Source organism: Moritella dasanensis ArB 0140, assembly GCF_000276805.1.
GTDB classification, from domain to species: Bacteria; Pseudomonadota; Gammaproteobacteria; order Enterobacterales; family Moritellaceae; genus Moritella; species Moritella dasanensis.
The window spans coordinates 57,672-173,014 of sequence record NZ_AKXQ01000011.1; the positions used below are offsets into that span (position 1 = coordinate 57,672).

The window sequence follows — 115,343 nt, forward strand, 5'->3', positions numbered from 1 at the left end:
CATGTTCTGTCCCCATATCTGCGCAGCGAATATAGCATTAGCAGGGTGAAAATTAGGTTGCTAATTTTAAACCTGTCGTACTATAAAAGAAGGCTTATTATCCCGGAATTGATGTGGATATGATATGTTTTAATTATGTCAGAAGCATTAATACCTAAAGGAAAAGTTTATTTCCTTTAGGTTCTTTGTTATGGGACTTAAATTAATGACGAATTAATTTCTCTTTATGCTTAATGACCTGGCGATCGAGCTTGTCCAGTAAGCCATCAATGGCTGCATACATGTCGTTATGTTCATGTACGGCAAAGATTTCACCCCCGCTTAACTGTATTTTGGCTTCTGCAACTTGAAGTAGTTTCTCTACATTTAAAATCACATGAATATTGTTAATGTGTTCAAAATGTCGTTCTAATTTGGAAAACTTGTTATCAACGTAATCTTTCAGTGAATCTGTAATGTCTACATGTCTACCTGTTAAATTAATTTGCATATACGTCTCCCTTATGAAGGTTAGGTGAGTCCTATAACAGACTCTTGCGCTGATTCGATGGTGGTATACTCAGTGCTTCTCGGTACTTTGCGATAGTACGTCGAGCCACCTTGATACCTTGATCAGCAAGTAAATCAGCAATTTTGCTGTCACTTAATGGTTTACTGACATTTTCTGCCGCAACCAATTTCTTAATGAGCGCCCGGATGGCAGTTGATGAGCATTCGCCACCGGTATCTGTGCTTACATGACTCGAGAAGAAAAACTTCAATTCAAAAATGCCACGTGGCGTGTGCATAAATTTCTGCGTCGTTACCCGTGAAATGGTCGATTCATGCATTTCAACTTCTTCAGCAATATCGTTGAGTACCATTGGCTTCATGGCTTCATCACCATAGTCAAAGAAATCAACTTGACGTTGCACAATACTTTTTGTCACTTTTAGCAAAGTGTCATTACGACTTTCTAAACTTTTAATAAACCACTTGGCTTCTTGCACGTGGGTACGAACAAATTGCCCATCGCTACTGTTGCGGTTACCCGTCGCAAGATTAGAATAATCATTGTTCACTTTTAATCTTGGCACAATGTCAGGATTTAACTCTACTACCCATTGGTTATTTTTTTTCTTTACTAATACATCAGGTATCACATAAAGCCCTTCAGTTTGATCAATGACATTACCTGGTCTTGGTTCTAGGCTTTGAATTAATTGCATGATCTCTTTAAGCTGAGGTTCTTTTAATTTTGTTTTACGGCCTAATTGACGGTAGTCGCGATTACCCAATAAATCCATATGAGCGTGAATTATTTGCTGACATTCCGTTAACCAAGGGGTGTTTTCAGGTAAATGTTGGAGCTGGATCAATAAACATTCTTGCAGTGAGCGTGCAGCTACACCGATGGGGTCAAAGTGTTGAATGCGTTTTAGTACCGCTTCAACTTCATCTAATTCAATCTTGGCGTCGTTGTTGTGATCGACTTCTTGATGATCGATATCAACGCTGTTAAGAATTTCTTCGCAACTTTGGTTAAGGTAACCATGGTCATCAATACCGTCAATAATGGCGATGGCAATCGCGCGGTCGATATCTGAAAAGGGGGTTAATTCCATTTGCCACATCAAGTGCTCGTATAAACCTTCGCTGGTTTCGCCTTGATAGACTTGATCAAGTCCATCAATACCGGCACTGCCACTACTGTGATTTTGAATTTGCGGGGTATAGACATCATCCCAATTACTGTCAGTGGGTAATTCGTCGGGCATTGATTCACTGGCAAGCGCATCGCCAACTTCAATTTGACTACTGTCGGTTGGCGCATCACCGTTATTGCTATCATGACTGCTGGCGTCATGACTATTACCATCATGAGCTGCATTACTCTCGGTATCGTTAGAAAGCGATTCATGGGGGTCTTCTTGCTCTAGAAGTGGATTACTATCTAGTGCTTCTTGAATCTCTTGCTGTAACTCCAAGGTCGATAATTGTAATAACCGGATCGCTTGTTGTAACTGTGGCGTCATTGCCAGAGATTGACTCATACGAAGTTGTAATGATGGCTTCATCTAACGACTACTCTCTCTTCCTTAATGCGGCTATGTATCAATATCAAACTATATTTGGAACTGATATTCGACTATAGTCGGAATTGATCTCCAAGGTATACTTCTTTCACTTTTGCGTTGGATAAAATCTCTTCAGAAGTACCTGATGCGATCAAATGTCCATGACTAACAATATAAGAGTGTTCGCATACATCGAGCGTCTCACGTACGTTATGGTCGGTTATTAATACCCCTAAACCACGGTCACGTAGATGCTGAATTATTTTTTTAATATCACCAACCGAAATTGGATCTACACCGGCAAACGGTTCGTCTAATAAGATAAATTTCGGGTCAGCGGCCAGTGCGCGGGCAATCTCAACGCGGCGACGTTCGCCACCTGATAAACTCATGCCTAAACTATCGCGAATATGGGTAATATGAAATTCTTCTAATAATTCTTCTAATTTTTCTTCGCGTTCAAAACGACTGAGCTCTGGACGTAATTCTAAAATCGCCATGATATTTTTAGTGACCGATAGGCGACGAAAAATGGAGGCTTCTTGCGGTAAATAACCAATACCTTGCTGTGCGCGAATATGCATTGGTTCATGCGTTAATTCTTGATCATCAATGAAGATTTGTCCATGATCTCGTTTAACTAAGCCAACTACCATATAAAAGGTGGTTGTTTTACCTGCGCCATTGGGCCCAAGCAAGCCAACAATTTGGCCTGATTCAACTTCGAGACTCACATCTGAAACAACTTTTCGTTTGTTGTAACTTTTTGCTAAGTGTGATGCTTTTAAACGCGCCATATGAATTACTTACTCTACTTAGTTTTAGTGTCTTCAGGAGTGAAAATTGTGATCACTCGATCTGATTCATTATTACCACTTTCGGCTATCATTTCTTGTTTATCAATTTGGTAAATTATCTTGTTACCTTTGACTTCACTGTCAGCCTGACGTAAACGGGCATTGGTTGTTAACGTTAAACGTTTTTTACCAAGTTCGTAACGGATCTCATTCGATTCAGCGTTGATTTTCTTACCGTCATCAAGTTCTTGATAAAAAGTGGCGACGTTACCTGTGGCAATCATCACTTCAGTGCCTTTACCATTTGAACTTAATACCGTTAGCTTATCAGCATGGATCAATATCGTCCCTTGAGTCACGACAACATTATCATAAAATATGACGCGGTTCTCTTTAATAAACACTTCTTGACGTTTGGCGTTTACGACAACATTTTCTTCAAAGTCAGACTCTAACGCCAGAGCTGAATTGCTCATCAATAACGTTAGCAGGAAAATTTTATATTTTTTCATCATTAGTATATATCGCTTTAACTTGCTTAAGGATAGTCATGTATTCTTGTTTTAAATCACCTTCTAGCCCAATACCTGTTTGATTAAACAAGTCGCCAGTAATGGTAATTAATTGATCGCTACGTACCAGGTTTGTGGCAAGCTCTAATTGTAAATAACTGGTGGTGATGACATCGATATAATCATTTTTAGCCATATTTTTGATGACAACATTATTGCGTAATGTGGCGACATCCTCACTACTGAAGTTACCTTCTTTGGCCTGGATTTTCCACGTTGCTTGTGCATTCTCATCATAAAGGATAATAACGGGGTTAGTAAACATTGTCATGCCTAACTCGCCATAATGCTCCATGCTATCTGCAAAAATGCGACGTATGATTTTGCCTTCAATACTGAATTCGACACTGCGGAGTACTTCTGCGGTGAAATCAGGTTGATATTCTGTTGATGCAGGTGCTGTTATTTGTTCATCAGGCGAAAAAAATCGCCATATACCAAGGGCACACAAAAAGAGGATGACTATCCCTACATTTTGTCGATTCATACCGAGGTGCCTTGTGCTTGGTCTAACATTCCTTTAGCTAATAGGATAAGGTCTGCTAATTCTCTTACTGCGCCAAAACCACCGCGAATGGAGGTGCTAAAGTCCGCGCCTTTTTTGACTAACGGATGCGCATCGGCAACGGCGACACTGAGGCCGCATAAGTTCATTACTGGCAAGTCAATAACATCATCGCCAATGTAACCCACGTGCTCTGGAGATAGGCTTAACTTTTCGAGTAGCATGTTGAACGCGATAACTTTGTTGTCTTGGCCTTGGTAGATATGTTGAACGCCTAAACCTTGCATGCGATTGGCGACAATAGTTGATTGACGTCCAGTGATAACTGCCACTTCAATGCCTGCATTAAGCAGTGATTTAACCCCAAAACCATCGCGGGTATGGAACGCTTTAAGCTCTTCGCCATCGTTGCCCATATACACGCGACCGTCAGAGAACACGCCATCAATATCGCAGATGAGGAGTTTTAAGGTTTTTGCTTTAGTTAAAATTTCTTGTGGGATTGGACCGTATAACGTGTTGATCATTTTATAGTACACCTGCGCGTAGTAAGTCATGCATGTTGAAGGCGCCGACCGGTTCTTGTTGTTCATTAACGACAATTAAACCGTTAACTTTTTTATTTTCCATGACAGCAAGGGCTTCTGCGGCCAAAATATGTTCATTAATAGTAACACATCTTTGGGTCATTACTTCACTGATTGGGGTTTGGTGAATATCTATACGTGCATCAAGAATACGGCGTAAATCACCGTCGGTGAAAATACCAACCAACTTATTGTCGTTCGTTACGGCCGTCATACCTAGCCCTTTTCGAGAGACTTCTAATAAGGCATCAGAGATCGTTTCGCTGTGCAGTACACTCGGCACGCCTTCACCTTTATGCATAATATCGGAGATACGCAGTAATAATTTTCGACCTAAGCTGCCGCCGGGATGCGACAGGGCGAAATCATTTGCCGTAAAGCCTTTTGCTTCAAGTAATGCCACGGCAATCGCATCGCCCATGACTAAGCTTGCAGTGGTGCTTGATGTTGGCGCCAGCCCTAATGGACAGGCTTCTTTATCCACTTTAATACACAAATTAATTTGTGCTTCGCGTCCCATCGTTGAATTAGGGTTACTTGTCATCGAGATAATTGGAATACTCAAACGCTTAAGCACGGGATACAAGGCTAGAATCTCATCTGACTCACCGGAATTTGACAGTGCGATGACTACATCGTCACCGCCAATCATCCCCAAATCACCGTGACTGGCTTCGCCTGGATGCACAAAGAACGCAGGGGTACCCGTGCTGGCGAGTGTCGCGGCAATTTTATTGGCAATATGACCGGATTTACCCATGCCAGTGATAATTACTTTACCTTTACAAGCGATTAATAATTCGCAGGCTGCTGTAAATGTTACATCAATATACTGACTTAATTGAGTGATCGCCGCCGCTTCTGTTTGAATGACATTAAGCGCACTTTGGCAATAATTAAACTGACTAGACATGGTATTCCCTAATAAAAATACGGTTTAATACTTAGATTAAAAATATTAAGTACTGTTAAATGCTGTTAAACACAATAAAGCCAACAAGGAGTAACCCACCTTCAATACGGTTGATACGACCCGGACGGCCTTTAAAACTCATTGCTGTTAATAGCATGATAATCGTAGCACCAAGCATATAGTAGAAGTCGCGCGAGTAATGGTTTTAATCACGCGGTGATGCCTAATACTAAGGTGATGTTGGTTATATTTGAACCAATCGCGTTTCCGATTGCCGTATTGGGTGCACTATTTAGCGATGCCGAGACAGCGACCATCATTTCCGGTGCAGATGACCCCATTGCGACAATAGTCAGGCCAATAATCAGCGGCGAAATACCGAGATTTCTCGCTAATCCGGCGGCCCCGTAGACGAACTTATCGGCACTTATAACCAGAGCAATCAATCCAAGCATTAAAATAATTATATTTGTTGTTAACATCAGCACAGTTGCAGCAGATAAAACAGAACACTATTTTCGGTCTTTTTTCACTGAAAGAAAAGCAAAATAGTTAAATCTTGTCGACTATTGAATGATCGCGGGCTAAAAATCGGTAGTTAGTGCTACTTTTGGATTGTGTATTATAGCGATTGCTTTTAGAATACTGGGCTATTTTAATACTTTAGTTTTAAGCGCGATTCTCTCATTCAGAACGCCATTCACTTAAAACTAAACATGCTGGCACTATTGTTTTAGGTCCATTAGCGACCGCGGCATGTAGAGTTTTAACTTGGCTTAGAATGGCGGCATCATAGGATTTAAGTATTATGGATATTCAAGAATTAAAAACATTGCTGGAAAATGAGTATACGTTCCAGGAACTACACGTGAAAGGTGAAGGCAGCCATTACGACGTTATTGCTGTCGCCGAGATGTTTGTCGGTATGAACCGTGTAAAAAAACAACAAGCTATTTATGCGCCATTAAAAGAACAAATTGCATCAAATAGTATTCATGCGTTAACCATCAAGGCATATACACCTGAAGAATGGGTTCGCGAACGTAAATTTATATTACCTTCTTAGGCTGGATCAGAATGGATAAGTTTTTAATTAAAGGTCCTTGTCAGTTAAATGGCGATGTGACTATTTCGGGTGCTAAGAACGCGGCGCTACCGATTTTATTTGCAACGTTACTAAGTGATGAAACTATCATTCTTAAGAATGTGCCAGAATTAAGAGATATTAAGACCACGTTACAGTTGTTACGTGAACTGGGTGCGCAAGCAGAACGTAATGCAGATGGTGATGTTGTTATCACTGCAGGTACGGTTAACTGCCAGAAAGCCCCTTATGAATTAGTTAAAACCATGCGTGCATCAATTTTAGCACTTGGTCCTTTAACGGCTAAATTCTCAACGGCAGATGTTTCTTTACCGGGTGGTTGCGCGATTGGCGCTCGTCCAGTGAATCTACACATTCACGGTTTAGAAATGATGCAAGCGAACATTAACGTTGAAGAAGGCTATATTAAAGCCCGCGTTGATGGTCGTTTAAAAGGCGCACGTATCTTGATGGATATGGTTAGCGTAACGGGTACTGAAAACCTATTAATGGCCGCGGTACTTGCTGAAGGCGTTACCACGATTGAGAATGCAGCGAGAGAACCAGAGGTAGTTGACTTAGCTAATTTCTTAAATTCGCTTGGTGCTAAAATTAGTGGTATTGGTTCTGACGTCTTAAGCATTGAAGGTGTTGAAGCTCTGCATGGTGGTACTTATACGGTACAACCTGATCGTATCGAAACCGGTACCTTCCTTGTTGCTGCAGCTGTTACTGGTGGCAAGATCACCTGTCATAAAACCGACCCTTCATTACTTGATGCAGTATTGCTTAAGCTTGAAGAAGCGGGCGCGACGATTGAAACGGGTGACGACTGGATCTCACTTGATATGCAAGGTCGTGAATTGAAAGCGGTAAATATCAAAACGGTACCTTACCCAGGTTTCCCTACGGATATGCAAGCGCAGTTCACGGTATTAAATACAGTGGCGAAAGGCACATCAACGATCATTGAAACTATTTTTGAAAACCGTTTCATGCACGTACCTGAATTAGCACGTATGGGCGCTGATATTGAACTGGAAGGTAATACGGCAATCTGTCGTGATACTGACAGTTTGACTGGCGCACAAGTAATGGCAACTGACTTACGCGCATCTGCAAGTCTAGTTATTGCTGGTTTCCTTGCTACAGGCGAAACTACGGTTGAGCGTATTTACCACATCGACCGTGGTTATGAGTTTATTGAAGATAAACTACAAGGCTTAGGCGGCAACATTATTCGTATTGAAGGTTAATACTCGTTGACGCTTTGTCATGGGAATAACCGCGAATAACAGGTAATTGTTTATTATAAATAAAAAAGGCGCATTCAAATGCGCCTTTTTTGTGTCTGAATTTATCTTGTCTTGAATATTATTGAGGTTGTAGTGCTTGCAGTTCACCGAGTGTGACTGAGATGTCGAGTTGTTTACCCTCTCGTATAACCGTTAAATTAATTTTTGAACCTGGACGTTGTTCTGCCACTACATCCATCAACCAAATCACATTATCAATTTCAGTCTCGTTGAACTTGATGACGACATCGCCAGTCACCAAACCGGCTTTTTCGGCGGGAGAATCGGGTGCGGTATTTTGTACCACAATACCTTGATTGGCTTTTAAACCGAGTAACTTTGCCATGACCGTATTAATCGATGTGCCTTCAATACCGAGATAACCACGGATCACCCGACCATTGGCAATTAATGAATTCATTATTTTAACCGCTAGCGGGTAGGGGATCGCAAAGCTGATACCCATCGTTTCAACATTTTCAGAAACCTGAAAAGAAGCGGTATTAATACCGACTAATTCACCGAGACTGTTAACCAGTGCACCACCGGAATTACCTTCATTAATCGCCGCATCGGTTTGCAAAAAGTTCTGATGCCCAGTGGTACTCATACCAATACGACCACGGGCACTGATTATACCCTGAGTGATAGTTTGGCCTAAGTTATACGGGTTACCAATGGCAAGTACGACGTCACCTATGTTGGTTTGTTCATGTTTACTCTGTGGGATACTGGGCAAGTTTTTGGCATCAATACTTAATACAGCAAGGTCGGTATATTGATCAAAACCGATTAATTCTGCAGTAAAGAATCGACCGTCTTGTAGCGCCACGATAATTTGGTCGGCATTGGCGATGACGTGATAGTTTGTCAGTAAATAGCCTTTTTTGTTCATGATCACGCCTGAACCAAGGCTTTGTGGGCGTAATGTCGCTTTACTGTTAATCGTTGATTTTTGATAGGTGCGTGTATAGATATTAACAACAGAAGGCGCTGCACGTTTTACGGCAGCAGCAAAGCTCATTTGCTCACTAAGCCCTAATGAAAAGGGTTGCGTAAGGCCTTGCTTGTTTTGTAATTGTGGTAACGCCAACAGCAGTACTGCAGCGACAGCAATACCGAGGAGGATACTTTTTGAAACATATGACCACAAATTTTTCACTGAAATATCCCTACGTTACGCATCAAAAATAGCAACGTAGAGAATAACACCTCTTCCTCGGATAATGTAAAAAATAACGTGTAAAGTGATGTAATACCTAGCGTAGCCGCTAACGTAATACTCGGAATAAATGTTGTTCGCCACGTTGAATATTAAGCGCCAGAGTGGCATTTTCTTCAGACAGTAACGCCTTTAATTGAGCGAGATTTTTAACCTTATCTTTATTTACCCCAATAATGATATCACCTTGTTTTAATCCAGCGTCTGCGGCCATGGAGCGTGGTTTCACGTCAGAAATCATCACGCCTTGGTCTTTGTCAGTGCTCGCTAATATCGCTCCTTTCAGACTCGGGTGCATGTTACTGGCATCTGCGAGTTGGTTATCTGCGGGTTTGAGTGTTGCGGTGACCGGTATTTCTTTACCGTCTCTAACGATGCCTAAGGTGATTTCTTTATTTGGACCTAAGGTACCAATACGTGCTCTTAGTTCACTGAAGCTACGAATTTTATTATGATTAACACTGACAATAATATCGCCTGCGACTAACCCAGCTTCTTCGGCAGCAGAATTGGGGCTAACTTGGTTAATGAATGCGCCATACTGCACATCGATATCAAATGCTTTGGCCAGATCGGCTGTTAACTCTTGTCCTGCTACACCCAATACGCCACGGCGTACTTCACCGTGTTCAATAATTTGTTGTACTAGATTATTGGCCATATTGGCTGGGATGGCGAAACCAATACCCACATTACCGCCATTAGGGCCTAATATGGCGGTATTAATGCCGATCAACTCACCACGCAGATTAACTAGTGCGCCGCCGGAGTTACCACTATTGATTGCTGCATCGGTTTGAATGAAATTTTCGAGGTTTTCTAATTGTAAGCCGGTTCGCCCTAAGGCACTGACAATACCGGATGTGACGGTTTGACCTAAGCCAAAGGGATTACCAATCGCAATCGTGAAATCACCGACTCGTAACTTATCCGAGTCCGCGAATTTAATTTCGGTTAGGTTTTTTGCTGTAATTTGTAATAAGGCGATATCACTGCTTTTATCTGCACCGATAAGCTTGGCTTCATACTCATGGCCATCCTTGAGCATTACTTGGATCTTGTCTGCATCGGCAATGACATGATTGTTGGTGAGGACATAACCTCTTTTCGCATCAATGATCACGCCAGAACCTAGGCCTTGGAATGGTTGTGCTTGCTGCTTAGAACCTAAGCCATCAGGGCCAAAAAAATAGCGAAATTCTTCAGGGATTTGCTGTTGTGATACTTTAGTACCCGATACGGATATATTGACAACGGCAGGGGTCACTTGCTCAAGTATGGGGGCCAGACTTGGCAGTGGTTGTCCTGCAACAGCGAAAGGAAACGCTGCTGTTGCAGGTAAACTGGTTAACCCCATCGCGGCAGTTAATGCTAACGCGGTGAGTGTTTTGCAGTGTGATCTAACTTTTATAACATGTACTTTCATCACAGTTTAAACCCCTAAAAATTATAAGCATAAATAGTTAGGTGTGGTCAAAAACGAAAAGTTCAAGTTATTTGTTCAATAGTCCTGAACTGGTGCTTGAATAATCTTTTGGCTGACCTTCAAGCGGTTCTGTTGGATCGATTATTTCTTTAGCCTGAAACGGAATATCTTTGACGGCCACATTGTCTAATAAATGCTTGGCGTTATCGGCTAAGTGCTGTTGCATTTCAACATAACTATCAGACAGTTTCATTAATAGCGCTTCAGTACTGTTGAAGTGTTCATTAACATCATGTTTGTATTGTTCAATTTCAGCTTCTTTCGCTAATAATTTACCCTTAAACTTACCTGTTTGATCTTTGGTGTTGGTTACCTTCGCAATCGCAAAACCGATAACAATACCGATAACCAGACTAATTAATATTTCAAAATAGGGCATATACACCTCGTTAAATGGAAATTTGTATTCTACTAAATTAACTTTATGTTACTAAGTCTAAGTATGAAACGCTTATTTCTATACTCTAATATAACTACCTTAGTTTTAAAATAGTGTATTTCAAAAGAATACAACATGGTAGCATTGATTATCATTAATGCGTGTCGGTATATGGCAATAAAAGGCGTTAAAAACAGCAAAGGACTAGCAATTATAATGACTCCGATAGAGAAATATCAGCTTGATTTAAAGCGCCCTGATTTTATGTTTGATGCAGCACAAGAAAATGCCGTAATGGCATTGCAACGGCTGTTTGATGAATTGTTAGCGGTGCCAGCACTACCCGCTAAACGTAGCCTAATGGTTAAATTAAAACAATTCACAACAAAGCCTGCACCGACGCTCATCAATCCAGTGAGAGGCATTTACTTTTGGGGGGGTGTTGGAAGAGGTAAGACCTATTTAGTTGATACTTTCTACGATTGCCTGCCGTTTGAAAATAAAACCCGTATTCACTTTCACCGTTTTATGCATCGGATCCATCAAGAGTTAAAAGGGTTATCGCAACAAAAAGATCCACTGAAAGTCATCGCGAAGAAGTTAGCAGATGAAACGCGCGTTATTTGCTTTGATGAGTTTTTTGTCTCGGATATTACTGATGCGATGATCTTAGGTACCTTGTTTGAGGAGTTATTTTCCCATCAAGTTATTCTCGTCGCGACATCGAATATTATTCCTGATGAGCTTTATCGTAATGGTCTGCAACGCGCTCGTTTTTTACCTGCGATTCATTTGATTAATCAAAACTGTGACATTATTAATGTCGATAGTGGCGTTGATTATCGCTTACGGACCTTAGAACAAGCGGAAATTTACCATTTTCCATTGGACAGTGTCGCGCAGAAAAATCTCGATCAATATTTTCAGCAATTATCTTGTGATCCGCGTAACTACAATCAACCGATAGACATTGAGAATCGCCAAATCCAAACGTTAGCAGAAGCGGATAGCGTGTTGATGATTGATTTTACCGAATTATGTGGAGGTCCACGCAGTCAAGTTGATTATATGGAAATTTCACGTATCTATCACACCGTGTTATTAGCCAACGTAAAACAGATGGGGCCGTTAACGGGTGACGTCGCCCGTCGTTTTATTGCCATGGTCGATGAGTTTTACGAACGTAATGTTACCTTGATCATGTCCGCTGAACTAGAAATGTCGGCGCTCTATAGCTCAGGCTTGTTGGAGTTTGAATTCCGTCGCTGTTTATCGCGTTTGCAAGAGATGCAATCACATGACTATCTCGCGCGTGAGCATTTACCTTAAAGTATAGAACGGCTCAAACACGGCTGATTTAGCACCAAATAGGTAGTTTTTGTGCGCGTTATTAAAATAAATACACTAACTAACACATTTATTTATTGAGTTACGGTAAGTATATAGGCTATTGTTTCGGCGGACATGGACTGACAAAGTGACGTATATAGTGTTATTACGTCATTAAGTCCATTGCAAAGGCTTACTTCTAAATACGCGAAGTAAGTGATTTTTCGGGCGTTAAGTAGGCTTTTAGTTTAATGAATTACTCACCATATCAAGTGTTTGACAGGGAATATTGGGCTGAACTACGCGAGTCAGTACCACTGACCTTATCCGCTCTCGAATTAAAGCAGTTACAAGGGATTAATGAACGCGTTTCTATTGAAGAAGTGTGTGATATTTACCTGCCATTATCGCGATTGCTTAATTTATATGTCACTAATCGTATTCAGCGTCGTGTCGTTCGGGATCAATTCTTGGGTCGTAAAGTGGGCAAGGTACCTTATATTATAAGCCTTGCTGGTAGTGTTGCTGTCGGTAAAAGTACCACTGCAAGGATTTTACAGGCCTTATTACAATGCTGGAGCGAGCACCCAAAGGTGGCGTTGATCACCACCGATGGTTTCTTGTATCCAAATGCATACCTCAAAGAACACGACTTGATGAAGCGTAAAGGCTTTCCTGAAAGTTATGATATAAATTCATTGGTTAAATTTGTTGCCGATATTAAATCGGGTAATGCTCGTGTTACTGCGCCAGTTTATTCTCATTTCTCTTATGATATTGAACCGGACAAGGAAGTCGTTGTTGAGCAACCGGACATCGTTATTCTTGAGGGCTTAAATGTATTGCAATCGGGATTAGAATATCCGAATGACCCGCATCGTGTGTTTGTTTCTGATTTTGTCGATTTCTCTATCTATGTTGATGCCGACACTGAAAACTTGGAAAATTGGTATGTGCAACGTTTCTTGCAATTACGTGAAAGTGCCTTTACCGATTCGAGTTCTTATTTCCATCATTACGCTAAATTGGATGAGGACGAAGCAAAAGGGGTGGCATTGAATATTTGGCGGACAATTAATGGTAAAAACTTAGTAGAAAATATTTTACCAACCCGAGAACGTGCTAACCTTATTCTGACTAAAGACTTAAATCATCAAGTACATCAAGTTAAATTGCGGAAATAGCCTTAATTCCAGTCAATTTTTTGGTACTATATGAATGTTTTTTGAGATTAATCCTATTTTTTTTAAAATATAGGTGAAATTTCGCTCATTTCTCTTTATAATGCGTGCTGCCCACGAACAAGGTGCTGTGGTGGTTCCTTGTCCTAATGACGCCATGTACTTATTCGAAGGGATAAGCAAGGTATATAGTTCATATATAGACAAGTATATATGATAGTTTAAACAAATTTTATTGGGTTTAATATAAATGAAAACTTTTGTTGCTACTCCAAGCACGATCACTCGTGACTGGTACGTTGTTGACGCTGAAGGTAAAACTTTAGGCCGTCTTGCGACTGAAATCGCTTCTCGCTTACGTGGTAAGCATAAGCCTGAGTTCACTCCTCATGCTGATACTGGTGATTACATCATCGTTGTTAACTGTGAAAAAATCACTGTAACTGGTAACAAAGCGAAGGGTAAAATTTACCACTCGCATACAGGTTACATTGGCGGCTTAAAATCAATCAGCTTCGAAAAGCTAATTGATAAAGCTCCAGAGCGCGTTATCGAGTCTGCAGTTAAAGGTATGTTGCCAAAAGGTCCTCTAGGCCGTGCAATGTTCCGTAAGATGAAAGTATACGCAGGTCCTGAGCACAACCATGCTGCTCAACAACCACAAGTTCTAGACATCTAATTTACGGAATTTAAGCAAATGGCAGAAAATCAATACTACGGCACTGGTCGTCGTAAAAGTTCAACAGCTCGTGTATTCATGACAGCTGGTACTGGTCAACTTACTATCAACAAACGTTCTTTAGACGTTTACTTTGGTCGTGAAACGGCTCGTATGGTTGTTCGTCAAGCACTTGACTTAGTTGGTCTACAAGACAAATTCGACCTAAACATCACTGTTTCTGGTGGTGGTACTACTGGTCAAGCTGGCGCAATCCGTCACGGTATCACTCGCGCACTTATGGTTTATGACGAAACTTTACGTCCTAGCCTACGTGCAGCTGGTTTTGTTACTCGTGATGCTCGTCAAGTTGAACGTAAGAAAGTTGGTCTTAGAAAAGCACGTAAACGTCCACAGTTCTCAAAACGTTAATCCGTTTTTTGTGGTTCGCTTTATTGCGACGAAAGCCTGGCATATGCCAGGCTTTTTTTTGTCTTTTTTTTGTCTATTTTTTATCTTTTATTTAATTGATGCGGTTACAGCTTTGTTAAAAGTAATGCTGTTTCTTACTTGTATGACTGTCGTTAACACAGAAACAGAGCGACTTGCTCTATTTACTGGGTCATAAGCGACAGATATTGACTTAATCACTGAAAATCCATGATTAATGTCTCATTGTCCTTGTAAAAATGTAACCAATTAATTAAAATTCAACGGCATTTATGTAACTTTTTTAGCTATTAAAAAGTTATCTTTTTTGAAATGGTATTCACTGCAAGATAATAAAAATAATTTGCGCTGAGTCCGAATGGGAGAATAATTGGATGAGCAATGCGCCTGTTGATTCTGGTCGTCGTCGCTTTTTAACTGCTGCTACATGTGTAGTGGGTGGTGTTGGAGCTGTCGGCGCAGCCGTACCTTTTATCAAATCTTGGAACCCGAGTGCTAAAGCTAAAGCAGCTGGTGCTCCCGTAGAAGTTGATATTAGTAAAATTGAACCTGGTCAGTTAATTCGAGTTGAATGGCGAGGCAAACCTGTATGGATTGTATCGCGTACAGAAAGTGTATTAAATGAACTTGAACAGCATGATGGTTCGTTACGCGATCCGGCATCAGAACAAGAACAACAACCAAGTTACGCACAGAACAAATATCGCTCGATTAAATCAGAGTTATTTGTGGCTGTTGGTATTTGTACTCACTTAGGGTGCTCACCAACTTATCTGCCTGACAGCTTTGGCGAGCAAGTCGAAGGTGTTTCTTCTGGTTTCTTCTGCCCATGTCATGGTTCTAAATTTGATATGGCTGGTCGTGTATTCCAAAGTGTACCTGCACCGTTGAACTTGGTTATACCACCACATTATTATGTGGATAATACAACGATTATAATTGGTGTGGACAAGGGAGCTGCCTAATGTTTGGTAAAGTAGTCAATTGGATCGACGATCGTATCCCAATGACGGATACGTGGAATAAACACGCTGGCCAATATCCAGCACCGAAGAATTTTAACTTCTGGTACTATTTTGGCATTCTAGCAACCATCGTTTTTGTTAACCAAATCCTGACGGGTATCTGGTTAACAATGAACTACAACCCATCGGGTGACGGTGCATTTGCATCAATCGAATACATCATGCGTGATGTTGAATTTGGTTGGTTGCTACGTTATATGCATTCAACCGGTGCGTCTGCATTCTTTGTTGTGGTCTACCTGCACATGTTCCGTGGTCTTATGTATGGTTCATACCAGAAACCACGTGAACTATTGTGGATCTTTGGTTGCTTAATCTTCTTAGCACTGATGGCTGAAGCATTCATGGGTTACTTACTACCATGGGGCCAAATGTCATTCTGGGGTGCACAGGTTATTATCTCTTTATTTGGTGCGATCCCAATTATTGGTGATGACTTAACACTTTGGATCCGTGGTGATTACGTGATCTCTGGTGCGACATTGAACCGTTTCTTTGCGCTGCATGTTATCGCTGTGCCATTGGTACTTGTTGTCCTTGTGTTCTTACACATTGTGGCACTGCATCACGTTGGTTCTAATAACCCAGACGGCATTGAAATTAAAGAAAATAAAGATGAAAATGGTTGGCCAAAAGACGGTATTCCATTCCACCCTTACTACACAGTGCATGATACTGTTGCAGTAGTTGTGATGCTTATCTTATGTAGTATTGTGATCTTCTTTATGCCTGAAGGTGGTGGTTACTTCTTAGAAGCGCCAAACTTCGAAGCGGCTAATCCACTGAAAACACCGGATCATATTGCCCCTGTTTGGTACTTCACCCCGTTTTACGCGATCTTACGTGCGATCCCGGACAAACTTGGTGGTGTGATTATGATGGGCCTCGCGATTGCGATGTTATTCTTAGTGCCTTGGTTAGATCGCGGAAAAGTGAAATCAATCCGTTATCGTAGTGTTTGGCATAAACTTAATCTAACTCAGTTTGTTATTTGTTTCATTATTTTGGGTGTATTAGGCACATTAGCACCAACGCCTGGTCGTACATTATTGTCGCAAATTACCACGTTAGGTTACTTTGGTTACTTCGGTCTACTGTGGTTATACAGTAAGAATGAAACCACTAAACCATTACCAAAAAGGGTGACAATGTAATGAAAAAATTATTTATAGCGTTACTTACCCTATTGCCGATGGCTGCATTTGCAGCTGGTGGTGGTGCTCATTTAGACGAAGCAAACTATGATTTAAGAGATAAAGCATCACTGCAAAACGGTGCTAAAATCTTCATGAATTATTGTTCGACATGTCACTCTACGCAATATCAACGTTATTCACGTGTTGCTGATGATCTGGGTATCGATCGTGATGTAATGTCTGAAAATTTGGTATTTACTGGCGTTAAAGTTGGCTCATTAATGTTAACGGCGATGCCAACTGAAAGTGGTGCAAAATGGTTTGGTGCTCCACCACCTGACCTATCACTCGAAGCGCGTCTTCGTGGTGCAGATTGGGTTTATACTTATCTGCGTTCTTTCTATATTGACGAATCACGCCCATTTGGCGTAAATAATGTGGTATTCCCAAGTGTTGGTATGCCGCATGTACTTGAAGAATTGCAAGGTACAGCACGTCTTTTAGAAATAAAACATAACGAAGAAGAGCTAGATTTACCGGAAGGTGCTAGAATTGTTAAAGAAACCGCAGTTGTTGACGCCAATGGTGTTGCAACAGGTGAAATTCTGACTAGCTACCTAAGCCCCGATGGAAACGGTGAGTTATCAGCAGAAGAGTTTGATGAAGCTATGTTAGACTTGGTGAACTTCTTAGTTTACTCAGCAGAGCCGAATCAACTTGAACGTCAAGAAATGGGCTTCTGGGTTATTGGGTTCCTACTTATCTTACTTGTATTTTGTTGGTTCTTGAACCGCGAATACTGGCGTGATATCCACTAATCGCTGAGATGTTGCCGCGTTACTTGTAAAAGTTGCTGGTAAAAGAATTACGTACCGCCAATGCTAGTTTAGGCTATCATTGGCGTTTGTGTTTACAATTTATTGGAGGTGGCATGGCTTTAGCTGCTAATAAACGTTCAGTTATGGTGTTATATTCGGAACCGACTGATCTGTATAGTCATCAAGTCCGAATCGTCTTAGCTGAAAAAGGCGTAAGTGTTGATATTCATCAGGTTGACCGTAATAATCTACCTGAAGATTTAATTGATTTAAATCCTTACCAAACAGTACCGACATTAATCGACCGTGAATTAACGTTATATAACTCACGTATCATCATGGAATATCTGGATGAGCGTTTCCCGCATCCACCTTTGATGCCGGTTTACCCTGTTTCTCGTGGTAGTAGCCGTCTAATGATGCACCGTATCGAAAACGATTGGTATTCATTAGTGACTAAGATAATGAAAGGCTCTGTTGAAGAAGCTGCTGTAGCGCGTAAGCAACTACAAGAAGCATTAATGAGTATCAGCCCGATTTTTGCTGAATACCCATACTTCATGAGTGAAGAATTCAGCTTAGTCGATTGCTACATGGCGCCGCTATTATGGCGTTTGCCTGAACTAGGTATTGATCTACCTGGTCAAGCTGCAGGTGAGTTAAAGAACTATATGCTACGAGTATTCGATCGTGAATCATTCCAAGCATCTTTAACTGAACAAGAACGCGAAATGAGAATGTTAATGTAATTTATGGATAAAATGACCCCAATTCGTCCCTATTTATTACGTAGTCACTATGAGTGGTTACTTGATAATGACTTAACACCGCATATTGTGGTTGATGCGCATATTGCTGGTGTTTACGTGCCACAACAGTTTGTTCAAGACGGCCAGATCGTATTGAACATTGCACCGAGTGCTGTGGTTGCTTTTGAGTTAAACAATACTGCATTGAGCTTTAACGCTCGCTTCGGTGGCGTAGCGTTTGATGTTTATGTGCCAATTGCCGCGATTACAGCTATTTATGCACGTGAGAACGGCGCTGGTAGCATGTTTGAACCTGAACAAGCATATATAGATCAAGCTGAGCAAGAGAGCGCTGAAGCGGCTGTTGAGCCTAGTGAAGAGAAAAGCACACCTGCGTTGGTTAGTGCGCCTGCTGCGAGCCCTGAAAGTAAGAGTGAAGCGACAGAGCGTCCAAAACCTGCAAAAGGTAAACCCGCTTTACGGGTCATTAAGTAACATAATACTTAATTAACGACTATGTGCAGTACTTGAATGTGTCGACGGGCATAATTCAGTACTGCATTTTTTTACTTTTTATTTTGTACTTCTTACTATTTATCGATATACGCATTAATTAGCGATACTCGAATACCTTAATCACTTTATCGACACCAACCACATAACGTGCGGCTTCAGCAAGTTGGTCACCTTGGGCTTTTGTTACTCGGCCAATCAAAAATACTTCCGCATTTTCGGTTATGACTTTGACTTTTAGTGGTTCAATATCTTTCAGGTTTAGAATACTGGTTTTTACTTTGGTGGTTAACCAAGAATCTTTACTGGCACGTTCAAATGAGATCGGTGGCCCTAAACGGATCTGGTTATAGACCTGCTGCACCGATGCGGTTTCAGCGGCAATAGCGACGATCTTGTTACGCTCAACGTCAGTTCTGACCTGACCTGATAATAACACCTTGCTGTTGTTGGTTAAAATATGCAGGTTATTGTTGAGCAACAATTGCTTATTATTGTCATTAAGTCCTGCTGTGATGTCGAGGGTAATCGTTTCATCATCAATTAACTGACTAAAACTACCGCTACTACTGCAGCCTTGTAGTGCCGTCAGGCTAGAGAGCGTGACGCCGATCGCCAACCATGATTTAAACTTATTGGTTAATCGCATACTTAGTCTTCGTACCCTTGTTGCGGGAATAAAGTCTGATCGATAATGTCACACAGACAATTAATGATCAGTGCATGTACTTCTTGTATTCTTGCTTCTCGGCGTGAAGGGACACGTATCTCGGCATCGTGTGGGCCTAATAACCCAGAAATTTCACCCCCATCTTTACCGGTTAACGCCACGATTGTCATGTTACGTGTGAGTGCTGCTTCAATCGCTTTAATGACATTACGGCTATGACCACCTGCTGAGATAACCACTAAGATGTCGCCATCATTACCCAGCGCACGCACTTGCTTTGAGTAAACCATATCAAAACTAGTATCAGTACCAATGGCTGTCATTAAGGTGCAGTCTGGGGTTAATGCCAGCGCCGGTAAACTTGGGCGTTCCGTTTCGTAACGGTTTAATAATGATGCCGAAAAATTTTGTGACAAACTCGCTGATGCGCCATTACCACAAATTAAGATCTTGTTACCGTTTAATAAGCATTGGGCCATCATCATGGCTGAGTTTTGAATGTACTCGGGTAACGCCTCTGCTGCGGCAATCTTGGTTTGAATACTTTCAGTAAAATTTTCTTTAATTAGCTCTAACATAGGTATCTACTCTAAAAAGCATTGGTTATCCATTGAATATTATCACTGGTACCTTCAATGGCGATCACATCGAAACGGCAAGGGGTATAGTTTTCATTTATTCCGTGGCGCACCATATAATATTGCGCTGTATAACGCAATTTTCGTTGTTTCGCGATCGGGATTGCTGAAATGGCACCACCGTAATGGGTATATTGGCGATATTTTACCTCGACAAATACCAAGGTGGGTAGTGCTGTTGACGATTTAATATCAGTGCTAGCACCGTGTTGGCAAATGAGATCTATTTCACCTTGCCGACAAGCAAAATTTCGCGCCAGGATGATTAATCCTTGGCGCTGTAAGAAATCGGCCGCTATGCCTTCAAAAAACTCTCCGCGTTGACGCGGTTGCTTTTTATTCAGGGTTCGTTTCCTCAAGTTTTATTTTGCCTGAGCGGTACTTTGCCCAGCTAAACTCGCGTTCAATAATGCCATTATCATTGATATAGAGAATGCCAGTCTGGCCAGCTAAGCGTAAATTAGGGAAGTTACGTAGCTGTAGCAAATTCGGAATTAATGTAAACGCATCGTAGCCCATCGCAAATAGATTTTGCTGAATTTTCGACATATTTGGCCACAGTGCCAAAGTTTGTTGTTTTAGTTCGCGATCTGGGTTCAACAACCAAGGCATATCACTGAAGATTAAACCATTAAGGTCACGGCTTTGGCTCTTGGATAAATTATTACCATGAGTACGTGAACTCGCATAGATGGCAACTTGCGGCGCATACGGGTTCTGTGTGGTGCTAATGTAAGGGATTGCTAACATCGCTTCAGAAGGCGTCGCAATAATATACACGGCATCAATGTCGCGGCGGCTACGGGTTTTGGTTTTCACATCTGCGCCAACTAGATTTTGCATTAAGCGAATACGCTGGTTACTTGAGGTAACAGAAAATAGCGAGGTCACGGTATTTTGCATATCGCTACGACTTTTATACTTATAGGTTTCGCTGGTGCCCTTGGTTAATAAGTGCCATTGCTGGTTGAATTCTTCAGATAAACGGTTACCAGTACGGTTATTTGGCGCCAAGACTAAAGGTTGTTTGATGCCATCTTTGTACATTTTTTTCGCGGCTGCAATGGCTTCGTCATTCGAACTCAATGAGAAGTAATAAATATTCTCTGCTGCTAACGTTTCAGCTTCGGTCAGTTTATTTAACGAAATTAATGGCACGTCTTTTACGAGTGGTAATACTTTCGCTAGATTTGATTTTAATAACGGCCCAACCACAAAGTCTGCACCATCATCAATGGCTTGAAAATACAGTTCGTCGGCACTGGTGGTAGCAGTATCATAGAAACGTAAATCGATACGATTATGGTCACTGTTAGCTGTACTATTAGCAGTACTATTGATGGTGGTATCAATAGCGCTGTCAACCGTACTATCAGTCGCACTATCTTGATAGTAAGCACTTAGCATACCATCTCGTATCGCTTTACCTGCGACCGCACTTTTACCTGTTAATGGTACTAGTACGGCTATTTGACTTGGTGCGTACGGGCTTGTTGCCATCGCTTTAACAAGTTCAATCGGAAATCCACTCAATGCTGGATGTTGAGAGTAAGTCGTTTTCCATGCCTGCAAATGTTTGATCAATGATTGCGGTTCAGTGCGATATTGTTGTGCGATCGCAGCTAAGTGATACCAGCCTGATAAAGTCGGATTCTCAGTCTTAAAACGCAGGATTAATTGTTGTAATTCTTCGAGCGGTATAACCGATGCTAATGCCCATAAGCGGGTATTGTTGGTGCTGTGCAGTTCAGCATCAAGATAATCGTTTAGCGCAACACGAAATTCAACCGCTTTGGCGTTATTGTTTAATAGTTCGGCCAGTGTCGCATTTAATAAATAGAAGCGTTGCCAATGGATTTGTTCCGCGGTATCTAGCGTGGAACTAAAATTCAGTACTGTGACAGCATCTTGATAGCGTTTTTCTAATAAGTAGGCTTCTGATTTGATCAGAGCGACTTCAAATAACTGCTGCGTAGATAATGGGTTACGCTCTACAGAAAGTAACATATCCAATGCCGGCTGCGGATGGCCTTCGGCAATTAAAGCGCGTGCTGATAATAACTGCCATGAGATAGATTGTGGTTTATTCGCTAATGCAATCTTATCAATGTAGAATTGTGCTGGCTGATCAATTCGTGTCAGTACGTCCGGTGCAACGATTGGTTGTGGTTTTGATGTTGCTTTTTCAGATGTCGTGATACTTGAACACGCGCTGAGTAGTACACTCAAGCTAAAAAACATAATCAAGCGGGAATAGCTGTGCTTAAATTCCATTGGTGTATTATCCTGCAAAAGAGATTTATAATACCCCTATACTAAAGCATCATCGCTTAACAAAAAACTACCCATGAGAATGAAATGTCTGAACAAGCAACTTTATTTATCGTTCCAACCCCGATTGGCAACCTTTCTGATATAACAGAACGTGCTTTAGAGGTACTCAGAAGTGTTGATTTGATTGCTGCAGAGGATACCCGTCACACCGGTAAACTGTTAAGCCATTATCAAATCAAGACTAAATCATTCGCTTTGCATGATCATAATGAACAGCAAAAAGCAGAATATTTAGTATCAAAATTAAAATCAGGCATCAGCATCGCGCTGGTTTCAGATGCTGGTACCCCCCTGATCAGTGATCCTGGTTACCACTTGGTCAATACCTGTCGTGCACATGGTGTTAAAGTTGTGCCACTACCAGGTCCTTGCGCTGCGGTAACCGCGATGAGTGGTTCTGGTTTACCGTCTGACCGTTTCTCGTTTGAAGGTTTTTTACCATCAAAAGAAAAAGCCCGTAATGACAAAATTACGGAATTGAAAGAAGAAACCCGCACGATGATTTTTTATGAATCACCGCGTCGTTTACAATATACCCTCGATGCTTTAACTGCGATCATGGGGCCGGAACGTGAAGTATGTGTTGCGCGCGAAATAACCAAAGCGTTTGAAAGTATTACCACTATGCCTGTCGGCGAATTAGCCACATGGGTTGCCGAAGACAGTAACCGTAGTCGCGGTGAAATTGTATTGCTGGTTGCAGGTTTCAAACCAACCGGCCTTGAAATTCCAGCTAAAGTGCTGAATACATTGAAATTATTAAACGAAGAATTACCATTGAAAAAAGCCGCGGCATTGACAGCTGAAATTCACGGCGGAAAAAAGAACGCTTTGTATAAATGGGGCTTAGAAAACTTCAAATAATCACTGGATTTTATGTCCTAGATTATGTACTATCCTCCGCCTTGGAGTTGGTCAGACAATCGCTGCTTTATGACTCGGTATTTATATCGAGGTTATAGAGGGGAGGAAAGTCCGGGCTCCACAGGGCAGGGTGCCAGGTAACGCCTGGGAGGCGCAAGCCTACGACAAGTGCAGCAGAGAGAAGACCGCCGATGGCTTCTTCGGAAGCACAGGTAAGGCTGAAAGGGTGCGGTAAGAGCGCACCGTGCGGCTAGTAATAGTTCGTAGCAGGGTAAACTCCACCCGGAGCAAGACCAAATAGGCTTTCTACAGGCGTGGCCCACGCTGAAAGCGGGTAGGTTGCTTGAGTCTGTGAGCGATTGCAGACCTAGAGGAATGATTGTCCACGACAAAACCCGGCTTATCGACCAACTCCAAGAACCTTTCTACTCACTATAGTGTAGCGAGGTTCTTGTTTTTCTTTCTTCGTATTACCTTCATTATATTTACACTCCCAAAACTAGACCATTTACGCTACAATACCCTTTTTAGCACCTGCTATTATTTAAAGTATTTTTAAGAGCTTTCATCGCCATGACACAAGAATTTGCACACGTATCCGTTTTACTTAACGAAACAGTAGCTGGACTCAATTTAAAACCCGATGGTATTTATATTGACGGTACTTTTGGTCGCGGTGGTCACTCTCGCTTTATTTTATCGCAACTTGGTGAAAATGGTCGCTTGATCGCAATCGATCGTGACCCTGAAGCAATTGCTGTAGGTGAAGCGTTAAAACTAGAAGACCCGCGTTTTGACATTGTTCACGGCCCTTTTTCTGGTATCGCTGAATACATGGAAACTAAAAATTTAACTGAACAAGTTGATGGCGTACTACTGGATCTAGGTGTTTCGTCACCGCAGTTAGACGACGCATCACGTGGTTTTAGTTTCTTACGTGATGGTCCGTTAGACATGCGTATGGACCCGACATCAGGTATCAGCGCTGCAAAATGGATTGCAACAGCAGATTACGACGATATCGTTTGGGTATTAAAAGTGTTTGGTGAAGAAAAATTTGCCCGTAAAATTGCTCGTGCAGTCGTATTTGACCGTGACGGTACGCCTTTTGAAACAACATCACAGTTAGCAAGTTTAATCTGCCGTGTTGTGCCGAAATCAAAAAAAGAAACCAAACACCCTGCGACGCGTTCATTCCAAGCGATCCGTATTTATATTAACAGTGAACTTGAAGAGATCGAACGTGCATTAGCAGGCGCATTAAAATGTCTCAAACCGGGTAGTGGCCGTTTATCGGTGATCAGCTTCCACTCATTAGAAGATCGCATCGTTAAGCAGTTTATTCGTAAACAAGCACGTGGTAAAGAAGTGCCATATGGCCTGCCTATCATGCAAGAAGAGATTGATAAAACCCGTACCATGAAAGCCGTGGGAAAAATGCTAAAACCTTCGGAAGCTGAGTTAGAGATAAATCCTCGTGCACGTAGTTCAGTATTACGCGTGGCGGAGAAGTTGTAATATGCTAGGCATTAAGTGGGATTTAGGTAAAGTCATCATGGCTGACATCGGCGAGCATAAGCGCGTCGTTTGTCTATTGGTTGCTATCTTAATTTCCGCTTTTGCCGTTATCATGTTAACCCACGAAACTCGTTTGCTGACCAATAACAAAGAGCAATTACTGACTCAACGAGATTTTGCGGATATTGAATGGCGTAATCTCTTGTTAGAACAGAGTACGCTAGAAGAACACAGTAAAATTGAATACACCGCTAAACATAAACTCGGCATGTATCGACCAAGTACCGCAGAAGAGCAATTGGTGACACAGCAGTGACAAATCGTAAAAATACCCCCAATGAAGAACAACCTAATTTTATTCTATGGCGCTATCGCTTAGTCGTTGCGACCGTCGTGATTATTTTTTTATGCCTGCTTGCACGTACCGCTTATATCCAAATTATTAATCCTGAACATTTGCGTAAACAAGCGGATATGCGTTCATTACGGGTGGCATCACAACAAGTGCAACGCGGTATTATTACCGATCGCAACGGGGTTGAATTAGCCGTGAGTGTTCCGGTAATGGCTATCCATGTCGATCCGCGCACCATTAAAAATAAAAACAGCTTTGATAAAAAACGTGCATGGCAAGCGTTTGCTGAAATTCTCGATCTTAACCTTGTCGATCTACAAGCAAAAATTACGGCCTCCAATGGTCGTTTCATGTATATCAAACGCCAAATAAGCCCTGCCGTTGCCAAGTATGTGGATGAGTTAAAGCTAGTCGGTGTCAGTTTAGCGCCCGAATCTCGTCGCTTTTATCCAACCGGTGAAGTGAGTGCTCAGTTAGTTGGCATGACTAATATCGATGACAAAGGGATTGAGGGTGTTGAAAGAGCTTATGATGATTTTCTGACAGGCACACCGGGTAAACGTATTGTCCGTAAAGATCGCCTCGGTAATGTTATTGAAGATATTTCAGTACTGCAGCAAAGTGAACAAGCGAATAATATCCAGTTAAGTATTGATCAGCGTATCCAGTCATTGGCCTACCAGCGTTTGAAAAAAGCGGTGAAATATAACGGCGCAATATCGGGTTCGTTAGTGATGATTGATGTGAAAACTGGGGAAATATTAGCGATGGTAAATAGCCCATCCTTTAACCCCAATAATCGCAGTAAGTACGACAGTTATAAATTAAAGAACCGTGCGATCACTGATAGTTATGAACCGGGTTCGACGATTAAACCGTTAGTTATTGCGAGTGGTTTAGATAACGGTGTTATTGATGCGGATTCGATAATTGATACGAATCCAGGACGCATGCGTTTAGGTGGTCGTTTAGTGCAAGATACGCGTAACCGTGGAGACATTACGCTAAGCGATATCTTACGTTATTCATCGAATATGGGGGTGAGTAAAATCGCCTTAAAACTCGGTCACCAGCGTTTACTCGATACCTATTATCAGTTTGGCTTTGGTAATGTCAGTAGCTTGATCTTAAACGGTGAAAGTCGTGGTTACATGCCTCGCCGTACGCGTTGGTCTGAATTTGAAAATGCGACGTTATCATTTGGTTATGGTATGCAATCAACTACATTACAGCTGGCTCATGCGTATGCGACGATTGGGTCGGGTGGTTTATACCGTCCGCTAACGATTAGAAAATTAGATACCACGCCATTATCAGAGCGGGTATTATCTAAAGACCACGCGCAAGCGCTATTAAGCATGATGGAAACCGTGGTGACCAAAGGCGGTACGGGTGATAAAGCCCGTATTGATGGCTACCGTGTTGCGGGTAAAACTGGTACCTCACGTAAAGCGATAGCCGGTGGTTATGGTGATGATTATGTTGCCTTATTTGCGGGTGTCGCGCCTGTGTCTAATCCTCGTTTCGCATTAGTTGTGGTGATTGATTCACCCAGCGGTGATCGTTATTACGGTGGTGTGATTGCAGCGCCAGTATTTGCTGAAGTGATGGAAAGAACACTGCAAATGTTAAATGTAACTCCAGATGAAAAACAATCATTAACGATAACAGCAAAAGACTCTTAAAAATTACAGGGCGCTGAGGCGTTAAAGGTTATTTTCCGCAAAGGATCATTTGGTGCAAAGGATTGTAAAATGCCAAGGGTTTTAAATACTAAGGGTTTTGAAATGAATTCATCATGTCGAGTATTATCTCTACACGCGTGGAATATCGATGTTGAATTAGCGGTTAACGCTTTAGTCATTGATAGTCGAAAAGTGCAAGCCGGAGACTGTTTTGTCGCGGTCAACGGGCATGCACTTGATGGTCGTCGCTTTATCAGTAAGGCATTAACAAGCGGCGCAACGGCGGTGCTTAAAGATGCCGATAGTCAGGCTGAACATGGTCATATCGATTATATCGACCAGATCCCTGTTATCTCTTTTTTTGGTCTTAATCAGGCTTTGTCGGCTCTTGCCGATAATTTTTATCAATCGCCTTCACAGCAATTACAGCTAATCGGTGTTACTGGCACTAATGGTAAAAGTACCATTACCCAGATTATTGCTAATTGGGTCACCTTATTAGCCGGTAAAGCCGGAGTAATGGGTACCATCGGCAATGGTTTATTTGCACAGTTAACCCAAGCTGAAAATACCACGGGTAGTGGTCTAGATGTGCAAGCTGAAATCGCTAATCAATTACACCAAGGTGCAGAATTATGCGCAATGGAAGTCTCTTCACATGGTTTGATCCAAGGTCGCGTTAATGCATTGGATTTTGATGTCGCATTATTTACCAACCTAACGCGTGATCACCTTGACTACCATGGTGATATGGATACTTACGCAGACGCCAAAAAGATCTTATTTCAAGGTGCAGTAAAACATAAGATCCTCAATGTTGATGATGCTTACGGTAAAGCGTGGGCACAACAGTGGCCTGATGCGATCCAATTTTCGGTCAAGCAAGATTTATCCGCCCATCAAGGTACTTTTCTTTATTGCCAGAATTTGAGTTTTGATACCCGCGGCTTTAGCTGTGAGTTGAACACCAGTTGGGGCAAAGGCAAACTGCAATGTGGTTTAATTGGTGATTTTAACGCCTCTAATGTGGTCGCCGCTTGCGCGAGTTTATTAGCACTGGGTTATGACTTTGATGCATTATTACGCGTAGCACCAAAATTAACCGCGGTTTGTGGCCGTATGGAATTATTTAAGCAAGTAGGTCAAGCTGCTTGCGTGGTCGATTATGCGCATACGCCTGACGCATTGGAAAAAGCCCTGCAAGCATTGCGGGTACATTGTGAAGGTAAATTGTGGTGCATTTATGGCTGTGGTGGTGACCGAGATACTGGTAAACGCCCATTAATGGCAAAAGTGGCTGAACAATTTTCAGATTTTGCTGTCATTACTGATGATAATCCTCGCACTGAGTCTGCCTCTACGATCGTAACAGATATGCTTGCTGGACTTGCTAAGCCTGATGCTGTGCAAGTTATTCATGATCGTCGTGAAGCGATTCATTGGACGATGAGCCAAAGCAAACCTAACGACATCATCTTAGTGGCTGGTAAAGGCCATGAAGATTATCAGATTATCGGTGTGCAAAAACACCATTATAGTGATCGTGAAACGATCACAGATATGCTGGATAACCAACAATGATTAATTTAGCTTTAAGTGCTATTGCTGCACAGCTTAATAGTAAATTACACGGTGATGACATGATCATCACCGATGTATCAACGGATACTCGTACGATCAAAAGCGGTGATTTATTTGTTGCTTTAAGTGGTGATAATTTCGATGCCAATCGTTTTGTTGCCAAAGCAGCAGAGCAAGGTGCGATTGCTGCGATTGTAACGAAAAAACAAGCGGTTGATATACCGCAAATTATTGTAAAAGACAGCCGTGTTGCTCTCGGACTATTAGGTAAAATGGTCCGTGAGCAAGTTAACCCTCAGGTTGCTGCGTTAACCGGCAGTAATGGTAAAACCACAACCAAGGAAATGTTAGCGGCGATTTTAAAGTTGGTGGCGCCAACATTGGCGACAGCAGGTAACTTTAATAACGATGTTGGCGTGCCATTGACGTTATTGCGTTTACAGCAGCAACACCAATTTGCAGTGATGGAGCTTGGTGCTAATCACAAAAAAGAAATCGGTTATACTACTGGATTGGTATTGCCAGATGTGGTGTTAATTAATAATGTTGATGCAGCACATCTAGAAGGTTTTGGTGATTTACAAGGCGTTGCGTCTGCAAAAGGTGAAATCTTAGCGGGTGTGAAACACAGTGGGTTGGCAGTATTGAATCGTGATGATAAATTTTATCAATACTGGTTACGTAAAGTCGATGCGCAGCGCCACGTTAGCTTTTCAGTCGTTGACGACAGTGCTGATTATTTTGCGGCAGACATTAAATTTGATGATGTCGGTAATCCCACATTTAAACTATGCACGCCAAATGGTGCATGTACGATCAACTTGGCTGTTGCAGGGCGTCATAATGTTGCTAATGCATTGGCTGCTGCGGCAATGGCCAGTTGTTTCGGTATCGATCTTGATACTATCAAGCTCGGTCTTGGCACGATGGAAAATGTGCAGGGTCGATTGAAAATATCCTCACTAACGCCACGTGTTCGTATAATTGATGATACTTACAACGCTAATATCGCCTCGGTTAAAGCCGCTGTTGATGTATTAATTCACTTCTCTTCGACCAATGTATTGGTGATGGGGGATATGGGTGAGCTCGGTTCAAGTACCGCGGATATGCATCAGCAAGTGGGTCATTATGCTCAGCAGCAACAAGTTGATCATGTCTATACTTGCGGCGCACTTAGCCGTGAAGCCGCGTTGACAGCAGGTGATAGCGGACGTGCCTTTTTGGCGCAACCAGCATTGGTTGATGCCTTAATTGAATTGATTACCACTGCACCGAAAACGCAGCTGTTTACCTTATTATTCAAAGGTTCTCGCAGTGCTAAAATGGAGCAAGCCATTAGCTTGTTAACCACTAAGCTCGCAGAGACTCCTGCTATGTTAACCGAAAATACAGTGTTAACGGAAAATACCATGTTAGTTGAAAATACAATAAAGGAAAGAAAATGTTAGTTTGGTTGTTCGAATCTTTAAGTGAGCATTTCTCGCTATTCAGAGTTTTTTCGTATCTCACATTTCGTGCAATTATCACGATAATTACCTCGTTATTACTGACATTATGGATGGGTCCTAAACTTATTCGTTATTTGCAAGATATGCAGATTGGTCAAATCGTGCGTGATGATGGCCCTGAATCGCATTTTAGTAAACGTGGCACCCCAACGATGGGCGGTGTGATGATCTTGATTGCCATTTTAGTCTCGACGTTATTATGGGCAAGATTAGATAATGGCTATGTCTGGGTGATGATGTTCGTATTTGTTGCTTTTGGTGCTATTGGTTTTGTCGATGATTATCGTAAAGTGATCCGTAAAGATACCGATGGTTTGATTGCCCGTTGGAAATATTTCTGGCAGTCCGCGGTTGCTATCGCCATTGCGATTTACCTTTATGCGACAGCTGGCTCTGCAGCGGAAACAACCTTAGTGGTACCTTTCTTTAAAGAATACATGCCAGAGCTTGGTCTGTTATTCATTGTATTAACGTACTTTGTTATCGTTGGCAGCAGTAATGCGGTTAACTTAACCGATGGTTTAGATGGTCTGGCTATTCTACCAACGGTATTAGTTGCTGGTGCGTTCATGTTAGTGGCTTACTTAACCAGTAATGTTCAATTTTCTGGGTACCTGTTTATCCCTTACATCCCTCAAGCGAGTGAATTAGTCATTGTTTGTGCGGCGATGGTGGGTGCTGGACTGGGTTTCTTATGGTTCAACACTTATCCTGCTCAGGTATTTATGGGCGATGTTGGTTCATTAGCCTTAGGCGCTGGTTTAGGGACTATGGCGGTATTGGTTCGCCAAGAATTCATGTTAGTTATCATGGGTGGTGTGTTCGTAATGGAAACGGTATCGGTTATTTTACAAGTCGGTTCATATAAGTTACGTGGTCAACGTATCTTTAGAATGGCGCCAATTCATCACCATTATGAATTAAAGGGCTGGCCTGAACCACGCGTTATTGTGCGTTTTTGGATCATCACTATTATATTAGTACTCATTGGTTTAGCTACGTTGAAGGTGCGCTAATGACACATTTACCTGAGCAAAATATGGCATCTACTATCGTTATTGTTGGTTTAGGCCAAACCGGTCTGTCTTGTGTACGCTATTTTCTCAAGCAAGGTATTGTGCCTGTTGTGGTTGATAGTCGCGATGTACCGCCGGGACAAGATGAACTGCCAGCTCAGGTAACGTTGTACAAAGGTGGTCTACACCCCGAGATCTTGTTGCAAGCTAAACAATTAATTGTTAGCCCTGGTATTGCGATTGCGACGCCAGAGATTACCGCAGCACAGCAAAGTGGTGTCGAAGTGATTGGTGATATTGAGCTGTTTGTGAGAGCGGCAAAAGCACCCATTATTGCGATCACTGGATCAAACGGTAAATCAACAGTGACCACATTGGTTGGTGAAATGGCCAATGCTGCTGGCGTGAGAACCGCTATCGGTGGCAATATCGGTATTCCGGCATTAGACCTATTGGATGTAGCCGAACCTTATCAGCTCTATGTATTAGAACTGTCTAGTTTTCAATTAGAAACCACACATAGCTTGCAGGCTGTTGCGGCAACGGTACTTAATGTCAGTGACGACCATCTCGACCGTTACCCTGATTTTGAGGCTTATCGTCAGGCTAAACTATCTATTTACCAACATGCGCAAACCATCGTGACCAATCGTGATGATGCATTAACGGTTGGTGCTGAACAAGACCATGATGGCGATACGATAAAACAAAGCTTTGGTGTTGATGATGCAGGTTATGGCTTGATCCAACAGCAAGGGTCAACTTGGCTCGCTTATCAAGGTAAAGGCATTATCAGCGCTGATGATCTGCAGATCACTGGGTTACATAACTTGATGAATGCTTTGTCTGCGATAGCGCTACTTGATGCGGCGGGTGTGGATAGAATTAAAACTTTACCGGGTTTAACGCAGTTTACTGGCCTAGCTCATCGCTGTGAATTTATCCGTAAATTGCATGACGTCATGTGGATCAATGATACCAAAGCAACTAATGTCGGTGCGACACTCGCTGCACTCGATGGCTTGAAAAGCAGTGTCAAAGGGCGTTTATATCTGATTGCCGGTGGAGATGGTAAAGGCGCTGACTTTAGTCCTTTGGTGCCTGCATTACGTGATGATATAGCGCTAACTTATTGCTTTGGTAAAGATGGCGAGCGTTTTGCCGCGTTAGCCGATAATACCAAGTTGGTTGGCGATTTAGATACTGCGATTGCAGAAATTAGTCAGTTAGTGCAACCGGGTGATTGGGTATTGTTGTCACCGGCTTGCGCCAGTATTGATATGTACGTGAATTTTATGGCGCGAGGCGATCATTTTAGAGCGCTAGTTAAGGCATTGTAATGGAATTTTTAACACGGACGAAAGACTATTTACTCGGTGCTGAAGCACAGCGAGGCGCGGTCTATGATCGACAATTACTGTTACTGGCCATTGTATTAATGATGGTGGGTTTAGTGATGGTGGCATCAGCTTCGTTGCCAGAAGGTATCGCCTTAGGCAACGATCCGTTTATGTTTGTGAAAAAGCATGTGATCTTTTTAATTGTGTCGCTGTGCGCAGCAACCTGTGTATTGAATGTGCCTATTGCTTTTTTTGAGCGTAATAGTGTGCGTTTTTTATTCGTTGCTATCGCCTTATTGGTATTGGTATTAGTCATTGGCCGTACGGTGAATGGCAGTACCCGTTGGTTGTCGTTTGGCCCATTGAATATGCAACCCGCGGAATTTGCTAAATTTGCCTTATTTACGTATTTCTCTGGTTATTTAGTGCGTCAGAAAAGCTTATTACAAGAGAGTTATAAAGGTTTCGTCAATGGCTTATTAGTGATCCTCGCTATTTCTGCTTTGCTGCTTTTTCAACCCGATTTTGGTTCTGTTATGGTTATTTTAACCACCAGTGTAGCGCTGTTATTTATCGGTGGTGCAAAGTTAGTCCACTTCATGGCATTATGTGTTGTGGCTATTTTACTGGGTGTCTTAGCAGTGATATTATCGCCGTATCGAATGCGTCGGATCACGTCTTTCCTCGACCCTTGGGATGATCCATTTGGGAGTGGTTATCAGCTAACACAGTCGTTAATGGCATTTGGTCGTGGTAGCTTTAGCGGCGAAGGCTTGGGTAATTCTATCCAGAAATTAGAATATTTACCTGAAGCACATACTGACTTTGTATTTGCGATCCTCGCCGAAGAACTCGGTTTTTTAGGGGTGTTTATCGTATTGATGCTGCAAATGCTACTGGTCTTTAAAGCATTGCAGATTGGTCGTCGTAGTTTAGAAATGGACCAGTCTTTTGCGGGTTTCTTGGCGATCAGTATTGGTGTTTGGTTTTGTTTTCAAACCTTAGTCAATGTCGGTGCGGCATCGGGGCTACTGCCAACCAAAGGTCTCACCTTACCGTTGGTGAGTTATGGTGGTTCTAGCTTATTAGTCATGAGTTGTGCGGTGGCGGTATTATTGCGGATTGATTATGAATATCGCGCACAAAAAGTGTCGATATCAACCAACCCCATGAGCCAAACACCAGCACATGAATGACAACCGTAATTGTAATAACGAATTAAATTTCATAACAACTTAAAGAAAAATATGATGAAAAAACGTTTATTAGTGATGGCTGGTGGTACTGGCGGTCACGTTTTCCCTGGTATTGCGGTAGCAAAAAAATTACAACAGCAAGGCTGGGCTATTCATTGGATCGGTACTGCTGATCGTATGGAAGCTGATTTAGTGCCACTGCATGGTTTTGATATTTCGTTTATTGATATTTCAGGTGTCCGTGGTAATGGTATCAAGCGTTTATGCGCAGCGCCGTTTCGCATTTTAAAGTCAGTACTGCAGGCGCGTAAAGTGCTGCAAGACTTTAAACCTGATGTGGTATTGGGCATGGGCGGTTTTGCCAGTGGACCGGGTGGCGTTGCTGCTTGGCTACAAGGTATTCCCGTGGTGTTACATGAACAGAATGCCGCTGCGGGTTTAACCAACCGGTTATTAGCTAAAATAGCTAAACGGGTATTAATGGCATTTCCTGGGGCGTTTGCCCATGGGCAGCTAGTTGGTAATCCAGTGCGAGAAGATGTCTTAGCCTTACATGAACAAGTGCGAGCGAAGCAAGATAAACTGGCAGTATTAGTGGTTGGTGGTAGCTTAGGCGCGAAAGTATTAAATGATACTTTACCTGCTGCGCTGGCATTATTACCGCAAGATAAGATCTGTGTACGCCATCAGGTCGGTAAAAATAATGCCGCCAAGGTAACTAGCGCTTATCAAACTGCAGGCGTGACAGCTGAAATATTAGTGACTGATTTTATTGATGATATGGCGCAAGCTTATGCGCAAGCTGATGTGGTAGTCTGCCGCGCTGGCGCGTTAACGGTTTCTGAGGTTGCTGTTGCCGGACTGCCAGCTATTTTCATTCCATTACCGCATGCGGTTGATGATCACCAGACTAAAAATGCCCAATCATTAGTGCAAGCGGGTGGTGCGGTATTAATACCACAAGCGCAATTTAATGCAGACGATTTGGCTCAATTATTACAGCAATGGATTGATGATGAAGCACACCTTGTGACGATGTCAGAGGCGGCAAAAACTGCCGCGATCCTAGATGCTACTGAACAGGTCGCAATTGCCTGTTCAGCGTTAAGTGAAGAGAGATAAATAATGCCAGAACAAAAGATCGCACAACTTAGAACTATGGTGCCAGAGATGCGCCGTGTGAAAATAATTCATTTTGTCGGTATCGGCGGCGCTGGTATGGGCGGAATTGCCGAAGTATTAGCCAATGAAGGTTACCAGATTACCGGTTCTGATTTAGCGCCGAATCCAGTGACTGAACGTCTGGTTAAATTAGGTGCTAAGATCAACTTCGAACATACTGCTGAAAATGTATTGAACGCCAGTGTAGTGGTGGTCTCTACCGCTATCGATTTAAGTAATCCAGAAATCATTGCGGCGCACGAAAACCGTATTCCAGTGATTAAACGTGCGGAAATGCTCGCCGAATTAATGCGTTTCCGTCATGGTATTGCTATTTCAGGCACACACGGTAAAACATCGACGACGGCGTTGGTAACTGGTATTTATCATGAAGCAGGTTTAGATCCGACTTACGTTAATGGTGGCTTAGTCAAAAGCACGGGCACCAATGCGGGTTTAGGAACGAGCAGATATTTGATTGCCGAAGCGGACGAAAGTGATGCGTCTTTTTTATTGTTACAGCCGATGGTTGCGGTGGTCACTAATATTGAAGCTGATCATATGGATACGTATGGCGGCGATTTTGCAAAATTAGAAAAAACTTTTATTGATTTTCTACATAATTTACCGTTTTACGGCCTCGCTGTCATGTGCGCCGATGATGCGGTTATTCAAAAATTGATCCCAGATGTTGGTCGTCAGGTTGTCACTTACGGTTTTTCTGAGCATGCAGACGTACGTATTGTTGATTATGTGCAACAAGGTCATCAAAGTCACTTTACTATTTGCCGTAAAGATCGTGATGATTTGCGTGTGAGTTTAAACTCGCCCGGTCAACATAATGCCTTAAATGCAGCAGCAGCGGTTGCGGTTGCGACTGAAGATGGCATTGCTGATAGCGCGATTGTGACGGCATTAGCTAATTTTGCTGGCACCGGTCGCCGTTTCGATCACTTGGGGGAATTTGATTCAGGTGCAGGTAATGTGATGTTGGTAGACGATTATGGTCATCACCCAACCGAGGTTGATGTTACTATTACCGCTGCACGTGCGGGCTGGCCCGAAAAACGCTTAGTATCGGTATTCCAACCACACCGTTATACGCGTACACGTGACTTGTATGAAGATTTTGCTAACGTCTTATCAAAAGTTGATTTGTTGTTATTATTAGAAGTGTACCCAGCAGGCGAAGAGCCAATACCAGGGGCCGATAGCCGCTCATTATGTCGCAGTATTCGACAACGCGGCAATATTGAACCGATTTTTGTAGCAAGCCCTGATGAATTACCAGCGATTCTTGCTGAGCATTTACAAGACGGTGATTTAGTATTGACTCAAGGTGCTGGTAATGTCGGAACACTGGCTAAAGATCTTGCTGCGATGGCAATGGATGTGGATACGATGAAACAATGGAAGAAGTAATCATGAGCGCAACAAACACGAAAAAAGTAGCAGTATTATTTGGCGGTAATTCTGCCGAACGTGAAGTGTCACTCAAATCAGGTGCGGCTGTGACTGCCGGTTTACAACGTGCAGGTGTTGATGCGCATGCATTAGATACAGCAGAGTACGATGTGTACCAGCTTGGTCGTGATGGCTTTACCCATGCGTTTATTGCCTTACATGGTCGCGGTGGCGAAGATGGTGTTATGCAAGGTGCGTTAGAGTTACTTGCTATTCCGTATACCGGTAGCCGTGTATTAGGCGCTGCGTTAGCGATGGATAAGATCCGCACTAAACAAATTTGGCAATCGCAAGGGCTACCAACAGCACTTTATCGTATTGTCACACCGACTGATTTTAATACTGACATCGCCAGCGATATAATTGCTGAACTTGGCTCTCCGGTGATCATTAAACCGGCGAAAGAAGGTTCAAGCATCGGTATGGCGAAAGTGCATAACGTGGCGGAATTAGAAATTGCGGTAACGGCAGCGTTTGCATATGATAATGAAATTCTAATTGAGCAATGGATTGAAGGCCCTGAGTTTACTGTGGCGATTCTGGGTGATGAAGTATTACCGGTTATTCAACTTAAAACGCCAAACACGTTTTATGATTACCAAGCGAAGTATCAATCTAATACCACAGAATATTTGTGTCCGGCACCGATTACGGATGCACAGCGTCAGCAATTACAAGCGTATGCATTAAAAGCGTTTCATGCGGTCGCTGCTGAAGGCTGGGGTCGTGTTGATGCGATGCTTGATGCACAAGGCCAGTTTCAATTATTGGAAGTGAATACGGTACCGGGTATGACTGAAAAAAGTTTAGTGCCAATGGCGGCGAAAGCAGCAGGTTATGACTTTGAAAGCTTAGTATCGAAGGTATTAGCACTTGCGCATTGATCGACGTATTAAGCGACGTATTTAAATATGACTACTGCTACTATAACGCCGGGAACAGCAGTGCAAGATGATAATATCTATGCGCTGACCGAACTTGAAATTCAAGCGGATGAGTCCTGCGTTGAAGAATTAGGTCGATCACGTTTACAGCGTGGTTTAGGTCTATTTTTCTTCTTTATGGTGATAGTCTTTTTTAGCTGGATGTTCAGCAGTATGGAAGCATATTTGACTGATGCCAGTAAAATTCCAATGTCAGCGTTGATTATCCAAGGTGAGCGTCACTATGTTAGCGATGATGATATTCGTACGGTATTATTGCAAAAACCGGCGATAGAAAATTATTTTTCAGTCAATGTCGATGATATTCAAAATAAAATAGAATCGCTGCCTTGGGTTTACCATGCATCGGTACGTAAAAGCTGGCCAGATTTATTGCGCGTTTATATTCAAGAGCAACCCGTTGTTGCGGTATGGAATGATACTCAGCTGCTTAATGAAGATGGCATTGTGTTTGATGCGGACATTAACAGTGCGCCTAAATCATTGGTGAAGCTTTATAGTCCCAATGATAGAATTGTACCTGCACTGTCTAAATATAATGAATTCAACGGATTACTTCAGATTAACAATTATGAAATCGTTAAAATGACAGTTAATTTGCGGAATGCAATAACGGTTGTATTAAGTAATGGTATTATGTTGCGCTTAGGGCGAGAAGATGCGATCACACGGATCCAACGCTATATCGATTATGTCGCAGTATTAGACAAAGATAAAATAGCCTATATAGATTTACGTTACGATACAGGTTTCTCAGTTGGCTGGAAAAATGACAATAAAGAGTAGTGATAATGACTAAGTCGATGGAACGAAAATTAATTGTAGGTTTGGATATCGGCACATCAAAAATTGCCGTTGTCGTTGGTGAGTTATTACCTGACGGCGAGCTGAACATCATCGGTTTAGGTGAAAGCGCGTCGAGAGGCATGGATAAAGGTGGTGTTAACGATCTTGAATCTGTGGTCAAAGCCGTGCAACGTGCATTACAAGAAGCTGAAATGATGGCTGATATGAAAATATCGTCAGTCTATTTGAGTATTTCTGGTAAACATATTAGCAGCCAAGATGAAATTGGTATGGTGGCGATTTCTGAAGATGAAGTCACACAAGATGATGTCGATAACGTGATCTATACTGCAAGGTCGGTGCGAATTCGTGACGAACATCGAATTTTACATGTGATACCACAGGAATATGCTATTGATTATCAAGAGCGCATTAAAAATCCTGTTGGTTTATCAGGCGTTCGTATGAAAGCCAAGGTACATTTGATCACCTGTCACAATGACATGGCAAAAAACATTGTAAAATGTGCTGAACGTTGTGAATTACATGTCGATAAATTAATTTTTTCTGCGCTGGCATCAAGTTATGCTGTGGTCACTGATGATGAGAAAGAACTCGGTGTTTGTGTCGTGGATATCGGCGGTGGCACGATTGATATCGCCGTATTTTATGATGGTTCGTTACGTCATACATCGGTGTTTTCTTATGCGGGAAATGCAGTTACTAGTGATATTGCTTATGCATTTGGTACCCCGCCAGCAGATGCTGAAGATATTAAAGTTAACTTTGGTTGTGCACACGCTAATTTATTACAACGTGATGATACTATCGAAGTGGCGAGTGTCGGCGGTCGACCATCGCGCACTTTACAGCGACAAACACTTGCAGAAGTGATAGAACCTCGATATTCTGAGCTATTCGGAATGGTTGAAGATGAATTAAAAACTGTTTTGGCCTCATTAAAACTGGAAAAATTAGCAGCGGGTATTGTCCTCACTGGCGGCGCTGCACAAATTGAAGGTTTGGTTGAATGTGCAGAAGGCGTATTTAACTCACAAGTTAGAATTGGTATACCCTTAAATATCAAGGGATTAACTGAATATGTAAATACCCCAGTTTATTCAACAGCGGTTGGTTTACTTCTGTTTGGTAAAGAACATCAGTTCGAACCTACAACAGAAGTAGTCGTAGAAAAAAATAATTGTAATCAGCTATTAAAAAAAATAATGAGCTGGTTCAAAGGCGGGTTTTAAAACCCCAATAAGATTTTTGGAGAAAGTACCATGTTTGAACTACTCGATGATAGTCACGATGAAGCTGTCATTAAAGTTATTGGTGTTGGTGGCGGCGGCGGTAATGCTGTTGATCACATGGTAAGTGAGACAATTGAAGGTGTTGAATTTATTGTAATTAATACGGATGCACAAGCATTGCGTAATTCAGCAGCTGGCACTGTTATTCAAATCGGTAACACAATCACGAAAGGCTTAGGTGCGGGTGCAAATCCAGCGGTAGGCCGTGAAGCAGCATCAGAAGATCGCGATACTATCCGTGAGCATCTACAAGGCTCTGATATGATCTTTATCGCAGCTGGTATGGGCGGTGGTACGGGTACTGGCGCTGCACCAGTTGTTGCTGAAATTGCAAAAGAACTGGGTATCTTGACTGTAGCCGTAGTAACGAAACCTTTCTCTTTTGAAGGTAAACGTCGTCTGAGTTACGCGCAAGCCGGTATTGATGCATTAAGTGAACAAGTTGATTCTTTGATCACAATCCCGAACGACAAACTACTGAAAGTATTGGGTCGCGGTGTGAGCTTATTAGATGCCTTCAAAGCAGCAAATAATGTATTGCTTGGTGCTGTGCAAGGTATTGCAGAATTAATTACTCGTCCTGGTCTTATCAACGTGGATTTCGCCGATGTTCGCACAGTCATGAGCGAAATGGGTACTGCAATGATGGGTACGGGCGTTGCATCTGGTGAAGATCGTGCTGAAGAAGCCGCTGAAGCTGCTATCTCTAGCCCATTACTTGATGATGTCGATCTAGCGGGCGCACGTGGTATTCTGGTGAATATTACTGCCGGCTTAGACATCAACATCGAAGAATTTGAAACGGTTGGTAATTCAATTAAAGCGTTTGCATCTGATAATGCAACGGTTGTTGTGGGTGCGGTAATCGACCCTGAAATGACAGATGAACTTCGTGTAACGGTTGTTGTTACGGGTATCGGTGCTGAAAATAAACCTGATATGACCTTAGTACCGACACCAGTGAAGAAAATCGAAGAAGCTAAAGTTGAACCAGCTAAAATTGAAGAAACAGCTAAAGCGACAGTGGTAGCAGCCGATAACCAAGTTGACGTGCAAAATGTTGCACAGCAAGTTGCTGTTGGTGAAAGTCATACTACTAAGGCAACGAAAAGTGAACCGGACTATCTCGATATTCCAGCGTTCTTACGTCGCCAAGCAGACTAATACTTTATTGTATTGTCGCTAGAATATGATTCAGTCTTACGCACTGTTTTTAGCCTAAAGACTGAATTATATAAGCTGTGTTTGGATTGGTGATTTTGCATTTCCAGTAGGGCTGTGGTAAATTGCTCGGCCTCGCGCTGGAGTGTGGGATTTAAATAGGGTGACACTAATGATTAAACAAAGAACATTAAAACAAGCTGTACGTGGTACCGGCATCGGTCTGCATTCTGGCAACAAGGTTACCCTAAATCTTCGTCCAGCAGCAGCGAATACCGGTATTATCTATCGTCGTATCGATCTTGACCCTATCGTTGATTTCAAAGCATCGGCTGACATGGTTAAAGATACGATGTTGTGTACTTGTCTTGTTAGTGAAGACGGTCACCGTATTTCGACTGTCGAACATATTAATGCGGCATTAGCAGGCCTTGGCATCGATAATATTATTATTGAAGTTGATGCAGCTGAAATTCCAATCATGGATGGCAGCGCTAGTCCTTTTATTTTCTTGCTGCAAAGTGCGGGAATTGAAGAGCTAAATTGTGCCAAGAAATTTATTAAAATCAAACAACCAATTCGTGTTGAAGATGGCGATAAGTGGGCTGAATTCTTACCGTCGAACCATGGGTTTATCATGGATTTACGTATTGAATTTGATCATCCGGTATTTGAAGGTCAAAACCAGCATATTCGTGCAGATTTTTCTGGCGATTGGTTCCATCAAGAAATCAGTCGTGCACGTACTTTTGGTTTTATGAAAGATATTGAATATTTACAGTCACAAAACCTCGCACTGGGCGGTAGTCTAGACAATGCGATTGTGGTTGATGAGTTCCGTATTCTAAATGATGACGGTTTACGTTATGAAGATGAATTCGTTAAACATAAAGTACTTGATGCTGTTGGTGATCTGTATTTATCAGGCCATTCAATCTTGGGTGAGTTTAGAGCATTCAAAACTGGCCACGGCATGAATAACTTATTATTAAGAGCATTACTTGCTAATCAAGAAGCGTGGGAATTTACCACCATTGATGAAACGCAAGATGCGCCTATTCGTTGGTTAGAAGCCAATCTAGAACTGGCGTTATAATCTAACCAAATCAGTTTATTATCTCGGTTCTGACGCTGTTACTGCGCGCTGAGATAAATACAGATAGAATTGTGGCACCAAATTGTTTATATTTAGTGTCACATATTCATCAGTTAAAAAAAGATTATGAGCGTTACAATTACTTACTCGAATAGTAAACATAACTATTCTAAATTATTTAATCTCTATTTCTTCATATTTGCATTAATTGCTGTTATTGCAGCATCGATAGCGTCTTCTTGGTTTCTCTATTCAAACTACTCTTCTCAAGCCATTCAGCTTAAGATTGCAAAAACTCAGCAAAAATATCAACAACAAGCCGATCAAGTCCTTGCGCTACGTCAAGAAACAGATTTGAAAATCGCGGTATTTGCGAGTAAAGTTGGCATGATGCAAGCGGAAGTTAACCGTTTGAGTTTATTGGGTGATGAATTGGCTAAAGATGCCAGTTTGACGCGTGGTGAATTTGATTTTATGCTAAAGCCTGCCATTGGTGGTCCTATGGATACCGATTCAAGTTATGCTGTTGATTTACAAACCTTGCTTGAAGAGATGGATTTACTGTCATTAGAAGTAAATAATCGCTCGCAACAGCTCACACTACTTGAAACTATGCTATTGAATCACAATATAACAGATGAGGCTGTGTTATCTGGTCGACCTGTTATTCAGCGTGGTTCTTGGTTATCATCTCCTTATGGCGTGCGTAAAGACCCTTTTACAGGGCGAGCTACTATGCATAAGGGTGTTGATTTTGCAGGTGATAATGGTATGAACATTATTGCCACAGGCGCTGGTGTTGTTACTTGGTCTGGAAGACGTTCAGGTTATGGCTTATTAGTCGAAATTAATCATGGTAATGGTCTGTCGTCACGTTATGCCCATTCCAAAGAGTTGATCGCAAAAGAAGGCGATGTGGTTGGTAAAGGGCAAACTATTGCTATTATGGGAAGTTCGGGACGCTCTACTGGACCCCATGTGCACTACGAAGTGCTAAAATCGGGACGACAAGTCGATCCTAAACGCTATGTTTATCGCTAAAATGCTTTAAATTTCAAATAGATTCACAATAACTTTTGGTCATAAAATGTTAACTAATATAATTACAAAAATAGTCGGTAGCCGCAATGACCGCATTTTAAAAAAATTGCACAAAGTTGTAAAACAAGTTAATCAATTAGAAGCAGATTTTGAAGTATTATCAGATGATGAACTAAAAGCAAAAACAGTTGATTTCCAACAACGTTTTGCTGCTGGTGAATCACTTGATAGTCTTTTAGCGGAAGCATTTGCGGTAGTACGCGAAGGCTCTAAACGTGTGTTTGGTATGCGTCACTTCGATGTCCAACTATTGGGTGGTATGGTATTAAACAATAACCAAATCGCCGAAATGCGTACAGGTGAAGGTAAAACCCTAACCGCAACGCTACCTGCATATTTAAATGCCTTAACAGGTAAAGGCGTCCATATTATTACGGTGAATGATTATCTTGCTGCACGTGATGCGGAATGGAATCGTGAACTATTTGAATTCTTAGGGTTAACCGTTGGCTTGAACGTGTCTGGCATGGACAACATGGCCAAACGTGACGCTTATGCTGCGGATGTTACCTACGGCACCAATAATGAATTTGGTTTTGATTACCTGCGTGACAACATGGCGTTCGAACCGCAACAGCGTGTAATGCGCCCGTTATACTACGCGGTAATCGATGAAGTCGATTCAATCTTAATTGATGAAGCGCGTACACCACTGATTATCTCAGGTCCTGCGGATAACAGCTCAGAATTATATACTAAGATTAACACCATCATTCCATTGCTAGAACAGCAAGAGCAAGAAGATACTGAAGAATATACGGGTGTTGGTCACTACACGGTTGATGAAAAGAACAAGCAGGTATTACTGACTGAGAACGGTCAAATTAAAGTAGAAGAAATGTTGAAAGAGCGTGGCTTATTAAGCGCTGATGATTCTTTATTCTCTGCTGCTAACATCTCATTACTGCATCACATTAATGCGGCATTACGTGCGCATACGTTATTTGAAAAAGACGTTGATTATATCGTTAGTGATGAAGGCGAAATTGTTATTGTTGACGAACATACGGGCCGTACTATGCCGGGTCGTCGTTGGTCTGAAGGTCTACATCAAGCGGTAGAAGCCCGTGAAGGTGTGAAGATCCAAAATGAAAACCAAACGTTAGCATCGATTACTTTCCAGAATTACTTCCGTATGTACGAAAAACTGTCGGGTATGACGGGTACGGCTGATACTGAAGCTTTCGAATTCCAATCTATTTATAGCTTGGAAACAGTGGTACTACCGACCAACAAACCAATGACGCGTAAAGACTTCGGCGATCTGGTTTACCTGACTGCTGATGAAAAGCATGTCGCGATCATTGAAGATATTAAAGATTGTGTCGCTAGAAAACAGCCTGTATTAGTGGGTACGGTATCCATTGAGAGTTCTGAATTACTTTCTAATTTATTGAAGAAAGACAAGATCAAGCATAACGTATTGAACGCTAAGTTCCATGAACGTGAAGCTGAGATCGTTTCTGATGCTGGTAGTATCGGCGCGGTAACAATTGCAACCAATATGGCCGGTCGTGGTACCGATATTGTGTTGGGTGGTAACTGGCAGACTGATGTTGATAAGCTGAAGAATCCGACTGAAGCGCAAATTGCCCATATTAAAGCGGAATGGCAAGTACGTCACGAAGCTGTGCTTGCTGCTGGTGGTTTACATATCATTGGTACTGAGCGTCACGAGTCTCGTCGTATTGATAATCAATTACGTGGTCGTTCTGGTCGTCAGGGTGATGCAGGTTCAACACGTTTCTATCTTTCTATGGCCGATCCGCTTATGCGTATTTTCACATCAGACCGTATTACCGGCATGATGAAGAAATTGGGTATGGAAGAAGGCGAAGCGATTGAGCATAAATGGGTAACACGCGCGATCGAAAATGCCCAACGTAAAGTTGAAGGCCGTAACTTTGATATTCGTAAATCGTTACTTGAATTCGATGATGTTGCCAATGATCAACGTAAAGTGGTTTATGAGCAACGTAACGAGTTAATGGAAGCGGAAGACATCCGTGACACTATGGTTGCGATCCGTGAAGACGTGATCAATGCGGTTATGGATGCTTACATCCCACCACAATCATTACATGAAATGTGGGACATCTCAGGTCTAGAACAGCGTTTACGTGCTGATTTCATGCTGGAATTACCTATTCAGCAATGGATTGATGATGACAGTAAGTTATACGAAGAGAAGATCCGTGAACGTATCATGACAGCGGCGAATGAAACTTACGTCGCAAAAGAAGATGCTGTGGGTGCCCAAGTGATCCGTCAGTTCGAAAAAGCAGTCATGCTACAAACACTTGATGGTTTATGGAAAGAGCATTTAGCGGCAATGGACCATTTACGTCAAGGTATTCATTTACGTGGTTATGCCCAGAAAAACCCGAAACAAGAATACAAGCGTGAGTCGTTTGAACTGTTTACTGAAATGTTAGAAAATTTGAAGACTGATGTCGTTGGCGTGGTTTGTAAAGTTCAGGTGCAAGCACCGGAAGATGTCGAAGCGGTAGAAGCACAGCATCGTCGTAGTGAATCATTACCACAAAACATGAGTCACGCAGCGGCTGAAAACCAACTTGCTGATGAATCAACGGCGACTGAAGCTGAAACATTTGTGCGTCAAGGTCAGAAAGTAGGTCGTAATGATCCTTGTCCTTGCGGTTCAGGTGCTAAATTTAAACAGTGCCATGGTAAATTAAGCTAATAACGGTAGTTAACACCCGTTATTAATGAAAATTAAAAGCGCTAAAACAGCAATGTTTTAGCGCTTTTTGTTAACTGTCATTTAATCCTATAATTTAATAAGAGAATTCAGCATGAAAGTCGTCCATGTCGCTGCCGGTATTATTGTTCGTGATCAGCAAGTATTTATCAGTAAACGTAGCTCAGAGCAGCACCAAGGTGACAAGTGGGAGTTTCCTGGTGGTAAGGTGGAATCTGGCGAATCTGTGCTTGAAGCGTTAACTAGAGAGCTTAAAGAGGAAGTTAATCTTGATGTTATTAATGCGCAGGCATTTCACCAGTTAGAATTCGATTATGGCGACAAGATCGTGCAATTGGATTTTTATCTTGTTGATAAATTTGACGGTGTAGGTAAGGGTCTTGAAGGGCAGCAAACTGCATGGGTTAATATTAATGCATTAGCGGATTATAAATTCCCAGCGGCGAATCAAGTGATCGTCGAGATGTTAATGACTCAGTTTGCCTGAGCCATTGATCAGCATAAATTCAGTTAGCCGAATTAATTGAACTAGTCGAACTCGTAACCCTTAGGCTGAAGTTCTTGTGGTGAAACTTCTTCACCCGGGATCGCACGCTCTTCACTTGCCCATTCGCCAAGGTCTATTAGCTTGCAACGGTCGCTGCAAAACGGGCGAAATTCACTAGTGGTAACCCATTCAACGGATTTTTGACAGGTTGGGCAATTTACTTGCATGGTAACTTCCTAAATAAACAGTGCTTGAAAGATGCTAGTCTGCCATGGCTACTGCCGCTAATTCAAGAAATTTTTGATGTAAAACGGCTGTATCGGTGATGACTTGTTGACGATCATTATTCACTATCACTGAGTCAGCTGCTGCAAGGCGTTGTTCACGCGTTGCTTGTGATTGTAATATAGCCTTGGCTTGCTGTTCAGAGACGTTATCCCGCGCAATTGTTCGCTGTATTTGTACTTGCTCTTCGACATCAACAACCAGTACATGATCACACAAGGCGGTGAGCTTATTCTCAACTAACAGTGGCACCACCAACACAGTATAAGGCGAGTCGCTCGCCGCTAATTGTGCTAATAACTCCGCGCGGATCATCGGATGCAGTAAATTATTTAACCATTGCTTGTTGGCATTGTCAGAGAATATTTTTTCACGTAATAATACCCTATTTAAACTACCATCATCACGTAATATCAGCTCACCAAAATGCGCGCTAATTTGTTTTAATCCTTCACTGCCTATTGCGACAACTTCTCTGGCGACAATATCAGCATCGACTAAATTAATACCCTCGTTAGCGATAAGATCGGCAACGGTGGTTTTTCCTGATGCGATCCCACCGGTTAATCCAACAACATACATATCGACTGACCTTGATAAATAATGCGAATAAATAGAGTTAATAAATAAAATTAACTAAATAGAAATTAACGAGTTGGTCGCCCCAAATAAGGTATAACCAACCGGCAATGGCCAAGTAAGGACCAAACGGGATCGGATTGCCTCGGGCATGTTTTTTTAATGCTATCTGGGTAATACCAATAATGGCCCCAGCAAAAGAAGATAACAGAACAATGGCTAAAATTGATTGCCAACCAAACCAAGCACCAAACGCGGCTAATAGTTTAAAATCACCATAACCCATGCCTTCCTTGCCGGTTAATAACTTAAAGCCCCAATAAACAGACCATAATGAGAAGTAACCTACGATAGCACCGATAATGGCATCGGATGGTGTTACCCAAGCGTAATTAACGTTAAGAAATAGTCCTAACCATAATAACGGGAGTGTTATCTGATCGGGTAATAACATCTTATCAATGTCGATAAAAGTCAGTGCAACTAAGGTCCACGTTAAGATCAATGCGCCAGCTAATTGAATGCCGTAAGGAATGTACAAGGCAACCACGAGCGATAACAAACCCGTTAACAGTTCAATACTCGGGTAGCGAGCTGAAATAGGATTGGCACAACTGCTGCATTTACCGCTTAATACCAACCAGCTAATCACCGGAATATTTTCCAATGCACTAATTTGATGGTTACACTTAGGGCAAGCAGATCGGGGTAACAATAAATTAAATTTAGTCGGTTCGATCTTAGTTTCTGCAGTTTTACATTCATCGCTGAAATATACCGTGCACTCTTGCTGCCATTCACGTTCCATCATGATTGGTAAACGGTAAATGACGACATTTAAGAAACTACCGACTAGCAGGCCAAGAAGGGCAACGGATAACCATAATAGCCAAGGAGAGAGTTGAAAAAGAAGCGCTAAGTCTTGCATGTGGATTACCTGTGCCGGAGTTAATTGATAGATAAATGTTAAGTGAAATAAGATGATAGCAAACCCACTACAGAAAAGCTGTTAAAGCTTACTTAATGGCATTCAAATTACATCTAGCACCTTAATTACATTACCTCTTCATTACATGATGCTACCCATTTTAAAGATAGGTAAATACATCGCAATCACCAGACCACCAATCACCACACCCAGTACGACCATGATCATAGGCTCAATCAAACTGGTTAAGCCATCAACCGCATCATCAACTTGCTGTTCATAAATGTGTGCGACTTTGGCTAACATATCATCGAGTGAACCAGACTCTTCACCTATCATCACCATTTGTGTGACCATATCAGGGAATAAATTAGTTGAGCGCATAGCAATGTGCATTTGTAATCCGGCGATCACTTCATTACGCATTTCCATTACCGCATTTTTGTAGACAATATTGCCCGATGCGCCTGCCGCAGAGGTTAGCGAATCTACCAGCGGAATACCGGCGGCGAATGTGGTCGATAGGGTTCTGGCGAAACGTGCTAATGCGCCTTTATGCATAATAGGCCCAATGGCAGGGATCTTGAGGATAGCTCGTTCGGTGGTATGTCTGACTTTTATTGAACGTTTATTGGCTCTAAGATAGAGAATTGGTATGCCAAACAATACCCCTATCACCAAGTACCAAAATTGACTGACGAAATCAGAAATCGACAGCACAAACAAGGTGAAAGGCGGCAGTTCTGCGCCAAATCCAGCGAAGATGTCTTTGAATTGAGGTATCACATAAAGTAATAAAATAAGCGTCACGACAATCGCGACCGCGACCACCATCGCCGGGTATAACATGGCTTTCTTAATCTTAGATTTGAGTGCTTCGGCTTTTTCTTTATAGGTGGCGATACGATCATAAATAGTGTCCAATGAACCCGATTGTTCACCTGCACTGATCAAATCACAATATAAATCATCAAAATAAAACGGATGTTTGCGCAAGGTATCAGAAAGCGAAGTACCAGTAGAGACTTCGGCTGCAATCTCACCGATTAACGAACGCATGGTCGGATTATCATTACTACGGGCAATAATTTCTAAACTTTGTACTAACGGCACGCCAGCATTAAGCATGGTGGAAATTTGTCGTGAAATGAGGGCAATGTCCATCGGTTTAATTTTTTTGCTGCCGACAGAGAACAAGCCTGTTGATTTACGCTTGGCTTTTAAAACATTGATGCCCTGACGGCGAAGTTCAACCTTCAGGTTGCTGATGCTTTCTGCTTGCAGTTCACCACTGACTTTTTTACCTTTGCGGTTAACGCCTTGCCAGTTATACGGATAGCGTTTTTTTACTGCTGATGCGGTGCGGCTATTGGTTTTTTTGGTGACTGCGACCATGATGCTATCCTTAGCGAATGGTGGACGTTGAAATCCTTGTTAAAAAACGAGTTGCTTCGTTATTATTGTGTCTTAATGACTGGTGATACGTTCAACTTCAATTAAACTCGTGACCCCGTCGATCACTTTTTGTAATGCTGATTGGCGTAAGGTATCCATGCCTTCCTGCTGGGCTTGATCGTTGAGCTCCATAGAGTTGCTGCCAGTTAAGATCATTCGGGCGATCATATCTGACATTGGCATGACTTCGTAGATCCCCACACGACCTTTATAACCTTTGGTGCATTGCTTACAGCCAACTGCTTTAAACGGGGTGATGCAGAGATCAATTTGCTGCTGGCTAAAGCCAAGCTTAGCTAATTCAATGGCCGGAATATCTTCCGGTTGTTTACATTCACTGCAAAGCCGACGACCAAGACGCTGGGCGATGATCAAACTGACTGATGAACCAATATTATAAGCAGGTACGCCCATGTTAGATAAGCGAGTCAGGGTTTCTGCTGCGGAGTTGGTATGCAATGTCGATAAGACTAAGTGACCGGTTTGTGCTGCTTTTATCGCGATCTCAGCTGTTTCTATATCTCGGATCTCACCGACCATCACCACATCAGGATCTTGACGTAAAAATGATCGTAATGCCATTGGGAAAGTTAATCCCGCTTTTAAATTGATCTGTACTTGATTGATGCCCGAAAGGTTAATCTCAATAGGATCCTCGGCGGTGGATATGTTGCGTTCGACGGTATTGAGGATATTAAGGCCACTGTACAGCGAAACGGTTTTACCACTACCGGTAGGCCCAGTAACCAAGATCATACCTTGCGGCTTTTGTAACGCTGTTAGGTATAGTGCTTTTTGTTTTTCGTCATAACCAAGAATGTCGATATTAAGGCTGGCTTGGTTAGAATCTAAGATCCGCATGACGACTTTTTCACCCCACATGGTAGGCAGGGTACTAACACGCAGATCGACGGATTTGTTTTTCGATAATTTTAATTTGATGCGGCCATCTTGTGGCACTCTGCGCTCGGCAATATCCAGTTTCGCCATGACCTTTAAACGGGCAGAAAAACGCATCGCTAAGTTCACTGGTGGTGATACCATTTCGTGTAAGATACCGTCGATACGAAAGCGGACGCGGTATTTAAATTCATAGGGTTCAAAGTGAATATCAGATGCACCTTTTTTAATCGCATCCAGTAGAATCTTATTTACAAATTTAACGATTGGCGCATCATCGGTGCTATCTTTATTTTCTTGCTCTAAACGTGAGTCGCTATTATCAACTTCCAAGTCACCGATATCGGCATCGTTAAGATCGCCAAGGGCATCAATGTCATTTTCTAATACTGTTTCTAAGGCTTTTTGTAATTGCAGTTCATCAACCAATAATACTTCGGTATGTAAACGAAAGCTGAAGGAGAATTCTTCTAATGCGGTGACATTGGTCGGATCGGACATTGCTAAGTATAGGGTTTGTCCCTGCACGTAAATAGGCAGTGTATGATGTTTTTCGATGAGCTTTTTATTGAGCAGGTTATCGGGGATCTCTTCCAGTTTAAAGGTATCTAAATCGAGCAGTGGTACGCCGTATTCACGCTCTAATAATTTAGCCAGCTCTTGACTATCGATGATGTTACTGTCGACGAGCAGGGTCGTGAAGGCTTTACCTTCCAGTTTAGCGCTTTGCAGAAGTGAGGGTATCTCTTCTACCGCGAGGTATGAATGTGCGACCAGGCTGTGAGCCAGGCCGCTCGCGTTATGCTTGTGTTGCATTAGGGCTTAGCAGAAGCCTTTTGCACTACAAGAGCCACCTTGTACCCAGCCAACGCGACCACTAGAATCCATTTTAGCTGTCAAAGTATAATCTACGGAATCATCGCCTGTCGCTGTAGCTGTAATTGTAGCGCCACTTGCTGTGACTGCATATGCCGTACTATCCACTTTTCCATAACCCGTGCCGTCGTCAGCTGGAATGCCTTTTTCACCAGCTTTACCACACTTACTAGCGTCATTAGCTTTAAATGTATTTGAAGCATCATCTGTCAATCCCTGCATTTGAGCACACAGTTCTACAGCTGTTTTGATTGGTCCGGTTGCAGCTATAACTTCTGCAAATTCTGCTCGTTTACTATAGTTTTGATAAGCAGGCATGCCTACACCCGCTAAAATTGCCACAATCGCGACGACGATCATCAATTCAATTAACGTAAAACCTTGTTGCAGTGCTTTCTGTTGTACTCTCATCTTTTATATCCTTATAAAAATTACCAAATAGTCCTTACTCATCACAAGGTATCAAATGGTATGAGACATCTGATGAGTTGGATTTATTTAAACGTTTATTTAACATTTTGTATACATAACTTTAACGATCCAGATCAAGTTATAGAATAAAATGTAAGAATAACTTATTGATTTATTGATATATAATCATATTTAACTAGGGGGGTCATAGGTTAAGTGAGGTGATTAGAAGGTTATTTCTAGATGAATAACTACAATGTGGGGGCTTATATAGTCGTTCATTGTATTTTTGCAGACTGATTTAGAGTATAAAAAAAGCACTACTCCTTACGGGGCAATGCTTGTGATTTTATTACTACTTTAGAATTGGTTTAAAGCTAGCTTACCTAATGAATAAGCTTATTTAATAAAGCGCATCGACAGATCGGTCGCTTGCACATGTTTAGTTAGCGCACCTACCGAGATAAAATCAACACCGGTAGCAGCAAAACTGGCTAGTGTCTCAATTGTAACATTACCTGATACTTCTAATTTTGCTTTACCTTGGTTTAATTCAACCGCGGCACGCATCATCGGAATATCAAAGTTATCTAACATCACGATATCTGCACCGGCATCTAATGCTTGTTTTAATTCTGCTAGGCTTTCAGTTTCTACTTCAACAGGTTTGCCTGGTTGTAACTCTTTTGCTTTAGATATGGCGTTTTCAATGCCACCACAGGCCATGATGTGGTTTTCTTTAATCAGGTAAGCATCGAACAAGCCAATACGGTGGTTTTTACCGCCGCCACAAGTCACTGCGTATTTCTGGGCAAAGCGTAAGCCAGGAATGGTTTTACGGGTATCAAGTAACTGACATTTGGTGCCCGCTAATTGATCGACATATTCTTTCGTTAATGTCGACACGCCAGATAATGTTTGCACAAAGTTTAATGCATTACGTTCGCCGGTTAATAACGTGCGTGCAGGCCCTTCTAAGGTGAATAGCGTTTGATCTGGGGCAACTAAATCACCGTCAGTCACAAACCATGTCACAGTCACTGTGTCACCAAGCTGGTGGAATACTTCATCAACCCAGGCTTTACCACAAAATACTGCTTGGTCACGGCTGATCACTTTAGCTTTTGCTTGTGTTTCTGCTGCGATTAAGTTTGCCGTGATATCACCTTCTGCCACACTTTGACCACCAAGGTCTTCTGCTAATGCAGTGCTTACTGCGCGGCGTATTTCTTGTTGTAACATAATAATTCCTAGGTCGATTAAAAACTAATATTCACTTAACGTGAGGGTTTTGCCTTGCTGGACTAATTTAACTTGTTTCAATGCATTCATACCCAGCAGAATTGTATCACCATCCATATAAGGATTGATATTCGCACTGAGGTCGTAAAGCGTTAATTTACCAACCGATAAGCTGTCTAAACGTGTTGAAAATACTTCAATCACACCATTGGCGGTATTCACTGATTGACTATAACCAGCGGTTAAGCCGATCTGTTCGGCGACGCTTGCCGGTATTGATACCTGCGTGGCGCCAGTGTCGAGTAAAAATTTTACCTGATAACCATTTATATAACCATTAGTAACATAGTGTCCGGCGCTATTTTGTTGCAGCACAACGACTGCATTGCCATTTTGTTGGTAACTTTCTGGTCGGCTATTGGGGTTTTGTTGTTGCGATAAAAAACTATTGAAGAATAAGGTCATCACAATCAACCCACTTATCCAGGCGATATAGGTCATGGCTTTGGCGATTTTTTTATTTCCATCCATTGTCTTTCTCCATTTTCTTTTTCCAGTATAAACAAGTTAATTTATTGGCTTCGCACTTTGCTGGCTCAGGGCTGTATTTGACTGACTTAGGGCTATATTTTACTGGTTCAGGGCTGTATTTTACGGACGTAACTATTTTATTGCTAACGATATCATTGTAAAGTGAAGCTATTGTAGCTAGTAGTTATCGTAATTAGTAGCTATCGTAATTAGTAGTTATCGTAACTAGTCGTCTGAATAGCATTTAACTCGATTATAGTCAGAAGGTATGAATACAGTGGCAAATAGACAACCCGACTCAGGCTTATTAGCAAGCGCAGATTTTTTATCATCGCCACATTTTGATGATCGCCCAACCGACGTTGATATCGATTTGCTGGTGATCCATTGTATTAGCTTACCGCCTGAGCAATATGGTACTGACTATGTCGAAGACTTTTTTCTTGGTAACCTCGATTGTAGCCTACACCCTTATTTTAAAAAGTTAATAGCAGTCAGAGTGTCTGCGCATTTATACATTAAACGCGATGGCCGCGTGATCCAATTTGTGCCGTTAGCTAAACGCGCTTGGCATGCTGGACTTTCGGAATTTGCAGGGCAATCGCGTTGTAATGATTTCTCGATTGGTATTGAGCTTGAAGGGGATGTTAACCACCCTTATACTGCAGCCCAGTATCAATGTTTGACGACGGTGACGCGAGAAATACAAACCCGCTATCCATTAATCACCCAAGCGCGTATTACCGGCCACAGTGATATCGCCCCCGTACGCAAAGATGATCCCGGCCCCTATTTTGATTGGCAGCATTATTTTGCCTGTTTAAATTCGAAGGCCGATCAATAAGGCTGATCAATAAGGCTGATCAATAAGGACAATAAATATGGCATTAATATCTCTGCTGCTGGCATTACTGATTGAGCGAGTGGTGCATTTGAGCGCTAAACTACAGCTCGATAATGTCTTACAACGTTATCTGTTCCCGTTATTACCCTCATTTATTAATGGTGGCCTATTTAGCACGTTGGTGATTATCGCGTTACCAGCAATCTTGATGTACAGCTTACTGGATGTATTAGCAGGGCTGTATTATGGCATTTTTACGGTTATCGTTTGGTTGCTGTTATTGCTGGTGAGCTTTGGTGGCAGTGACTATCGTCGTGATTATCGTCAATACCTCAAAGCATTAAGTCGTAATGATTTAGAAGCCAAAGGCATGTATGCAGAGTGTTTGGATGTAAACAGTGAACGTTTTTGCGCGACGTTACTGACTCAAGCTGTTGCTCAGCAGTTAGTTTGGCTTAACTACCGTTTTTATTTTGCAGTTATTTTTTATTTTGTAGTTGCTGGGCCTATTGGTTTAACCCTGTATGTGGTGGCGCGTAGTTACCATAAATATGTTGTTCAACATCATAGCAAGCGCTTAAAGCGTACTGGTATTCATCGGGTTATGCGCATTGTTGATTGGTTACCGGCACGCTTAACCATGTTTGGTTTTGCGCTGGTGGCTGAAGAGCAGGCGGCATTACCACAGAGCCTACGTAGTTGGCGTGACCTATCAACGCCTGAGTTTGATTTATTAGGCAAGGTGGTATATCTCGCCAGCAAAGCCAACGTGAAAACGGATAAATGTTATGACTACACCTGTTATTTAGTGCAACTTGCCAAACGTAATATCATCTTCTTTGTGACTGTTATCTCCCTCCTTACCATTAACGGTACTATTGTTTAATTATTCTCTATCTATTCTATAATTATTCCTTAGCGATGATTTAGTTATTACTGAACCATCGCTAAGGATGATTAAATTTCTGATTTTCGATAAAGCATAGGGCGTAATGTCTTATGCTTTGTGGTGCTTAAATCGTGGATTAAGTGGTAAGACCAATATGACCAAGTTATTACTTTGGGGGTAGTTTGTTGCACGTTTATTCTTAGGTGTTAGTCATTTAAACTGGGTATTGTAGTTATAACACTATGTATATGCTTGGTTTATGCCTTTATTTAGGCTTATTAATACTGGCTATTTTGATTTAAACACTATAAATACGAACAAAAATGTCTATTTTTAATGACAATTGAACGTGGTTTTGGTAAATTGTCATGACTTAATATTAAATTGGTCTTACCAATTTACCACTGGTCATTTTGAGGTTCACATGGTCTATCGAAAAATTCAGCCGCCGAAGTTGTCCGATGCGATTGCAGAGCAACTAGAGCAAATGATTTTGGAAGGTAGTTTAGAATCCGGCCAGCGCTTATCTTCAGAGCGTGATTTAGCCCTGCAGCTTGAGGTGTCTCGCCCCACTGTACGCGATGCAATTTTACGTTTGGAAAGCAAGGGTTTAGTGGAACGACGTCAAGGACGTGGTACATGGGTGAAGAAGGTCATGGACCAAACACTGATGGACCCACTGTTCCAATTATTGACGACACACCCAGAAGCACAATTAGATTTGTTGGAATTTCGTCATGCATTGGAAGGCATTTCAGCTTATTACGCCGCGTTGCGTGGTACTGAAACTGACTTTCAGCAATTACGTGTTGCGCTCGATGCTGTCACAGCATCGGAATTAGCACAAGATCCAACGAAACAAGCAAAAGCAGTCAGTGCGTTTAATATCGCGGTTACTGCAGCATCACATAATATTGTGTTGTTACATCTTTTGCGTGGTTTAAACCCATTGCTAGAAGATAATATTTGCCAAAATTTTAGGTTGTTGGAAAAGCGTCAAGGTGTGGTTGAACAAATTAGCCAACACCGTGGGGATATGCTTAACGCAATTCTTAACCGACAACCAGAAACAGCCAGAGAAGCATGTCATGCCCATCTGGCTTATATCGAGCAAGCATTGCTCGATATTGGGCGTGAAGATAGCCGCATAAATCGTGCGTCACGCCGTATAAAACAAGCTAAATAGTGTTACTAATGAATATTCTTAAACATGAAGATGCTTAAGAATATTTCTTTAACGTTGTAGAGATCTAATCAGTAAGGAATCTCATATGTCCGACATCTTAAAGCATGATGTAGACCCAATCGAAACTACCGAATGGCTAGAATCAATCGAATCAGTAATTCGTGAAGAAGGTCTTGAACGTGCGCAGTATTTATTAGAAAAAGTAATTGCCAAAGCACATCAAGACGGCGTTGCCCTAGGTAAAGGCGGCATCACTACGGATTATATCAATACTATCCGTACTGAAGACGAACCTGCATACCCAGGTGACGAGAAACTAGAACGTCGTATTCGTTCGATTATCCGCTGGAATGCTTTAATGATCGTACTACGTGCATCTAAGAAAGACTTAGAGTTAGGTGGCCACATGGCATCTTTCCAGTCTTCTGCTGCACTTTACGATGTATGTTTCAACCACTTCTTCCGTGCTCCTACGGAAAAAGACGGTGGCGATTTAGTTTATTACCAAGGTCATATTTCTCCTGGTATTTACGCTCGTTCATTTGTTGAAGGTCGTTTAACTGAAGATCAACTAAACAACTTCCGTCAAGAAGTTGATGGTAAAGGTATCCCGTCATACCCACATCCTAAGTTGATGCCTGAATACTGGCAGTTCCCTACAGTATCTATGGGTCTTGGTCCATTCTCAGCTATCTATCAAGCACGTTTCTTGAAATACCTAGATGGCCGTGGTCTTAAGCAAACTGAAGATCAAACTGTATACGCTTTCCTAGGTGATGGCGAGATGGATGAGCCTGAATCACGTGGCGCATTATCATTTGCTGCTCGTGAAGGTTTAGACAACTTAGTATTTGTTGTTAACTGTAACTTACAACGTCTTGACGGTCCTGTAATGGGTAACGGCAAGATCATTCAAGAACTAGAAAGCTTATTTAAAGGCGCTGGTTGGAATGTGATTAAAGTTGTATGGGGCGAAGAGTGGGATGAGCTATTAGCTAAAGACACTTCTGGTCGTTTACTACAGTTAATGAATGAAACTGTTGATGGTGATTACCAAACGCTGAAGGCTAAAGGCGGCGCTTACGTACGCGAGCACTTCTTTAACCGTTACCCAGAAACTGCTGAATTAGTTAAAGATATGACTGATGATCAAATCTGGGCACTAAAACGTGGTGGTCATTCTACCAGTAAATTATACGCTGCTTATGCAAAAGCAAAAGCAACTGTAGGTTTACCAACTGTGATCCTAGCTAAAACCATTAAAGGTTATGGCATGGGTGAAGCAGCTGAAGGTAAAAATATCGCGCATGGCGTGAAAAAAATGAAATCGGATACGCTTATGCAGTTCCGTGATCGTTTCGATATCCCTGTATCTGATGATCAATTATTAGAATTACCGTATGTAACACTTGAAGAAGGTTCGCCTGAACACGAGTACATGCATGCACGTCGTAAAGAATTAAACGGCTACTTACCACAGCGTAAAACTGAATTCTCTGGCAAATTGGATATTCCAACTGTTGAAGATTTTGGCGTGCTACTTGGTGAGCAAAAACGTGAAATCTCTACAACGATGGCTTATGTTCGTGCCCTCAATGTGTTGCTTAAGCACAAAGGCATTGGCAAAAACATCGTACCAATTATCGCCGATGAAGCGCGTACATTTGGTATGGAAGGTTTATTCCGTCAAGTTGGTATTTATAACCCTAAAGGCCAAACATACACACCTCAAGATCGCGAAATCGTTTCTTACTACAAAGAAGAAACTAGCGGCCAAGTACTTCAAGAAGGTATTAACGAGTTAGGTGCTATGTCTTCATGGGTTGCAGCGGCAACATCATACAGTACGAATGACGTACCTATGATCCCACTGTATATCTACTATTCAATGTTTGGTTTCCAACGTATTGGTGACTCTGCATGGATGGCTGGCGATCAAATGGCGCGTGGTTTCCTATTAGGTGCTACAGCTGGTCGTACAACACTAAACGGTGAAGGTCTTCAACATGAAGATGGTCACAGCTTAGTACAAGCAGGCCTTATCCCGAACTGTGTGTCTTATGACCCAACATTCGCGTATGAAGTTGCTGTTGTATTACAAGATGGTTTACGTCGTATGTACGGCGAGCAAGAAAATGTTTTCTACTACATCACATTGATGAACGAAAACTATGCTCACCATGCAATGCCAGAAGGCGTTGAAGCTGGTATCCGTAAGGGTATGTATAAGTTAGAAACTTATACTGGCGAAACAGCTAAAGTTCAATTACTAAGTTCAGGTACTATCATGATGCAAGTGCGCGAAGCGGCTCGTATCTTAAGTGAAGACTATGGTATTGGTTCTGACGTATTCTCGGTAACTTCATTCAATGAAATTGCACGTGATGGTCAAGACGTTGAACGTTACAACATGTTACACCCTGAAGCAGAGCAAAAAGTACCGTACATCACTACACTAATGAGTGATGCACCTGCGATTGCCGCGACAGATTATATCAAAAACTATGCTGAACAAGCGCGTGCATACGTGCCGACTTCATACAAAGTTCTTGGTACTGACGGTTTTGGTCGTTCAGACAGCCGTGCAAACTTACGTCGTCATTTCGAAGTTAACGCGCAATACGTAGTTGTTGCTGCATTATCTGAATTAGTTAAGAAAGGCGAGATTGATAATAAAGTTGTTGTTGATGCAATTGCAAAATTCGATATCGACGCTGACAAAATAAACCCTCTATACGCATAAGGTATAAAAAATGAGTATTGAAATTTTCGTTCCAGACATTGGTGATGATGAAGTAGAAGTAACTGAGATTTCCGTTCAAATCGGCGATACAGTTGCAGAAGAAGATACTTTGCTTGCTGTTGAGGGTGACAAAGCGTCTATGGAAGTTCCTGCACCACAAGCTGGTGTAGTACAAGAAATCCGTGTAAATGTTGGCGACACAGTGAAAACTGGTTCATTAGTATTTATCTTTGCTGATGCAGCAAGCGCAGCGGCTCCGGTAGCTGAAGTTGCTGTTGCTCCTGTAGCTGAAGCGGCTCCTGTTGCAGCTGCTGCGGTACAAGTATTAGAAGTTAACATTCCTGACATCGGCGACGATGAAGTGGAAGTAACTGAGATTTCAGTTAAAGTTGGCGATACTGTTGCTGAAGAAGACACGTTAATGGCTGTTGAAGGCGATAAAGCTTCAATGGAAGTTCCTGCACCATTCGCTGGTGTTGTGAAAGAAATTAAAGCAGCTGTTGGCGATAAAGTAACAACTGGTTCTTTCATCATGACGTTTGAAGTTGCTGGCGCTGCACCTGTTGCTGCTCCTGTAGCACAAGCTGCCGCTGCTGCACCTGCTGCAAAAGTTGAAGCTCCGAAAGCTGCTCCTGCTGCAAAAGCACCAGAAGTAACTGGTTTCGTTGAAAACGACGCTTACCACCATGCATCACCAGTAGTTCGTCGTCTAGCACGCGAATTCGGTGTTAACTTAGATAAAGTTGGCGCAACTGGTCGTAAAGGTCGCATCGCGAAAGAAGACGTACAAACTTACGTTAAAAACGCAGTTAAACGTTTAGAATCTGGCGCTACTGGCGGCAACGGTTCTGGTATGGACGTACTAGCATGGCCAAAAGTTGATTTCGCTAAATTTGGTGAAATCGAAGTAGTTAAGATGACTCGCATCCAGAAAATTTCTGGTCCGAACCTGCACCGTAACTGGGTTAAAATCCCACACGTTACACAGTTCGACGAAGCAGACATCACTGAACTAGAAGCGTTCCGTAAAGTAGAGAACAACAAACTTGTTAAGCAAGATAAAGGCTTCAAGATTTCTCCACTTATCTTCATCGTTAAAGCAGTAGCTAAAGCGTTAGCTGATTATCCGAAGTTCAATACTTCAATCGGCGAAGATGGCGAAACTATCATTCAGAAGAAATACATCAACGTTGGTGTTGCTGTTGATACACCAAACGGTCTAGTTGTTCCGGTTATCCGTAACGTTGACCAGAAAGGTATTTACGAGCTTTGCCAAGATCTTGCTGTTATCTCTAAGAAAGCACGTTCTGGTAAACTGACTTCTTCTGACATGCAAGGCGGTTGTTTCACAATCTCTAGCCTTGGCGGTATCGGTGGTACTCAATTTACACCTATCGTTAATGCTCCTGAAGTTGCAATTTTAGGCGTATCACGTTCTGAAATTAAACCTAAGTGGGATGGCAAAGACTTTGCTCCTCGTCTTATGTTACCAATGGCTCTTTCATATGATCACCGTGTGATCGATGGTGCTGATGGTGCTCGTTTTGTTACAGCATTAAACGGATATCTTTCAGATCTTCGTCAACTAGTACTTTAATTTTAGTTAAGCAAACGCTTAATTTTAATCGGGTAATAGTTTTAGTATTTAATTAAAGAGAAGTTTTGGTATTTAATCAGAAGAGTTATCGCATTTTTGCAATGTTTTAACTCTTTTTACTTCTCATTTATTTAACATATATGTAAAATTGTCTGGATTCGAACATCATTACTCAGAAGCTTTAAATTGTGCCTCTGAGTGAGGTTACCGCCATTCCAGATAATTAAATGACAACGAGGTCATAATGAGTAATGAAGTTAAAGCACAAGTAGTAGTACTTGGCGCTGGTCCTGCGGGCTACTCTGCTGCATTCCGTGCTGCAGATTTAGGTTTAGAAACTGTAATCATCGAACGTTACAACACCCTAGGTGGTGTTTGTCTTAACGTTGGTTGCATCCCTTCAAAAGCTTTACTACACGTAGCTAAAGTTATCGAAGAAGCAAAATCATTATCTGAACACGGTATTGTATTCGGCGCACCACAAACGGACATCACTAAAGTTCGTTCATGGAAAGAAAAAGTTGTTAATCAATTAACTGGTGGTCTTAGCGGAATGGCTAAGATGCGTAAAGTTAAAGTGGTTGAAGGTTTAGCTCAGTTTACTGGCGCTAACACAATCGAAGCAACAGACCGTGACGGTAACGTTACAACTGTTACATTCGATAACGCAATCATTGCTGCGGGTTCACGCCCAGTTAAACTACCGTTCATTCCGCATGAAGATCCACGTGTTTGGGATTCAACGGATGCACTAGCACTTAAAGAAGTTCCAGGTAAATTACTGGTTCTAGGTGGTGGTATTATCGGTCTAGAAATGGGTACAGTTTACGCATCTCTTGGTTCTGATATTGACGTTGTTGAGTTTGCAGATCAATTAGTACCTGCAGCGGATAAAGACATCGTTAAAATTTATGCTAAAGCAGTTAAAAACAAATTTAACGTAATGCTAAGCACGAAAGTAACAGCGGTTGAAGCAAAAGAAGACGGTTTATACGTTACTTTTGAAGGCAAAAAAGCGCCAACTGAAGCAGTTCGTTACGACGCAGTACTTGTTGCTGTTGGTCGTGTACCAAACGGTCTTGGCTTAAATGCTGAGAAAGCAGGTATTAATGTAACTGAACGTGGCTTTATCGAAACAGATAAAACCATGAGCACGAACGTTCCACACATCTATGCTATCGGCGATATCGTTGGTCAACCTATGTTGGCGCATAAAGGTGTGCATGAAGGTCACGTTGCTGCAGAAAACATTGCTGGCAAGAAACACTTCTTCGATCCTAAAGTTATTCCATCAATTGCTTACACTGAGCCAGAAATGGCGTGGGCAGGTCTAACTGAGAAAGAAGCGAAAGAGCAAGGCGTAAACTACGAAGCTGCTGTATTCCCTTGGGCTGCATCAGGTCGTGCGATCGCTTCTGACGCATCTAACGGTATGACTAAGTTATTATTCAACAAAGACACTAACCGTATTATCGGTGGTGCTATGGTTGGTACTAACGCTGGTGAATTACTAGGTGAAGTTTGTCTAGCAATTGAAATGGGTTGTGATGCAGAAGATATCGCATTAACAATTCATGCTCACCCAACGTTACACGAATCAGTTGGTATGGCTGCAGAAATTTATGAAGGTTCTATTACAGATCTTCCTAATGCAAAAGCTGTAAAAAGAAAATAATTTAGCGATTAATCGTTAATGTAGAAAGCGACCTTAGGGTCGCTTTTTTTATGCCTGTTATTCCTATCCTTGCCAACAAAATGCGTGTTCGGTTATTTTATGTAATTGGTATTAGGCATTTTAAAACAGAAGTTGCTAGTATAGTTAGGTATAGATATACATTTTATTGAATATAACATGTTGTTCCCAGTGGATGGGATGGATTAATTTTTAGGATCGTCATTAAACTATGTCTCAGATTAAACGGATTTTTGGTTCTTCATTTACAATGATGAACGGGTTACTTCTCGCTTTTATTAGCCTTAATATAAGCACTGCGACAGCCGCAGATGGTATTTCGACTCCAACTCCTATTAGTGAAAAAACACGTCCAAAAATTGGCCTGGCCTTAAGTGGCGGTGGTGCCAAAGGTGCTGCGCATTTAGGGGTGATTAAGTATTTAGAAAAACACAATATTCCGGTCGATTATGTCTCCGGTACCAGCATGGGTTCATTTATCGGTGGTATGTATGCCATGGGACGATCAACGGCAGAAATAGAGCTGATATTAGCGGAGTACGATTGGAGCCAAGGTTATAACGATGACGTGCCACGCGATAAGCTGTCGATACGTGAAAAGCAGCGTCAGGATTTATTTCAAATTCAAACCGACATCGGTTTCGATGGCAGCAGTATTGAATTCCCGTCTGGTTTTGTCCAAGGCCAAGGCATGGCGAAATTATTACGATTATCTACCAACAGCTTACCCTATGTAAGTCATTTCGATTTACTGCCAATTCCTTATCGTGCCATTGCTACCAATGTTGAAACCATGCGCGAAGTGGTATTAGAGCGTGGCGATTTATCGAAAGTCATGCAGGCGAGTATGTCTATCCCAGGTGCGTTGACGCCAGTATTAATTGATGGCCAGCATCTTGTTGACGGTGGCATGGTGAATAATTTACCGATTGGTGTCTTGCAAGAGATGGGCGCGGATATCATTATCGCGGTTGATATTGGCTCACAACTTTATAGCCAAGAAGAGATCACCAGTGCTTTCCTTATTTTTGATCAACTGTCGAGCTCAATGACGCGTACCAGTGCCAACGAGCAGATCTTAAAGTTAAGCGAACGCGACATTTTACTGAGTCCTGAAATCGATGGTATTGGCACTGCAGATTTTGATTTGATGCCAGATGCTGTGGTAAGGGGCGAGAAAGCGGCAAGTTATGCCAGTGCTAAATTAACCGCATTATCACTATCAGATGCAGACTATGCTGTATACCAACAGCAAAAAGCAGTTAAAAAACAGCAAATGGCACAAATAGACGTCATTGATATCAACAGTATTAATATTAATACCGACACCCGTTTAAGCCCAAGAGTGATCGAAAATAAATTAAATATAACAAATGGCGATAAGATCTCGGTGGCAGAATTAGAGCAGAAAATTGATGCACTTTATGCATTAAACCTGTTTCAAAAAATAGACTACAGTATTACAGAAAAAAATGGTGAGCATGACTTACAGGTTAATGTGGTAGAGAAAAGCTGGGGGCCGGGTTATGTGGATTTTAAATTCAACATTCAACAATCAACCACCAGTGATGATAGTCAACAAATCGGTTTGCAATATATCTTGAGTGATTTGAATCGACTGGGTGGGGAATGGCGCACTGAGTTAGTGTATGGATCGGATTCCAACATCAGTACTGAATTTTATTCGCCAATTGATTATAATCAGTACTTTTTCTTTAAAACCGGTGTGCGTTTAGAAAACTATGAAAGTAAGCTCTATTTAGGCTCGTTTAATGATCCCGGAGTGGCGCCAATTACTTCTACTTTTGAATACTTTCCAGTTAAAACCGATCAAATAGGTGTTTATGCTGAGTTAGGTGTTATCCCGTTTGAGTGGATACAGATTGCGGTAGGTAGCTATTATCAGTCCGGTACAGCGGAAATTATTGGCACTACTATCGATAGCGATTTTGATAGCCAAGGCTGGTATGTAAAAACCCGTTTAGATTCGTTTGATAATATTTCCTTCCCAACCAAAGGTTTCAAATTAGATGCCGATGTTTACATTGATACTGGTGATTATTTAAATAGTAACGAAAATAATATCTTCTTCAGCTTAGACTGGCGTAATGCGGTGTCATTAGATCGGTCTACGTTGGAGTTTAAGGCATCGGTGGCCAGTTATGATGGACCGCCTATTTCACCGACGTTCGAAGTCGGTATTGGTGGTTTTCAGAATTTGTCGGGTTATGGTATTAACGAACTCACCGGTAATCATAAAGGACTGGTGGCATTAATCTATCGTCATCGTTTATTGGATAACAATTTTGGCGCATTCTCATTACCACTTTATCTGGGGGCTTCAATCGAACAAGGTAATGTCTGGAACGAGACCGATGACATCAGTTTTGATTCAACTATTACAGCGGGTAGTGTATTTGTCGCGCTAGATACCGGTATTGGTCCGGTGATGTTGTCTTACGGTTATGCTGAAGGTGGCCATGCTTCTGGTTATCTCTTTATTGGTAATAATTTCTAGATATAGCGTGATAAACATTCACGTAAATTAGTTATGATTTTTCTATCATAAGTTTGATGAATGTTGAGTATTTATGTAAAAGTCCTGATGCACATGCTGCTTTAATTTTAATTTTAAGTTAAAAATGTTATATTTGTGAACACTCTGCAAGAGGTCCTAACGTTATTATTGCTGAGTTCACATAAATAACCGTTGAATTCACATAAGAAATTAATAAGTTAGGGTTACATATAACAAGGATGTCCACCATGAGTGGCATAAACTAAGAGGAATGAGTCGTGTTAGAAGCTTATCGTAAACATGTCGAAGAACGTGCCGCTGATGGGGTTGTACCTAAACCTCTTGATGCTGAACAAGTTGCTGGTCTAGTTGAATTGGTTAAAGCACCAATCGCTGGCGAAGAAGAATTTATTTTAGATCTTTTAACGAATCGTGTGCCACCAGGTGTGGATGAAGCTGCTTATGTAAAAGCTGGCTTTTTAACGGCGATTGTTAAAGGCGATGCGACATCACCGATCTTATCTGCAGAACGTGCGACTGAACTACTTGGCACAATGCAAGGTGGTTACAACATCGAAACACTGGTTGAATTACTGGATGTTGATGCGCTTGCCCCTATCGCTGCTAAAGGCTTATCACATACATTATTAATGTTTGATGCTTTTTATACTGTTGAAGAAAAAGCCAAAGCAGGTAATAAATTTGCACAACAAGTTATGCAATCTTGGGCTGATGCTGAATGGTTCTTAACGAAACCTGAAGTTGCTGAAAAAATTACAGTAACAGTATTTAAAGTACCTGGCGAAACGAATACCGATGATTTATCACCGGCACCAGATGCATGGTCTCGTCCTGATATTCCATTACATGCACTTGCAATGCTTAAAAATGAGCGTGAAGGTGTTTCTGCTACGCCACTACAAGCGATTGAAGATCTAAAATCAAAAGGTCATCAAGTTGCTTACGTTGGTGATGTTGTTGGTACGGGTTCTTCACGTAAATCAGCAACTAACTCTGTGTTATGGTGCATGGGTGATGATATCCCGTTTGTACCTAACAAACGTGGTGGTGGTATTTGTATCGGTTCTAAAATCGCGCCAATCTTCTTCAATACAATGGAAGATTCAGGTGCACTACCATTAGAATTTGATGTAACGAGCATAAACACGGGTGACGTTATTGATATCTTCCCATATGCGGGTGTGGTTAAAAATAACGAAACTAATGCAACAATCACTGAATTTAAAATTAAAACTGAAGTACTGCTTGATGAAGTACGTGCTGGTGGTCGTATTCCACTGATTATCGGTCGTGGTTTAACGACGCGTGCTCGTGCTGCGCTAGGTCTTGCAGATTCGACGGTATTCCGTCTACCTCAAGATGTTGCAGCATCAACTAAAGGTTATTCTTTAGCACAGAAAATGGTTGGTAAAGCATGTGGTGTAACGGGCGTTCGTCCTAACCAATATTGCGAACCTAAAATGACAACGGTTGGCTCTCAAGATACGACGGGTCCAATGACGCGTGATGAACTTAAAGATCTAGCTTGTCTTGGTTTCTCTGCAGATTTAGTAATGCAGTCTTTCTGTCATACAGCTGCATATCCAAAACCAATTGATGTGCAAACACACCATACATTGCCTGATTTTATCCGTAACCGTGCGGGTGTTTCATTACGTCCAGGTGATGGTGTAATTCACTCATGGTTAAACCGTATGTTATTACCAGATACTGTCGGTACTGGTGGTGATTCACATACACGTTTCCCATTAGGTATTTCTTTCCCTGCGGGTTCTGGTCTGGTTGCGTTTGCAGCTGCTACAGGTGTTATGCCACTTGATATGCCTGAATCTATTTTGGTACGTTTTAAAGGTGAACTACAACCAGGTATCACACTACGTGACCTTGTTAATGCAATCCCTTACTACGCTATCCAGAAAGGTCTACTGACTGTTGAGAAAGCAGGTAAAATCAATGCATTCTCTGGTCGTGTACTGGAAATCGAAGGTCTACCTGAATTGAAAGTTGAGCAAGCATTTGAATTATCAGATGCATCTGCTGAACGTTCTGCTGCAGGTTGTTCAATCAAACTTAGCGAAGCACCAATCATTGAATATCTAGAGTCTAACATTGTGATGTTAAACTGGATGATTGCTGAAGGTTATGGCGATCCGAAAACGATTGCACGCCGTGTTGCTGAAATGAAAGCTTGGATTGCTGATCCACAATTGCTTGAAGCCGATGCTGATGCTGAATACGCTGAAATCATCGAGATCGATCTTGCTGATGTGAAAGAACCTATCCTTGCATGTCCAAATGACCCAGATGATGTGAAATTATTGTCTGATGTTGCTGGTGTTAAAATTGACGAAGTATTCGTTGGTTCATGTATGACTAACATCGGTCACTTCCGTGCTGCAGGTAAACTGCTTGAGAAATTCAACGGTACGCTACCAACACGTATGTGGGTTACACCACCGACGCGTATGGATGCCGCACAATTAAGTGATGAAGGTTATTATTCTATCTTCGGTAAAGCGGGCGCTCGTACAGAAATGCCTGGTTGTTCACTGTGTATGGGTAACCAAGCACGTGTAGGTGATAATACGACGGTTGTTTCTACTTCAACACGTAACTTCCCGAACCGTCTAGGTACTGGTGCTAATGTTTACTTGAGTTCTGCTGAAGTTGCTGCTGTCGCAGCGATTAAAGGTAAGATCCCAACGGTAGCAGAGTACATGGAACTGGCATCTGAACTTGATGCAACGGCAGCGGATACATACCGCTACCTAAACTTCGATCAAATCGCTTCTTATATCGAGAAAGCGAACGAAGTGATTGTTCAAGAAGCGGTTTAATTAATCGATGATGCAGTGACGACTGTATCGTTAATTAGCTAACTCGAATAGAACAAAATAAGTGTATGAAACGGCTCCCTCGATAGGGAGCCGTTTTTGTTTCCGCTATTTTTTGCTACAATCCCTTCCCTTGAAAACCGATCAAGCTATTACCCTATTAATAAGCGATTTATAAGCTATTAATAAACGACGACCCCTTAACTAATAAGTAGGCATAACCGTGGATTTTGAATTTCGTAAAGATACCCTAACAGATACTTACCGCGTCATAATATCAATGGAACAGACGGCACTGGGGAGTTGGATCCAAGGCACTTTAGGCACGGATAAAGCCACTATTGCGTTGATTCAAGCTGAAATTGATTTATTAAAAGCCCGTAAAAAACAAGAATATCGTTTAATTGGTGATGAAATGACATTAACGCTGACGCAAGAAGATGTTTGTGCGTGTATGAATTCGGAATTAATTGATTCAGGTGAAGAGTTGGACGATGACATGAATTTTTATGATGCAGAAACGGTTGCAGTATGCGGCTTGGAGGATTTTGAAATCATACTCCAAGCCTGGTTACACTTTATTAGTCAGCGCTAGTGCTATTTAGTCCCATTCTTCCGAAGTGTAGCTAAAGGTTGGTAATGACCATTTCCAATAAATAGCACATAGACGCAGGGTTACACCGACACTGAAGGCCACGATAAGGGTGATATTGTGGTTAACACCAAAGTGCTCTAAGCTCAAATAAAGCACGGCAACCAATAACGAGATCCCCGCATATATTTCTTTGCTGAATACCACAGGTGTTCGGTTACAGAGTAAGTCACGCAATACCCCGCCACAAATACCCGTAATCATACCCGCCATAATTATCACTGTTGGGTGGTAGCCGAGTTTCATCGCCACATTACAACCAATAATGGTAAATGCAATTAGACCAAGCGCATCAAGCACCAAGAATAAACGGCGTAAATGATTCATGTGTTTAGCAATTAGGATGGTAAACAAACCTGCACATATGGTGATATAAACATAGTGAGGATGTTGAGTCCAAGAGATAGGGAAATTCCCCAGCAATAGGTCGCGCACTGTACCGCCACCAAGCGCGGTAACAAAGGCGATAACGACCACGCCGAAGACATCCATATTACGACGACCCGCCATTAACGCACCCGACATAGCTTCGGCGGTGATGGCAATTAAATAGATATAAGTGAGCATTTTTGCAAACCTTTAGATTAGAATAAATAAGTGTTCAATCCATTAACAATAGGTCGCGCTCCTTGCAAGTTGGCGATCCTATATATAAACATCATTATGGTCAACCGAATAACAAGCGATTGGCAGTAGAAACTGAATCAGCGGTCAGCATTTTGTTGGTTTCAATGTGTAAAGCAAGGTAATGGACTATTTTAATCAGCGACAAGACTTACAAAGGTGATGTAAATAGGGTAGACTTCTGGATGGCTAATGTATTACTTAAGGATGGGAATAATGCCAATTAGAATTAAAGACGGGCTACCGGCTGCTGAAATATTAGGTAATGAAAATATTTTTGTGATGCTAGAGTCTCGTGCAACCAAGCAAGAAATTAGACCGCTGCAGGTTGTTGTTCTTAACCTTATGCCGAAAAAAATTGAGACTGAAAACCAAATTTTACGATTATTATCGAATACGCCACTGCAAGTAAATGTAGAGCTATTACGTATTGATTATCGAGCCTCTAAAAATACCCCACAAGAACACATTGATGAGTTTTATCACGACTTCGAACGTATACGTCATAACAATTACGATGGTTTGATTATTACCGGTGCACCGTTAGGGCTCGTCGGCCATGAAGATGTAGCGTATTGGCCACAAATCGAAGAGATTATTCACTGGTCTAAAACCCATGTGGTTTCAACGCTATTCCTTTGCTGGGCAGCGCAAGCGGCATTAAAAGTCTTGCATGGCGTGGATAAAAAAGTCCACGAGACTAAATTTTCCGGGGTATACCCGCAGCAAACATTTCACCGCCATAATCCGTTAGTACGTGGTTTTGATGATGAATTCTCAGTGCCGATGTCGCGCTATGCGAATTTCTCTGTAGAGATGTTTGCCGATACTGACATCAATGTCTTAGCCGCGAATGATGAAACTGGGGTGTATTTAGCCGCCTCAAAAGACTGTCGTCAGGTGTTTGTCACCGGTCATCCGGAATACAGTGCTGACACGCTACATCAAGAATATATGCGTGATATTGCCGATGGCGTCGAGGCCGAAGTACCGGCTAATTATTATAAAGGTGATGATGCTGAAAATGCCCCTCGTGTTACTTGGCGTAGTCATGGTAATCTGCTCTATAGCAACTGGTTAAACTATTATGTTTATCAACAAACGCCATACGACTTAAACGATCTATAAACTAATGCTTTATAAAGACAAGGGTCTATAAACGCCTTTAGTTGGTAGATATGAGTACGTAGAGATTAGTATCAAATAATAAGACTCAGGATTGGGTCTGTAGTAAATTAAACGAGGGATCTTGTGGCCACTATAAAAAATAAACAGCAACTGGAACAGCAATTAAAAAAACGTATCATGCTTATCGATGGCGGCATGGGAACGATGATCCAGGATTATAAATTAGAAGAAGCTGATTACCGTGGTGAACGCTTTGCTAACTGGCATAGTGACGTCAAAGGTAACAATGACTTACTGGTATTAAGTAAGCCGCAGTTGATTGCTGATATTCATAAAGAATACCTCGACGCCGGCGCTGATATTCTGGAAACGAATACTTTCAATGCGACGACGATCGCGATGGCTGATTATGATATGGAATCATTATCGGCAGAGATCAACCGCGAAGCTGCGCGTATTGCCCGCCAAGCCGCAGATGCAAAAACCGCTGAAAATCCAGACCGTCCACGCTTTGTTGCCGGGGTACTTGGACCAACAAACCGTACTTGCTCTATTTCTCCAGATGTAAACGATCCCGCTTTCCGTAATACTTCATTTGATCTGATGGTTGAAGCTTATATCGAATCAACCAAAGCCTTAATCGAAGGCGGCTCAGATTTTATTCTGATCGAAACGATCTTCGATACGCTGAATGCTAAAGCCGCGGTATTTGCGGTTAAGACGGTATACGAAGAACTTGGTTACGAATTACCTATCATGATCTCAGGTACGATCACCGATGCATCGGGACGTACACTAACGGGTCAAACGACAGAAGCATTCTACAATTCATTACGCCATGCAGAACCGATCACCTTTGGTCTTAACTGTGCATTAGGACCTGATGAATTACGCCAATATGTCGGCGAGCTATCACGCATTTCTGAAAGCTATGTGACAGCGCATCCCAATGCCGGTTTACCAAATGCGTTTGGCGAGTATGATCTTAGCCCTGAAGACATGGCTGAGCATATTAAGGAATGGGCTGAAGCTGGTTTCTTAAATATGGTGGGTGGTTGTTGTGGTACGACGCCAGAACACATCAAAGCCATGGCCGATGCCGTTGAAGGTATTGCACCACGTCAATTACCTGAAATCGAAATTGCGTGTCGTTTAAGTGGTTTAGAGCCATTAACGATTTCTAAAGAAAGTCTGTTTGTTAACGTCGGTGAACGTACTAACGTTACTGGTTCGGCACGTTTTAAACGTCTTATCAAAGAAGAAAATTACGATGAGGCACTGCATGTTGCGCAGCAGCAAGTAGAGTCAGGCGCACAAATCATCGATATCAACATGGATGAAGGCATGTTGGATTCGTTGCATTGTATGCAGCGTTTCTTAAACCTGGTTGCCTCTGAACCGGAAATTTCGAAAGTGCCGATCATGATCGACTCCTCGAAATGGGAGATCCTTGAAGCGGGTCTGAAATGCGTCCAAGGTAAAGCGATCGTTAACTCTATTTCGTTGAAAGAGGGTGAAGAAAACTTCCGTCGCCAAGCGACATTGATTCGTCGTTACGGCGCTGCCATGATCGTCATGGCCTTTGATGAAAAAGGTCAGGCGGATACCCAGGAACGTAAATTCCAAATTTGTAAGCGTTCTTACGATATCTTGGTACACGAATTAAATTATCCGCCAGAAGACATTATCTTCGATCCAAATATCTTTGCTGTCGCAACCGGTATCGACGAACATAACAATTATGCTGTTGATTTCATTGAAGCAGTGAAAGACATTAAGCGTGAGTTACCGCATGCGATGATCTCGGGTGGTGTTTCTAACGTCTCTTTCTCGTTCCGTGGTAATAATCCGTTACGTGAAGCTATTCATGCCGTGTTCTTGTACTACTGTATCCGTGAAGGTATGGATATGGGTATTGTGAATGCAGGGCAGTTAGCCATTTATGATGATCTGCCGAAAGAACTGCTGGATGCCGTTGAAGATGTGGTCCTTAATCGGACACCTGAAGGTACGGAAGCCTTATTAGCGCTGGCGGAAAAATACCGCGATTCTGGTGTTGAAGTGGAAGCTGAAACACAAGAGTGGCGCAGTTTTGATGTCAATAAGCGTTTAGAGCATGCATTGATTAAAGGTATTACCGAGTTTATTGAAGAAGATACTGAAGAAGCGCGTCAACAAGCAACACTGCCATTAGAAGTGATTGAAGGTCCGTTAATGGACGGCATGAACACCGTGGGTGATTTGTTTGGTGCGGGTAAAATGTTTTTACCCCAGGTGGTTAAATCTGCCCGCGTAATGAAACGAGCGGTATCTTATTTAAACCCCTATATTGAAGCGTCAAAACAAAAAGGGTCGACTAACGGAAGAGTATTATTAGCCACCGTAAAAGGCGATGTGCACGATATTGGTAAAAATATCGTTGGTGTGGTTTTACAGTGTAATAACTACGAAATCGTTGATATGGGCGTGATGGTATCTTGCGATGATATTCTCAAAACAGCGGTTGCAGAAAACTGCGACATTATTGGTTTATCCGGACTGATCACGCCATCGTTAGATGAAATGGTCCATGTTGCGAAAGAATGTAAACGTAAAGGTTTAAAACTGCCGATTCTGATTGGTGGTGCGACAACATCGAAAGCGCATACGGCGGTTAAGATTGAGCAAAATTATGACGAACCCGTTATTTATGTTGCGAATGCATCACGTGCGGTAGGTGTGGTCGCGGCATTATTGTCAGAAACTAAAAAGCCTGAATTGGTTGCGCGTATGGCCAAAGAATACGACACGGCCCGTGAGCAGCATGCTCGTAAGCGTCCGCGTAGTGCGCCGGTTACGTTAGAAAAAGCGCGTGCCAACAAAGCGCCGATTGATTGGGTTAACTACACACCGCCAGTACCGAAAACACTGGGTGTGCAAAAATACATTAATTACTCAATTGCAGAACTACGAAAATATATCGATTGGACACCATTCTTCATGACATGGACGCTGGCGGGTAAATACCCTCGTATCCTTACCGATGAAGTCGTGGGTGAGCAAGCACAGAGTTTGTTCAATGATGCCAACGAGATGCTTGACCGTTTACAAGAGTCGAATGAAGTGGGTGTTAATGGTGTGATTGGTTTATTCCCTGCGAATACAGTGAATAGCGATACTATTGAAGTTTATACTGATGAAACCCGTACTCAGGTATTCAAGCGTCTTGAACATTTACGTCAGCAAACTAAGAAGAAACCTGGGCAGTATAATAATTGCTTAGCGGACTTCGTGGCGCCGAAAGAGTCGGGTAAATTTGACTATGTTGGTGCATTTGCGGTAACTGGTGGCATCGGTGAAGACGACATGGCGAATTACTTCAAAGGTATTGAAGATGATTACAACGCTATCTTGGTGCAATCTGTATGTGACCGTTTAGCGGAAGCAATGGCTGAACGTCTGCATGAATTAGTGCGTAAAGAAGAGTGGGGTTTCACGCCGACCGAAGATTGGAGTAACGACGATCTGGTCCGCGAAAAATACCAAGGTATTCGTCCGGCGCCGGGTTATGCCGCCTGTCCGGAACATACCGAGAAAGGTACGATTTGGGAATTGCTTGATCCTGACAGTATTGGTATGAAGTTAACGTCTTCTTATGCGATGTGGCCAGGTGCCGCAGTATCAGGTTGGATATTCTCGCATCCAGAATCACGTTACTTTGCAGTTGCATCGATCCAAGAAGACCAAGTGCAAGACTATGCTGAACGTAAAAATATGACGCTTGAAGAAACCGAACGTTGGTTAGGGCCTAACTTAGGTTATGCACCTGATTAATATTTTCTAACTCCGTATTTATTAAAGACGCTCTGCTCGCCGTGAACCCATCCATGGGGGCTTGGGGCTAGCATCCCTGCTAGCAACAGCAGGCTTACTTTAATGAATACTCGGTCATATGTGGTGTGACTGAAAAATAAAAAATGCCCGTGTAGCAAATTGTTACACGGGCATTTTTATATCTGGGATGTCAGCAGAGAAGTCTGCAAATCAATCTGATTAACTGGTTGGTAATAACTGTTTTTTAGTACGGGTAAATAATGCTTTTTTACGCTGAGTTAGTACATTACCGAGTATCACTAATACCAATCCAAGTGTTGAATAGATCGTCCAATGATAATCCTCAAATACTGCAGAGACACTCAAGGCGACAATCGGGGTGATCACTAAAATGTAGGCTGCATTACTGGCGCCAAGTCGATCAACTAAAATTAAATAACAGGTAAAACCAAGTACCGACGCTGGAATAGCCAGATACAACAAGCTACCGATGTATTGCGTCGTTAGCGTGAACTCAAACGAAATGCCACGTACTAGAATAATAACTAACAGCGCCACACAACCATATACCATGGCATAGCTGGTGGCAGTAAAGGGCTGCACATTATTTTTAGTATTACGTATGCTGAGCATATTACCTATCGAGAAACACCAAGTGCCCATTAGCGCGAACATCAAACCGTACAACGTATCTTGCGACCAATTTGTTTGTAATAAATCTCCAGCAAACAACAAGCTAATGCCAGCAAGCCCTAGCATAGCGCCTAACCAAAAGTTGGCGTTGGTTTCGGTCTGGTAAAATAGCTTGCTGTGAAAGGCATTAAATACCGGTGCCGTGGCCATGAATACCGCCACTAAACCGCTGGGGATATACAAAGTCGCGCTGTAAAAGGCGAGGAAATTACAACAGAATAAACACACACCTTGCAGTGCTAAGAAAGCATGGTCTCGGCGTTTTACCGTTTGTAGTTTACCCCACAGTTTACCGACAATAAACATGACCATGGCAGCAATGGCAAAGCGGTAAAAGATCGATACTTCCATGGGTACATCACCGTGTTGCCACTTGATTGATATCCACGAAAAACCCCAAATAAATATCATTGAAACGTAGAGTATTGCTGACATAGCGGATCCTAAATAAAGACAGTAATCAATTAAGCTACATTATGGGGTAGTTGTGAGATTGGAGATATCACGATGTCGGTAAAACTAACACAATATTGCGCTTTAATGATTAGCCTGATCACGGTATCAGTTGAGCAATCTGCCATTAATGGTAGTATTTTGTTATGCCATTAATAAAACCACTCATGGATATCGGGCTCGATATAACTTCGTCTTTAATAGAACCGAGTGAAATCAGCTTTGAACAATCAACCAGTAAGATCTGTTTACGACAAGCGTCATTAACGGATTCGTTGTCGTGGGCGCATTATCAGAATGAACATGACCGTTTATTTTATGTGAATGACAAACAGCATACCTTGAGTTTATATATGTCCGGTGGTTATGAAACTCACCGCACAGACGTCAACTCGGGATTTGGCGCGCCAGGTAAATTTTGTTTAATGCCAAAAGGTTCTGAGAGTCATTGGCAACTTGGGCAAACACAACAATTCATGCATTTATATTTTAACGATGATTATCTTAAACAGTTAGCGTTGAAGGTATTTGATATAGACCCGCGCATGTTACAACTGCCGGAACTGACCTTCACCAACGATGCTGCCACTGAAGCGTTATTTCGACATTGTATGGCAACCAGCGATTGGCACAGTGGTCATGAGCATCTAGCTATGGAACAAGTAACCAATACCATCTTAGTCTCTATGCTGCAGAATATGGGCATCACTAAACTGATGTCCCCAGTTAAAGGTGGCTTAGCACCCAAGATCGCTGCGTTGGTATGTGATTACATGCAGGCTAATTTCCATCGTCAGGTTTACCTTGTTGAATTAGCTGAACTAGCTCAATTGAGTGAGTATCATTTTTGTCGGATGTTCAAACAGAGCATGGCGCAAACACCGCAAGCGTATTTATTGGCGATTAGAATTGAGCAGGTTAAATTACGAGTCAGTAAAGGGCAAGCGAGTATGGCGGAAATTGCATTAGAATGTGGCTTTGCTAATCAAAGCCACATGGGACGTTATTTTAAAAAGCTGGTGGGTATTTCCCCACGCCAATATCGCTACTTAAGCGCTAGTTAGGCGCTAGTTAGGCGATAGTTAGACAAAATAGTTAAGCGCGAGTTGATATTTCCTCACACGAGTTAATGCTATTTGATTAATGCGGCCGATGCGCCTGCTGCGACAAATATCCCACCAACTGTTTTATCAAAACGGATCTTGTTACGGGCACTGGTTAATACTGGTTTTATCGCATGCGAAGTGCTGCCGTAAAGTAACTTACAAATCAAATCGACCACGATCCAAGTACTCACTATGACCACTAATTGCTGGAATAAATCTGCTTGTGGATTCAAAAATTGTGGCAAAAACGCGATGAAAAACAAAATGTCTTTTGGATTCGATGCACCTAATAAAAATGCTTTGCTAAACATGGCTTTGCTATTTGGCTTTTGCGCTTCTTCGGTGATGGTAATGCTACCGCCACGACTGGCATTACGCCATGTGCTGATCCCTAAATACACCAGGTAAAGTGCGCCGAGGGTTTTGATCACCGAAAATAAACTTTCTGATGCGATAATCAGTGCGCCTAATCCAGTTGCAGAGGCAATTAAATATAATGATGACGCTAAGACACCACCGGCAAAAGCGGGGGCTGTTTGTTTGATACCATAAGAGATCGAGTTCGTTATCATGTAGATTGATAATGGACCGGGAATTAAAATTACCACAAAAATAGTCGAAACAAAAAGTAACCAAGTATCTAACGTCATTGTTATTATTCTCCAAAGTAGGGTTACAGCCGCACTCATTATAGGCTAAACACTAACACCATAGATGTTTGAAATTGTTTGGTATTAAATTGCGAGCTGAGGAAGGTATTCGAGGTGTTATTCGCTATAAAGTATACAGCTAACAAGGTTTATCATATAGGCATAATAACGAATGCTCAACTGATTTAAGCATTCGTTTAGTTTAGGCGTGAGTTTTTAATTTACGCGTGATCTTTTCGTTTAGGCATATGCGTTCACGCATAAAGTAGGCAGAGCTTATTCAGCCGTCGTGTCTGTAGTAGCTTGGCGTTGGTACAACTCAAAACAAACTTGTCCGGCTTGTTTGTCTTTTAAAATACGCCAATTAGCGGGTAACTTAACTTGATTAAGTTCTTTTTCACGTTCGATATAAATTACCGCATCAGCACTTAACCAGTTGTATTGTTCCAGCTTGGCACAGCAATCTTCCAGTAAATCTTGACGGAAAGGAGGATCGATAAAGACCATATCATAAGTTTGTGCTGGCACTTTGGTTAATAGTTGTAGGGTATCACCGCGTACTAACTGGGCATTATCGGCTTTTAACAACTCAATGTTTTGTTGTAATTGTGCTGCTGCGCCGGCGTCTTTTTCAAACAATAGGCCAGAGTCTGCATAGCGTGATAATGCTTCAAAGATTAAGCCGCCACTACCAGCAAATAGATCCAAGCAATGACTGCCATGTACGTAAGGCGATAACCAATTGAAAACGGTTTCTTTTATTCGATCTGTTGTCGGGCGTAGACCAATCACATCCTTAACTGGGAGCTTTCGACCGCGCCATTGACCACTGATGATCCGAATATGTCCAGAAGGACGTTGATTTTGTTGTTTTGTGCTAGATTTTGCCATAGTAATTCTTTGTCTGGACAGAAAGATGATAATATAATCACCATATTGATATTGGGTCATTGTAGCAGTTCAAGACTGGCGAAAGTAAGGTTTTCTAAAAATGGCAAAAAAAAGCATGAAGAATTGGTTTGGTTTAGGTAAAAAAGACGCGATCAGCACGGATGAAGATAAAGTTAATCCGGAATTACTCGTATCGAGTGATGATGAAACGGCGGAAGAAAAAGCCATTCGTCGCGCTGCAGATTTACGACTTTTCACTGATTTCGAAAATAATAATACGGCAAGCGAAGTCGGTAATGTTGTTGCGGAACCAGAGGTTATTACAGCTGAGCCGACAACATTAGACGCTGTTACTGACGTTGTGGAAGAAGACGTGACGACAAAAAGTGTGAATCAAGAATCGGTATCGACAGCGATTGTTGACGCTATTAGCGACGAGCCTGTTGCAGATGAACCGGTTAACAAAGATAAATTCTTAACCCGTTTGAAACGTGGTTTATCACGTACCAAGGGTAATATTGGTAGTGGTTTCAAAAACTTTTTCCGTGGCAAGCATATCGATGACGAGCTATTTGAGGAACTTGAAGAGCAGTTATTAATTGCCGATCTGGGCGTTGCGACGACGACCCGTATTATTGATAATTTAACGCAACAAGCATCACGTAAAGACTTAAAAGATGCTGAAGCGCTTTACGACATCTTGAAAAAAGACATGGCGGAGCTACTGCATAAGGTAGACCAGCCATTAGTGATTGATAGTAACAACAAACCCCACGTGATCTTAATGGTTGGCGTGAACGGTGTGGGTAAAACCACGACTATCGGTAAGATGGCGAAGAAATTCCAAGGTGAAGGCAAATCAGTGATGCTCGCGGCGGGTGATACATTCCGTGCCGCAGCGGTTGAGCAATTACAAGTATGGGGCGATCGTAACGGTATCCCTGTGGTTGCACAGCACACTGGTGCGGACAGTGCATCGGTACTGTTTGATGCCATGCAGTCGGCTACCGCAAAAGATGTTGACGTGCTTATTGCTGATACCGCCGGTCGCTTACAAAATAAAGCGCACCTGATGGAAGAGTTGAAAAAAGTGGTTCGAGTCATGCGTAAACATGATGCAACTGCGCCGCACGAGATCATGTTAACGATTGATGCCGGTACCGGTCAAAATGCCTTAAGCCAAGCGGAACTATTTAAAGAAGCGGTAGGTCTGACTGGCATTACTATTACTAAATTAGATGGTACTGCTAAAGGTGGTGTTATCTTTGCTGTGGCAGATAAATTTGAGATCCCAATCCGCTTTATCGGTATTGGTGAAGGTATTGATGATTTACGTACTTTTAATTCAGAAGAGTTTATTGAAGCCTTGTTTAGTAACGACGAACAAAAATAACAGCAGCAGCAGCAGTAGTATATTTCACTAAATACTCATCGTTAATACGGTGAGTATTTATTTTCACTGAACTCGATTTTTATACCAGCACACAGCAAGGACGCGATCATCATGATTCGGTTTGATAATGTATCTAAAATTTACCCAGGCAGTCTTACTGCGCTACAAAAAGTTAACTTTCATCTTGAAAAAGGTGAGATGGCTTTTTTAACGGGCCCCTCTGGCGCCGGTAAAAGTACCTTATTAAAACTAATCAGTATGTTAGAAAGACCAAGCGCAGGCGATGTTTTTTTTAATGGTCAAAATGTCAGTAAAATCAGTAAAACTGAGATTCCTTTTCTACGCCGTGATATTGGTATTATTTTTCAAGACCATCGCTTGTTAGTCGAACGTACTATTTTTGATAATGTCGCGTTGCCGTTGATTATAAAAGGTTATACCGCGAAACAAGTTAAAAACAGGGTGTTAGCGGCATTAGATAAAGTGGGTTTATATAATAAAGCCAAGTGTTATCCACCAATGCTTTCTGGTGGTGAACAACAACGTGTGGGCATTGCTCGCGCGATTATTTCCCGCCCTAAATTATTACTGGCGGATGAACCTACGGGTAACTTAGACCCGCAGTTATCGATGGAAATCATCAAATTGTTTGAAGAGTTTAATCGCGCTGGTACCTCGGTATTGATTGCCACTCATGATTTGGGCTTGATTGCTAAAATGCGCTATCGCACGTTGCGTATTAAGCAAGGCGAGATGTGCAACGACGAGTTACAAGGGATTTAACATGAACAAGCAAAGCAAGCGTGCTGACGCATCCATTATCAAACGTATTCAAATACGCGGCCAACAACATATTCATCAAGCCATATCGAGCTTAACCGATGTATGGCGCACGCCGATTGCATCATTGATGACAATGCTGGTACTAGGTGTGAGCTTGGCCTTGCCGAGCACCTTGTATGTGGTATTGAAAAATAGCCAGACAGTAAGCCAAGAATGGACCAGTCCGACCGACATTAATTTATTCTTAAAGAAAGATTTACCGGAATCGCGTTATAAAAACTTATTGCAACGCTTAAAAACCTACAAAGAAGTTGATAGTTTTGAGTACATTTCTAAAGAACAGGGCATGGCTGAATTTAAGCGTTCTTCTGGATTAGTGTCGGCGTTAACGTTACTCGATCATAACCCATTACCTGCCGTTGTTGTGGTTACGCCTAAACCTTATTACCGTAGCTCGATTGCCGCGCAAGAGCTGTTAGCCAAGTTAGAACGCGAACCTGAAGTCCAACAAGGTAAGCTAGATATCATGTGGTTAGAGCGTCTTGAAGGTATTATTTCTATTTTTAGTGATGCCGTATTAGTTGTCTCTGTTCTATTATTAAGTTCGGTATTATTAATTACCGGTAATACCATTCGCTTAAATATTTTATCTAACCGTGCTGAAATTGAAGTATTAAAATTAGTGGGTGCGACTAATTCATTTGTCCAACGACCCTTTTTATATACTGGATTTTGGTATGGTGCTATTGGTGGGATTTTAGCTTGGTTAGTGACTGTATTTATGGTGTATTGGATGGAAGATACCGTGGTCAACCTGGCTCAGTTATATAATACTGAGTTTGATATAGAGGGATTAGTATTCAGCGAGATCATGCTGTTGTTTATCACCGCTATTGGTATGGGATTAAGCTCAGCCGCTATTTCGGTTAATTACTATATTGCCAAAATAGAACCGAGTTAGTACGACTTTGAACGAGTGAATACAAGGTTGAACTGGATTAAGAAACATTGGTACTGGTTTCATCGATAAGTGGATCTGGTTAATATAAATTGCAGCGCTGATATGGCGCTACTGCGCTAAGTGAAGTTAATGTATTTTAGGTTATTACTTACATTTGTAATTATGTTGGCTGGGCTATTGCTTCCGGGGCTTTTTGCTGTGCTTTCAACAGCGCAGCAGGGCATGTTAGTTGAATTACCGACTATTCTTTTTTTGCTGGTTATCATCCTCAGTCATTTCTTCAAACAAGGCCGTAGTGGTTTTGCGGCATTGTTGATGCTGGTGGCTTATAATGTTATTCAACAGCGCTTACAAACCCCGCTGGCGATTGGCAGCACCTTGTTTGAATACTATTTTTTGGTATTGTTATTACCAGCCAATTTAGTGTTATTCATGTTTTTACCCGAACGTTCACTGTTTTCCTTTAAAGCACTTTCCTATCACGTTATTTTCATCTGCCAAGCGGTTGCGTTTTATTGGTTTATTCAGCCCGAACAATTACCTTTGGTTAGTAATTTGTTGACTGCGCTGGAACCTTGGATCTTGGTATTTGGTGATGTATCGGTTTTACCCAGCATATTATTTGCGTTGTTAATCTGTGCAGTGCTGACGGCAGCGACACTCATCCTGTTTAGGAATGTCGCGTCCGATCAAGCATTTCTCAGTGCGTTGTTGGCGTGCACACTAACCGTGGTTGAGTTTGAGCAACAATGGATATCGGTAAGCATGTTCATGATGAGTGCGGTTGTGCTGCTACTGAGCATATTGAAACGAAGTCACGAACAAGCCTTTATTGATGAACTTACCGGTATTCCAGGGCGTCGGGCGTTAAATATCGACTTGACGCAGTTAAGTGGTAAGTACAGTATTGCCATGTTGGATATCGATCGTTTTAAAAAATTCAATGATACTTATGGTCATGATATTGGCGATACGGTATTGAAAATGGTGGCTTCGCAGTTAAACGCGGTAAAGGGCAGGGGTAAAGTGTACCGCTATGGTGGTGAAGAGTTCATCATCTTATTTAAAGGGAAGTCTACACCAGATTGTGTTGGTTATTTAGAGGATATACGACTACAAATTGCGGGTTATCCTTTTCAAATTCGTCAGCCTATAGAACGACGAGACCTGCAAGCGGATAATCTTGATGCGGAGAGTAATATCATCGAAGAGATTGAAAAAACCGTACAGGTTACAATCAGTATTGGTGTCGCAGAAGGGCGCAGTTCAATGACCAGCCCTGAAGAGGTGATTAAAGCAGCAGACCAATTATTGTATAAAGCCAAAGAAGCCGGACGAAATCAAGTGTGTGCTTGAACTCGTTAACGTCCCCCTTGGCTTAATCGTATTGCTAATGATAGATATAACTGCCATCTTCACGTAAAGAAAATAGCACGGGTGCGCTATTCGTATCTGTAATTCTCAGTTCTATTAATTTACCTACCGTCGAGATATAAAATGACATCACTTGCCCCGGTTGCACTTGAGTTATGTATCGCTGTGGGGTGGGTACTGCGATCAAAGCATGTAGTACTGCCGAGGGAATATCATACTGGCGGAAAATACGGTAAACAGAGTCACCTTTGCGGATAACATGCGCACGCCATTCGCCATCAATATTTTCTGGATCGAGTACTTTAATTTGTACTGGCGGTGGTGTATTGCTTGCTTCGCCACGTTCTTGACCGGCTTTATTTGCTACATTATGAGTGGGTGCGATAGTCAGAGCGATTGATTTACGTTCACTGCTAACATCCTTGTCCACGCTGTTGTCATCAGTGGTTGGTATAATTAGTAGCACCATCACAATCAATGATAATATCGGTACTAATGTACGGTGCAGGCGCGGCAGAGATTTAAATGTATTACGCAACACATTGACGCGTTTTGTTAATGACGGAAATAACAATTTAATTTTTTCGATAAGAGAATATAATGCGTTGCTCTCCATGATTAATTTCCTGTGATTTTGTTTTTAATCGGGTCGTGAGCTAATTAAAGTCGTTTTAGATAATGACAATAGTGGCGGGTTATAGTTGAAATAACTATCTATAACAGCGCTGAATCATACTAATTGTTATTATCTAAGCTAATTTTATTGCGCGTTTCATCATAGTATAAATGCTAAAAAATAGCATATTTTGTTTCGCCTTTGATTGTTAAATTTTTATTTTAATCTAAATAACAGGACTTTTGATGACTGACGTTATTGATATGAGCTTAGAGGGTGTTGAAGAACAACCGCTAAGGGAATTTACCGAGCAAGCATATTTGAATTATTCCATGTATGTGATCATGGATCGTGCCTTGCCTCATATTGGTGATGGGTTAAAACCAGTGCAACGCCGTATTACTTATGCGATGTCTGAGCTTGGTTTGCATGCGGGTGCAAAATATAAGAAGTCAGCGCGTACGGTTGGTGATGTATTAGGTAAGTATCATCCCCATGGTGATAGTGCGTGTTATGAAGCCATGGTATTAATGGCACAACCGTTTTCATATCGCTATCCGCTTGTTGATGGTCAGGGTAACTGGGGTGCGCCGGATGATCCGAAATCATTTGCCGCGATGCGTTATACCGAAGCTAAATTATCAAAATTCGCGGAAGTATTATTAAGTGAAGTGGGATTAGGCACTGTTGACTGGTCGCCTAATTTTGACGGCACCATGAAAGAACCACAGTTATTACCGGCACGTTTACCACATATTTTATTAAATGGTGTGACGGGGATTGCGGTCGGTATGGCGACGGATATTCCGCCGCATAACGTACGTGAAATTACCAACGCTTGTTTGCATTTAATTGATAAGCCAAACGCTGAGTTGTCAGAGTTAATGGAACATGTGAAAGGTCCCGATTATCCGACCGAAGCAGAAATCATCACCCCTAAAAAAGATATTGCACAGATCTACGAGACCGGTAAAGGCAGTATTAAAATGCGTGCGGTATACACCCTAGAAAGTGGTGATATTGTTATTAGTGCGCTGCCACATCAAGTTTCGGGTGGTAAAATTTTAGAACAAATCGCGGCACAAATGCAGGCGAAGAAATTACCGATGGTTGCCGATTTACGTGATGAATCAGATCATGAAAATCCAACCCGCTTGGTGATTATTCCCCGTTCTAATCGCATCGATATCGAACAGTTAATGGCGCATTTATTTGCCAGTACTGATCTTGAAAAAAATTACCGCGTTAACTTGAACATGATCGGTTTGAATGAGAAACCGCAAGTTAAAGGTTTGAAGAAAATTTTAGTTGAATGGCTAGAGTTTCGCCGCACCACGGTACGCCGTCGTCTGCAGTTCCGCTTAGATAAAGTGTTAGCACGTTTACATACCCTTGATGGTTTATTGATCGCGTTTTTAAATATTGATGAAGTGATCGAAATTATTCGTCAGTACGATGATCCAAAAGCAGAGTTAATTCGTCGTTTTGATTTATCGGTAAAACAAGCGGAAGCGGTATTAGAACTGAAGTTACGCCATTTAGCGAAACTAGAAGAAATGCGTATTCGTGGTGAACAAGGTGAATTAAATACCGAACGCCACAAGCTGGAACAACTACTGGGTTCTGATCGCCGCTTAGCCACGCTGGTGAAAAAAGAACTAATCGCCGACGCTGAGACATTTGGTGATGACCGTCGTTCACCTATCGTCGAGCGTAAAGAAGCAAAAGCGTTAACAGAAAAAGAATTGATGCCTAATGAAGCGGTGACCGTAGTGTTATCACAACAAGGCTGGGCACGTTGTGCCAAGGGCCATGATGTGGATGCTAACGGACTCAGTTATAAAGCCAGTGATGGTTATAAAGATGCTGCTGAAGGACGCAGTAATTGTCCTGCGGTATTCATTGATACCAGTGGTCGCTCATTTGCACTTGATGCCCATACTTTACCTTCAGCGCGTAGTCAGGGTGAACCATTAACGACTCGATTTACACTTGCGCCCGGACAAACCTTTGCGCATGCACTGATGGCAGATGATAGCCAGCAATTCTTACTCAGTTCTGATGCCGGTTATGGTTTCATTGGCAAGTTCAGTGACATGGTCAGCCGTAATAAAAACGGTAAAGCATTATTAACCTTACCCGTGGGTGGTTTAGTGATTGAACCGCAAGCGGTGACGGATATAACCACAGATCATTGCTTAATTATTTCTAACGAAGGTCGGATGCTCATTTTCCCACTATCGTCATTGCCTTTATTGTCTAAAGGTAAAGGTAATAAATTAATGAACATCCCATCAGCACGAGTTAAAAGCCGTGAAGAGTATGTGCAAATGCTGAAAATTGTGCCTGAGGGACAATCGGTAACGCTTTATGCTGGTAAGCGTAAATTGACATTAAAACCTGCCGATTTAGAACATTATAAGGGTGAACGTGGTCGTCGTGGCTTCAAGTTACCACGCGGGTTACAGCGTGTTGATAGCTTAGATGTAGCACAAGAATAATTCAGCTAACGCTTGTACACCGAGTTGTGGCTCGGTATACTGCGGTGATGTTAAAAGAGGGTTATAGATGTTATTAATTATTCGTTTTATTTTAGTCATGCTCTTCATGGTCTACTTGCTGATCATGAGTATATTACGCTTTAGTTTAAAGCCACGTGATCCAAAACACGTCGCATGTGTAGCGAGAAACTTTGCTCGTTTGGCACGTATTTTTGGGATTAAGTTAATCGTGCGAAAACCAGTAGGCTTGAATGATGCGGGTCCGTATGTATTTGTTGGCAATCATCAAAATAACTTTGATTTAATTACGGTGACGGCAGCTGTCCAACCAGGCACTGTGTCAGTGGGTAAGAAAAGTTTAATTTGGGTGCCTATTTTTGGTTTTGTTTATTGGCTATCAGGTAATATCTTGATTGATCGTAAAAACAAAAGTAAAGCGGTTGGTACGATTGCGACTGTCGCGGAGCGTATTCGTAAAGGCCATTTAAGTATATGGATGTTTGCCGAAGGCACACGTAGCCGTGGCCGTGGTTTATTACCGTTTAAGACAGGGGCATTCCATACTGCCATTCAAGCAGAAGTGCCGATTGTACCGGTATGTTGTTCAAACACACATAACAAAATAAAGTTAAACCGTTGGGATAATGGCGAAGTGATTATTGAAATCATGGATCCAATTGCCACGAAGGGACTAGAACGTAATGCGGTACGTAAATTATCAGCAGACGTACATGCCATCATGAAAAAGCGTATTGATGAGTTGTCTATCGAAGCGAGAGATGCTTAATTAAATGCGAATATTAACCTGAATTATACGATACTGGAATTTAGATAAATAAAAATTCAAGGTCGATAATTAATTCAGGCAGATAATAAAAATGCCCATAACAAGCGATTGTTATGGGCATTTTTTATTCGTGGTATTTAGTTACGCAACTCTTTATTGTGATGAGAGTTTATTAGCGTAACTATTTATTCACGTAACTATTTATTAGCGCATCTATTTGTTAGCGTAATAAACCGCGAACTTAGATGATTTAATTTGTAATAAGCAATGACCGAAAGATGCTTCAATAATCTCAGGGTATTTCAAGAAGCTATTTGCAACTAAGACTAAATGACCACGTGGGTTAATGTAATCATTTGCTTCTTTTAAGAATGTCTCAGTACTTGCATAATGCGTTTTCAAGCCTGCGTGGAACGGTGGGTTTGAAATAATATAATCAAACTTATCGTTCACATCAGAAAATACATCAGAAAGGTAAGCTTGACCGGCTAATTCATTCGCCGCTAACGTTAGTTGACTAGACTTAACCGCAAGCGCGCTCACATCTGTCATTTCAACTTTGCTTGTCGGGAAACGTTTAGCGATATAACTACCGATAATACCAGCACCACAACCCAGATCAAGCACACGACCCGATGGTTTTTTATGTAGATTATTAAGCAGAATGTTACTACCAGTATCAAGTTTACCGTGGCTAAATACGCCTGGTAATGTACATACTGTTAGCTCAATCCCTTTCACCGAAACTGGGAATGTTGTGATCCAATCATCTTGAACAAATTTAGCAACCGGTTTATTTAGTTCAGTCACAAACAATGAACTGCGACGTGCAGCATCTAGTTTGTTACAGATATCGCCATACGGGGCAAAGAATTTATTGGCACTGCGAATACCAGCGTTGTTTTCACCAACCATGAAGATCATTGCGCCATCTTCTAGGTGTTCGGTGATGTTAGCTAATAGGTATTCTACTTCTGCTTTTGATTTTGACATATAAATCAATGCAACTTGGTGTTTCTTCGCTGCTTGATATTCTGTAGAGCAATGGTTATCAATATTGCTCACATCATCATAATGTAGTTTAGCTGAATAATCGTAGCTGAATAAGGTTACTTTTTTCGCTATCTTCGCTAATTCAGTCGGGTAGGTATCTTCGATGTAACCCGCAATCAACAGGTCTTTGTCTTCAAAATGTGCAGTATTACGTTCTAGTAATTGACTTGCTGGGGTATAGCTAGTGCTGATCATGGGTCTGGACTCTTTACTTAATGTGCTCGAAGATTTGGTCGGAGAGTATATACCCAAACTACTTCAATATCTTCCCCTTTCGGTTCACGGAGTACATATGCCGACATCGCTTGGGTATAGATTATCCTGTGGATTGTCTGGTTTGATTTTGTTGATAGATTATCTTGCTTGACATTTTGCGGTGAATAACGAATTATTAAACCATAAATAATAAACGCCTAAATGTTTTTTCATCAAAATGAGAACGTCACATGCTTAATTTAAAACGAAAACAATACAAACAAGGCCAATTAAAGCCAACCTAGCATGTGAGTCGAGAACATATAAATCCCTATAGGAACCTCGAGCGCAATTTATGTAATCGAGGTTTTTTTATAACCGAAATGGAGCTTCTATGAGTGTTAACTCAACGGTCACCGATAAATCAGCAATGAAAGCATTACTTAAAGGCTCAATTGTTGCGTTGGTTACCCCGTTTAAAAATAATGAAATTGATGAACCGGCATTACGTAATCTCGTTGACTGGCATGTCGCACAGGGTACGCACGGTATTGTTGCTGTAGGCACGACTGGCGAGTGTCCAACCTTGTCATTAGAAGAACATTGTCAGATCCTTGATATCGTTGTGAGCCAAGCAGCAGGGCGTTTACCGGTTATCGCTGGTGCAGGTTCAAACAACCCGACTGACGCGATTATGTTATCTAACCATGCACAAGCAGCAGGCGCTATCGCGACGCTACATGTGGCGGGTTATTATAACCGTCCTTGTCAGGAAGGTTTATTCCAGCATTTTAAAGCGATTAACGATAATAATGATTTACCTATTATTGTTTACAATATTCCAGGTCGTGCGATTGTCGATATTCAACCTGAAACGTTAGCGCGTATGGCTGAGTTGAAAAATGTGGTCGGTATTAAAGATGCGACTGGCGATTTGTCGCGTCCTTGGTTAGAGCGTCAATTGATTAAAGGTGATTTCTCTTTCCTTTCTGGCGATGACTGCACCACGGTTGCTTACAATGTGTCTGGTGGTAATGGCTTGATCTCTGTGTCTGCTAATGTAGCGCCAAAGCTGTATGCAGAAGTGCAGGAATTAACGTTCGCGGGTAAATATGTTGAAGCGAGAGAATTACAAGATCGTTTGATCACGCTGCATAACTTAATGTTTAAAGAAACAAGTCCGGCAGGTGTGAAGTACGCAGTGTCGTTGTTAGGCTTGTGTGAACCTGAGTGCCGTTTACCTGTGATTGAATTGACCCAAGGTACGAAAGATGAAATTCGCGCTGCTATGGTTGAACTAGAGTTAATGTAAGTTTGGTCATGTAAGGGTTTTATAAAAATGAAAACGGCGAGCTTAGCTCGCCGTTTTTGATCTTGAGTTAATAACGATTTAGTTATAACCACCTTTTACAGCGCGTATTACGTAGCTGGTATTCGAACTTTCTGGTGTTGTTAGTGGCATTTCAGTACCGTCAGAAAAATCGATCACACGTAATACTAGGTGGTCATAGTTTGCATCAATACTACTGCCTTTGAATGGCGTGCTAGAGTAATAAATACTTGATAGCGTATTCGGGAACAGCGTTAAGTTAATTGTTGGAGCTGAGCAACTGCGATCCACTAAGGAACCTAATTCTTTAATATTGGGTAGTCGCCAACCTGAAATATTATTTACTTCATAAGCTGCAGCCGCGGATAGAGCATCTCCCCAGTCGATATAATTTTCAGCACCAGAGCTTGAGCAAGAGTTTGTCCCTGAAACATAAGTTTGGCCTAGGGTACATTTAGCCCAAATTAGGCTCGTACGTAAGTCGGTTACTGTGCCATTGTGATTATCAATAAATTCGAAGGTTGAATATTCTTGATCTAATAGAGCGTCACAGTTTAAGTTAACGGGATCAGATGCTGCAAAAGTAAAAGTACTTGCAGCAAATAAAGTACTACTAATAAATAACGATTTTGAATTTTTCATCTTATTTGCTCCTATTCTGCTGAATCATCTGACGTAGTCACAGGGGTAAAGAACTCTATTGGTACATTGCTGCTGACGACTAATACTCGGTGGTATTCTCGTTTATGGCAGGTATTCACGTTACCTGTTTGTAAGTTTACGCACCATGCTAACTGTTCTGAGCCTTTCACCTGATTTGATGTCCAATAAACAGGATCTGGATCCGTAGTATTAAGTGATGTACAAATAGATGTTTCATTACCACCATTATCTGTTTCAAAAGCACATTCCATACTATAGTTGTTTTCGACAATGCAATTTTTGCTGCTGCCTTTACAATCAAAGAAGTCATTATCAAGGGCATGCTCCCTTGTACCTGTAACAGCAGAGTAATCAACCACATTATTATAATCTAGAATACTTCGTAATTGCTCAACGCTAGGTACAACCCAATTTGTTTTACCACAAGCGCCAAGTCGATTCACTTCATCTGTGTAGCTGCCGGTTGAGCAATACAGGGGTAACCCCTCGTTACGGCCTTCGCTAGGATAACCGCAAGCTTGGTTTGCATAATGTTTTCCTGGTTCGGCGCCTTCATCTAATGTTGCGTCATTTAGACTTGAATACCACCCTGGACCTGTCGTACCCAATGCTGATGGTTGCCAAGGATATTGAAAGTTGGATGCTTTATAATTTTTTTCGTCACCCATTCTATAAACATCTGGATCACTAGGCGCTGCTTTAGCTTCATGAATGATTATATTTCGCGGACCTTTTACTTGCCAAGTTAACCCTGTAACTTCATCTCGAACACACTCATAATTGTTACTATCTTGAACAAAAGGAGTATCGTAATTTGTAGTGTCTGCTACAACTGGTATGCCATTATTCGCTATTTTGACGAAGCGGAACCCTGCTTTGCCTTTATATTCTGAGTCATTTTCGTTCACATCAAATGCGTTTTTATAAAGTTGTTTACTATCATCTTTACTATCGCCGGTATCGGGCTCTGTTGCTGCGGAGTTGATGATGATATCAAGACCATAAGCTGCATCTTGTTGCTTATATTTATCATTAACTTGGTTTGGTATATCGAAAGAACTACCGTCAGAGTAATTTGTAATGCCAGTGTCATTAAGATAGACATTGCCTGAGATGAGCAGGTTAAGTGTAGCTGGTTCACCAGTATTACCGGTAAATGTTAAGGACAGTGTTCGAGCGTCATATACATCATTTTTTTGGTAGGTGGTGATAGTAAGGCTTGTTGTGGTTGAGCCAACTGGAAATGTTAGAGGTGATGCATTGTTTATCGTGTAGTCTTCGCTGCTACCTTGTACGGCGGTTCCTGACATCGTGATCGTATAATCGACCGCAACATCCGGTACTTGGTCTAAAGTATATGTGAAGGTAAAAGCTTGACCACGTTGAATTATTTTTGGTGAAAAATCACCTGTCGCAGTGTAAGTTGAATCACCAGTATCACCGCCGGAACTATCATCTGAGTCATCGGCAGTATCACTACCAGAGCTATCTCCTGAATCATCACCTGTGCTATCGCTACTATTCTTACCGTTAGAAGCGTCTAAATTGTCACTGCCACAGCCTGTTAGGCCAAGAGACAGCAGAAACACAGCTAAGAAACTTAACTTTTTTAAGTGCATATAAAATCCTTGTTATTGCTACAACAGTAATCCGTTACTGAATAATTGTGCTTTATTGTTGTATAAAAAATACATTGATGAATATTGTTATCAATATGTTAATTTAAAACAATGCCACGATAGTACCTAGAATTTAAACGGCTGAGAAGTACAAATTGTCATAAATGATTATAATTATTATCTTTATGCGTAATTAATGGCGATTTTCATTATTAATAGTGTGGTTAACGTGATTTCATTGATAGTATATATAAATCAGTAATTGGTATTTAATTGTTTTTACCGTTTGAGTTGGGTTGATATGAATTTAAGAGATTTAGAATATTTAGTTGCGTTGCAAGAATTGAAGCATTTTAGGAAAGCAGCTGAAAAGTGTTTTGTTAGTCAGCCAACGCTGAGTGGACAGATCCGTAAACTAGAAGATGAACTGGATGTCATTTTAATCGAACGCACTTCAAGAAAGGTATTGTTTACCCCAGCTGGAGATCAAATCGCAGATCAAGCACGTCGGGTATTATTAGAATCGAAAGCGATTAAAGAAATTGCCAAGAGTTATGCCAGCCCGACCGCTGGGGCAATACACATTGGTTTGATCCCAACTGTTGCTCCCTATTTGCTGCCACTCATCGTGCCATCGATGAAAAATCAGTTTCCTGACTTAGATATGTTTTTACATGAAAACCAAACCCATGAGTTATTAAAGCAATTGGATGAAGGTGAGCTGGATTGCCTGCTATTAGCCTACTTACCAGGTATGGAAAAATACGGTCATATTGAATTATACAAAGAGCCATTAGAACTGATTATTCCGAGTTCACATCGCTTTAAAGGTCGTGAGCGTGTTGATTTGTCTGAGTTGCGCGGCGAGCATGTGCTGATGTTGGAAGATGGTCATTGCCTACGTGATCAAGCGATGGATTATTGCTTTACCGCGGGCGCTGAAGAAGATCAGAGTTTTAAAGCCACGAGCTTAGAAACCCTACGTCATATGATTGCCGCTGAAGCGGGGGTGACATTATTACCGCATCTGGCTATTCCACGTACTCGATTTACCGAAGGTGTAGAGTACATTAAATTTGTCGAACCTGAGCCAACGCGAAAAATTGTCTTACTGTATCGTAAAGGCTCTGTAAGACGTCCTTGTTTTAATGACATAGCCCAACTGATTAATAAGAAAGTAACAGCAACGATCGTTTAGCTGCTCTGATACACAAAGTCGATATATGAAAATGGCGCTACTTTTAAAAAAGTAGCGCCATTTTTTTACCAACTAATCTTAACGATAAAGATTAAAACAAGTCATCGAGTGACTCTTCAGCTTCTTCACTGTGTTCATCTATTTGATCGAATGACGAGTCAGAATCTTGATTATTCACATACTCCGTTGGTTCGGTACCTTGAATAAAGTACTCAAAACGTGAAGTATAATCTGATTTACGAGTGAGTAAGCCTGATTCACGATCGATACGCACTTGGACAATATCTTTCGGCATTATATTCGGGCGCTCTGGTACCCCTTTAAGCGCTACTTTCATGAATTCAATCCAAGCCGGTTGTGCTGTTTTAGCGCCTGCTTCACCACCATTAATCTGGTGTTTATCCAGATTGATATTGCGGCTAACACGGCCTAATTCACGGCTATGGTTATCAAATCCAATCCAGCTGGTGGCAGATAAGTCGGGATTGAAACCCGAGAACCAAGCATCTTTTGCTTCGTTTGTCGTCCCGGTTTTACCACCAATGTCGTGGCGTTTTAGTCCTGCCGCTGCACGCCAGCCTGTACCGTTCCAACCGGTTTTGTGACGCCAGCTACCACCACCCCAAATCACACTCGCCATTACTTCACGCATTAAGAACGCATTTTGTTCAGTGATAATACGCGGTGCTAATTGTTGCGAACCATAAGGTGCAATATCACATTTTGCTAGCGTATCACCTTCGATTGCTAACCAATGTTCAGGGTTATCTGTGCCCAATGCGATTTGTTTTTCACATTCTAAACAAGCTTGTTTTGGTGTTGCTTGATACAGTAATTCACCGTTAGCGTCTTCAATGCGATCGATAAAGTAAGGGTCAACTTTAAAACCACCATTGGCAAAAGTTGCAAATGCAACCGCAACTTCTAAAGGTGTCAACGATGCTGAGCCCAGTGATAATGATTCATCACGGGGTAACTTGGCTTTATCAAAACCAAAACGTGACATGTAATTAATGGCGTTGTTTAAACCGACTTGACGGAATACACGCACTGACATGACATTTTTTGACTGCGCTAAGCCTAAACGGAAGCGGGTTGGACCATTGTACGTTGGCGGTGAATTTTTTGGTCTCCACGCGGTACCCGCACGCTTATCGCGTTGGTTTATCGGCGCATCATTGATGAGTGTCGCAAGTGTTGCGCCTTGTGCTAAACCAGCAGAGTAGACAAACGGTTTGATGTTTGAACCAATTTGACGTTCGGCTTGAGTAACACGGTTAAATTTACTTTGCTGGTAATTAAACCCACCGACTAAGGCTTCAACAGCACCGTCATTATTATCAATGGCGATGAAAGCAGAGCTGACGTCAGGGATCTGGCCTAACATCCATTGTGCAGCTTGTTCAGCTGGCTGCGTTGTTACTGGCATCGGACGTAATAATACGATATCACCAGCACTGACAATTTCAGCCGCTGTTTGTGGCGCTGGACCTTGTTTCTTATCGGAAATAAATGGACGTGCCCATTTCAATCCATCCCAACTAACCGTCACTTGCTCGCCATTCGCCAATAATGCTTCGACGGTTTGGTCTTTTACTGCCGTAATAACGGCTGGCTGTAGCGGTTTATAACTCGGTTTATCTTTTAATAATAATAACAGCTCTTCGGTACTCACTACTGCATCATTGGTCCAGGCTTGGCCCAGTGGACCACGATAGCCATGACGTAAATCATAATTAAGTACGTTGTTAATGAGTGCGTTTGTTGCTGCCGTTTGGCGACCGCTATGTACTGTGGTGTAGACGTTTAAACCTTGAGAATAAGCTTTGTCTTCACCGTAGCGTGCGATCATTTCACTGCGGACCATTTCAGCTAAATAAGGCGCTGATAACTCAATTTCTGCACCGTGATATTTCGCAGTAATCGGCGCGTTCGTCGCTTCGTCAAATTGTGCACGGGTGATATATTGTTCGTCAAGCATACGCAGTAATACGACATGACGACGGGCTTTAGCACGCTTTGGTGAGCGAATCGGATTTAATGCCGAGGGTGCTTTTGGTAAACCGGCAATGATGGCCATTTGCGCTAAAGTTAATTCGTCGAGTGTTTTACCGTAATAAACTTGTGCTGCCGCGCCGATACCAAACGAGCGATAACCCAATGGGATCTTATTCAGGTATAAAGTTAATATCTCATCTTTGGACAGGTTTTGTTCAATATGCCAGGCTAAAAATATTTCTTTAATCTTACGAATAAAGGTCTTTTCGCGTGTTAAAAAGAAGTTTCGTGCAACCTGCTGGGTAATGGTACTCGCGCCTTGCTTACGTTCACCCGTCATGATCATGACTGTGGCTGCACGCACAATGCCGATTGGATCGATGCCCGGATGGCTATAAAAACGATTATCTTCAGTAGCCAAAAAAGCCTTGATCATCAAGGGTGGGACATCATCAATCTCGATAGGGATACGACGTTTTTCACCAAATTGAGAGATCAGTTTACCATCTTGGCTAAAGACCTTCATTGGGGTTTGTAATTGGATTGTTCTTAATGTGGTGACATCAGGCAGCTCTGGCTTAATATAGAAATATAGTGCAATGATGCTTCCTACACCGAGCAGTCCGCTAACTAATAAAAATACGGATAATCGTTTAATCCATTTCACAATAATGCTCACTATAATTTCTTAATAATCGATCATTATATCTCTGTTTTGTGAATTAGTACGAGTTCTTTATGATGGACCTCAGAGATTTAAGTCTGTATGCTTTCTTTTGCAACAATTAATTAACAAGTAGTTAACAATTCAAAGCCATTACATAGAGTTGAAGATCATTATGCTAAAGCTGTTTAAAAGGAATCAGACAGTGGCAATGATCGGAGTTGATTTTGGATCATCTTCCGTAAAAGCCCTCGCGCTGTCTAAGCGATCAGAGCATTATGTGATAGATATGGTATCAGAGGTAGCAACGCCAAAAGGATGTGTCGTTGATCACCAATTGCAAGATATAGAAGCATTAACCAATGTATTGCAACAGGTGCGTCAAGATTTCCCTTTACGTTATAAACAAGCTGCTACTGCCGTATCTGGCACAAATGTTATTACGAAAATTATATATGTTGATACTGACCTTTCTGGCCCAGAGCTGGAAATGCACATTGAATTGGAAGCGGAAAGTTTAATTCCTTTCCCGCTCGATGAGATTAGTCTCGATTTTGAAATATTAGGTATCAACGACAATAATCCTAGCAAGCACAATGTGCTATTGAGCGCGACTCGCACGGAAAGCGTCACCTCATTAGCTGGTTGCTTGGAAGAAAATGATTTTATCCCGAAAATTGTCGATGTGGCTGCACATGCATTAGCGCGATCTCACGATTTGTATTTACGCTTGGTTGATCTACAAGATGATAGCAAAGTGGTGGCTGCGATTGATATTGGCACCAACATGACCATTTTTTCAATGCTGCATCAGGGCGAGTCTATTTATTCTCGGGTACAAAATTTTGGTGGCGAGAACTACACGCGCACCATTAGCGATCATTACTCGTTGAAACGTGACGAAGCTGAAAAAATGAAGCTCGCGCAACAATTACCACTGGATTACGATATTGATGTATTAGCGCCTTATATTACGGCCTGCATACAGCAGATTCGTCGTAATGTGCAGTTGTTCACTAACTCAGGTACTTTGCAGAAGATAGATATGATCACCCTGAGTGGTGGTTCTGCATTAATCATGGAGTTGGCTCAGCAAGTGGAAAACGAGCTAGGCATCACCACGCGAGTGGCGAATCCTTTTGCCCAGTTTAACTATGCTGAAGATGTCGAAGATAAAGAACGTTTAATCGCCAACGGACCCCGTTACATGGTCGCTCTTGGTTTAGCGATGAGGGCGTTATAATGTCAAATATTAATTTATTACCCTGGCGAGAAGCCGACAAAAATCTTCGAAAGCAACGCTTTTTCACTTTAAGTGGCATGAGTCTTGGCGCGACGTTATTCGTCATGATCATGCTGGATATGGTGATTGGCGGATTTGTCGACAACCAAAAACAGCGCAATGCCTTGTTGATGCAAGAGATGCAGGTCATCGATGTCAAGTTGGGTAAAATTAAAGAGTTACGTGGACGTAAAGATAAACTCCAAGAACGTATTGATTTAATTCAAAGCTTACAGCGCAGCCGTAATACGCCTACCCACTTAATGAATACCTTACCTCAATTGGTACCTGCAGGTGTAAACCTAGGCAAGTTAACCTTCAAAAATGACATTATTAAGATTAATGGCACCAGTGATTCTAATACGCGTCTGGCGGTATTACTGCGTAATATTGAAGAATCAATCTGGCTGAGTGAGGGGGAACTCGATTCTATTGTAGCCCTGCCTGGAGAAGAAGGTAATCGTTTCGAAATGCGCTTTTCGGTAACGCCGATGAAGACAGAAGGGGGCAGCTAAGATGAATTTACAAGAACTTAATGAACTTGATCTTGAAGATTTAGGCAATTGGCCTAAACCAGCAAAAATAGCCGTTAATATTATTTTTGTAGTGTTAATTGCGGGGTTATTCTATTGGATGGTTATCGCGTCGTCGTTACAAACGCTGGAAAATATTGAAAAGAAAGAAGCCAGTTTAAAATTACAGTTTGAAGCTAAAGCCAGACTTGCTGGCAATTTAAGTTTATATACTGACCAAATGTCGGAGATGGAAAATTTATTTAATCACATGCTTAGGCAGTTGCCATCGAAAAGTGAGACTGCAGGATTGCTCGATGATTTGAGTTATATTGGTCAGCATAACGGTTTGCAACTGCGCAAATTTAAATGGTTACAAGAAGTAAAACGAGATTTCTCTTATGAAGTACCTGTGAGTCTTGAGGTGATTGGTACTTTTCATCAACTTGGTCAGTTTACCAGTGACATCGCCGCATTACCGCGGATTGTAACACTCGAAGATTTTACGATTACTAAACTGCAAGGGGAATTGCTGAAAGTAAATATGATTGCCCGTACCTATCGTTATAAGGGGGATAAATGAAGCGTATTAGTAGCTTAATCTTTCTCGCATTAACGGTTACCGGGTGTACTGGGGATAATCAGGACCTTGTTGATTACATTAACGATGTAAAAGCGCGTAAAAGTAATTTAATTGAAAGTGTACCGGATATGGAAAGCTTTTTAGCGTTGAATTATTCGGAAACAGGGGCACGTAATCCGTTCTCTAATCCGCGTCCCGAGTCGGTGAAAGCAGAAACTCCGTTTCCACAAAATTGTCCGCAGCCTAATTTTGCTCGGATTAAAGGACCGCTAGAAACCTACTCGTTAGATAATTTAAATATGCATGGCACCCTTGGCAGTGATAAGCACCTTTGGGGGTTGATAAAAGCAAGTTCGGGAGAGATATTCCGGGTTTCACCAGGTGATTATATTGGACTTAATCACGGTGAGATACTCGACATAACTAAGGACTATATAGAATTGTCTGAGTTGATATTAACGGGTAAAGGGTGCTGGCAAGTTCGCACAACTCAAATACCACTTAGTAGCCAAGGTAATAGTTAATAGTAGCCAAAGCAATAGTTAATAGTAACCAAGATAACCGTTAAGCCATTTTCAGGGATGATGAAATGACTAAATTATATGTAAGATGTACCAATATCGTGAAGCTATTGGTTTTATGTACCACACTTTTATACTCTGCTTTCAGTTTTGCGGAACCACAATTAAAACAAATTCATTTAAACTCGTTAGCCGAAGGGCAGGTAGAGCTTGAGTTTGAATTTAATGAAAATGTTGTTGAATATGCCGATAAACTACACTATTCGCCGCACCAATTGGTTATCTTAGTACCCGATGCGAGTTCTACTTTGTTGCTTAACCCTGTGGTTATCGAAGAAGGTAATGTGTTAAATGTAGCGGCAGAACGTGTCGATTTAGGCCTCAAAATCACCATCGCTTTAGATGAACTGGTGCCGTATCAAATTATCCAAGGTGACAATAGTTTAATCGCTACTTTTGGGTTGTTAAGTACTGATGTTATTGTGCCTGAAGTCGCGGACTCTAACACGGGAAGTGATACATTAGTGCTTGCCGTGGAACCTACAGTGGCAACGGCAGGGAATAGTTCGGTATTACCGGCCGCATCTGTGCTCGAGAGTAATATTGATAACCTCGGCGTACCTGCTGCCACTGTCAGCACATCATTGCTGGCAACAAAAGATGGTCGCCAAGTGACGGTGCAGTCACCTAAAATTGAAGATATCGTGCCAATTGAGGGCGATGAGGAAGAAGATTTTAGTGGTTTTGTAAACCAAGTACGTGGGATTGATTTTCGTACCGGTAATGATGGCAGTGGTAAATTAATTTTAACCATGAAAAACAGCTCGATGGCTGTTGATATTAAGCGTAAAGGCAATAAATTAGTGGCTGAGTTTCATAGCACCGCCATTTTGAAAAAATTGCTCTATATTTTAGATGTAGCCGATTTTGGTACGCCGGTCACCGCCATTGAAACCTTCCATGATGAAGGCGTAACGTCTTTTGAATTAGAGATTAGTGATGATTTTAATTACCGCTATGATCAAGCTGATAATATCTTTGTTATTGAAATTACCAAGAAAGACCCAGATGAAAAAGGCAGTAAATATCAAGGACAGGCTATTTCACTTAACTTCCAAGATATTCCAGTGCGTACTGTACTACAGTTAATTGCCGATTTTAATGAGTTTAACTTAGTTACTACCGATTCCGTGAATGGTAATATCACCCTGCGTTTAGATAGTGTACCATGGGAGCAAGCACTTGATATCGTAATGAAAGTTAAAGGCTTAAGTAAGCAGCTCGACGGTAATGTGTTGATGGTTGCGCCTGCTGATGAATTAGCGGCATTAGAGCGTCGTGACCTTGTCAGTAAAAAAGAAGTCGAAGATTTAGCTGAATTACAGTCGGAATTTATACAGATTAGTTTTGCTAAAGCTGCTGACATTACAAAGCTTTTGTCACAAAAAGATTCTAGTCTGTTATCATCACGCGGTACGGTTAGTTTTGATGGGCGTACTAACACTGTATTGATTAAAGATACGGCGACCGTCATTGCTAATGTAAAACGTATTATTGCTGTCCTTGATGTACCTGTACGTCAGGTGATTATTGAAGCTAGAATGGTTTCTGTGGTTGATAATTTGGATGATGAACTCGGCATACGTTGGGGTATAAGCGGCAGTACCGATATTGGTAGCGGCTTTGGTTCAACATCGGGTTCTGTTGAGGGTAATGATTCTTTGGCTGGGGGAACTGTCCCATCTATTGGTGACCGTCTCAATGTGAATCTACCTGTTGCATCACCAGCGGGTTCTATTGCGTTTCAGATCGCAGAGTTAGCCAGTGGTCAAATACTTGATTTGGAACTCTCTGCGTTAGAAGCAGAACAAAAAGCAGAAGTGATCGCAAGCCCAAGAATTACCACTACCGACCAAAAGTCTGCGTATATTGAGCAAGGTACGGAAATCCCGTATGTTGAATCAAGTTCGAGTGGTGCTACCTCTATTGCCTTTAAAAAAGCGGTATTGGGTTTACAAGTGACACCACATATTACCCCGGATAATAAAATCATCTTAGATTTGAAAATAAATCAAGATACCCGTGGTGAGGATGTTAAGACCGTGGGTGGCGAAGCTGTATCGATTGATACCCAAGTTATTAGCACCCAAGTTTTGGTTGAAAATGGCGAAACTGTGGTGTTAGGTGGTATATTTAAGCATGAAATTAAAAAGATTGTAACGAAAGTTCCGGTTCTCGGTGATATCCCTTGGTTAGGCGTATTGTTCCGTAGTACGAAGAATATTAATCAAAAACGAGAGCTGTTAATCTTCGTTACACCAAAAGTGGTAGTGGATACGTTGTAACCTACCTTTGACAAAAGGCCGCAAAAACTATATAAATAGCGGTCTTTTTCTGCCTGAAATGTCATCACCTGGTTTTTTACCGGGTGTTGCTGATTTTGGCTATTGCCAAAATGTCTCATCATTGATTACTATAATCAAGAGGATATTTTATAGGTAGGTCTGGTGCCCCCTAAGAAAAAGGGTGTTATTACTTTAGATTTATTGAAGAGTTAAAATGGCTGAAAAACGTAATATATTCCTAATAGGCCCAATGGGCGCAGGTAAAAGTACAATTGGTCGTCAACTAGCTAGCCAGTTGCATTTAGACTTTATCGATTCGGACCATGAGATTGAACGTCGTACTGGCGCAGACATTTCTTGGGTATTCGATGTTGAAGGTGAAGCTGGTTTTAGAGTTCGTGAGGCGGAAGTTATTGACGATCTAACACAAGAGCAAGGTATTGTGTTAGCAACGGGCGGTGGCTCAATTTTAAGTAAAGAAAGTCGTAATTACCTTTCTGCTCGTGGCGTAGTTGTTTATTTAGAAACAACTATTGATAAGCAGTTGGTCAGAACGTCACGCGATAAGCGTCGTCCTTTACTACAAACTGAAGAACCACGTGATGTTCTGGAAACATTAGCTGATGATCGTAATCCTTTGTATGAAGAGATTGCTGATTTTACAGTTAAAACAGATGAGCAAAGCGCTAAAATTGTTGCGAATCAGATCATAAAGTTATTGGATTTTTAATTGAGGTCACATGGAAAGGTTAACTGTTGAACTGGGTGAGCGGAGCTACCCTATTTATATTGGTGAAGGCGTATTAACGCAAGCAGAGCAATTTAAGTCTGCAATAACAACCAATAAAGTCGTCGTGATATCAAACGATACGGTTGCACCGTTGTATTTACAACGCGTACAAGCATTGTTACATGACTATGAATTTGACAGTATTATTCTTTCTGATGGTGAGCAATTTAAAACCTTAGATACTTTAAATGAAATATTTACCGCGCTACTGCGTGAGAATTGTGGACGTGATACCACGTTGATTGCTCTCGGTGGTGGTGTTATTGGTGACATGGTTGGCTTCGCGGCCGCCTGTTACCAACGCGGTATCCCCTTTATCCAAATCCCGACGACTGTGTTGAGTCAAGTTGATTCCTCGGTTGGCGGTAAAACGGCAGTTAACCATCCATTAGGTAAGAATATGATTGGCGCTTTTTATCAGCCCAATGCAGTTTTTATTGATACGGCTTGTTTAACTACCTTACCTCGACGCGAACTGGCGGCTGGTATGGCTGAAGTGATTAAGTACGGTATTATTTATGATGCAGACTTCTTTGCTTGGCTAGAAGACAACATGACAGCGCTGATGGCGCTTGATATCCCGGCATTAGAGTATGCAATTTATCGTTGTTGTGAAATTAAAGCTGAAATTGTTGCTATCGATGAAAAAGAGCAAGGCTTACGCGCATTGCTGAATCTTGGTCACACCTATGGTCATGCGATTGAAGCTGAAATGGGTTATGGCGTTTGGTTACACGGTGAAGCGGTCGCTGCTGGTATGATTATGGCAGCACAGACATCGGCAGCAATGGGTTTATTGACTGCTGCGCAAGTAACCCGTATTGCGGCGCTCATTACAGCGGCGGAATTACCGTTACTGGCGCCAGCAGAAATGGATTTTGATGCATTTATGCAGCACATGAAGCGTGATAAAAAAGTACTTAATGGTCAACTGCGTTTCATTCTACCAACCTCAATTGGTAGTGCTGAAGTGTTGTCGACAGTAACTGAAAACACATTACGTGATGTGGTGAACTTCCATAATCAGGCGGACTCTAGTGCACTATTCAGTTCAAACTGAAATATATTCTCAAACGCAGCTGTGTGAACGGCTGCGTCATCTCACACAATTCTCTTCACATTTATTACTCGTAAGCGGTGAGTCAGGTTCAGGTAAATCAACTGTATTACGGTATTATGTAGAATCAGATTTTAATCAGAAAACAATAACTATTGATGCACAGCAGTGTCATGATGATGCAGCGTTGCGAACGTTATTATTACAACAGATTAGTTATGATGGTCGTTTTAATGCCCACATCCCACTGTTCGATAGCTTACCGCTGCTTTCTAAGCAGCTCGAATATGAGCTGACGGTCTGTATTGATAATGCGATGGCATTGTCGGCTGCCAGCATTGCGGAATTTGCGCAATTAGTTGAACTAGGCCTTAATAATAGAATTAGTATTAAAGTAAATTTCATTTTATTTGCAGAAAGTAAGTGGGTTGATATAACCATGTCGCAGTTTGCAAAATCAGCAACCAATGTATTGGAGTTGGAAATGACCGAACTCGATCCACAAGCCGCTATAAAATTTGTACAGCAACAGTTTAATAATGCCGGTTATAAGCCTACATTCGTCAATCAGGATGCGATTAATCGTCAAATTGAAGCCTGCCAGGGTAATCCAGGCAAGTTAGAACAATGTGCGCAAGCGATTATGCAAGGTCAGGTATATAACCCTGAATCAGCAGTACAAGATACGGCACCTCAACCAGCTAAGAAGGTAAATAAGTCATTCTACTTGGCGGGTATGATTGCTGGGGTATTATTACTTGGTAGTGCCGGTTCATTTTTGTATGACGCGTATCAAGCAGAGCAACAGCAAGGCGCTGATAGCGTGATGGACGAGTCGTTGCAACATGATTCGTTAACGATGCAAGACGACACTGTGACGACGGCTACTGGCGATGCTGATGCAACGACTGCGATAGATGTCAGCACGCCGCAAATGTTTGCCAGCGATTGGGATGAGGAATTACCCACTGAAGTAGGTGAAACGATTACCCTCACAGATCCACCCGTGATTGAATCGAGTTTATCTACGCAGAAACAGCGTGTGGTGATTGATGATGCCGCGGTGAATAAGATGCTGGCTAAGCAACAAGCCGCGAGTGATGTGGTTGATAGTAAAGCTGTCGTAGACGATGTTGATAAAATTGTCATTAACTCCGTTTCAAGTGTGCCTAAAACAGTCGCTGGTAAAGCGTGGGTGATGGCGCAATCGGCGAAAAATTATACGTTTCAGATTGCTGGTTTAAGCCGTGAAACACAGCTAAAACAGTATCTAAGCGAGCATGAATTACCTGAAAATGTCTGGACGTATGAAACCGTGCGTAACAACAAACCTTGGTATGTCGTTCTTTATGGTAGTTTTAGCAGTGTTGAACAAGCAAACGTAGCAAAACTAAAATTACCAGCAGCGGTACAAAAAGATAAACCTTGGTTAAAACGATTCGCTCAGATACAAAGCAATTTATAAAAAAACAGCGCAATCTAGGTGTAATCCATGTACAATCGGCCCCCTTTTATTTAGCGGTATAAGTCACAAATGCAGAAAACGCGAGCCTTCTTAAAGTGGGCCGGAGGTAAGTATTCTCTGGTTGATCATCTACGTGAAAAATTACCGGCTGGTAAGCGTTTAGTTGAACCGTTTGTTGGTGCTGGATCGGTGTTTTTAAATACCGATTATGACGAATACCTGTTAAATGATATTAATCCTGATTTGATTAATATGTACAAGATCCTGCAGACCAAGCCGGAACAGTTTATTGCCGATGCGCAGCGTTTCTTTACGCCTGAATTTAATGATAAAGAACGTTATTATAAAATTCGTGAAAAATTTAACAAGACGACTAACCCTTATCAACGTTCGTTGATGTTCTTGTATATGAATCGTCATGGTTTTAATGGTTTATGCCGTTATAATAAATCCGGTGGCTTTAATGTGCCTTTTGGTTCTTACAAAAAACCATATTTCCCATTGAAAGAATTACGTTTTTTTGCTGAGAAATCTAAAAAAGCCACGTTCATTTGTGAATCGTATTCAGACGTTTATAAGCGTTTAGGCAGTGATGATGTGGTTTATTGTGATCCGCCGTATGCACCGTTAAGTACGACAGCGAGTTTTACCTCGTATGCAGCGAACGGCTTTAGTCTTGATGATCAGGCCCTGCTTGCCAAAGTGTGTCGTGAAACGTCAGAACAGCGCCAAATTCCGATATTAATATCGAATCATGATATTCCGTTAACCCGTGAACTTTACCATGGCTCTACATTTGAAGTGGTACAGGTTAAACGTACGATTAGCCGTAATGCGGGTAAACGTAACAAAGTTGACGAGTTGCTCGCGCTATACAGTTAAATTACGCTATGTAGCTAAACTCGCGCTTATTGACGTTAAATAGTCTTATATTCCTCGGTCAATCCTCCGTTGTCAGTGTTATTCTGGTTTTATTATTTTACCCTAGGGGCTAACTTAGGGTAAGATTTGCTACAGAGTAATGGAATAACAACAACTGAGAGCATGCCTAATGAAAAACTTTCTGATTGCCCCTTCAATTCTATCGGCCAACTTTGCTAGCTTAGGCCAAGAAGTCGATGCTGTACTAGCCGCTGGTGCGGATGTCATTCATTTTGACGTGATGGATAACCATTATGTGCCGAACTTAACGATTGGGCCAATGATCTGTAAAGCGTTACGTGATCATGGTGTAACGGCCCCGATTGATGTGCATTTAATGGTGCGACCTGTTGATCATATGATTAATGAGTTTGCCAAAGCCGGTGCAACGATGATTACCTTTCATGCAGAAGCATCTGATCATGTTGACCGTTCTCTGCAACTTATCAAAGAACACGGTTTAAAAGCAGGCCTGGTATTCAACCCTGCAACACCGCTACATCATTTAGATTATGTGATGGATAAGTTAGATATGATCCTACTAATGTCAGTTAACCCTGGTTTTGGTGGTCAAAGTTTTATTCCTTCAACATTACAAAAATTACGCGATGTGCGTAAATTAATTGACGCCAGCGGTCGTGATATTATTCTCGAAATTGATGGTGGCGTTAAAGTAGATAACATTCGTGAAATTGCAGAAGCGGGCGCAGATATGTTTGTTGCGGGCTCTGCGATTTACGGCCAAGCAGACTATAAAAAAGTCATTGATGAAATGCGTTCGGAGTTAGAAAAAGCCAATGTTTAAGCTTATTTGTTTTGATTTAGACGGTACCCTTGTTGATAGCGTACCTGATTTAGCCGCAGCAGTTAATTGCATGCTGAGTGATTTTGACCGTGCTCATTTTTCTGAAGATGAAGTACGTGGTTGGGTTGGCAATGGCGCACAAGTATTAGTACAACGTGCATTATCTGGCAGTGTCAATATTGCCGATGATATTGACCCTGCATTATTTAATGATGCACTAGCTTCATTCTTAAAGCACTATTCTGCAAATGTTTACACACACAGCGTGTTGTACCCAAATGTGAAAGAAACTTTAACAGCATTACGCGATGCTGGTTTCAAACTAGCAATCGTTACCAACAAACCTATGATTCAGACTACACCAGTACTTGAATTATCGGGTATTAGTGAGTTCTTTGAAGTGGTATTGGGTGGCGATTCTCTGGCTGAGAAAAAACCTAATCCATTACCGTTATTACATTGTTTAGCACATTATAAATTAACGCCAGCAGATGCGTTGATGGTTGGTGATTCTAAAAATGATATTATTGCAGCACAAGCGGCGAACTTTACTAGCTTTGGTTTAACTTATGGTTACAACTACGGTATTCCAATTAGCGACAGTAATCCTGATTTTGTTGCCGATGATATCAGTGAATTACTATCTGCAGTTAAACTGAAATAACCGTAAGTAGAAGTAATCGATTTACCTTGCGTAATGACATAAAACGTAACGAAATAAACAAAATTGGGTAAGCTGATACGCTTGCCCACAATTGAAAAATTAAGAGATTGGGAAATATATTTATGACAAAACCTGTGGTATTAAGTGGTATTCAGCCTTCTGGTAGTATGACGATTGGTAACTATATTGGTGCAATCAACCAATGGCTGGACATGCAGGAACACAGCGACTGTCATTTCATGCTTGCGGACTTACATACCATCACGGTACGTCAAGACCCGAAAGAGTTCAAATCACAAGTGCTTGAAGGCCTAGCAATGTATGTTGCGTGTGGTTTAAACCCTGAAAAGTCGACTATCTTTTTACAATCTCAAGTGCCAGAACATGCCCAATTGAGTTGGTTACTTAACTGTTATACGCAGATGGGTGAATTGAACCGCATGACGCAGTTTAAAGATAAATCGAATAACTCAAGCAGCAGTAATTCAGGTTTATATACTTACCCTGTATTGATGGCAGCAGACATTTTACTTTATCAAGCCGATGCTGTGCCGGTAGGCGATGATCAAAAGCAGCATTTAGAATTAGCACGTACTATCGCGACGCGTTTTAATAATATCTACGGTGACGTCTTTAAAGTACCAGAACCGATGATCCCAACATTGGGCGCGCGTATTATGAGCTTGCAAGATCCGCTGAAGAAAATGTCTAAGTCAGACGACAATCCAAAAGCGTTCATCAAATTATTAGATCCGCCAAAGCAGATTGCTAAGAAACTGAAAAGTGCAGTAACAGACAGTGATGAAAAAGCACGTATTTACTTTGATAACAAAGAAAAGCCGGGTGTATCTAACTTACTGACATTACTTTCTGTTGCGACTAAACGTCCAGTTGCTGATCTTGTGCCTGAATACGAAGATAAAATGTATGGCCACCTGAAAGGTGATACAGCAGACGCAGTAGTAGCGATGATTGAGCCTATTCAAGCACGTTACCACGAGTTACGTGCAGATGAGTCAGAACTGAACCGCATTATGCGTATCGGTGCTGAGAAAGCTTCTGAGCGCGCCGCACCGACATTAGCGAAAGCCTATGAAGCGGTTGGTTTTATCTCAAATAAATAGTTTATTACTGCAGTAATTGACGAATAATTGCATAGTAAGAGCCCTATATCTAACGGTATAGGGCTTTTTTGTGCCAGAATTAAAGTAAGAAATACACCTTAATACCTGACAATACGCTGTTTGTTGCCACGCTCGCTAAGATCATCCCCATTACTTTACTGATAATACTCGCGCCGCTGTTGCCGATGAAACGATGGATCCAGCTCGCTGCTAACATCAAGATAAACGCGATAAATAACACCGACAGCATTACGCCTGCGGTTTGCACTTGTTGGAATAGACTGAAACTCGAATTTTCCGTCAGTAGCACTGCTGCTAGCATTGCCCCTGGGCTAGCAAGAGAGGGCACTGCTAATGGAAAAATAGCCGTTTCGGTACTGTCTTTTACCATCTGCATTTCGGTATCGGGTTTGCTATCGCCAAATATCATACTCAAGGCAAACAAAAACAATATAATGCCGCCCGCAATTTCAAATGCTGGTAGCGGTATATCTATCGCCGTTAAAATTAATTCGCCTGCAACAATAAAAAATAGCAAGATAAGCGCTGCTGCACAGGCGGCCTGTAACGCTATTTTACGTTTTGCTTTTTCATCAAATTGACTGGTTGCGGCAATAAAGACAGGCACGGTGCCCACAGGATCAATCACAGCAAAGAAAAATATAAATACCGATATATAATCAATCATCGTCGTTTCCTATTATTATAATGTGGGCTATTCGCGGTGACGTATTGTGGTAACGAGTTGTGGCGGTAGATAAGAGTATGGCGTAATGCGGGCGTGGTGATTGTTATAATGAGTGCTAACACATCATTCATCGGTAATGGGCTCCTGTCATGCGTTGGGTTTAATTATACGGTAACCTCTATAACCTATGTAGATATAAAGTATATTAAAGAACTGTACTATACCTTGTATATGTTACGTATTTATTTAATACCCAGTGATATACCGGTGTTTTACGTATATTTACATACCAGCTTAGCTTTCAGCCTCAATCGCTTAACTGAATAACGAAATGCACAGTGCAAACAGCAGTAATAACGAGATAACTTGCCAAAAGCGTTCCGGATTCTTTTCAATTAAGGTTTGTTTACGATTGTTCTTATATTTAGGATTGGGGTGTTGTAACTCATATAACAGCTCTGATACATCGGCATGCCGTTTGTTAGGATCGAAGCGCAGGCCTTTTTTAATCGCGCCGTCTAACCAAAATGGTACTAACGGGTTGTACTCATAGGCGGCTATATATTTGGTACTCAGATAGGCTTTTTGGGAACGGCAGGTTTCGAGTTTACCGTTGAAAGGTTGTTTGCCGGTTAACATTTCAAAAATAATCACCGAAATAGCAAAGATATCTGATTGTGCTGTGCTGTCACCGTTAAGAACAGTCTCTGGGGCTGAGTAGGAGGCTGTGCCAAGGATCTTATCGCGTTGTAGTGGTGTGGCTATTTCCGCTATGCCTTTGACGAAACAAGAACCAAAATCGATGATCTTAACTTGGCCGTTATTATCGATCATAATATTGCCGGGCTTTAAGTCTTGATGCAGGGTTTCTTTACGGTGAAAAGCGCGTAAGCCTTTAATTACTTGCTCAACAATATTCAGTACTTCTTGGATCGGTGGATTTGGGTGTTGGTTTATCCATTGTTCTAACGTGATACCTTCAATGACTTCCATTAAATAATAGAGGTGACTTTTCTGCCGATTCGTTTCAACTATTTTTAAAATATGTGGATTATTTAAGCGTGAGCCTATCCAAGTCTCCATGGTAAAACGTTCGATATAGGCATGATCATCAATATAATTAACCGACGGCGCTTTCATGCAGTATTGCTGTTTAGTTTCCTTATCTTCGACTAAATACAAATGACTGCTGCTACTGGCGTGCAACGCTTTAATCACTTTCAGTCCATCAATCGATAAGCCTTTGCGTAATGCGGGAGGGAAGGGCATGGAAGCGAGGTGGACATGGACATCTTCAGCACTTAACTTAGGTAAGCTGTCGATACGTAACAATTGGCAGCTGATATTATCGTTACTGTTATTGGTCAGCGCCTGTTCAATGAGTTGTTCGCAGCAAGCTTCAAAGTCGCTCTCTGCCGATGTGTGGGTCTGTTGTACTATTTCGCGTAACTGTTTATCGCTAATAAAGTCATGTAAGCCATCTGTGGATAATAAAAACACATCACCGACTTGTAATTCCACCTCTTTATAATCGACATCGAGAGTGACATCGAGCCCCATCGCGCGGGCAAGGTAAGATTGTTTACTATTCACTACCGTGGTGTGGTCTCGGGTTAACTGCTCAAGACTATTGTTGCGTAAACGATAGATGCGTGAATCACCGACGTGAAGTAAATGTGCGGCGTGGGATTTAAATACAATCGCGCTTAAGGTCGTAAGATAACCTTTTTGTGCATCTGTAAATTGTCGACCCTGGCTGTATAACCAACGGTTTAATGCGGTAAGTACCTGACCAGTTGATTTACCAACTGACCAGGTTTCAGGCGTAGAGTAATAATCAGATAAGAAATTATGCACGCAGGTTTCACTGGCTTCTTTACCCGCTTCCGACGCGCTGACCCCATCGGCGATAATCGCGACCGCGCCCTTGGTGGTGAGCAGCAAATCATCAGGGATACGGATACCAATAGTATCTTCATTTTCAGCTTTAATGCCTGCCACTGAGCGCTGCCCTATGGTAAAGGTCGCGCCGCCTTGTAAGTGCCACTGTGACATAATGCTTCCTGTAAATGACTGCCTGTAAATAACATCGGATACAACACGTTATTACGCTGTAACTTCTACCATACCATCAGTAATACGCACCGCATATACAGGCACAGATAAAGCTTCATCTTCGAGACATTCACCTGTGGTTAGGCTGAAATGTTCTTTATACAGTGGTGATGAAACCGTTAATACATCTTTCACCGAGGTGATTAAGCCACGCGATAACACATTGGCTTTACTTGCCGGGCAGTAGTTATCAATCGCAAATAATTTATCGGTTTTACGGTCAAAGAAAATAGCAACTTGCTTACCGTTCACTAATGCACACACACCGGCATCTGGGGTAAGTTTTTCTTTTTCAATAATTGGAGTCCAAGTAATCATAATAAATCCTTAAATCTGGTGTTAGCAGGTGCGAGCACCTGCTACTGGTTGTTATGGTCGATGTCGTGATATTTATAATTGTCGTTAGCTAATCATTAGCTCACTTCAAGAACGGCAATTTGACCTGCTCGCTCTGCGGGTGTGGCAGGGCGGATTTGATCACGCACTTCAACAAACTGCACGGCGGTATCGCTTTCTTCAGAGTTAATGAAGTGCTTAAAGCGCAGTAGTTTTTCAGGACTTTCAATCGTGGTTTTCCACTCACATTGGTAGTTAGCAATGTTTTCGGCCATTGCCGATTCAAGCTCTGCGTTAAGATCCAGTTTGTCATTAATCACCACGTCTTTAAGGTAATCTAAACCACCATCAAGATTTTCTAACCAAACCGATGTACGTTGTAGACGGTCTGCAGTGCGGATATAGAACATCAATACACGATCAATATATTTGTACAAAGTGTCAGTATCTAGGTCGGTTGCGAATAAATCGGCATGACGGGGGCGCATACCACCGTTACCACAAACATAAAGACCCCAGCCACCTTCGGTAGCAATAATACCGATGTCTTTACCTTGGGCTTCAGCACATTCTCGTGTGCAACCAGAAACGCCGAACTTAATTTTATGTGGCGAGCGTAAGCCTTTGTAGCGGTTCTCTAGATCAATCGCCAGAGACATGCTGTCTTGCACACCATAACGACACCAAGTACTACCCACACACGATTTTACGGTACGCAGTGATTTACCGTAAGCATGGCCTGTTTCGAAGCCTTCGCGGATCAACCATGCCCATATTTCTGGTAATTCATGTAGTTGCGCACCAAATAAATCGATACGTAGTCCACCTGTTATCTTGGTATATAAGCCGTATTTTTTAGCTACTTCACCGAGTACGATTAATTTGTCTGGGGTGATCTCACCTGCTGGGATACGTGGTACAACAGAATACGTACCATCTTTTTGCATATTACCCAGGTAAACGTCATTCACGTCTTGCAGACCAAGATGATCGTCTTCGAGGATGTAGTCATTCCAGAATGACGCCAGAATATTAGCCACTGTCGGACGACAAACTTCACAACCATGGCCAGCGCCAAATTCAGTGATGAGTGCCTCGAAGGTTTTAATCCGTTTAACACGTATTATGTCTGCCAATTCGGCACGTGAGTAAGCAAAATGCTCACACAGGTCGGTATTCACTGCAACACCCATGCTTGCAAGTTCTGCATTCAGTACTTGCGTCACGAGTGCGCTACAACCACCACAACCGGTACCGGCTTTAGTGATGGTTTTAATATCACCGATGCTGGTTGCACCATCTTGTACTGCGGCACAAATTTGGCCTTTGGTTACATCAAGGCATGAACAAATAACCGCTGAATCAGGCAGGGCGTCAACACCCATGGTTACCGCGCCACCTTCTGCTGGTGGTACCAACATATTCTCGGGTGCACCAGGAATGTCCATGTCGTTTAAGTAAATTTGTAACCAAGTACCGTAATCTTCTGCTTCACCTACCATGACGGCGCCAAGTAGCTTTTTGCCACACTCACTAATCACTAGTTTTTTGTAAACTTGGTCAGCTTCGTTAGTGAATACATAGTTTTGTGCACCATCGGCATTACCGTGGGCATCACCGATACTGGCGACGTCAACACCGAGTAACTTCAGTTTGGTACTCATGTCTGCGCCAGTGAAGGCTAAGTCACCGCTACCAACGATTTGATCAACGGCCACTTTTGCCATTTGATAACCGGGAGCTACAAGACCGAAGATACGGCCTTGCCATAAGGCACATTCACCAATAGCGTAAATATTTTCATCAGAGGTTAAACACTGATCATTAATTTGAATACCACCACGTTCGCCGAGTGTTAGGTCGAAAGAGCGGGCTAGTTCGTCTTGTGGGCGAATACCGGCAGAGAAGATGATCATGTCTGTTTCAACGTGAGAGCCGTCAGCAAAGTTCATGCGGTAACGGCAGGTTTCACCTTTGACAATTTCTTTGGTATTTTTTTCGGTGTGAATATTTACGCCTAGCGCTGCAATTTTGTCGCGTAGGATTTTACCACCGCCGTCATCAACTTGCACTGCCATCAGGCGAGGGGCAAATTCAACCACGTGGGTTTCTAGACCTAACTGTTTAATTGCATTCGCGGCTTCAAGACCCAGCAGACCACCACCGACGACCACACCGACTTTACTTTCTTTTGCTGATGCGGTGATGTCTTCTAAATCTTCAATGGTACGGTAAACCAGACAATGGTCTTGGTCTTTACCTGGGATCGGCGGTACGAATGGATATGAACCGGTCGCCAGTACGAGTTTGTCGTAACTTTCAATACGGCCCTGCGCTGTGGTGACTGTTTTCGCGGCCTTATCAATACTCACTACTTTATCGTTAACAAAGTATTGCACGCCATTATCGTCATAATATTCTGGCGATGTCATCATTAAGTCATCAGCTGTTTTACCACTGAAATAAGCACTTAACTGCACACGATCATAAGCGAGGCGTGATTCTTCACTGAATGTGGTGATTTGTACTTCAGCCATTTTGTCTTGCTGAATAAATTGGTCAATGAAATGGTGACCTACCATGCCGTTACCGACAACTATAATTCTTTTCATGACATGCTCCGTTATGCGCTTAATTCTTGATTTTTTGCCGATTGCTCTAGATCTCGCCAGCTAAGTTGGTCTGCAAGAGAGACCACCTTACCAATGACTATCAGGCTAGGGCTTTGTAATTGATGTTCAATAGCGAGTGTTGGTAAAGTCGCGACTGTGCCAACGAATTCTCTTTGCTGTGGTGTCGAGCCGTTTTCTATCAACGCTGCAGGTGTATCACTGGCTAAACCGTGACTGATAAGTTGCGCTGAAATTTCCGCTAATTTACCCAGTCCCATATAGAACACTAAGGTGTGTTCAAGATGCGCAAGCTGCGACCAATTTAGATCTAACTGACCATCTTTTAGGTGTCCCGTAATAAAGGTACAGCCCGTTGATAGCCCTCTGTGGGTTAATGGGATACCGGCATAGGCAGTACAGCCTGATGCGGCGGTGACCCCCGGAACGACGCTGGTTTTTATACCGTGGGCATGGAGCACCAGTTGTTCTTCACTACCGCGGCCAAATACAAAGGGGTCGCCGCCTTTTAGACGACAAATATTCACACCTTGCTTCGCTTTATCGACCATGAATAAATTCAATTGGTCTTGTGGAATACAATGGTCGGCTTTTTTCTTACCCACATAGATAGCTTTGGTATGGGCTGGGAATAACGCTCTAATGTCGTGGCTAACCAAATTATCAAACAAGATAAGGTCGGCATTTTCAATCGCTTTCAATGCTTTTAGTGTGAGCAATTCTGGATCCCCCGGACCTGCTCCTACTAATGCAACGTGACCTAGCGTGCTGTTATTTTTTGATTGTGCTTTGGTAATTAATTCAACTGTCATGACTCACATCCCTGTAGTACTGCTCTGTTCTTTAATTACTGACAGATTCACTAATCTTACTAACGCAAAGACAATGCCAACTCTGTGATTAAAAGTTTAACCTTTGATATTAAAGGCTTTATTGTTAAAGCTTATTTTATATAAGGTTTTTTAGATGATTAAGCACTGTGATGTTGCACCAGTTTTTCCTTTATCGCACAGCCATGGTGCAGCTTAGAATGGGTGGGTGGTCATCTATGCGGTTAAAATGCATGAACGTGTGGATAAATAGCAGGAAGATGTCTGTGTTTATCAAGTTAAAGAAGCACATCGTCCTTTTTGTGGGGGGTTAAAGTAAGCTGGCTTGGTTATTGCTCTTCTGTGTTTATAACATGCAGAGTAATTCAATGGAGACGTCTTATGATTTTCGGACGCAAGGATCAAAAACCTATTCGCATTGCGGATAAACAGGTTAAAGAATGGAAATACACAACGTGTGGATATTGTTCTACAGGTTGTTCTATCGAAATAGGTATGAATGAGCAAGGGAAGGCTGTTGCGAGTAGAGGCGTAGCTGACGCGGATGTAAATCGAGGTAAATTGTGTATTAAAGGTATCTTTGAACATGAATTATTTGACGCGGCAGGGCGCGGTAATCATCCGCTGGTACGCGATCAAATTCATGACCAATATAAAGAAACCAATTGGGACAGTGCGCTCGATACCATGGGCGACAAAATTAAAGCCATTCAAGATCAATACGGTAAAGATGCATTTGCTATCGTTTCTACGGGTCAGTTATTAACGGAAGAGTTTTATACCTTAGGTAAATTAGCCCGTGGCTGTATTGGCACCAATAACTATGATGGTAATACTACCTTATGTATGGCGTCTGCTGTATCGGGTTATAAGCGCTCGTTTGGTTCGGATGGCCCGCCGGGTTGTTACGATGATTTCTCCCATACCGATTGTTTGATTGCCTGGGGATCTAACTTACCAGAGCAACACCCAGTTATTTACTGGCGCTTAAAAGAAGCTAAAGAAAAACGTAACTTCCCGCTTATCGTGGTTGATCCGCGCGTGACTATGTTGGCCCAGTTTGCTGATATTCACTTACCGATTAGCCCTGGTACCGATATCGTCTTACAAAACGCCTTAATGCACGTGATCTTAAAAGAAGGCCTTGAAGATAAAGATTATATTGAAAAATACACCACAGGTATTGAAGCATTAACCGCCTGCGTTGCCGAGTTTGACCCAACATCTGCCGCTAAAATTTGCGGTATTGATGAAGATACCATTCGTCATGTCGCGCGTTTATTTGCTAAAGCAGGTAAAGCGATGAGTATCTGGACCATGGGCCTGAATCAAAGTACCCACGGTAGTGATGCAATTACCGGGTGTAATTCATTATCACTGATCACCGGTAATATCGGTGTGCCGGGTGGTACGAGCTTATCGATTACTGGTCAATGTAATGCCATGGGCACACGCGAGTGGTCTTCGTGTTCTGGTCTACCGGGTTATCGCGCATTAGAAAAAGAACAAGACCGTAATGATATTGCAGAATTCTGGGGTATTGATCCTGAGTTCTTCCCGAAAAAACGTGGTTTAGCACAAACGGATATTTTCCCTGCCATTGAAACAGGACAAATTAAAGGTCTGTGGCTGGTGGCGACAAACCCAATGACGTCGATGCCGAATACCTCGCGTATTCGTAAAACCCTAGAGAAGTTAGATTTCTTAGTGGTGCAGGATGCTTATAAAGATGTAGAAACAACACAATACGCGCATATGTTTTTACCTGCCGCAGTATGGGCAGAGAAAGAAGGGGTATTCACCAATACCGAACGCCGTGTTAACCGGGTGACTAATGTACAGGCACCGAAAGGTAATTCTAAGTCTGACTTCTGGATCTTTTCCGAACTGTCTAAACGTTTTGAAAACGGCCACAAGATCACTTTTCCTGTGACCACCGAGGAAGCGTTTGAAGAAATGAAAACACTGTCTAAAGGGGCGGGGCGTAATCTTGATATTTCCGGTATGACTTACGAAAAAATTGAAAAAGCCCGTGGTCTACAATGGCCATACCGTGAAGGTGCGACGAATAACGACGAAGGTGCACGTTTGTATACCGATGGCAAGTTTGCCACACCTACAGGTAAAGCCAATTTGATCCCATTACCTTGGGTTGATAATAACGAACACCCTTGTGAAGAATACCCATTCTGGCTCAACACTGGCCGTGTAGTAGAGCATTTTCATACCCGTACGCGTACCGGTAAAATGGGTAACTTAAACAAATATAGCCCTACACCGTATATGGAAATGAACCCAG

100 protein-coding genes, 1 other RNA gene and 1 pseudogene (2 of these 102 cut by a window edge) are annotated in these 115,343 nt (G+C 41.9%); 64 read left to right on the top strand and 38 right to left on the bottom strand.

Annotation, left to right across the window (positions count from 1 at the left end; genetic code table 11):
* The 9 genes and pseudogenes from rapZ to A923_RS23250 all read right to left on the bottom strand — a co-directional run.
* Positions 1 to 3 carry the 5' end (the start) of an RNase adapter RapZ gene (gene rapZ, locus A923_RS0110795; RefSeq protein ID WP_017221697.1) on the bottom strand. The gene continues 861 nt to the left of window position 1, outside the view, so the window shows 3 of its 864 coding nt (coding positions 1–3); it begins with the start codon at positions 1 to 3; its stop codon lies beyond the left edge, outside the window.
* Between the two features lie 199 nt (positions 4 to 202).
* Positions 203 to 490, bottom strand: coding sequence for a ribosome hibernation-promoting factor, HPF/YfiA family (gene hpf, locus A923_RS0110800; RefSeq protein ID WP_017221698.1), 288 nt, complete (start codon positions 488 to 490; stop codon positions 203 to 205).
* Positions 491 to 521: 31 nt separating this feature from the next.
* Positions 522 to 2,057, bottom strand: a complete 1,536-nt coding sequence (locus tag A923_RS0110805; protein ID WP_017221699.1) for an RNA polymerase factor sigma-54 — start codon at positions 2,055 to 2,057, stop codon at positions 522 to 524.
* Between the two features lie 71 nt (positions 2,058 to 2,128).
* Positions 2,129 to 2,854 carry an LPS export ABC transporter ATP-binding protein gene (gene lptB / locus A923_RS0110810; protein WP_017221700.1) on the bottom strand — a complete coding sequence of 242 codons (726 nt, stop codon included), beginning with the start codon at positions 2,852 to 2,854 and terminating at the stop codon, positions 2,129 to 2,131.
* A gap of 14 nt (positions 2,855 to 2,868) precedes the next feature.
* Positions 2,869 to 3,330 carry a lipopolysaccharide transport periplasmic protein LptA gene (gene lptA, locus A923_RS0110815; protein ID WP_237716207.1) on the bottom strand — a complete coding sequence of 154 codons (462 nt, stop codon included), beginning with the start codon at positions 3,328 to 3,330 and terminating at the stop codon, positions 2,869 to 2,871.
* Between the two features lie 22 nt (positions 3,331 to 3,352).
* A complete protein-coding gene (lptC, locus tag A923_RS0110820; RefSeq protein ID WP_017221702.1) occupies positions 3,353 to 3,913 on the bottom strand; it encodes an LPS export ABC transporter periplasmic protein LptC in 561 nt (186 codons plus the stop codon).
* Positions 3,910 to 4,458, bottom strand: a complete 549-nt coding sequence (kdsC, locus tag A923_RS0110825; RefSeq protein WP_017221703.1) for a 3-deoxy-manno-octulosonate-8-phosphatase KdsC — start codon at positions 4,456 to 4,458, stop codon at positions 3,910 to 3,912. The genes lptC and kdsC overlap by 4 nt, the downstream gene beginning before the upstream one ends.
* Before the next feature lies 1 nt (position 4,459).
* Positions 4,460 to 5,431: a KpsF/GutQ family sugar-phosphate isomerase gene (locus A923_RS0110830; protein WP_017221704.1), complete on the bottom strand. Its 972-nt coding sequence runs from the start codon at positions 5,429 to 5,431 to the stop codon at positions 4,460 to 4,462.
* Between the two features lie 212 nt (positions 5,432 to 5,643).
* Positions 5,644 to 5,913: pseudogene (locus A923_RS23250) on the bottom strand (calcium/sodium antiporter); the annotation flags it as partial.
* 326 nt (positions 5,914 to 6,239) lie between these two features.
* Between A923_RS23250 and A923_RS0110845 the strand changes: the two are divergent.
* Entirely contained in the window at positions 6,240 to 6,497 is a 258-nt protein-coding gene (locus tag A923_RS0110845) for a BolA family protein (RefSeq protein ID WP_017221707.1), read from the top strand.
* Between the two features lie 11 nt (positions 6,498 to 6,508).
* On the top strand, positions 6,509 to 7,771 hold the full coding sequence (gene murA / locus A923_RS0110850; RefSeq protein ID WP_017221708.1) for a UDP-N-acetylglucosamine 1-carboxyvinyltransferase: 1,263 nt from the start codon (positions 6,509 to 6,511) through the stop codon (positions 7,769 to 7,771).
* Positions 7,772 to 7,889: 118 nt separating this feature from the next.
* Here the strand turns inward: murA and degS are convergent, their stop codons facing one another.
* From degS to A923_RS0110865, 3 genes are all read right to left on the bottom strand, one after another.
* Complete coding sequence (degS, locus tag A923_RS0110855; RefSeq protein ID WP_017221709.1) at positions 7,890 to 8,972, bottom strand: outer membrane-stress sensor serine endopeptidase DegS; 1,083 nt, start codon at positions 8,970 to 8,972, stop codon at positions 7,890 to 7,892.
* A 109-nt stretch (positions 8,973 to 9,081) separates the two neighbouring features.
* On the bottom strand, positions 9,082 to 10,458 hold the full coding sequence (locus tag A923_RS0110860) for a Do family serine endopeptidase (protein WP_017221710.1): 1,377 nt from the start codon (positions 10,456 to 10,458) through the stop codon (positions 9,082 to 9,084).
* A 67-nt stretch (positions 10,459 to 10,525) separates the two neighbouring features.
* Complete coding sequence (locus A923_RS0110865; RefSeq protein WP_017221711.1) at positions 10,526 to 10,897, bottom strand: Z-ring associated ZapG family protein; 372 nt, start codon at positions 10,895 to 10,897, stop codon at positions 10,526 to 10,528.
* 216 nt (positions 10,898 to 11,113) lie between these two features.
* Here A923_RS0110865 and zapE point away from each other — a divergent pair, with 216 nt between their 5' ends.
* The 9 genes from zapE to sspB all read left to right on the top strand — a co-directional run bounded on the left by zapE (position 11,114) and on the right by sspB (position 18,738).
* Positions 11,114 to 12,226, top strand: coding sequence for a cell division protein ZapE (zapE, locus tag A923_RS0110870; RefSeq protein WP_026006202.1), 1,113 nt, complete (start codon positions 11,114 to 11,116; stop codon positions 12,224 to 12,226).
* 251 nt (positions 12,227 to 12,477) lie between these two features.
* A complete protein-coding gene (gene coaA, locus A923_RS0110875; RefSeq protein ID WP_017221713.1) occupies positions 12,478 to 13,410 on the top strand; it encodes a type I pantothenate kinase in 933 nt (310 codons plus the stop codon).
* A 247-nt stretch (positions 13,411 to 13,657) separates the two neighbouring features.
* Positions 13,658 to 14,086, top strand: coding sequence for a 50S ribosomal protein L13 (rplM, locus tag A923_RS0110880; protein ID WP_017221714.1), 429 nt, complete (start codon positions 13,658 to 13,660; stop codon positions 14,084 to 14,086).
* Between the two features lie 18 nt (positions 14,087 to 14,104).
* Positions 14,105 to 14,497 (top strand): 30S ribosomal protein S9, encoded by a 393-nt coding sequence (gene rpsI / locus A923_RS0110885; protein ID WP_017221715.1) that lies wholly within the window; start codon positions 14,105 to 14,107, stop codon positions 14,495 to 14,497.
* Between the two features lie 392 nt (positions 14,498 to 14,889).
* A complete protein-coding gene (petA, locus tag A923_RS0110890; RefSeq protein ID WP_017221716.1) occupies positions 14,890 to 15,480 on the top strand; it encodes a ubiquinol-cytochrome c reductase iron-sulfur subunit in 591 nt (196 codons plus the stop codon).
* Positions 15,480 to 16,694: a cytochrome b gene (locus A923_RS0110895; protein ID WP_017221717.1), complete on the top strand. Its 1,215-nt coding sequence runs from the start codon at positions 15,480 to 15,482 to the stop codon at positions 16,692 to 16,694. Before petA ends, A923_RS0110895 begins: the two co-directional genes overlap by 1 nt.
* Entirely contained in the window at positions 16,694 to 17,494 is an 801-nt protein-coding gene (locus A923_RS0110900) for a cytochrome c1 (RefSeq protein WP_017221718.1), read from the top strand. The genes A923_RS0110895 and A923_RS0110900 overlap by 1 nt, the downstream gene beginning before the upstream one ends.
* A 113-nt stretch (positions 17,495 to 17,607) precedes the next feature.
* Complete coding sequence (gene sspA / locus A923_RS0110905; protein WP_017221719.1) at positions 17,608 to 18,243, top strand: stringent starvation protein SspA; 636 nt, start codon at positions 17,608 to 17,610, stop codon at positions 18,241 to 18,243.
* A 3-nt stretch (positions 18,244 to 18,246) separates the two neighbouring features.
* A complete protein-coding gene (gene sspB, locus A923_RS0110910; protein WP_202800839.1) occupies positions 18,247 to 18,738 on the top strand; it encodes a ClpXP protease specificity-enhancing factor in 492 nt (163 codons plus the stop codon).
* 118 nt (positions 18,739 to 18,856) lie between these two features.
* Here sspB and A923_RS0110915 read toward each other — a convergent pair whose 3' ends face one another.
* The 4 genes from A923_RS0110915 to A923_RS0110930 are packed head-to-tail and all read right to left on the bottom strand — an operon-like array spanning position 18,857 to position 22,338.
* Positions 18,857 to 19,405: a BON domain-containing protein gene (locus tag A923_RS0110915; RefSeq protein WP_017221721.1), complete on the bottom strand. Its 549-nt coding sequence runs from the start codon at positions 19,403 to 19,405 to the stop codon at positions 18,857 to 18,859.
* Positions 19,406 to 19,407: 2 nt separating this feature from the next.
* On the bottom strand, positions 19,408 to 20,004 hold the full coding sequence (locus tag A923_RS0110920) for an SIS domain-containing protein (RefSeq protein ID WP_017221722.1): 597 nt from the start codon (positions 20,002 to 20,004) through the stop codon (positions 19,408 to 19,410).
* Between the two features lie 11 nt (positions 20,005 to 20,015).
* Positions 20,016 to 20,423, bottom strand: a complete 408-nt coding sequence (locus tag A923_RS0110925) for a YraN family protein (RefSeq protein WP_017221723.1) — start codon at positions 20,421 to 20,423, stop codon at positions 20,016 to 20,018.
* On the bottom strand, positions 20,401 to 22,338 hold the full coding sequence (locus A923_RS0110930; protein ID WP_017221724.1) for a penicillin-binding protein activator: 1,938 nt from the start codon (positions 22,336 to 22,338) through the stop codon (positions 20,401 to 20,403). Before A923_RS0110930 ends, A923_RS0110925 begins: the two co-directional genes overlap by 23 nt.
* Before the next feature lie 84 nt (positions 22,339 to 22,422).
* On the opposite strand from A923_RS0110930, the gene rsmI reads away from it, so the two are divergent.
* The 20 genes from rsmI (at position 22,423) to mutT (ending at position 45,699) form a co-directional block, all read left to right on the top strand.
* Entirely contained in the window at positions 22,423 to 23,262 is an 840-nt protein-coding gene (rsmI, locus tag A923_RS0110935) for a 16S rRNA (cytidine(1402)-2'-O)-methyltransferase (RefSeq protein WP_017221725.1), read from the top strand.
* A gap of 43 nt (positions 23,263 to 23,305) precedes the next feature.
* Positions 23,306 to 23,681, top strand: an RNA gene (gene rnpB / locus A923_RS22650) — RNase P RNA component class A.
* 154 nt (positions 23,682 to 23,835) lie between these two features.
* Positions 23,836 to 24,780, top strand: coding sequence for a 16S rRNA (cytosine(1402)-N(4))-methyltransferase RsmH (rsmH, locus tag A923_RS0110940; RefSeq protein WP_017221726.1), 945 nt, complete (start codon positions 23,836 to 23,838; stop codon positions 24,778 to 24,780).
* A 1-nt stretch (position 24,781) separates the two neighbouring features.
* On the top strand, positions 24,782 to 25,096 hold the full coding sequence (gene ftsL / locus A923_RS0110945) for a cell division protein FtsL (RefSeq protein WP_017221727.1): 315 nt from the start codon (positions 24,782 to 24,784) through the stop codon (positions 25,094 to 25,096).
* Entirely contained in the window at positions 25,093 to 26,820 is a 1,728-nt protein-coding gene (locus tag A923_RS0110950) for a peptidoglycan glycosyltransferase FtsI (RefSeq protein WP_017221728.1), read from the top strand. Before ftsL ends, A923_RS0110950 begins: the two co-directional genes overlap by 4 nt.
* Before the next feature lie 102 nt (positions 26,821 to 26,922).
* A complete protein-coding gene (murE, locus tag A923_RS0110955; RefSeq protein WP_237716208.1) occupies positions 26,923 to 28,401 on the top strand; it encodes a UDP-N-acetylmuramoyl-L-alanyl-D-glutamate--2,6-diaminopimelate ligase in 1,479 nt (492 codons plus the stop codon).
* Complete coding sequence (locus A923_RS0110960; RefSeq protein WP_017221730.1) at positions 28,398 to 29,852, top strand: UDP-N-acetylmuramoyl-tripeptide--D-alanyl-D-alanine ligase; 1,455 nt, start codon at positions 28,398 to 28,400, stop codon at positions 29,850 to 29,852. The genes murE and A923_RS0110960 overlap by 4 nt, the downstream gene beginning before the upstream one ends.
* The gene (gene mraY, locus A923_RS0110965; RefSeq protein ID WP_017221731.1) at positions 29,846 to 30,928 is read left to right on the top strand and encodes a phospho-N-acetylmuramoyl-pentapeptide-transferase; all 1,083 of its coding nucleotides are present in this window, start codon (positions 29,846 to 29,848) and stop codon (positions 30,926 to 30,928) included. Before A923_RS0110960 ends, mraY begins: the two co-directional genes overlap by 7 nt.
* Positions 30,928 to 32,268 carry a UDP-N-acetylmuramoyl-L-alanine--D-glutamate ligase gene (gene murD, locus A923_RS0110970; protein WP_017221732.1) on the top strand — a complete coding sequence of 447 codons (1,341 nt, stop codon included), beginning with the start codon at positions 30,928 to 30,930 and terminating at the stop codon, positions 32,266 to 32,268. The genes mraY and murD overlap by 1 nt, the downstream gene beginning before the upstream one ends.
* Positions 32,268 to 33,464, top strand: coding sequence for a cell division protein FtsW (ftsW, locus tag A923_RS0110975; RefSeq protein WP_017221733.1), 1,197 nt, complete (start codon positions 32,268 to 32,270; stop codon positions 33,462 to 33,464). Before murD ends, ftsW begins: the two co-directional genes overlap by 1 nt.
* A 54-nt stretch (positions 33,465 to 33,518) precedes the next feature.
* A complete protein-coding gene (gene murG, locus A923_RS0110980) occupies positions 33,519 to 34,586 on the top strand; it encodes an undecaprenyldiphospho-muramoylpentapeptide beta-N-acetylglucosaminyltransferase (RefSeq protein ID WP_017221734.1) in 1,068 nt (355 codons plus the stop codon).
* Complete coding sequence (gene murC / locus A923_RS0110985) at positions 34,587 to 36,047, top strand: UDP-N-acetylmuramate--L-alanine ligase (RefSeq protein ID WP_192810684.1); 1,461 nt, start codon at positions 34,587 to 34,589, stop codon at positions 36,045 to 36,047.
* Positions 36,035 to 36,973 carry a D-alanine--D-alanine ligase gene (locus A923_RS0110990; protein WP_017221736.1) on the top strand — a complete coding sequence of 313 codons (939 nt, stop codon included), beginning with the start codon at positions 36,035 to 36,037 and terminating at the stop codon, positions 36,971 to 36,973. The genes murC and A923_RS0110990 overlap by 13 nt, the downstream gene beginning before the upstream one ends.
* Before the next feature lie 27 nt (positions 36,974 to 37,000).
* Complete coding sequence (locus A923_RS0110995; protein ID WP_026006205.1) at positions 37,001 to 37,819, top strand: cell division protein FtsQ/DivIB; 819 nt, start codon at positions 37,001 to 37,003, stop codon at positions 37,817 to 37,819.
* A 5-nt stretch (positions 37,820 to 37,824) separates the two neighbouring features.
* A complete protein-coding gene (ftsA, locus tag A923_RS0111000) occupies positions 37,825 to 39,072 on the top strand; it encodes a cell division protein FtsA (protein ID WP_017221738.1) in 1,248 nt (415 codons plus the stop codon).
* A 30-nt stretch (positions 39,073 to 39,102) separates the two neighbouring features.
* Positions 39,103 to 40,296, top strand: coding sequence for a cell division protein FtsZ (gene ftsZ, locus A923_RS0111005; protein ID WP_017221739.1), 1,194 nt, complete (start codon positions 39,103 to 39,105; stop codon positions 40,294 to 40,296).
* Between the two features lie 169 nt (positions 40,297 to 40,465).
* The gene (gene lpxC, locus A923_RS0111010) at positions 40,466 to 41,389 is read left to right on the top strand and encodes a UDP-3-O-acyl-N-acetylglucosamine deacetylase (RefSeq protein WP_017221740.1); all 924 of its coding nucleotides are present in this window, start codon (positions 40,466 to 40,468) and stop codon (positions 41,387 to 41,389) included.
* A gap of 126 nt (positions 41,390 to 41,515) precedes the next feature.
* The gene (locus A923_RS0111015) at positions 41,516 to 42,430 is read left to right on the top strand and encodes a M23 family metallopeptidase (RefSeq protein WP_017221741.1); all 915 of its coding nucleotides are present in this window, start codon (positions 41,516 to 41,518) and stop codon (positions 42,428 to 42,430) included.
* Positions 42,431 to 42,476: 46 nt separating this feature from the next.
* Positions 42,477 to 45,194: a preprotein translocase subunit SecA gene (gene secA / locus A923_RS0111020; RefSeq protein ID WP_017221742.1), complete on the top strand. Its 2,718-nt coding sequence runs from the start codon at positions 42,477 to 42,479 to the stop codon at positions 45,192 to 45,194.
* A gap of 112 nt (positions 45,195 to 45,306) precedes the next feature.
* On the top strand, positions 45,307 to 45,699 hold the full coding sequence (mutT, locus tag A923_RS0111025) for an 8-oxo-dGTP diphosphatase MutT (protein WP_017221743.1): 393 nt from the start codon (positions 45,307 to 45,309) through the stop codon (positions 45,697 to 45,699).
* 41 nt (positions 45,700 to 45,740) lie between these two features.
* Here the strand turns inward: mutT and yacG are convergent, their stop codons facing one another.
* The 8 genes from yacG to A923_RS0111065 form a co-directional block, all read right to left on the bottom strand.
* On the bottom strand, positions 45,741 to 45,926 hold the full coding sequence (gene yacG / locus A923_RS0111030; protein WP_017221744.1) for a DNA gyrase inhibitor YacG: 186 nt from the start codon (positions 45,924 to 45,926) through the stop codon (positions 45,741 to 45,743).
* Between the two features lie 34 nt (positions 45,927 to 45,960).
* Entirely contained in the window at positions 45,961 to 46,566 is a 606-nt protein-coding gene (coaE, locus tag A923_RS0111035; protein ID WP_017221745.1) for a dephospho-CoA kinase, read from the bottom strand.
* A gap of 37 nt (positions 46,567 to 46,603) precedes the next feature.
* Complete coding sequence (locus tag A923_RS0111040; RefSeq protein ID WP_017221746.1) at positions 46,604 to 47,491, bottom strand: prepilin peptidase; 888 nt, start codon at positions 47,489 to 47,491, stop codon at positions 46,604 to 46,606.
* Positions 47,492 to 47,632: 141 nt separating this feature from the next.
* Complete coding sequence (locus A923_RS0111045; protein ID WP_017221747.1) at positions 47,633 to 48,886, bottom strand: type II secretion system F family protein; 1,254 nt, start codon at positions 48,884 to 48,886, stop codon at positions 47,633 to 47,635.
* A gap of 72 nt (positions 48,887 to 48,958) precedes the next feature.
* Complete coding sequence (gene pilB / locus A923_RS0111050; RefSeq protein ID WP_017221748.1) at positions 48,959 to 50,662, bottom strand: type IV-A pilus assembly ATPase PilB; 1,704 nt, start codon at positions 50,660 to 50,662, stop codon at positions 48,959 to 48,961.
* A 6-nt stretch (positions 50,663 to 50,668) separates the two neighbouring features.
* Entirely contained in the window at positions 50,669 to 51,133 is a 465-nt protein-coding gene (locus A923_RS0111055; RefSeq protein WP_017221749.1) for a pilin, read from the bottom strand.
* 399 nt (positions 51,134 to 51,532) lie between these two features.
* Positions 51,533 to 52,375, bottom strand: a complete 843-nt coding sequence (gene nadC / locus A923_RS0111060) for a carboxylating nicotinate-nucleotide diphosphorylase (RefSeq protein ID WP_017221750.1) — start codon at positions 52,373 to 52,375, stop codon at positions 51,533 to 51,535.
* 24 nt (positions 52,376 to 52,399) lie between these two features.
* Positions 52,400 to 52,906: a retropepsin-like aspartic protease family protein gene (locus tag A923_RS0111065; protein ID WP_017221751.1), complete on the bottom strand. Its 507-nt coding sequence runs from the start codon at positions 52,904 to 52,906 to the stop codon at positions 52,400 to 52,402.
* 268 nt (positions 52,907 to 53,174) lie between these two features.
* On the opposite strand from A923_RS0111065, the gene ampD reads away from it, so the two are divergent.
* The 9 genes from ampD to A923_RS0111110 all read left to right on the top strand — a co-directional run bounded on the left by ampD (position 53,175) and on the right by A923_RS0111110 (position 67,826).
* On the top strand, positions 53,175 to 53,750 hold the full coding sequence (gene ampD / locus A923_RS0111070) for a 1,6-anhydro-N-acetylmuramyl-L-alanine amidase AmpD (protein ID WP_026006206.1): 576 nt from the start codon (positions 53,175 to 53,177) through the stop codon (positions 53,748 to 53,750).
* 37 nt (positions 53,751 to 53,787) lie between these two features.
* A complete protein-coding gene (ampE, locus tag A923_RS0111075) occupies positions 53,788 to 54,636 on the top strand; it encodes a regulatory signaling modulator protein AmpE (RefSeq protein WP_017221753.1) in 849 nt (282 codons plus the stop codon).
* Between the two features lie 427 nt (positions 54,637 to 55,063).
* Positions 55,064 to 55,825 carry a pyruvate dehydrogenase complex transcriptional repressor PdhR gene (pdhR, locus tag A923_RS0111080; protein WP_017221754.1) on the top strand — a complete coding sequence of 254 codons (762 nt, stop codon included), beginning with the start codon at positions 55,064 to 55,066 and terminating at the stop codon, positions 55,823 to 55,825.
* Positions 55,826 to 55,910: 85 nt separating this feature from the next.
* The gene (gene aceE / locus A923_RS0111085; protein ID WP_017221755.1) at positions 55,911 to 58,568 is read left to right on the top strand and encodes a pyruvate dehydrogenase (acetyl-transferring), homodimeric type; all 2,658 of its coding nucleotides are present in this window, start codon (positions 55,911 to 55,913) and stop codon (positions 58,566 to 58,568) included.
* A gap of 10 nt (positions 58,569 to 58,578) precedes the next feature.
* The gene (aceF, locus tag A923_RS22235; protein ID WP_017221756.1) at positions 58,579 to 60,165 is read left to right on the top strand and encodes a pyruvate dehydrogenase complex dihydrolipoyllysine-residue acetyltransferase; all 1,587 of its coding nucleotides are present in this window, start codon (positions 58,579 to 58,581) and stop codon (positions 60,163 to 60,165) included.
* Between the two features lie 244 nt (positions 60,166 to 60,409).
* Complete coding sequence (lpdA, locus tag A923_RS0111095) at positions 60,410 to 61,840, top strand: dihydrolipoyl dehydrogenase (RefSeq protein WP_017221757.1); 1,431 nt, start codon at positions 60,410 to 60,412, stop codon at positions 61,838 to 61,840.
* A 229-nt stretch (positions 61,841 to 62,069) separates the two neighbouring features.
* Positions 62,070 to 64,376: a patatin-like phospholipase family protein gene (locus A923_RS0111100; RefSeq protein ID WP_017221758.1), complete on the top strand. Its 2,307-nt coding sequence runs from the start codon at positions 62,070 to 62,072 to the stop codon at positions 64,374 to 64,376.
* A gap of 278 nt (positions 64,377 to 64,654) precedes the next feature.
* A complete protein-coding gene (gene acnB, locus A923_RS0111105) occupies positions 64,655 to 67,234 on the top strand; it encodes a bifunctional aconitate hydratase 2/2-methylisocitrate dehydratase (protein WP_017221759.1) in 2,580 nt (859 codons plus the stop codon).
* Between the two features lie 220 nt (positions 67,235 to 67,454).
* Complete coding sequence (locus A923_RS0111110; RefSeq protein WP_017221760.1) at positions 67,455 to 67,826, top strand: YacL family protein; 372 nt, start codon at positions 67,455 to 67,457, stop codon at positions 67,824 to 67,826.
* 6 nt (positions 67,827 to 67,832) lie between these two features.
* Here the strand turns inward: A923_RS0111110 and A923_RS0111115 are convergent, their stop codons facing one another.
* Positions 67,833 to 68,450, bottom strand: a complete 618-nt coding sequence (locus tag A923_RS0111115) for a trimeric intracellular cation channel family protein (RefSeq protein ID WP_017221761.1) — start codon at positions 68,448 to 68,450, stop codon at positions 67,833 to 67,835.
* Positions 68,451 to 68,723: 273 nt separating this feature from the next.
* On the opposite strand from A923_RS0111115, the gene metA reads away from it, so the two are divergent.
* A complete protein-coding gene (metA, locus tag A923_RS0111120) occupies positions 68,724 to 69,635 on the top strand; it encodes a homoserine O-acetyltransferase MetA (protein ID WP_017221762.1) in 912 nt (303 codons plus the stop codon).
* 123 nt (positions 69,636 to 69,758) lie between these two features.
* On the top strand, positions 69,759 to 73,448 hold the full coding sequence (metH, locus tag A923_RS0111125) for a methionine synthase (RefSeq protein ID WP_017221763.1): 3,690 nt from the start codon (positions 69,759 to 69,761) through the stop codon (positions 73,446 to 73,448).
* A 219-nt stretch (positions 73,449 to 73,667) separates the two neighbouring features.
* On the opposite strand, the gene A923_RS0111130 is transcribed toward metH, so the two are convergent.
* Entirely contained in the window at positions 73,668 to 74,576 is a 909-nt protein-coding gene (locus tag A923_RS0111130) for a DMT family transporter (protein WP_017221764.1), read from the bottom strand.
* 164 nt (positions 74,577 to 74,740) lie between these two features.
* Between A923_RS0111130 and A923_RS0111140 the strand changes: the two genes are divergently transcribed.
* A complete protein-coding gene (locus tag A923_RS0111140) occupies positions 74,741 to 75,658 on the top strand; it encodes a helix-turn-helix domain-containing protein (protein WP_017221766.1) in 918 nt (305 codons plus the stop codon).
* Positions 75,659 to 75,726: 68 nt separating this feature from the next.
* On the opposite strand, the gene A923_RS0111145 is transcribed toward A923_RS0111140, so the two are convergent.
* Complete coding sequence (locus tag A923_RS0111145) at positions 75,727 to 76,350, bottom strand: LysE family translocator (protein WP_017221767.1); 624 nt, start codon at positions 76,348 to 76,350, stop codon at positions 75,727 to 75,729.
* Between the two features lie 276 nt (positions 76,351 to 76,626).
* Positions 76,627 to 77,241, bottom strand: coding sequence for a 16S rRNA (guanine(966)-N(2))-methyltransferase RsmD (gene rsmD, locus A923_RS0111150; protein ID WP_017221768.1), 615 nt, complete (start codon positions 77,239 to 77,241; stop codon positions 76,627 to 76,629).
* Positions 77,242 to 77,341: 100 nt separating this feature from the next.
* On the opposite strand from rsmD, the gene ftsY reads away from it, so the two are divergent.
* The 4 genes from ftsY (at position 77,342) to A923_RS0111170 (ending at position 81,734) form a co-directional block, all read left to right on the top strand.
* On the top strand, positions 77,342 to 78,634 hold the full coding sequence (gene ftsY / locus A923_RS0111155) for a signal recognition particle-docking protein FtsY (protein ID WP_017221769.1): 1,293 nt from the start codon (positions 77,342 to 77,344) through the stop codon (positions 78,632 to 78,634).
* A 111-nt stretch (positions 78,635 to 78,745) separates the two neighbouring features.
* Positions 78,746 to 79,417, top strand: coding sequence for a cell division ATP-binding protein FtsE (gene ftsE / locus A923_RS0111160; protein ID WP_017221770.1), 672 nt, complete (start codon positions 78,746 to 78,748; stop codon positions 79,415 to 79,417).
* Position 79,418: 1 nt separating this feature from the next.
* The gene (gene ftsX / locus A923_RS0111165) at positions 79,419 to 80,378 is read left to right on the top strand and encodes a permease-like cell division protein FtsX (RefSeq protein ID WP_017221771.1); all 960 of its coding nucleotides are present in this window, start codon (positions 79,419 to 79,421) and stop codon (positions 80,376 to 80,378) included.
* A 198-nt stretch (positions 80,379 to 80,576) separates the two neighbouring features.
* Positions 80,577 to 81,734 (top strand): GGDEF domain-containing protein, encoded by a 1,158-nt coding sequence (locus tag A923_RS0111170; RefSeq protein ID WP_237716209.1) that lies wholly within the window; start codon positions 80,577 to 80,579, stop codon positions 81,732 to 81,734.
* Positions 81,735 to 81,768: 34 nt separating this feature from the next.
* On the opposite strand, the gene A923_RS0111175 is transcribed toward A923_RS0111170, so the two are convergent.
* Positions 81,769 to 82,368 (bottom strand): LysM-like peptidoglycan-binding domain-containing protein, encoded by a 600-nt coding sequence (locus tag A923_RS0111175; RefSeq protein ID WP_017221773.1) that lies wholly within the window; start codon positions 82,366 to 82,368, stop codon positions 81,769 to 81,771.
* A gap of 245 nt (positions 82,369 to 82,613) precedes the next feature.
* Here A923_RS0111175 and parC point away from each other — a divergent pair, with 245 nt between their 5' ends.
* Positions 82,614 to 84,869, top strand: a complete 2,256-nt coding sequence (gene parC, locus A923_RS0111180; RefSeq protein WP_017221774.1) for a DNA topoisomerase IV subunit A — start codon at positions 82,614 to 82,616, stop codon at positions 84,867 to 84,869.
* A gap of 67 nt (positions 84,870 to 84,936) precedes the next feature.
* A complete protein-coding gene (locus tag A923_RS0111185) occupies positions 84,937 to 85,656 on the top strand; it encodes a 1-acylglycerol-3-phosphate O-acyltransferase (protein WP_017221775.1) in 720 nt (239 codons plus the stop codon).
* Between the two features lie 213 nt (positions 85,657 to 85,869).
* On the opposite strand, the gene rsmC is transcribed toward A923_RS0111185, so the two are convergent.
* On the bottom strand, positions 85,870 to 86,904 hold the full coding sequence (rsmC, locus tag A923_RS0111190) for a 16S rRNA (guanine(1207)-N(2))-methyltransferase RsmC (protein ID WP_017221776.1): 1,035 nt from the start codon (positions 86,902 to 86,904) through the stop codon (positions 85,870 to 85,872).
* Positions 86,905 to 87,298: 394 nt separating this feature from the next.
* On the opposite strand from rsmC, the gene dapA reads away from it, so the two are divergent.
* Entirely contained in the window at positions 87,299 to 88,216 is a 918-nt protein-coding gene (dapA, locus tag A923_RS0111195) for a 4-hydroxy-tetrahydrodipicolinate synthase (protein ID WP_017221777.1), read from the top strand.
* Between the two features lie 78 nt (positions 88,217 to 88,294).
* On the opposite strand, the gene A923_RS0111200 is transcribed toward dapA, so the two are convergent.
* Positions 88,295 to 88,876: an Lcl C-terminal domain-containing protein gene (locus tag A923_RS0111200; protein WP_017221778.1), complete on the bottom strand. Its 582-nt coding sequence runs from the start codon at positions 88,874 to 88,876 to the stop codon at positions 88,295 to 88,297.
* An 11-nt stretch (positions 88,877 to 88,887) separates the two neighbouring features.
* Positions 88,888 to 90,516 carry an Lcl domain-containing protein gene (locus A923_RS0111205; protein ID WP_017221779.1) on the bottom strand — a complete coding sequence of 543 codons (1,629 nt, stop codon included), beginning with the start codon at positions 90,514 to 90,516 and terminating at the stop codon, positions 88,888 to 88,890.
* A 301-nt stretch (positions 90,517 to 90,817) separates the two neighbouring features.
* Between A923_RS0111205 and oxyR the strand changes: the two genes are divergently transcribed.
* Positions 90,818 to 91,714, top strand: a complete 897-nt coding sequence (gene oxyR / locus A923_RS0111210) for a DNA-binding transcriptional regulator OxyR (RefSeq protein ID WP_017221780.1) — start codon at positions 90,818 to 90,820, stop codon at positions 91,712 to 91,714.
* Positions 91,715 to 91,805: 91 nt separating this feature from the next.
* Here oxyR and A923_RS0111215 read toward each other — a convergent pair whose 3' ends face one another.
* The gene (locus A923_RS0111215) at positions 91,806 to 94,391 is read right to left on the bottom strand and encodes a penicillin-binding protein 1A (protein WP_017221781.1); all 2,586 of its coding nucleotides are present in this window, start codon (positions 94,389 to 94,391) and stop codon (positions 91,806 to 91,808) included.
* Between the two features lie 196 nt (positions 94,392 to 94,587).
* Here A923_RS0111215 and pilM point away from each other — a divergent pair, with 196 nt between their 5' ends.
* The 12 genes from pilM to trpS all read left to right on the top strand — a co-directional run bounded on the left by pilM (position 94,588) and on the right by trpS (position 106,445).
* Positions 94,588 to 95,619 carry a type IV pilus assembly protein PilM gene (pilM, locus tag A923_RS0111220; protein WP_237716211.1) on the top strand — a complete coding sequence of 344 codons (1,032 nt, stop codon included), beginning with the start codon at positions 94,588 to 94,590 and terminating at the stop codon, positions 95,617 to 95,619.
* Positions 95,619 to 96,173, top strand: a complete 555-nt coding sequence (locus A923_RS0111225; protein WP_017221783.1) for a PilN domain-containing protein — start codon at positions 95,619 to 95,621, stop codon at positions 96,171 to 96,173. The genes pilM and A923_RS0111225 overlap by 1 nt, the downstream gene beginning before the upstream one ends.
* 1 nt (position 96,174) lies before the next feature.
* Positions 96,175 to 96,753 (top strand): type IV pilus inner membrane component PilO, encoded by a 579-nt coding sequence (locus A923_RS0111230; RefSeq protein ID WP_017221784.1) that lies wholly within the window; start codon positions 96,175 to 96,177, stop codon positions 96,751 to 96,753.
* Positions 96,750 to 97,277, top strand: a complete 528-nt coding sequence (locus tag A923_RS0111235) for a pilus assembly protein PilP (protein WP_017221785.1) — start codon at positions 96,750 to 96,752, stop codon at positions 97,275 to 97,277. The genes A923_RS0111230 and A923_RS0111235 overlap by 4 nt, the downstream gene beginning before the upstream one ends.
* Positions 97,278 to 97,342: 65 nt before the next feature.
* Positions 97,343 to 99,619, top strand: coding sequence for a type IV pilus secretin PilQ (locus A923_RS0111240; protein ID WP_017221786.1), 2,277 nt, complete (start codon positions 97,343 to 97,345; stop codon positions 99,617 to 99,619).
* A 214-nt stretch (positions 99,620 to 99,833) separates the two neighbouring features.
* A complete protein-coding gene (aroK, locus tag A923_RS0111245) occupies positions 99,834 to 100,349 on the top strand; it encodes a shikimate kinase AroK (protein ID WP_017221787.1) in 516 nt (171 codons plus the stop codon).
* A 10-nt stretch (positions 100,350 to 100,359) separates the two neighbouring features.
* The gene (gene aroB, locus A923_RS0111250; RefSeq protein ID WP_017221788.1) at positions 100,360 to 101,469 is read left to right on the top strand and encodes a 3-dehydroquinate synthase; all 1,110 of its coding nucleotides are present in this window, start codon (positions 100,360 to 100,362) and stop codon (positions 101,467 to 101,469) included.
* On the top strand, positions 101,447 to 102,931 hold the full coding sequence (locus A923_RS0111255) for an SPOR domain-containing protein (protein ID WP_017221789.1): 1,485 nt from the start codon (positions 101,447 to 101,449) through the stop codon (positions 102,929 to 102,931). Before aroB ends, A923_RS0111255 begins: the two co-directional genes overlap by 23 nt.
* Before the next feature lie 69 nt (positions 102,932 to 103,000).
* A complete protein-coding gene (locus A923_RS0111260; protein ID WP_017221790.1) occupies positions 103,001 to 103,813 on the top strand; it encodes a Dam family site-specific DNA-(adenine-N6)-methyltransferase in 813 nt (270 codons plus the stop codon).
* A gap of 169 nt (positions 103,814 to 103,982) precedes the next feature.
* On the top strand, positions 103,983 to 104,657 hold the full coding sequence (gene rpe / locus A923_RS0111265; RefSeq protein WP_017221791.1) for a ribulose-phosphate 3-epimerase: 675 nt from the start codon (positions 103,983 to 103,985) through the stop codon (positions 104,655 to 104,657).
* The gene (locus A923_RS0111270) at positions 104,650 to 105,321 is read left to right on the top strand and encodes a phosphoglycolate phosphatase (protein ID WP_017221792.1); all 672 of its coding nucleotides are present in this window, start codon (positions 104,650 to 104,652) and stop codon (positions 105,319 to 105,321) included. Before rpe ends, A923_RS0111270 begins: the two co-directional genes overlap by 8 nt.
* A 122-nt stretch (positions 105,322 to 105,443) precedes the next feature.
* The gene (gene trpS / locus A923_RS0111275) at positions 105,444 to 106,445 is read left to right on the top strand and encodes a tryptophan--tRNA ligase (RefSeq protein ID WP_017221793.1); all 1,002 of its coding nucleotides are present in this window, start codon (positions 105,444 to 105,446) and stop codon (positions 106,443 to 106,445) included.
* A gap of 79 nt (positions 106,446 to 106,524) precedes the next feature.
* Here trpS and A923_RS0111280 read toward each other — a convergent pair whose 3' ends face one another.
* The 5 genes from A923_RS0111280 to cobA all read right to left on the bottom strand — a co-directional run bounded on the left by A923_RS0111280 (position 106,525) and on the right by cobA (position 113,026).
* Entirely contained in the window at positions 106,525 to 107,133 is a 609-nt protein-coding gene (locus tag A923_RS0111280) for a MarC family protein (RefSeq protein WP_017221794.1), read from the bottom strand.
* Positions 107,134 to 107,448: 315 nt separating this feature from the next.
* A complete protein-coding gene (locus A923_RS0111290; protein WP_017221796.1) occupies positions 107,449 to 109,188 on the bottom strand; it encodes a bifunctional protein-serine/threonine kinase/phosphatase in 1,740 nt (579 codons plus the stop codon).
* Between the two features lie 51 nt (positions 109,189 to 109,239).
* Positions 109,240 to 109,566: a nitrite reductase small subunit NirD gene (gene nirD, locus A923_RS0111295; RefSeq protein ID WP_017221797.1), complete on the bottom strand. Its 327-nt coding sequence runs from the start codon at positions 109,564 to 109,566 to the stop codon at positions 109,240 to 109,242.
* 95 nt (positions 109,567 to 109,661) lie between these two features.
* A complete protein-coding gene (gene nirB / locus A923_RS0111300) occupies positions 109,662 to 112,196 on the bottom strand; it encodes a nitrite reductase large subunit NirB (RefSeq protein WP_017221798.1) in 2,535 nt (844 codons plus the stop codon).
* Between the two features lie 11 nt (positions 112,197 to 112,207).
* Entirely contained in the window at positions 112,208 to 113,026 is an 819-nt protein-coding gene (gene cobA / locus A923_RS0111305) for a uroporphyrinogen-III C-methyltransferase (RefSeq protein WP_017221799.1), read from the bottom strand.
* A 399-nt stretch (positions 113,027 to 113,425) separates the two neighbouring features.
* Here cobA and A923_RS0111310 point away from each other — a divergent pair, with 399 nt between their 5' ends.
* Positions 113,426 to 115,343: the 5' portion of a molybdopterin oxidoreductase family protein gene (locus A923_RS0111310; RefSeq protein WP_017221800.1), read on the top strand. It continues 272 nt past the right edge of the window; the window shows 1,918 of its 2,190 coding nt (coding positions 1–1,918); it begins with the start codon at positions 113,426 to 113,428; its stop codon lies beyond the right edge, outside the window.

Bases quoted from the DNA above. Each gene is read 5' to 3' on its own strand.
- A923_RS0110990 (WP_017221736.1), top strand. From the start codon at position 36,035: ATGGAAGAAGTAATCATGAGCGCAACAAACACGAAAAAAGTAGCAGTA.
- metA (WP_017221762.1), top strand. From the start codon at position 68,724: ATGCCAATTAGAATTAAAGACGGGCTACCGGCTGCTGAAATATTAGGT.
- pilB (WP_017221748.1), bottom strand. From the start codon at position 50,662: ATGCAACACAAGCATAACGCGAGCGGCCTGGCTCACAGCCTGGTCGCA.
- rpsI (WP_017221715.1), top strand. From the start codon at position 14,105: ATGGCAGAAAATCAATACTACGGCACTGGTCGTCGTAAAAGTTCAACA.
- A923_RS0110805 (WP_017221699.1), bottom strand. From the start codon at position 2,057: ATGAAGCCATCATTACAACTTCGTATGAGTCAATCTCTGGCAATGACG.
- A923_RS0111045 (WP_017221747.1), bottom strand. From the start codon at position 48,886: ATGGTCGCAGTCACCAAAAAAACCAATAGCCGCACCGCATCAGCAGTA.
- rsmH (WP_017221726.1), top strand. From the start codon at position 23,836: ATGACACAAGAATTTGCACACGTATCCGTTTTACTTAACGAAACAGTA.
- A923_RS0110830 (WP_017221704.1), bottom strand. From the start codon at position 5,431: ATGTCTAGTCAGTTTAATTATTGCCAAAGTGCGCTTAATGTCATTCAA.
- sspA (WP_017221719.1), top strand. From the start codon at position 17,608: ATGGCTTTAGCTGCTAATAAACGTTCAGTTATGGTGTTATATTCGGAA.
- ftsX (WP_017221771.1), top strand. From the start codon at position 79,419: ATGAACAAGCAAAGCAAGCGTGCTGACGCATCCATTATCAAACGTATT.
- cobA (WP_017221799.1), bottom strand. From the start codon at position 113,026: ATGACAGTTGAATTAATTACCAAAGCACAATCAAAAAATAACAGCACG.
- pdhR (WP_017221754.1), top strand. From the start codon at position 55,064: ATGGTCTATCGAAAAATTCAGCCGCCGAAGTTGTCCGATGCGATTGCA.
- ftsW (WP_017221733.1), top strand. From the start codon at position 32,268: ATGGAATTTTTAACACGGACGAAAGACTATTTACTCGGTGCTGAAGCA.
- rsmD (WP_017221768.1), bottom strand. From the start codon at position 77,241: ATGGCAAAATCTAGCACAAAACAACAAAATCAACGTCCTTCTGGACAT.
- kdsC (WP_017221703.1), bottom strand. From the start codon at position 4,458: ATGATCAACACGTTATACGGTCCAATCCCACAAGAAATTTTAACTAAA.
- yacG (WP_017221744.1), bottom strand. From the start codon at position 45,926: ATGCAAGTAAATTGCCCAACCTGTCAAAAATCCGTTGAATGGGTTACC.
- petA (WP_017221716.1), top strand. From the start codon at position 14,890: ATGAGCAATGCGCCTGTTGATTCTGGTCGTCGTCGCTTTTTAACTGCT.
- oxyR (WP_017221780.1), top strand. From the start codon at position 90,818: ATGAATTTAAGAGATTTAGAATATTTAGTTGCGTTGCAAGAATTGAAG.
- A923_RS0111015 (WP_017221741.1), top strand. From the start codon at position 41,516: ATGAGCGTTACAATTACTTACTCGAATAGTAAACATAACTATTCTAAA.
- A923_RS0110920 (WP_017221722.1), bottom strand. From the start codon at position 20,004: ATGTTAGAGCTAATTAAAGAAAATTTTACTGAAAGTATTCAAACCAAG.
- A923_RS0110915 (WP_017221721.1), bottom strand. From the start codon at position 19,405: ATGCGATTAACCAATAAGTTTAAATCATGGTTGGCGATCGGCGTCACG.
- ftsY (WP_017221769.1), top strand. From the start codon at position 77,342: ATGGCAAAAAAAAGCATGAAGAATTGGTTTGGTTTAGGTAAAAAAGAC.
- nirB (WP_017221798.1), bottom strand. From the start codon at position 112,196: ATGAAAAGAATTATAGTTGTCGGTAACGGCATGGTAGGTCACCATTTC.
- A923_RS0111280 (WP_017221794.1), bottom strand. From the start codon at position 107,133: ATGATTGATTATATATCGGTATTTATATTTTTCTTTGCTGTGATTGAT.
- A923_RS0111040 (WP_017221746.1), bottom strand. From the start codon at position 47,491: ATGCAAGACTTAGCGCTTCTTTTTCAACTCTCTCCTTGGCTATTATGG.
- secA (WP_017221742.1), top strand. From the start codon at position 42,477: ATGTTAACTAATATAATTACAAAAATAGTCGGTAGCCGCAATGACCGC.
- A923_RS0111230 (WP_017221784.1), top strand. From the start codon at position 96,175: ATGAATTTACAAGAACTTAATGAACTTGATCTTGAAGATTTAGGCAAT.
- coaE (WP_017221745.1), bottom strand. From the start codon at position 46,566: ATGTATGTTGTTGGATTAACCGGTGGGATCGCATCAGGAAAAACCACC.
- ftsA (WP_017221738.1), top strand. From the start codon at position 37,825: ATGACTAAGTCGATGGAACGAAAATTAATTGTAGGTTTGGATATCGGC.
- A923_RS0111260 (WP_017221790.1), top strand. From the start codon at position 103,001: ATGCAGAAAACGCGAGCCTTCTTAAAGTGGGCCGGAGGTAAGTATTCT.
- mraY (WP_017221731.1), top strand. From the start codon at position 29,846: ATGTTAGTTTGGTTGTTCGAATCTTTAAGTGAGCATTTCTCGCTATTC.
- A923_RS0110900 (WP_017221718.1), top strand. From the start codon at position 16,694: ATGAAAAAATTATTTATAGCGTTACTTACCCTATTGCCGATGGCTGCA.
- aceE (WP_017221755.1), top strand. From the start codon at position 55,911: ATGTCCGACATCTTAAAGCATGATGTAGACCCAATCGAAACTACCGAA.
- murE (WP_237716208.1), top strand. From the start codon at position 26,923: ATGAATTCATCATGTCGAGTATTATCTCTACACGCGTGGAATATCGAT.
- A923_RS0111235 (WP_017221785.1), top strand. From the start codon at position 96,750: ATGAAGCGTATTAGTAGCTTAATCTTTCTCGCATTAACGGTTACCGGG.
- lpxC (WP_017221740.1), top strand. From the start codon at position 40,466: ATGATTAAACAAAGAACATTAAAACAAGCTGTACGTGGTACCGGCATC.
- ftsE (WP_017221770.1), top strand. From the start codon at position 78,746: ATGATTCGGTTTGATAATGTATCTAAAATTTACCCAGGCAGTCTTACT.
- A923_RS0111175 (WP_017221773.1), bottom strand. From the start codon at position 82,368: ATGGAGAGCAACGCATTATATTCTCTTATCGAAAAAATTAAATTGTTA.
- A923_RS0111055 (WP_017221749.1), bottom strand. From the start codon at position 51,133: ATGAGAGTACAACAGAAAGCACTGCAACAAGGTTTTACGTTAATTGAA.
- A923_RS0110865 (WP_017221711.1), bottom strand. From the start codon at position 10,897: ATGCCCTATTTTGAAATATTAATTAGTCTGGTTATCGGTATTGTTATC.
- trpS (WP_017221793.1), top strand. From the start codon at position 105,444: ATGACAAAACCTGTGGTATTAAGTGGTATTCAGCCTTCTGGTAGTATG.
- dapA (WP_017221777.1), top strand. From the start codon at position 87,299: ATGAGTGTTAACTCAACGGTCACCGATAAATCAGCAATGAAAGCATTA.
- rplM (WP_017221714.1), top strand. From the start codon at position 13,658: ATGAAAACTTTTGTTGCTACTCCAAGCACGATCACTCGTGACTGGTAC.
- A923_RS0111290 (WP_017221796.1), bottom strand. From the start codon at position 109,188: ATGTCACAGTGGCACTTACAAGGCGGCGCGACCTTTACCATAGGGCAG.
- lpdA (WP_017221757.1), top strand. From the start codon at position 60,410: ATGAGTAATGAAGTTAAAGCACAAGTAGTAGTACTTGGCGCTGGTCCT.
- rsmC (WP_017221776.1), bottom strand. From the start codon at position 86,904: ATGATCAGCACTAGCTATACCCCAGCAAGTCAATTACTAGAACGTAAT.
- A923_RS0111140 (WP_017221766.1), top strand. From the start codon at position 74,741: ATGCCATTAATAAAACCACTCATGGATATCGGGCTCGATATAACTTCG.
- ftsZ (WP_017221739.1), top strand. From the start codon at position 39,103: ATGTTTGAACTACTCGATGATAGTCACGATGAAGCTGTCATTAAAGTT.
- rpe (WP_017221791.1), top strand. From the start codon at position 103,983: ATGAAAAACTTTCTGATTGCCCCTTCAATTCTATCGGCCAACTTTGCT.
- A923_RS0110960 (WP_017221730.1), top strand. From the start codon at position 28,398: ATGATTAATTTAGCTTTAAGTGCTATTGCTGCACAGCTTAATAGTAAA.
- A923_RS0111100 (WP_017221758.1), top strand. From the start codon at position 62,070: ATGTCTCAGATTAAACGGATTTTTGGTTCTTCATTTACAATGATGAAC.
- A923_RS0111270 (WP_017221792.1), top strand. From the start codon at position 104,650: ATGTTTAAGCTTATTTGTTTTGATTTAGACGGTACCCTTGTTGATAGC.
- zapE (WP_026006202.1), top strand. From the start codon at position 11,114: ATGACTCCGATAGAGAAATATCAGCTTGATTTAAAGCGCCCTGATTTT.
- A923_RS0111185 (WP_017221775.1), top strand. From the start codon at position 84,937: ATGTTATTAATTATTCGTTTTATTTTAGTCATGCTCTTCATGGTCTAC.
- A923_RS0111200 (WP_017221778.1), bottom strand. From the start codon at position 88,876: ATGAAAAATTCAAAATCGTTATTTATTAGTAGTACTTTATTTGCTGCA.
- mutT (WP_017221743.1), top strand. From the start codon at position 45,307: ATGAAAGTCGTCCATGTCGCTGCCGGTATTATTGTTCGTGATCAGCAA.
- coaA (WP_017221713.1), top strand. From the start codon at position 12,478: ATGAATTACTCACCATATCAAGTGTTTGACAGGGAATATTGGGCTGAA.
- aroK (WP_017221787.1), top strand. From the start codon at position 99,834: ATGGCTGAAAAACGTAATATATTCCTAATAGGCCCAATGGGCGCAGGT.
- ftsL (WP_017221727.1), top strand. From the start codon at position 24,782: ATGCTAGGCATTAAGTGGGATTTAGGTAAAGTCATCATGGCTGACATC.
- aroB (WP_017221788.1), top strand. From the start codon at position 100,360: ATGGAAAGGTTAACTGTTGAACTGGGTGAGCGGAGCTACCCTATTTAT.
- nirD (WP_017221797.1), bottom strand. From the start codon at position 109,566: ATGATTACTTGGACTCCAATTATTGAAAAAGAAAAACTTACCCCAGAT.
- nadC (WP_017221750.1), bottom strand. From the start codon at position 52,375: ATGTTACAACAAGAAATACGCCGCGCAGTAAGCACTGCATTAGCAGAA.
- rsmI (WP_017221725.1), top strand. From the start codon at position 22,423: ATGTCTGAACAAGCAACTTTATTTATCGTTCCAACCCCGATTGGCAAC.
- lptB (WP_017221700.1), bottom strand. From the start codon at position 2,854: ATGGCGCGTTTAAAAGCATCACACTTAGCAAAAAGTTACAACAAACGA.
- murD (WP_017221732.1), top strand. From the start codon at position 30,928: ATGACACATTTACCTGAGCAAAATATGGCATCTACTATCGTTATTGTT.
- A923_RS0111145 (WP_017221767.1), bottom strand. From the start codon at position 76,350: ATGACGTTAGATACTTGGTTACTTTTTGTTTCGACTATTTTTGTGGTA.
- A923_RS0111240 (WP_017221786.1), top strand. From the start codon at position 97,343: ATGACTAAATTATATGTAAGATGTACCAATATCGTGAAGCTATTGGTT.
- A923_RS0111225 (WP_017221783.1), top strand. From the start codon at position 95,619: ATGTCAAATATTAATTTATTACCCTGGCGAGAAGCCGACAAAAATCTT.
- sspB (WP_202800839.1), top strand. From the start codon at position 18,247: ATGGATAAAATGACCCCAATTCGTCCCTATTTATTACGTAGTCACTAT.
- ampD (WP_026006206.1), top strand. From the start codon at position 53,175: ATGAATACAGTGGCAAATAGACAACCCGACTCAGGCTTATTAGCAAGC.
- lptA (WP_237716207.1), bottom strand. From the start codon at position 3,330: ATGAGCAATTCAGCTCTGGCGTTAGAGTCTGACTTTGAAGAAAATGTT.
- A923_RS0110930 (WP_017221724.1), bottom strand. From the start codon at position 22,338: ATGGAATTTAAGCACAGCTATTCCCGCTTGATTATGTTTTTTAGCTTG.
- A923_RS0111115 (WP_017221761.1), bottom strand. From the start codon at position 68,450: ATGCTCACTTATATCTATTTAATTGCCATCACCGCCGAAGCTATGTCG.
- murG (WP_017221734.1), top strand. From the start codon at position 33,519: ATGAAAAAACGTTTATTAGTGATGGCTGGTGGTACTGGCGGTCACGTT.
- A923_RS0111065 (WP_017221751.1), bottom strand. From the start codon at position 52,906: ATGGATGGAAATAAAAAAATCGCCAAAGCCATGACCTATATCGCCTGG.
- A923_RS0110995 (WP_026006205.1), top strand. From the start codon at position 37,001: ATGACTACTGCTACTATAACGCCGGGAACAGCAGTGCAAGATGATAAT.
- A923_RS0111205 (WP_017221779.1), bottom strand. From the start codon at position 90,516: ATGCACTTAAAAAAGTTAAGTTTCTTAGCTGTGTTTCTGCTGTCTCTT.
- pilM (WP_237716211.1), top strand. From the start codon at position 94,588: ATGATCGGAGTTGATTTTGGATCATCTTCCGTAAAAGCCCTCGCGCTG.
- A923_RS0110895 (WP_017221717.1), top strand. From the start codon at position 15,480: ATGTTTGGTAAAGTAGTCAATTGGATCGACGATCGTATCCCAATGACG.
- A923_RS0111130 (WP_017221764.1), bottom strand. From the start codon at position 74,576: ATGTCAGCAATACTCTACGTTTCAATGATATTTATTTGGGGTTTTTCG.
- aceF (WP_017221756.1), top strand. From the start codon at position 58,579: ATGAGTATTGAAATTTTCGTTCCAGACATTGGTGATGATGAAGTAGAA.
- murA (WP_017221708.1), top strand. From the start codon at position 6,509: ATGGATAAGTTTTTAATTAAAGGTCCTTGTCAGTTAAATGGCGATGTG.
- hpf (WP_017221698.1), bottom strand. From the start codon at position 490: ATGCAAATTAATTTAACAGGTAGACATGTAGACATTACAGATTCACTG.
- A923_RS0110860 (WP_017221710.1), bottom strand. From the start codon at position 10,458: ATGAAAGTACATGTTATAAAAGTTAGATCACACTGCAAAACACTCACC.
- parC (WP_017221774.1), top strand. From the start codon at position 82,614: ATGACTGACGTTATTGATATGAGCTTAGAGGGTGTTGAAGAACAACCG.
- ampE (WP_017221753.1), top strand. From the start codon at position 53,788: ATGGCATTAATATCTCTGCTGCTGGCATTACTGATTGAGCGAGTGGTG.
- lptC (WP_017221702.1), bottom strand. From the start codon at position 3,913: ATGAATCGACAAAATGTAGGGATAGTCATCCTCTTTTTGTGTGCCCTT.
- A923_RS0110845 (WP_017221707.1), top strand. From the start codon at position 6,240: ATGGATATTCAAGAATTAAAAACATTGCTGGAAAATGAGTATACGTTC.